The sequence below is a fragment of the Sphingomonas sp. genome, from assembly GCF_036402235.1.
Lineage (GTDB): Bacteria > Pseudomonadota > Alphaproteobacteria > Sphingomonadales > Sphingomonadaceae > Sphingomonas.
The window spans coordinates 7,501-92,849 of sequence record NZ_DASWTG010000020.1 but is presented as its reverse complement, the minus strand read 5'-3'; the positions used below and the strand labels follow the sequence as shown (position 1 = coordinate 92,849).

The 85,349-nt window shown below is 66.9% G+C and carries 86 protein-coding genes (1 of these 86 running past the window's edge); 30 read left to right on the top strand and 56 right to left on the bottom strand.

Translation table 11 applies throughout. The annotated features are described in order from the left end of the window. From trbL to VGD28_RS04555, 8 genes are all read right to left on the bottom strand, one after another. On the bottom strand, positions 1–823 hold an 823-nt coding region (gene trbL / locus VGD28_RS04590; RefSeq protein ID WP_331027149.1), incomplete at its 3' end, for a P-type conjugative transfer protein TrbL. A gap of 2 nt (positions 824–825) precedes the next feature. Continuing rightward, a complete protein-coding gene (gene trbK-alt, locus VGD28_RS04585; protein ID WP_331027148.1) occupies positions 826–1,185 on the bottom strand; it encodes a putative entry exclusion protein TrbK-alt in 360 nt (119 codons plus the stop codon). Positions 1,186–1,197: 12 nt separating this feature from the next. Continuing rightward, complete coding sequence (trbJ, locus tag VGD28_RS04580; protein WP_331027147.1) at positions 1,198–1,947, bottom strand: P-type conjugative transfer protein TrbJ; 750 nt, start codon at positions 1,945–1,947, stop codon at positions 1,198–1,200. 5 nt (positions 1,948–1,952) lie between these two features. Continuing rightward, positions 1,953–4,379 (bottom strand): conjugal transfer protein TrbE, encoded by a 2,427-nt coding sequence (gene trbE / locus VGD28_RS04575; protein ID WP_331027146.1) that lies wholly within the window; start codon positions 4,377–4,379, stop codon positions 1,953–1,955. A gap of 7 nt (positions 4,380–4,386) precedes the next feature. Beyond that, positions 4,387–4,665 (bottom strand): VirB3 family type IV secretion system protein, encoded by a 279-nt coding sequence (locus VGD28_RS04570; protein WP_331027145.1) that lies wholly within the window; start codon positions 4,663–4,665, stop codon positions 4,387–4,389. Next, on the bottom strand, positions 4,665–4,994 hold the full coding sequence (locus tag VGD28_RS04565; RefSeq protein WP_331027144.1) for a TrbC/VirB2 family protein: 330 nt from the start codon (positions 4,992–4,994) through the stop codon (positions 4,665–4,667). Before VGD28_RS04565 ends, VGD28_RS04570 begins: the two co-directional genes overlap by 1 nt. Then, positions 4,991–5,917, bottom strand: a complete 927-nt coding sequence (gene trbB / locus VGD28_RS04560) for a P-type conjugative transfer ATPase TrbB (protein WP_414714466.1) — start codon at positions 5,915–5,917, stop codon at positions 4,991–4,993. Before trbB ends, VGD28_RS04565 begins: the two co-directional genes overlap by 4 nt. Before the next feature lie 368 nt (positions 5,918–6,285). After that, positions 6,286–6,693, bottom strand: a complete 408-nt coding sequence (locus tag VGD28_RS04555; RefSeq protein ID WP_331027142.1) for a helix-turn-helix domain-containing protein — start codon at positions 6,691–6,693, stop codon at positions 6,286–6,288. 67 nt (positions 6,694–6,760) lie between these two features. Here VGD28_RS04555 and VGD28_RS04550 point away from each other — a divergent pair, with 67 nt between their 5' ends. Further along, complete coding sequence (locus VGD28_RS04550) at positions 6,761–7,177, top strand: hypothetical protein (protein WP_331027141.1); 417 nt, start codon at positions 6,761–6,763, stop codon at positions 7,175–7,177. Further along, positions 7,177–7,401 carry a GDCCVxC domain-containing (seleno)protein gene (locus tag VGD28_RS04545; protein WP_331027140.1) on the top strand — a complete coding sequence of 75 codons (225 nt, stop codon included), beginning with the start codon at positions 7,177–7,179 and terminating at the stop codon, positions 7,399–7,401. The genes VGD28_RS04550 and VGD28_RS04545 overlap by 1 nt, the downstream gene beginning before the upstream one ends. A gap of 59 nt (positions 7,402–7,460) precedes the next feature. Here the strand turns inward: VGD28_RS04545 and VGD28_RS04540 are convergent, their stop codons facing one another. Continuing rightward, positions 7,461–8,552, bottom strand: coding sequence for a DUF3800 domain-containing protein (locus VGD28_RS04540; RefSeq protein WP_331027139.1), 1,092 nt, complete (start codon positions 8,550–8,552; stop codon positions 7,461–7,463). Between the two features lie 95 nt (positions 8,553–8,647). On the opposite strand from VGD28_RS04540, the gene VGD28_RS04535 reads away from it, so the two are divergent. Continuing rightward, positions 8,648–10,018: a hypothetical protein gene (locus tag VGD28_RS04535; RefSeq protein WP_331027138.1), complete on the top strand. Its 1,371-nt coding sequence runs from the start codon at positions 8,648–8,650 to the stop codon at positions 10,016–10,018. Between the two features lie 6 nt (positions 10,019–10,024). On the opposite strand, the gene VGD28_RS04530 is transcribed toward VGD28_RS04535, so the two are convergent. From VGD28_RS04530 to VGD28_RS04480, 11 genes are all read right to left on the bottom strand, one after another. Beyond that, on the bottom strand, positions 10,025–10,459 hold the full coding sequence (locus VGD28_RS04530) for a CopG family transcriptional regulator (RefSeq protein ID WP_331027137.1): 435 nt from the start codon (positions 10,457–10,459) through the stop codon (positions 10,025–10,027). Next, a complete protein-coding gene (locus VGD28_RS04525; protein ID WP_331027136.1) occupies positions 10,456–12,429 on the bottom strand; it encodes a conjugal transfer protein TraG in 1,974 nt (657 codons plus the stop codon). Before VGD28_RS04525 ends, VGD28_RS04530 begins: the two co-directional genes overlap by 4 nt. A 10-nt stretch (positions 12,430–12,439) precedes the next feature. Next, entirely contained in the window at positions 12,440–14,179 is a 1,740-nt protein-coding gene (locus VGD28_RS04520; RefSeq protein WP_331027135.1) for a relaxase/mobilization nuclease domain-containing protein, read from the bottom strand. 235 nt (positions 14,180–14,414) lie between these two features. Next, complete coding sequence (locus tag VGD28_RS04515; protein WP_331027134.1) at positions 14,415–15,122, bottom strand: lytic transglycosylase domain-containing protein; 708 nt, start codon at positions 15,120–15,122, stop codon at positions 14,415–14,417. Further along, positions 15,122–15,466, bottom strand: coding sequence for a DUF736 domain-containing protein (locus tag VGD28_RS04510; protein WP_331027133.1), 345 nt, complete (start codon positions 15,464–15,466; stop codon positions 15,122–15,124). Before VGD28_RS04510 ends, VGD28_RS04515 begins: the two co-directional genes overlap by 1 nt. Continuing rightward, entirely contained in the window at positions 15,463–16,047 is a 585-nt protein-coding gene (locus VGD28_RS04505) for a S26 family signal peptidase (protein WP_331027132.1), read from the bottom strand. Before VGD28_RS04505 ends, VGD28_RS04510 begins: the two co-directional genes overlap by 4 nt. Continuing rightward, entirely contained in the window at positions 16,044–16,574 is a 531-nt protein-coding gene (locus tag VGD28_RS04500) for a DUF2840 domain-containing protein (RefSeq protein WP_331027131.1), read from the bottom strand. The genes VGD28_RS04505 and VGD28_RS04500 overlap by 4 nt, the downstream gene beginning before the upstream one ends. Beyond that, complete coding sequence (locus VGD28_RS04495) at positions 16,571–16,846, bottom strand: helix-turn-helix transcriptional regulator (protein WP_136943387.1); 276 nt, start codon at positions 16,844–16,846, stop codon at positions 16,571–16,573. Before VGD28_RS04495 ends, VGD28_RS04500 begins: the two co-directional genes overlap by 4 nt. A gap of 121 nt (positions 16,847–16,967) precedes the next feature. Further along, the gene (locus VGD28_RS04490) at positions 16,968–17,738 is read right to left on the bottom strand and encodes a DUF2285 domain-containing protein (protein WP_331027130.1); all 771 of its coding nucleotides are present in this window, start codon (positions 17,736–17,738) and stop codon (positions 16,968–16,970) included. A 143-nt stretch (positions 17,739–17,881) separates the two neighbouring features. After that, complete coding sequence (locus tag VGD28_RS04485; protein ID WP_331027129.1) at positions 17,882–18,205, bottom strand: DUF736 domain-containing protein; 324 nt, start codon at positions 18,203–18,205, stop codon at positions 17,882–17,884. 990 nt (positions 18,206–19,195) lie between these two features. Further along, positions 19,196–19,363 (bottom strand): hypothetical protein, encoded by a 168-nt coding sequence (locus tag VGD28_RS04480; RefSeq protein ID WP_331027128.1) that lies wholly within the window; start codon positions 19,361–19,363, stop codon positions 19,196–19,198. 541 nt (positions 19,364–19,904) lie between these two features. Between VGD28_RS04480 and VGD28_RS04475 the strand changes: the two genes are divergently transcribed. Genes VGD28_RS04475 through VGD28_RS04455 form a run of 5 tightly spaced genes read left to right on the top strand, consistent with a single transcriptional unit; the run spans position 19,905 to position 26,920 of the window. Next, positions 19,905–20,975 carry a phosphoribosyltransferase-like protein gene (locus tag VGD28_RS04475; RefSeq protein WP_331027127.1) on the top strand — a complete coding sequence of 357 codons (1,071 nt, stop codon included), beginning with the start codon at positions 19,905–19,907 and terminating at the stop codon, positions 20,973–20,975. Positions 20,976–20,977: 2 nt separating this feature from the next. After that, entirely contained in the window at positions 20,978–22,882 is a 1,905-nt protein-coding gene (locus VGD28_RS04470) for a hypothetical protein (protein WP_331027126.1), read from the top strand. Then, positions 22,883–24,022: a hypothetical protein gene (locus VGD28_RS04465; protein WP_331027125.1), complete on the top strand. Its 1,140-nt coding sequence runs from the start codon at positions 22,883–22,885 to the stop codon at positions 24,020–24,022. It abuts the gene before it with no gap. Continuing rightward, complete coding sequence (locus VGD28_RS04460) at positions 24,019–25,998, top strand: HAD hydrolase family protein (RefSeq protein WP_331027124.1); 1,980 nt, start codon at positions 24,019–24,021, stop codon at positions 25,996–25,998. Before VGD28_RS04465 ends, VGD28_RS04460 begins: the two co-directional genes overlap by 4 nt. Continuing rightward, positions 25,979–26,920, top strand: a complete 942-nt coding sequence (locus tag VGD28_RS04455) for a PfkB family carbohydrate kinase (RefSeq protein WP_331027123.1) — start codon at positions 25,979–25,981, stop codon at positions 26,918–26,920. Before VGD28_RS04460 ends, VGD28_RS04455 begins: the two co-directional genes overlap by 20 nt. Here the strand turns inward: VGD28_RS04455 and VGD28_RS04450 are convergent. After that, a complete protein-coding gene (locus VGD28_RS04450; protein WP_331027122.1) occupies positions 26,917–27,396 on the bottom strand; it encodes an NADAR family protein in 480 nt (159 codons plus the stop codon). The genes VGD28_RS04455 and VGD28_RS04450 overlap by 4 nt on opposite strands. A gap of 47 nt (positions 27,397–27,443) precedes the next feature. On the opposite strand from VGD28_RS04450, the gene VGD28_RS04445 reads away from it, so the two are divergent. Next, positions 27,444–27,788 carry a hypothetical protein gene (locus tag VGD28_RS04445; protein ID WP_331027121.1) on the top strand — a complete coding sequence of 115 codons (345 nt, stop codon included), beginning with the start codon at positions 27,444–27,446 and terminating at the stop codon, positions 27,786–27,788. Positions 27,789–28,001: 213 nt separating this feature from the next. Here the strand turns inward: VGD28_RS04445 and VGD28_RS04440 are convergent, their stop codons facing one another. From VGD28_RS04440 to VGD28_RS04415, 6 genes are all read right to left on the bottom strand, one after another. Further along, positions 28,002–28,922, bottom strand: coding sequence for a HEPN domain-containing protein (locus VGD28_RS04440; RefSeq protein WP_331027120.1), 921 nt, complete (start codon positions 28,920–28,922; stop codon positions 28,002–28,004). A 31-nt stretch (positions 28,923–28,953) separates the two neighbouring features. After that, positions 28,954–29,151 (bottom strand): sigma factor-like helix-turn-helix DNA-binding protein, encoded by a 198-nt coding sequence (locus VGD28_RS04435; protein WP_331027119.1) that lies wholly within the window; start codon positions 29,149–29,151, stop codon positions 28,954–28,956. Positions 29,152–29,335: 184 nt separating this feature from the next. Then, entirely contained in the window at positions 29,336–30,259 is a 924-nt protein-coding gene (locus VGD28_RS04430; protein ID WP_331027118.1) for a DUF2493 domain-containing protein, read from the bottom strand. 316 nt (positions 30,260–30,575) lie between these two features. After that, positions 30,576–31,604 carry a DUF7146 domain-containing protein gene (locus VGD28_RS04425; protein ID WP_414714465.1) on the bottom strand — a complete coding sequence of 343 codons (1,029 nt, stop codon included), beginning with the start codon at positions 31,602–31,604 and terminating at the stop codon, positions 30,576–30,578. 62 nt (positions 31,605–31,666) lie between these two features. Further along, positions 31,667–33,790 carry a ParB/RepB/Spo0J family partition protein gene (locus tag VGD28_RS04420; protein WP_331027116.1) on the bottom strand — a complete coding sequence of 708 codons (2,124 nt, stop codon included), beginning with the start codon at positions 33,788–33,790 and terminating at the stop codon, positions 31,667–31,669. Between the two features lie 127 nt (positions 33,791–33,917). Beyond that, positions 33,918–35,123, bottom strand: a complete 1,206-nt coding sequence (locus tag VGD28_RS04415) for a DUF932 domain-containing protein (protein ID WP_331027115.1) — start codon at positions 35,121–35,123, stop codon at positions 33,918–33,920. A 227-nt stretch (positions 35,124–35,350) separates the two neighbouring features. Between VGD28_RS04415 and VGD28_RS04410 the strand changes: the two genes are divergently transcribed. Beyond that, a complete protein-coding gene (locus VGD28_RS04410) occupies positions 35,351–35,539 on the top strand; it encodes a DUF3606 domain-containing protein (RefSeq protein WP_331027114.1) in 189 nt (62 codons plus the stop codon). 414 nt (positions 35,540–35,953) lie between these two features. Then, positions 35,954–37,198: a hypothetical protein gene (locus tag VGD28_RS04405; protein ID WP_331027113.1), complete on the top strand. Its 1,245-nt coding sequence runs from the start codon at positions 35,954–35,956 to the stop codon at positions 37,196–37,198. Positions 37,199–37,221: 23 nt separating this feature from the next. On the opposite strand, the gene VGD28_RS04400 is transcribed toward VGD28_RS04405, so the two are convergent. From VGD28_RS04400 to VGD28_RS04385, 4 genes are all read right to left on the bottom strand, one after another. Further along, the gene (locus tag VGD28_RS04400; protein ID WP_331027112.1) at positions 37,222–37,971 is read right to left on the bottom strand and encodes a hypothetical protein; all 750 of its coding nucleotides are present in this window, start codon (positions 37,969–37,971) and stop codon (positions 37,222–37,224) included. Positions 37,972–38,092: 121 nt separating this feature from the next. Further along, positions 38,093–41,356 (bottom strand): error-prone DNA polymerase, encoded by a 3,264-nt coding sequence (locus tag VGD28_RS04395; RefSeq protein ID WP_331027111.1) that lies wholly within the window; start codon positions 41,354–41,356, stop codon positions 38,093–38,095. Next, on the bottom strand, positions 41,356–43,164 hold the full coding sequence (locus tag VGD28_RS04390; protein WP_331027110.1) for a DUF6504 family protein: 1,809 nt from the start codon (positions 43,162–43,164) through the stop codon (positions 41,356–41,358). The genes VGD28_RS04395 and VGD28_RS04390 overlap by 1 nt, the downstream gene beginning before the upstream one ends. Further along, on the bottom strand, positions 43,082–43,858 hold the full coding sequence (locus tag VGD28_RS04385) for a protein ImuA (protein ID WP_331027109.1): 777 nt from the start codon (positions 43,856–43,858) through the stop codon (positions 43,082–43,084). The genes VGD28_RS04390 and VGD28_RS04385 overlap by 83 nt, the downstream gene beginning before the upstream one ends. 216 nt (positions 43,859–44,074) lie before the next feature. Here VGD28_RS04385 and VGD28_RS04380 point away from each other — a divergent pair, with 216 nt between their 5' ends. Then, positions 44,075–44,218 carry a hypothetical protein gene (locus tag VGD28_RS04380; protein WP_331027108.1) on the top strand — a complete coding sequence of 48 codons (144 nt, stop codon included), beginning with the start codon at positions 44,075–44,077 and terminating at the stop codon, positions 44,216–44,218. 39 nt (positions 44,219–44,257) lie between these two features. Here VGD28_RS04380 and VGD28_RS04375 read toward each other — a convergent pair whose 3' ends face one another. After that, positions 44,258–44,680: a DUF1810 domain-containing protein gene (locus tag VGD28_RS04375; protein ID WP_331027107.1), complete on the bottom strand. Its 423-nt coding sequence runs from the start codon at positions 44,678–44,680 to the stop codon at positions 44,258–44,260. A gap of 2 nt (positions 44,681–44,682) precedes the next feature. Then, positions 44,683–45,291, bottom strand: coding sequence for an SOS response-associated peptidase (locus VGD28_RS04370; RefSeq protein ID WP_331027106.1), 609 nt, complete (start codon positions 45,289–45,291; stop codon positions 44,683–44,685). A 49-nt stretch (positions 45,292–45,340) separates the two neighbouring features. On the opposite strand from VGD28_RS04370, the gene VGD28_RS04365 reads away from it, so the two are divergent. From VGD28_RS04365 to VGD28_RS04355, 3 genes are all read left to right on the top strand, one after another. Further along, positions 45,341–45,865, top strand: coding sequence for an SOS response-associated peptidase family protein (locus VGD28_RS04365; protein ID WP_331027105.1), 525 nt, complete (start codon positions 45,341–45,343; stop codon positions 45,863–45,865). Between the two features lie 10 nt (positions 45,866–45,875). Continuing rightward, positions 45,876–46,280: a hypothetical protein gene (locus VGD28_RS04360; RefSeq protein WP_331027104.1), complete on the top strand. Its 405-nt coding sequence runs from the start codon at positions 45,876–45,878 to the stop codon at positions 46,278–46,280. 478 nt (positions 46,281–46,758) lie between these two features. Further along, positions 46,759–46,974, top strand: coding sequence for a hypothetical protein (locus VGD28_RS04355; protein ID WP_317227304.1), 216 nt, complete (start codon positions 46,759–46,761; stop codon positions 46,972–46,974). A 38-nt stretch (positions 46,975–47,012) separates the two neighbouring features. On the opposite strand, the gene VGD28_RS04350 is transcribed toward VGD28_RS04355, so the two are convergent. The 7 genes from VGD28_RS04350 to VGD28_RS04320 form a co-directional block, all read right to left on the bottom strand. After that, positions 47,013–47,453, bottom strand: a complete 441-nt coding sequence (locus tag VGD28_RS04350) for a DUF411 domain-containing protein (RefSeq protein ID WP_331027103.1) — start codon at positions 47,451–47,453, stop codon at positions 47,013–47,015. A gap of 58 nt (positions 47,454–47,511) precedes the next feature. Continuing rightward, positions 47,512–47,871, bottom strand: a complete 360-nt coding sequence (locus VGD28_RS04345) for a DUF305 domain-containing protein (protein ID WP_331027102.1) — start codon at positions 47,869–47,871, stop codon at positions 47,512–47,514. Positions 47,872–47,945: 74 nt separating this feature from the next. After that, a complete protein-coding gene (locus tag VGD28_RS18660) occupies positions 47,946–48,599 on the bottom strand; it encodes a copper resistance protein B (protein WP_414714464.1) in 654 nt (217 codons plus the stop codon). A gap of 563 nt (positions 48,600–49,162) precedes the next feature. Beyond that, on the bottom strand, positions 49,163–51,028 hold the full coding sequence (locus tag VGD28_RS04335; RefSeq protein WP_331027100.1) for a copper resistance system multicopper oxidase: 1,866 nt from the start codon (positions 51,026–51,028) through the stop codon (positions 49,163–49,165). A gap of 155 nt (positions 51,029–51,183) precedes the next feature. After that, positions 51,184–51,747, bottom strand: a complete 564-nt coding sequence (locus VGD28_RS04330) for an RNA polymerase sigma factor (RefSeq protein WP_331027099.1) — start codon at positions 51,745–51,747, stop codon at positions 51,184–51,186. Then, positions 51,744–52,184 carry a Spy/CpxP family protein refolding chaperone gene (locus VGD28_RS04325; RefSeq protein WP_317227299.1) on the bottom strand — a complete coding sequence of 147 codons (441 nt, stop codon included), beginning with the start codon at positions 52,182–52,184 and terminating at the stop codon, positions 51,744–51,746. The genes VGD28_RS04330 and VGD28_RS04325 overlap by 4 nt, the downstream gene beginning before the upstream one ends. Next, positions 52,181–52,459, bottom strand: coding sequence for a hypothetical protein (locus tag VGD28_RS04320; protein WP_331027098.1), 279 nt, complete (start codon positions 52,457–52,459; stop codon positions 52,181–52,183). The genes VGD28_RS04325 and VGD28_RS04320 overlap by 4 nt, the downstream gene beginning before the upstream one ends. A gap of 165 nt (positions 52,460–52,624) precedes the next feature. Here VGD28_RS04320 and copC point away from each other — a divergent pair, with 165 nt between their 5' ends. From copC to cueR, 4 genes are all read left to right on the top strand, one after another. Next, a complete protein-coding gene (gene copC / locus VGD28_RS04315; RefSeq protein ID WP_331027097.1) occupies positions 52,625–53,002 on the top strand; it encodes a copper homeostasis periplasmic binding protein CopC in 378 nt (125 codons plus the stop codon). Position 53,003: 1 nt separating this feature from the next. After that, a complete protein-coding gene (gene copD / locus VGD28_RS04310) occupies positions 53,004–53,912 on the top strand; it encodes a copper homeostasis membrane protein CopD (protein WP_331027096.1) in 909 nt (302 codons plus the stop codon). Between the two features lie 72 nt (positions 53,913–53,984). Continuing rightward, a complete protein-coding gene (locus VGD28_RS04305; protein ID WP_331027095.1) occupies positions 53,985–56,597 on the top strand; it encodes a heavy metal translocating P-type ATPase in 2,613 nt (870 codons plus the stop codon). After that, a complete protein-coding gene (gene cueR, locus VGD28_RS04300) occupies positions 56,594–56,980 on the top strand; it encodes a Cu(I)-responsive transcriptional regulator (protein WP_136943358.1) in 387 nt (128 codons plus the stop codon). The genes VGD28_RS04305 and cueR overlap by 4 nt, the downstream gene beginning before the upstream one ends. A gap of 40 nt (positions 56,981–57,020) precedes the next feature. On the opposite strand, the gene VGD28_RS04295 is transcribed toward cueR, so the two are convergent. The 4 genes from VGD28_RS04295 to VGD28_RS04280 form a co-directional block, all read right to left on the bottom strand. Continuing rightward, entirely contained in the window at positions 57,021–58,232 is a 1,212-nt protein-coding gene (locus VGD28_RS04295) for a site-specific integrase (protein WP_331027094.1), read from the bottom strand. A 129-nt stretch (positions 58,233–58,361) separates the two neighbouring features. Continuing rightward, a complete protein-coding gene (gene trmB, locus VGD28_RS04290; RefSeq protein WP_331027093.1) occupies positions 58,362–59,042 on the bottom strand; it encodes a tRNA (guanine(46)-N(7))-methyltransferase TrmB in 681 nt (226 codons plus the stop codon). 46 nt (positions 59,043–59,088) lie between these two features. After that, positions 59,089–60,117 carry a hypothetical protein gene (locus VGD28_RS04285; protein ID WP_331027092.1) on the bottom strand — a complete coding sequence of 343 codons (1,029 nt, stop codon included), beginning with the start codon at positions 60,115–60,117 and terminating at the stop codon, positions 59,089–59,091. A gap of 67 nt (positions 60,118–60,184) precedes the next feature. Continuing rightward, a complete protein-coding gene (locus VGD28_RS04280; RefSeq protein ID WP_331027091.1) occupies positions 60,185–61,570 on the bottom strand; it encodes an RNB domain-containing ribonuclease in 1,386 nt (461 codons plus the stop codon). Positions 61,571–61,654: 84 nt separating this feature from the next. Between VGD28_RS04280 and VGD28_RS04275 the strand changes: the two genes are divergently transcribed. Further along, complete coding sequence (locus VGD28_RS04275) at positions 61,655–63,256, top strand: amidase (RefSeq protein ID WP_414714463.1); 1,602 nt, start codon at positions 61,655–61,657, stop codon at positions 63,254–63,256. A 34-nt stretch (positions 63,257–63,290) separates the two neighbouring features. Here the strand turns inward: VGD28_RS04275 and VGD28_RS04270 are convergent, their stop codons facing one another. The 3 genes from VGD28_RS04270 to lnt form a co-directional block, all read right to left on the bottom strand. Next, positions 63,291–64,787, bottom strand: coding sequence for a tetratricopeptide repeat protein (locus VGD28_RS04270; RefSeq protein ID WP_331027090.1), 1,497 nt, complete (start codon positions 64,785–64,787; stop codon positions 63,291–63,293). Positions 64,788–65,084: 297 nt separating this feature from the next. Next, positions 65,085–66,296, bottom strand: a complete 1,212-nt coding sequence (gene metK, locus VGD28_RS04265; RefSeq protein ID WP_331027089.1) for a methionine adenosyltransferase — start codon at positions 66,294–66,296, stop codon at positions 65,085–65,087. An 81-nt stretch (positions 66,297–66,377) separates the two neighbouring features. Beyond that, positions 66,378–67,937 (bottom strand): apolipoprotein N-acyltransferase, encoded by a 1,560-nt coding sequence (gene lnt, locus VGD28_RS04260; protein ID WP_331027088.1) that lies wholly within the window; start codon positions 67,935–67,937, stop codon positions 66,378–66,380. A gap of 79 nt (positions 67,938–68,016) precedes the next feature. Here lnt and VGD28_RS04255 point away from each other — a divergent pair, with 79 nt between their 5' ends. Both VGD28_RS04255 and VGD28_RS04250 read left to right on the top strand, forming a co-directional pair. Then, positions 68,017–68,319, top strand: a complete 303-nt coding sequence (locus VGD28_RS04255; RefSeq protein WP_331027087.1) for a polyhydroxyalkanoic acid system family protein — start codon at positions 68,017–68,019, stop codon at positions 68,317–68,319. Positions 68,320–68,339: 20 nt separating this feature from the next. After that, positions 68,340–68,768, top strand: coding sequence for a hypothetical protein (locus tag VGD28_RS04250; RefSeq protein ID WP_331027086.1), 429 nt, complete (start codon positions 68,340–68,342; stop codon positions 68,766–68,768). Here VGD28_RS04250 and VGD28_RS04245 read toward each other — a convergent pair. From VGD28_RS04245 to VGD28_RS04220, 6 genes are all read right to left on the bottom strand, one after another. Beyond that, positions 68,740–70,131: a sorbosone dehydrogenase family protein gene (locus tag VGD28_RS04245; protein WP_331027085.1), complete on the bottom strand. Its 1,392-nt coding sequence runs from the start codon at positions 70,129–70,131 to the stop codon at positions 68,740–68,742. The genes VGD28_RS04250 and VGD28_RS04245 overlap by 29 nt on opposite strands. Further along, on the bottom strand, positions 70,128–71,045 hold the full coding sequence (locus tag VGD28_RS04240) for a hemolysin family protein (protein WP_331027084.1): 918 nt from the start codon (positions 71,043–71,045) through the stop codon (positions 70,128–70,130). Before VGD28_RS04240 ends, VGD28_RS04245 begins: the two co-directional genes overlap by 4 nt. A gap of 8 nt (positions 71,046–71,053) precedes the next feature. Further along, the gene (ybeY, locus tag VGD28_RS04235) at positions 71,054–71,563 is read right to left on the bottom strand and encodes an rRNA maturation RNase YbeY (protein ID WP_331027083.1); all 510 of its coding nucleotides are present in this window, start codon (positions 71,561–71,563) and stop codon (positions 71,054–71,056) included. 122 nt (positions 71,564–71,685) lie between these two features. Next, positions 71,686–72,699, bottom strand: coding sequence for a PhoH family protein (locus VGD28_RS04230; RefSeq protein WP_331027082.1), 1,014 nt, complete (start codon positions 72,697–72,699; stop codon positions 71,686–71,688). 244 nt (positions 72,700–72,943) lie between these two features. Beyond that, complete coding sequence (locus tag VGD28_RS04225; RefSeq protein WP_331027081.1) at positions 72,944–73,768, bottom strand: hypothetical protein; 825 nt, start codon at positions 73,766–73,768, stop codon at positions 72,944–72,946. After that, positions 73,765–74,208: an ABA4-like family protein gene (locus VGD28_RS04220; RefSeq protein WP_331027080.1), complete on the bottom strand. Its 444-nt coding sequence runs from the start codon at positions 74,206–74,208 to the stop codon at positions 73,765–73,767. The genes VGD28_RS04225 and VGD28_RS04220 overlap by 4 nt, the downstream gene beginning before the upstream one ends. 36 nt (positions 74,209–74,244) lie before the next feature. Between VGD28_RS04220 and VGD28_RS04215 the strand changes: the two genes are divergently transcribed. Further along, on the top strand, positions 74,245–74,877 hold the full coding sequence (locus VGD28_RS04215) for a TetR/AcrR family transcriptional regulator (protein WP_331027079.1): 633 nt from the start codon (positions 74,245–74,247) through the stop codon (positions 74,875–74,877). Here the strand turns inward: VGD28_RS04215 and VGD28_RS04210 are convergent. Continuing rightward, positions 74,874–75,704, bottom strand: coding sequence for an oxidoreductase (locus VGD28_RS04210; protein WP_331027078.1), 831 nt, complete (start codon positions 75,702–75,704; stop codon positions 74,874–74,876). The genes VGD28_RS04215 and VGD28_RS04210 overlap by 4 nt on opposite strands. Positions 75,705–75,775: 71 nt before the next feature. On the opposite strand from VGD28_RS04210, the gene VGD28_RS04205 reads away from it, so the two are divergent. Beyond that, positions 75,776–76,207, top strand: coding sequence for a MerR family transcriptional regulator (locus tag VGD28_RS04205; RefSeq protein WP_331027077.1), 432 nt, complete (start codon positions 75,776–75,778; stop codon positions 76,205–76,207). Between the two features lie 204 nt (positions 76,208–76,411). Here VGD28_RS04205 and miaB read toward each other — a convergent pair whose 3' ends face one another. Then, entirely contained in the window at positions 76,412–77,722 is a 1,311-nt protein-coding gene (gene miaB, locus VGD28_RS04200; RefSeq protein ID WP_331027076.1) for a tRNA (N6-isopentenyl adenosine(37)-C2)-methylthiotransferase MiaB, read from the bottom strand. A 348-nt stretch (positions 77,723–78,070) separates the two neighbouring features. Here miaB and hisS point away from each other — a divergent pair, with 348 nt between their 5' ends. From hisS to VGD28_RS04170, 6 genes are all read left to right on the top strand, one after another. Further along, positions 78,071–79,381 carry a histidine--tRNA ligase gene (gene hisS, locus VGD28_RS04195; protein ID WP_331027075.1) on the top strand — a complete coding sequence of 437 codons (1,311 nt, stop codon included), beginning with the start codon at positions 78,071–78,073 and terminating at the stop codon, positions 79,379–79,381. Beyond that, positions 79,378–80,451: a peptide chain release factor 1 gene (gene prfA / locus VGD28_RS04190; RefSeq protein WP_331027074.1), complete on the top strand. Its 1,074-nt coding sequence runs from the start codon at positions 79,378–79,380 to the stop codon at positions 80,449–80,451. The genes hisS and prfA overlap by 4 nt, the downstream gene beginning before the upstream one ends. After that, positions 80,448–81,260 carry a peptide chain release factor N(5)-glutamine methyltransferase gene (prmC, locus tag VGD28_RS04185; RefSeq protein WP_331027073.1) on the top strand — a complete coding sequence of 271 codons (813 nt, stop codon included), beginning with the start codon at positions 80,448–80,450 and terminating at the stop codon, positions 81,258–81,260. The genes prfA and prmC overlap by 4 nt, the downstream gene beginning before the upstream one ends. Positions 81,261–81,526: 266 nt before the next feature. Beyond that, on the top strand, positions 81,527–82,267 hold the full coding sequence (locus VGD28_RS04180) for a DUF4167 domain-containing protein (protein WP_331027072.1): 741 nt from the start codon (positions 81,527–81,529) through the stop codon (positions 82,265–82,267). 135 nt (positions 82,268–82,402) lie between these two features. Next, positions 82,403–83,752 carry a DUF4139 domain-containing protein gene (locus VGD28_RS04175; RefSeq protein WP_331027071.1) on the top strand — a complete coding sequence of 450 codons (1,350 nt, stop codon included), beginning with the start codon at positions 82,403–82,405 and terminating at the stop codon, positions 83,750–83,752. Between the two features lie 10 nt (positions 83,753–83,762). After that, positions 83,763–85,277 carry a hypothetical protein gene (locus tag VGD28_RS04170; RefSeq protein ID WP_331027070.1) on the top strand — a complete coding sequence of 505 codons (1,515 nt, stop codon included), beginning with the start codon at positions 83,763–83,765 and terminating at the stop codon, positions 85,275–85,277. Here the strand turns inward: VGD28_RS04170 and VGD28_RS04165 are convergent. Further along, positions 85,274–85,349: the 3' portion of a hypothetical protein gene (locus VGD28_RS04165; protein ID WP_331027069.1), read on the bottom strand. 212 nt of this gene lie beyond the right edge of the window; the window shows 76 of its 288 coding nt (coding positions 213–288); its start codon lies beyond the right edge, outside the window; it ends in the stop codon at positions 85,274–85,276. The two genes, VGD28_RS04170 and VGD28_RS04165, sit on opposite strands and share 4 nt — an antisense overlap.

Here is an 85,349-nt window from a genome sequence, read left to right as displayed (position 1 = left end):
CTGCCGCTCCGGCGCCGAGCTGTGGGCCGCCTGAGACGATGCCGCTGGCGATGCCGGGCCCGAAGATGCCGAGGCCGAGCAGGCACAAGGCGCCGAGTACGATCGCCATGGCATCCTCGATCGTCGGCTGCGCGCTGCCGATCGCGTCAGTGAATTCGGAGAAGAGCGTCGAACCGATGCCGACGATGACGGCGAGTACCAGCACCTTGACGCCGGAAGAGACGACATTGCCGAGCACCCGCTCGGCCATGAAGGCGGTCTTGCCGAACAGCCCGAACGGAATGAGCACGAAGCCGCACAGGACGGTGAGCTTGAACTCGATCAGCGTGACGAACAGCTGCACGGCCAGCACGAAGAAGGCGAGCAGCACGATCACCCAGGCGAACAGCAGCACGACGATCTGGATGAAGTTCTCGAAGAAGCTGATGTAGCCCATCAGCCCCGAGATCGACTCGAGGATGGGCCTGCCTGCATCGAGGCCGACCTGCGCGACGCGTCCCGGCTGGAGCAGCTCGGCGGCGGTGAAGCCGGTGCCCGAGGCCTTGAGCCCCAGGCCAGCGAAGCTCTCGAAGACGATGCGCGCCAGCGCGTTCCAGTTGCCGATGATATAGGCGAAGATGCCGACGAAGAGCGTCTTCTTGATCAGCCGGGCGATGATGTCGTCGCCTTCGCCGAGCGTCCAGAACAAGGCGGCCAGCGTGACGTCGATGACGATCAGCGTGGTCGCGATGAACGCGACCTCGCCATGGAGCAGCCCGAACCCGGAATCGATGTAGCGGGTGAAGACCTCGAGGAAACGGTCGATGACGCCGGTGCCGCCCATGCTCAATGCTCCTGTGGCTGCGCAGCTGCCGGGCCCGTGTCGGGAGCCGGGGCTGATGGGGCGACCTGGTCCATTACCGGCGATGAGGCGGGCTCGGCCGGTCGCGCACGGTCGAGCCCGAGGAAGCGCCGGCGGTTCTCCGCCCAGGCGGCGAGGCAGTCGCGGTCGCTGCCCGCGGCCTCGCCTGCCTGCTGGCAGCGCCGCAGGCGGGCCTCGAGCGGATCGGCCGGCGCCACGGTCTCTGGCCGGGACCGTGCGGCCTCGGTCGGCTGCGACGTGCCGCGCAGCGCGCGCGCTGCCATGGCGACCGCGACGCCGAGACATGCGAATGCGCCGATGCGCGCCGGGAGCCGGATGTTCATCGCCCGCGCGCCTCAGTCGTGGAACATCTTGGCCGGGGTCGACCGGTAACCGGACCCCGGCGCGAGGAAGCGGCGAAGCTGCTCGCGCGCCTGGTCCTGCGCGGCCGCCCGCTGCGCCGCCTCCAGTGACTGGGCGCGGCCCTGCGCGGCCACGAGCGCGGTCAGGTCGGCAAGCTGGCGCGCCTGGAGCGCGAGCAACTGGTTGCCGGCCTGCGCGGCCTGCAGCGCGCCCGAGGCCGACTGGCTCGACCCGACCAGCCGATCCATGACATCGCGCGAGCCTTCGATATTGCCGACCACACCGGCCTGGACCTTGAGCGCGTCCTCGAAAGCGGCGACGGTGTCTTCCCAGCGGGCGCGGGCATTCGCGACCAGCGCCTTGTCGCTCGCCGACAGATTGTCGGGCCGGTAGCGGCCAGCGAACGCCTGGTCGATCGATTGGACCGAATAGGCGATGCGCTGCGCGTTGCTCAGCAATTGCTGGGTCTGCCGAACCTGGGACTGGAGTTCGGCGAGCGAGGAGAAGGGCAGCGACGCGAGGTTCTTCGCGTCGTTGATCAGCCCCTCCGCCTCGTTTTGCAGCGACCGGATCTGGTTGTTGATCTGCTGGAGCGTTCGCGCCGCGGTCAGCACGTTCTGCGAATAGTTGCTGGGATCGTAGACGATGCCGCCGAGCTGGGCGTGGGCCGGGGTGGCGGCAAAGGCGATGAGCAGGGCCGAAGCGCCGGAAAGCGTAAGGCGGCGGAGGGAAGATGTACGCATGACAATCACTCCTGGTTCGTGAGGGGGAGAAGATCCGCGGCCCAGTCGAGGCCGCGGGCGCGCAGCCACGCAGGCGCGAAGCCGGCGCGGCCATGGGCCTCGACAAGTTCTGCGATGCGGCGCTGGTCGGTGCGCGACGAGGCGGCCGTGAAGGCGAGCGTGACTTCGCCCAGCCCGAGGTCGAACAGGCGGTTGCCGCGGCGCGACTGGCAATAATAGTCGCGCTTGGGGGTCGCCCGGGCGAGGATCTCGATCTGGCGCTCGTTCAGTCCGAAGCGCCGGTAGATCGCCGCGATCTGCGGCTCGAAGGCGCGCTCATTGGGGAGGAAGATCCGCGTCGGGCAGCTCTCGACGATCGCCGGGGCGATGGCGGAGCTCTCGATATCGGCAAGGCTCTGGGTGGCGAACACCACGCTCGCATTCTTCTTGCGCAGCGTCTTGAGCCATTCGCGCAACTGGGCGGCGAATGCCGGGCTGTCGAGGACGAGCCAGCCCTCGTCGATGACGATCAGGGTCGGCGCGCCGTCGAGATGCGCCTCGATGCGGTGGAACAGATAGGAGAGCACGGCGGGCGCGGCGGCGCTGCCGACAAGGCCCTCGGTCTCGAATGCCTGGACCCGGGCTTGCCCGAGCTGCTCGGTTTCGGCGTCGAGCAGCTGGCCGTGCGGCCCACCGACGCAATAGGGACCGAGCGCCTGTTTGAGCGGCTGCGACTGGAGCAGCACCGACAGGCCGGTCAGGGTGCGTTCTGCGACCGGCGCGGAGGCCAGCGAGCCGAGCGCCGCCCAGAGATGCTCCTTGGCCTGGGGATCGACGACGACCCCTTCGGCGGCGAGGATTGCGGCCAGCCATTCGGCGGCCCAGCTGCGCTCGGCGATGTCATGGATCCGTGCGAGCGGCTGCAGCCGCACGCCCTCGGCGGCATCGTCCTCCGGCGAAGCGCCAAGGTCCTGCCAGTCGCCCCCCATGGCGAGCGCGGCGGCACGGATCGAGCCTCCGAAATCGAACGCAAAGATCTGGGCATTGTCGTAGCGGCGGAACTGCATCGCCATCAGCGCGAGCAGCACCGACTTGCCGGCGCCGGTGGGCCCGACGATCAGCGTATGACCGACATCGCCGACGTGGAGCGCGAAGTGGAAGGGCGTCGAGCCTTCGGTGCGCGCGAAGAAGAGCGGCGGCGCACCGAAATGCTCGTCGCGCGCCGGCCCCGCCCAGACGGCGGACAGCGGCACCATGTGCGCGAGGTTAAGCGTCGAGATCGGCGGCTGGCGGACATTGGCGTAGACATGCCCCGGCAAGCTGCCGAGCCATGCCTCGACCGCGTTCATGCCCTCGGTGATGACCGTGAAGTCGCGGCCCTGGATGACCTTCTCGACCAGCCGGAGCTTTTCGGCCGCGATCCCGGAGTCGGCATCCCAGACGCTGACGGTGGCGGTCACATAGGCCTGCCCGACAAGATCGCTGCCGAGCTCCTGCAGCGCCAGATCGGCATCGGCAGCCTTGTTGGCGGCATCGCTGTCGACCAGTACCGACGCCTCGTTGGTCATCACCTCCTTCAGGATCGCCGCAATGGACTTGCGCTTGGCGAACCATTGGCGGCGGATGCGCCCGAGCAGCCGGGTCGCATCGGTCTTGTCGAGCATGATCGCGCGGGTGACCCAGCGATAGGGAAAGGCCAGCCTATTGAGGTCGTCGAGCAGCCCGGGAAAGGTCGCGCTCGGAAAGCCGATCACGGTCAGCGTGCGCATATGCTGACTTCCCAGGCGCGGCTCGAGCCCGCCGACCAGCGGCTGGTCCGCCAGCAGGACGTCGAGATGCATCGGTGTCTCGGGCACGCGCACGCGCTGGCGCCGGGTCGAGACGGTCGAATGGAGATAGGTGAGCGTCTCGCCGTCATCGAGCCAGCGCGCCTCGGGCACGAACCCTTCGAGCAGCTGGAGCAGGCGCGCGCTGCGGTCGGCGAAACCGGCGAGCAGCTCGCGAGCGTCGACACCCGACCGCGAGCGCCCTTCAAAGAGCCAGCCTTCGGCGCGCGCCGCGTCTTCGGCCGGCGGCATCCATTGCAGCGTGAGGAAGTAGGCGCTTTCGTAATGCGCTCCTTCCTCGGCGAACTGCGCGCTGCGCTCCCGGTCGACCAGCGCGGAGGCCGGGTCGGGGAACGTGCTCGCCGGATAATCGTGCGCCGGCACGCGCTGCGCTTCGACGAAGATCGCCCAGCCCGAGCCGAGGCGGCGCAGCGCGCTGTTGAGCCGCCCGGCGGTCGCCACGAGCTCGGCGGGGGTCGCCGAATCCAGGTCGGGGCCCCGGATCGCGGCGGTCCGCTGGAACGAGCCGTCCTTGTTGAGGACGATGCCGGGCGCGACCAGTGCCGCCCAGGGCAGGAAGTCGGCGAGCGCGGCGCCGCGCTGGCGATATTCGCGGAGCGACATCATCGCGGCCTCACGCGCGAAGCCAGGCAGGATAGCGCACGTGGCGCCGCCCGACCTCGAGGAACTGCGCGTCGCGGCGTGCCGCCCAGACCGCGGCGGCATGGCCGACCGCCCAGAGGAGCAGCCCGACCAGCCAGAGCCGCAAGCCGAGGCCGACAGCACCGGCGAGCGTGCCGTTGACGATCGCGACGGAGCGGGGGGCGCCGCCGAGCAGGATCTGCTCCGTCAGCGCGCGGTGGACGGGCGCGAGATAGCCGGGAATGGCGGCGCCAGGATCGAGCGTCTCCATCAGACCAGCGCCCCGCCGCCGAAGCTGAAGAAGCTGAGGAAGAAGGAGCTGGCGGCAAAGGCGATGCTCAGCCCGAACACGATCTGGATGAGCCGGCGGAAGCCTCCCGAGGTTTCGCCAAAGGCAAGGGTCAGCCCGGTGACGATGATGATGATCACCGCGATGATCTTGGCGACCGGACCTTCAATGCTCTCCAGGATCGACTGGAGCGGGCTCTCCCAGGGCATGGACGAGCCCGAGGCGTGCGCCGGACCGGCGGCGAGCGCGAGGATCGCGCAGGTTGCGAAGGCTGCCGCGCGGACGCGGACGGGGACAAGCGAGCCGTTCATTGGATTTCTCCGTTGCTGAGGGAGTGGAGTCGGTATTCGCCGGAGGCATCGAGTCCCTCGACGCGAGCGAGCTCGGACAGCCGGCGGCCGGTGCCATCGCGGACCAGGACGGCGATCATGCCGATGGTCTCGGCGATCAGCGGCCGGGGCACCGTGGTGACGGCTTCCTGAATCAGCTGCTCGAGGCGGCGCAGCGCGCCAAGCGCCGTGCCGGCGTGGATCGTGCCGAAGCCGCCGGGATGGCCGGTGCCCCAAGCCTTGAGCAGATCGAGCGCCTCGGCGCCGCGGACCTCGCCGATCGGAATGCGGTCGGGACGGAGCCGCAGCGAGGAGCGGACCAGGTCGGAGAGCGTGGCGACGCCATCCTTGGTCCGCATCGCGACGAGATTGGGCGCGGTGCATTGAAGCTCGCGGGTGTCCTCGATGAGCACGATGCGGTCGCTGGTCCCGGCGATCTCGGCGAGCAGCGCATTGGTGAGGGTGGTCTTGCCGGTGCCGGTTCCGCCCGCGACGAGGATATTCTCGCGGCCGGCTATCGCCTTGCGCAACGCCGCCCGCTGCAGACGCGTGATGATGCCCGACGCGACATAATCGTCGAGCGTGAACACCGCGACGGCAGGCTTGCGGATGGCAAAGGCGGGCGCCGCGACGACGGGTGGCAACAGGCCCTCGAAGCGCTCGCCGGTCTCCGGCAGTTCGGCCGAGACGCGCGGTGCGCGGGCATGGACTTCGCTGCCGACATGATGCGCGACCAGGCGGATGATGCGTTCGCCGTCCGCTGCCGCAACCCCAATGCCCGTGTCGGCCAGGCCGCTGCCGAGGCGATCGATCCACAGCCGCCCGTCCGGATTGAGCATGATCTCGACAATCTCGGGATCGTCGAGCCAGGCCGCGATCGCGGACCCGAGTGCGGTCCGCAGCATCTTCGCGCCGCGGCGCGAGGCTTCAGTACGAGACGGCGCTGCGCTCACTTGGAAGACCCTGTTTCGCGGCCGATGCAAGATTGCGCCGGCGACAGGGGTGACTAAGGAGGCGCGAAAATCGGCAAGCGCAACAGCTACTTGCTCGCGGCGTAGCGTGGCGATGAAGAAGAAGGAGACGGCGAGGTGCCGCTCCCGCTCCGAAGCGCACCAACCCAAAGATTCCGGCTCGCGGCGACGATTCGAGGCGAATCACTTAGGCCCGATTGTCCCGCTTCGGAATCGCACAGCGCGAGCCAGCAACGCCGCAGGGCAGGATGGTCACCAGCGTGGCTGTGCCGCGCCGTGAACGGGATCAGTGACGGAGCGAACTATTGCGTGGGCGCGCGTTCGATCATGTCGATCACGGCGCAGCGGGGCACGTGATCGCCGGTGCAGCGATCGATAGTCGAGGCGAGCAGTCCTTCGAGCCGGGCAAGGTCGGCCATCTTGCTCCGCACGGTCTCGAGATGTCGCGAGGCGATGTCCCGAACCTCGTCGCAACAGGCGTTCGTGGGGCCGCCAAGGGTGAGGATTCCGCGCACTTCCTCGGGCGTGAAGCCGAGTTCGCGCGCGCGGCGGATAAAGCTGAGCGCGCGCAGATGGTCGTCGTCGTAGATGCGGTGACCGCCTTCGGTGCGAGGCGGCGAGGCAATGAGCCGTACCTTCTCGAAATAGCGGATCGTCTCGATATTCACCCCGGTCCTGCGGGAGAGCTGCCCGATCGTGAAGCGGCCCATCAATTTTCCCTTGATCCTGTAGTTGCTACAGGTTGCATACCGGCCGGAATCGAACCGGAGAAGCGATTTGTCCAGCGAACACGATATCCGCCCGAGCATTGCTCAGGGTTCGGGGCCCCCGGCGCGTGCGGATCGGGGCGCGGCGGCGCTCGGCACCGTCGCGAGCATCGGCGCGCTGTTCTCGGCGGCTGCCTGCTGCGTCGTGCCGCTTGCGCTCGCCGCTATCGGGGTGAGTTCGGCCGGGCTTGCGTCGGTGGTGCCGTTCCACTGGCCGCTGACGATCGCAGCTTTGGTCGTCGTCGCGGTCGGCTGGTTCTTCTATCTTCGCAGGCGCCGGGCGTGCGCGCGCGACGCCAGCTGCACGGTGCCACCGCCGGCAAGGAGCACCTTCATCCTGCTGAGCCTGGCCACGCTCTTCGTGACCATTTCGGCGTGCTGGCCCCTGATCGAGGGGCCGCTTATGCGCGCGCTTGGAGGTCAGTGATGGAATTGCGCTCGACGCTCACCTGCCCAAAGTGCGGAGGCGTCTCCACGGAGACTATGCCGACGAACGCCTGCCAGTTCTTCTACGACTGCACGCATTGCGGCGAAGTGCTTCGTCCCTTGTCCGGCGATTGCTGCGTGTTTTGCTCCTACGCGGACGTGCCATGTCCGCCGATCCAGGAGGCCCGGGCCAACGGTACGCCTGGCTGTTGTCCGACGAACTGACAAACCGCCGTGCGATGGCCGGCAAAAGCCATGCTTTGATGCTCAAACGGATAAGGGACCTATATCACGAAGGGCGCGGAAGGGATGTTCGGGACCTTCAGGCGTCCAAGGACCGCGTCGGTGACAACAAGGTTGATGCCGGTCGCGGTGAAAGGGTTGCCAGCTTCATAAATCGCGAAGAAGGCTCCGCGCAGCGCCGGGTCGCTGCGGCTTTGCCGCGGCAACCCTGAGCGAATGAAGCGCATCGCGCAGCCGGCCAGAATGTCTGCCGCCTGCAAACAGCTTTCGTCGGCAGCAGCGGCGAACGTCATCTTGACGTTACCACGCAGCTGATAGTCGGCGAATGGCATGACAGGCATCGCATTCTCGGCGGCAAGCTTCTCGAGCATCGTCTTTCCGTCGCCCAACACCTTGCCATACTGAAGCTGGATGTCGTGAACGAGGGTCAGCCCGTCCAACCCCTGCCTGCGGGACTGATTTATGCGGGCGTAGATGTTGGTCAGGCACGTTAGGTTCGGCAGCATCCAGACCTTCTTGCCCGTGACGCTCATGTCCGGGATGGGCAGGAACGTATCGACCTCGGCATCCTTGAGCCGGGCGTGATCGCGCGCATACATTGTGAGCACCTGCAGCGTGCGCGCGTGGTCCTCATCCGACCGATCGAGCGCACCCCAGAGCAGGTTCAGGACTTCCATCACATCGGCAAGGGACTCCGAGCGGCAGGCGCCGAGATAGGCAAGCAGGACCGGGTCGAACTCGGGCGCGCTCAGAAATTCGGCGAACAGGCTCCTGCTCTCCTGGTCCACATCGCCAAGACCGTATCGGCCGCAGAGCAGGTTATTGACGGCGTGGATCGCGATGAAGAGGCGCTTCTCCACAATCTCAACGAAGATGGCCGCGTCATCGGCCACCAGCCATTCCATGAGATCGGAGACGAAGGCCGGGAGTTTTGCACCGAGCGAACTGGATTTGAGTTCACCGGTCCCACACCGGTGCTTGGCACGAAGGCGCTCGAGTTCGGCAGCCAGTCCGGTTTCATCACTTGTGCCGATACAGCTGAGCGCGAAAACCGGCTGCCCGGCAAAGTCGAGCACATTCGAGGAAGCAAGATCACCGCCATGACCGCTCTCGTCGAGGAAATAGCGCTGCATGGATCCTCGCGAGGGTGTGCAAACAGTCTGCCAGAACCGTTCGCGAAGGGCCATAGATGGCGCGATGCGCATCGGATGACGCGAGGCTGATCTCAGTGACTGGCGAGAATGCAGACCTCAAGCGGATCAACGCGCGGCAGTTTGATCTCTTCGCGCTCTCGCTCGAGTACGGTCCGAACTTCGGCGACCGCGAAATCTACGATGCCTACAAGACGGCGAAATCCGAGGCCGTTGGCGCGATTCTGATCGACCCTGCGACCTGGAGCTTTTCGACCCTGACCCTGAGGCGGCGTGTGGACCACCGATGGGTGCAGATCGAGGAGCACGGCGGCTTCGCAAGCCCGGACCTAGCCTTGGCGCATCTGCGGAAGAGCTTTCGGATCGGAGACCCGCCCGAGCCGCTTCCGGCGGGCGCCCGGAGGCGGCGCCCGCTTTGTGAGATAGGCCCTTCCGGCGCCTCGCCCGAGTTCGAGCTTCTGTCCTCCACGCTGGATCATCTCCCCGCGTTGATGGCGGTGGGCGAATGCTACCTGGCGTTGCCAAACCCGGACCCGAATTTCGTCAGCGACTTCCAGACGAACAACTTCGCCTCACGACTGTTCGAGCTCTACCTGCTGGCGTGCTTCCGGGAGCAGGGTATTCGGGTGCGGCAGGACCATGTGTCCCCGGACTTCGAGATCGAGCTGGACGGCGCCAACTGCTGGATCGAGGCCGTGACCGCCAATTCCGCCGAGCCGCGATCGGGTGGCATCGGCCCATGGGTGCACGCGCCGGAAGATCGGGAGGAGCGGTTGACGGGCGATACCGCCGAGCGCTTCGCCAAGACGCTTCGGGGAAAGCTCCAGCGCAACTATGAGCAGATGGCGCACGTACGTGGCCAGCCATTCGCGATCGCCATCGCGGACTTCCACGAGTCCGGCTCAATGGTCTGGAGCCGCGAAGCGCTGCCAACCTACCTGTATGGCTTCAAGGCCTATGTGGAAGGCGAAGGTGCCGATCGCCGTGCCGCAGGCGCGTCGATTTCGCATCTGACGGGAAAGAACCGAATACCGGCAGGGCTCTTTCGCGATCCGGCCAATGCCCATCTGTCGGGCGTGTTGTTCAGTAATGCCGCCACCCTGTCCAAGTTCAACCGGATGGGGTTCCTCGCCGGCTGGCAACCGCCCGGCCTCGACATGGTTCGGCAGGGGATTCTGTTCGATCGGACGCCCGGTGCGGTCGACGCGATCCCGTTCGCCTTGTCAATCTCCAGCCCAGACTATGAAGCGCTATGGCCGTTTGGCGAAGCGTGGTGTCAGGAGCTCGAGTTCTTTCACAATCCGCTCGCCAGCAATCCCATTCCGTTCGACCTCATCCCCGGCGCGACCCATTGGTTCGAGCAGGACGGCGAGATCCAATGCAACACGATCTGGGAGAACACCGTTCTTGCGTCGGTGACGGACCTCGGGGCCAGCAAGCGCCGGTAGGGTTCTTCAGTCGTGGCTCGCGCCCGGTCGGGGTCCGACATCTTCTACGATCTCGTTCTTCAGCCTCGGCCCGAATTCCATCCGGCGGTTCAGCGTCTCGATAAAGCGCTCCCATCGCTCCTTGCCCATCGCCTGCGCCGCCGGAAGCGCCGTGTCGGGCAGAGGTGGATTGTTGACGAGCCAGAAGCGCACGAACAGCGCCAGCGTCTCGTTGGTCAGCTCGACATGCCAGGCGAGCTTTTCCGCCTGCCGCGACAGCCGGTCCAGCCGCCGGCTCAGCACGGCCTCAAGATGCTCGGCGCTGTCGCCGGAGAGGAAGGAGGCAAGCGCGGTCTCGACCACGAGCGCCTGGGTGACGCGCTTGCGGGCGGCATAATCGGCCAACTCGGAAGACAGCGCCGGCGGCAATCGGAAGGTGTGCTTGATGCGCAGGCCGGTCACAGGACGATCCCGTCGCCGGGGTCGAGTGATGCCTGGCGGGCGTTGCCCCGCATCCGGTCCTGCAGACGTCTGGCGGCGGCCGCATCGTCGCCAGCACTGTCATCGAACTCGAATTCTCCGGCTGGTGGCACGGAGCGAGGCACAATCTCCTGCTCTTCGGGCAATTCGGGTTCGCGGCGGACACCGCCATTTGCCGGATCGCCGTTTTCGTCGACGTCCTCGACGGGCGCGTGGGAGCCCGCTAGTATCGGCAAGTCCGTCCAGTCATTGGCCCGGTGTTTCGACGGCGGCGTCGCCGCCGGCGGCTCCCCGATGCGCGAGGCTAGTCGGCGATCGCGATAGTATCGGACCTTTCGTGCGCGGATCGGATGCACGCCGGCAACCATCACGATCTCGTCGTCGGGCGGCAGCTGCATGATCTCGCCAGGCGTGAGCAGCGCGCGGGCGGTTTCGGTGCGCGATACCATCAGATGGCCGAGCCATGGCGAAAGCCGATGTCCGGCATAGTTCTTCATCGCCCGCATCTCGGTCGCGGTGCCGAGCGCGTCGGAGATCCGCTTGGCGGTGCGCTCGTCATTGGTCGCGAAGCTCACGCGGACATGGCAGTTGTCTAGGATCGCATTGTTGGCGCCATAGGCCTTCTCGATCTGGTTCAAGGACTGGGCGATGAGGAACGCCTTGAGGCCATAGCCGGCCATGAACGCGAGCGCGGACTCGAAGAAGTCGAGACGGCCGAGCGCGGGAAACTCGTCGAGCATCAGCAGCACCCGGTGCCGCCTGGCTGCGGGCCGCAATTCCTCGGTAAGGCGCCTGCCGATCTGATTGAGCAGCAGCCGGATCAGCGGCTTGGTCCGGCTGATGTCGGACGGCGGCACCACCAGGTACAACGTTACCGGATGCTCGGCATCGACCAAGTCGGCGATCCGCCAGCTGGAATTGCTCGTCACCTTCGCCACCACGGGATCGCGATAAAGCCCCAGGAAAGACATGGCGGTCGAGAGCACGCCCGACCGCTCATTTTCGGACTTGTTGAGCAGCTCGCGCGCGGCCGAGGCGACGACCGGATGGACGCCGGCTTCGCCCAGATGCCGGGTCGACATCATGGCTGCCAGGGTCGCCTCGATCGGCCGCCGCGGATCGGAGAGGAAGGCGGCGACTCCGGCGAGCGTCTTGTCGGGCTCGGCATAGAGGACGTGGAGGATCGCGCCGACCAGCAGCGCATGGCTTGTTTTCTCCCAGTGGTTGCGCCGCTCGAGCGACCCTTCCGGGTCGACCAGCACATCGGCGACATTTTGCACGTCGCGCACCTCCCATTCGCCGCGGCGCACCTCGAGCAGCGGATTATAGGCAGCCGAGGCCGCATTGGTCGGGTCGAACAGCAATACCTTGCCGACCCGCGCGCGGAAGCCGGCAGTCAGCGTCCAGTTCTCGCCCTTGATGTCGTGGACGATCGCCGAGCCTGCCCAGGTCAGCAGCGACGGGATGACGAGGCCGACGCCCTTGCCCGAGCGGGTCGGCGCGAAGCAGAGGATGTGCTCGGGACCATCGTGGCGAAGATAGTCGCCACGCAATTGGCCCAGCACGACGCCGTCCTGCCCGAGCAGCCCCGCGGCAGCGACTTCGCTTGGGGAAGCCCAGCGCGCCGATCCGTAGGTTTCGGCCACCTTCAGCTCGCGGGCGCGCCAGACCGACATCGCGATCGCGACCACGACCGCGGCGATCCCGCCCGAGGCGGCGATGAACGCGCCGCGGGTGAAGATCTCGGGCGCATAGGCGTCGTAGCTGAACCACCACCAGAAGAAGGCCGGCGGCGGGTAGAGGGGATAGTCGCGCACGAAGAACCAGGGCGGCCCGAGCGCGGCCTGATAGCCGAGCGCATGCGCTGTCCACTGGGTCGCGCCCCAGACCGTGCCGAGCACGATCAGCAGCACGATCGTCACCTGGCCCCACAGGATCCGGGTGGATTGCATGGTCCGTCTCCTAAATGCCCAGGCCGCGGCCGCGGCCGATGGTCCAGTCGACGCCGCCGGGGGTCAGCGTGCCGGCGACCGTGCTCCCAAGCTGGCGATCGAGTGCCGGCCGCCAGGGCACGAGCTGGAAGCCGAGCCCGTCGTCGATCATCGCAAAGCGGCCGGAGGCGAGTGTCACCCGCTCGCGATAGGTGCCGGCGATCCGCGATCCCGGCTGCGCCTCATGGGCGACGAGCCCGGTCCGCTCGGCGATGCGCGCCGCCGCTTCTCGCAGGTCCGCCGAGCGGAGGGTCTCGATGAGGTTGGGCGCAAGGACGATGCGCCCGGCGCGACGCGTGGCGAGCCCCTCACCGACCAGATGCTCCTTGCGGGCCGCGATCGCGTCGCGAACCTCGCCGCCGAATCCCTGATCGGCGAGGCCGGACTGCCCGCCGAGCATTTGTCGGTCGAGCCAGGTGGCGCCGCGTGCCCGAACCTGTCGATCCAGCGGCAGATCGCTCCGCACCGCGAGCACCGATCGGTCGGCGCCGCGCGCGTCCCGCCATTGCCGCAGCTCGACGATCGCGCCGGGGCTCGCGTCGCCGGTCAGCTCGAGATCGGCGAAGCGGAGATGATGGTGGCGGCCATCGACCCCGTCGACGATGGCATAAGCAGTACCGGCGAGTTCGTCGTGCAGCCCGCGCGCGACAAGGCGGCCGACGACCGGCTCGGATGCGTGCGAACCATGGATCGCCAGCCCGCTTTCCTGAATGGCATGGCCGGCGTCGCGCATCGCGCGGTGCATCGTCCTGATGATGTCGCCACGATCGCCGAGCTCGCGGAGGGTCTGCTCCAGCGCGGGCTTCAGAATCCAGCAAGCCGGCCCTGCAGGCGTCGCCAGCCCGAGCCGCTCGAGCGTCTGCGCGCGGCCGGTCAGCAGCAGGTCGCGCCGGCCGGGCGCGGCACCCGCTTGGTGCCGCAGGTCGACCGCGCCATCACTGTCGGCGCGTGCGACGAGACCGCGGTCGAGGCTGGTCCATCGCTCGGGCTCGACTTCGCGCGCCAGCGACTGGTCGATCTCGCGGGCGGAGCGCGGACCCAGTTCGAGGGTGGCACGAGCCTCGGCGCGATCGCGAAGCCCGTGCGCGATATAGCCGCGATCGATCACCAGATCGGTCCCGTCGGCCGCGACCCCGCGGACCAGGACATGGACGTGCGGATTGTCGGTATTCCAATGATCGACCGCGACCCAATCGAGACGCGTGCCGAGGTCACGCGCGGCGTCGTCCATCAGCTCGCGCGTGAACGCCCTGAGATCGGCGAGCTCGGCGCCGTCCTCGGGCGAGACGATGAAGCGGAAGTGGTGGCGATCATCGCCGCAGCGTGTCGCAAACGCATTGCCGTCAGCCTGATCCGAGCGCGCATCGAACAGCGAGGCGTCGCGCCCGTCGCGAGTGACGCCGTCGCGCTCGAGATAGGCGATATGGCGGGCGAGCGGCGCGGCGCGGAAGCGGGCGCCGTGATGGCGCACGATCCGGGCCTTGATCACGACGCGTCGCGAAGCAGCCGAGCGCCGCCCGGTCAGCGCGGCGGCGCGACCGCGGCCAAGCCGCCCGGTGCCGCCGCTGCCTCCTGGTCCGCGCCGTGCGAACCCCGCGCGCGCCGCGGCGCGCCGAACCTGGGCCGCAAGGCCCTGCGCCCGGAGCTTGCCCGAGCCGCGGCTTCGGCCCTTGCCGGGCCGGACGCGGAACGAGTCATCGCCCCGGGTCACCGACCCGCTCCGCATGCGGGAGCCAGCGCCGGGTGCGTTGAAATCGTTGGGGAAATTCGGGAGGGCGACGGCAGGGCACCTGCGGCGACGGCGCAAATTCGCCAGTCGCCACAACCATTTGCCCGCCGACGGACGGCGGCGCTTTTATCTCGCCATCGCCCCTTTCCTCCCCAAACCAGCCAATCTGCCCCAATCGGGAGACCCCGGCGCCGGGGCAATGACGCGCGAAGCCAAGTCATTGCCGAGCGCCGGTCCGGGCAACGAAGATCGCGTCCCCCGGCGATCGCGACGGTCGCGCGTCGCGCTTGTCGATCGGCGCGGCAGGCGGTGCTGGCGGCGCGTCGCCGACCGTTCTGAGCGCCGCATCCGCACGTCCCACGAACAATTCGCCGCGCATCCACGCATCGGGATCGGGTGTAACGGGCGGCGAAACGGGCACGTTGCCGAGCGGCGCCGACGATAGTCTGGCGACATAAGCGAGCGTCTCCGCAGGCAGTCGCCGTGCGCCCCGGCGATACGCTTCGTAGCGGCCGGGACCTGCATTATAGGCGGCAAGGAAGCCCGGATCGCCGTAGCGATCGAGCAGTTCGCGCAGATAGGCGGTGCCGGCGGTGATGTTATCGCAAGGGTCGAACGGATCGGCGCCCAGCGCATAGCGAAGGCGCAGCTCCGCCCAGGTGTCGGGCATCAACTGCATCAGTCCCATCGCGCCTTTTGGCGACACCGCGCGCACCATGAAATTGCTTTCGGCCGCGATCACCGAGTGGATCAGGCCCTCGGGAATCGCGAAGCGAGCGGAGGTGCGCGCGATCGCTTCGGCGAGCGGCACGGCCGGCCCGCAACGCGCAGCGAGGGGCCGGGACTGCGCAGCCGCGTCGTTCGCGAACCCGCCCGCGACGACGGCGCAGGCGACCGCCAGGCTGCAGGCCAGCGCGCGCCGCATCACGCTTCGCTGCTGTCGCGGCGGCGCTGGGGGCGCTGCCAGAAGAGCAAATGCGGCTGCCCTTCGATGCCTGGACGAAAGAGATTGGCACGGATCGGGCGCGGGAATTGCGGATCGTCGATGACGACCGCGACGTAGGCGCCGGCGCGTTCGCCGGTGCGCTTCCATGCCGCGCCGACCTCGGGTCCGTCGGCATCCTCATCGGCATGGACCCGGTAGTCGGGCGCGTTCCTGCTCTCACTCGGCGTCGCGGGAACAAGGGTCAATGCCACATCGATTCCGAGCGTCACCAGCCGCCCGGAAAAGCCGTCGCCGCGCACATGAAATTCACCGATCTTGATCATCTCGAAGGTCCTTTCGTCTCCGGATTGGGAGCGGGCTGCCCGCTGATCCGCGCAGCTTCGGGACCCTCGCCGGCGGTGCCGGGGAGCCACAAAGGCGTCAGGATCGCGGTGATCGAGCGGGCGGCGACTGGCCCGAAATAGCGCCCGTCGAAGCTGCTGGCGGACGCGGGATTGAGGAGCAGGACTTCGCCATCCTGCAGCGTCCAGCAGCCGGACCAGACCGGCAAGGGGCGGCCGTTGCGGTCATGCGAGCGCGCCTCGGCGACCGGCGTCCCGTCGATCGAGACGCGCGCACCGAAGCGGCAGACCGTCTGTCCCGCGGTTGCCGCGACATGCTTCAGCATGGGCACGCCGGGCGGCAAATAGCCCCGTTCGGCCATCAGCCGGGCAACCGCCGCAGGCGCATGCACGGCGACAAGATCGCCGCGGCGCACGCCGGCCGGCGAGCGCGCCGCGTAGAGCCCAATGGGCACGCTGGCGCTCGCGTTCCAGACGAGGCGGGGCGCGGGGCGGACGAGCGCCGGCGCGACGACGGCGCCAATGGCGCAATAGCCGGCGACGAGGATCGTGAAGCGCTTCATGCGCCGAGCTCCCGGCGCAGCAGCCAGGCGCAATGACGGTCGCGCGAATAGGCGCGGGGGCGATGACCGGCGATCAGGCGGTTGTGCGCGTGGCGCCAATAATCGTGCGACACCGCGGCCGGATCGATGCCGAGATCCTCGACGGCATCGATCGTCGCGAGGCCGGCGCGCACGCGCGGCCAGCCGCCGAGATGCAGCAGCAACTCGCCGCCCGGCGTGACGCACGGCAGCGTCGAATAGCCCTCGCCCGGGGCGACCGCGCGCACGATGTCGAGCCGCGACTGGACCGTACCGTAATCGTTCGAGGCCCAGCGCACGAAGGCGAAGACGCTGTTCGCCGCGAACGTCAGCAGGCGGCGCCGACGATCCAGAACCTGGTCGAGGATAGGCGTCCCGAAGCGGATCCAGCGCTCGGTTGCCTGCTCGATCCAGGTCAGTTCGACCGTGGTTGTCCCCGTCGCGGGACAGCGTTGTACCGATGCGGGGACAACGCCGCGCGCGGCAGCAAGGCCGGAGCCGCCGCTCATCGCCGCACCGCGCCCTTGCGCTCGAGCAAGGCGGGATCGATCGGCTTGGCCGGATGCACGGTGCCCACGCCACGATCCGAAGTCGAGCGGCGAACGCCCTGCTCGGCCCAGCTGACCAGATCCTCGACGGCATAGACGACCCGGGCGCCAAGCTTGCGGTAGACCGGGCCGGTGCCATAGCAGCGATGCTTCTCGAGCGTGCGCGCGGAGAGGCCGAGCAGCAATGCGGCATCGGGCGTGCGCAGCAGACGCTGGGCTGGTTCTGCGGTCATCGAGGCTCTCCGGGCGATGGCCCGGCAAGCGCGGCGGGCCCGTTCCAATCACGGGCTTGGAATGGCGGGCGAAGGCGGGGCGAAGGGAGCGGTCGAACCGGCTCCCTCGATTATGTCGCCCTCAGGGTTTGAGCAGGTCGCGATAGCCGCCGGCGGCGAGATGCCGCGCCTCGGCGAGCAGGCGCTGGACGCGCCGCCGCTCGCCCGTCGCCTTCCATGCGGTCGCGTCGGTTCCGGCGAGCCAGGGATAGACGATCCCGGTGCCGATCTCGCGGTTGCCTGCACCCGCAAGCGACGCATCGAGGACGCGCAGGAGCAGCGCCAATCGCTGGTGCTGAAGCACGCTGGGGCGAAGCGCCGCGGCGGGCTCGGCAACCGCCAGCCCTGCGATCATGCGCCGCGCCGCATCGCACGCGGCGGCGCGAAGCGCATCGCCGAGCGGCGGCAGGAGGATCGCCAAGCGAGCATCAGGCTCGGGCGCAAACAGGCGCAAACGGTGCCGCACGCCGTCGCGATCGACGACGATATTGCGCGCTTGAGCGTCGCCGAATTCCGCGCAGGGCCGCAGGTCGGGAAGCGGCGCGGCGCCTGAAAGGTGCGGCGCCGGCACGAGCGAGACGATCTGCGAGGCCGCCTCCGCGCGCCAGATCGCGGGCGTCGCGCGCACCAGACGCGCGGGATCGAAGAATGCGCAGAGGCCCCATCGATGCGCTTCGTCCAGCGATTCCGCGCTCGTTCCCGTTGCACCCAGCCGTGCCCGGGCAGCGCGATAGGCCGCATTCCGCCGCAGGAACTCCTGCGCGAAATCGGCGCGATCGTGCTTCGCGACGCCGGCGGATTGCGCCGGTAAAGGCGGGCGGATGGCGACGGCAAGCGCTCCGGGCCGGGACAATTCCCGGCCTGAGGCTCGCCAGCCGCGAGGCAGTCTCGAAGACCCGAACTCGCCGCACCCTTGTCCGCTCGAGGGGACAGCCAGCCAATCAAAGCAAGCATGCGAAAGGCGCCCCGCCGGTCGGCGGGGCGCCTTGGTTCGGATCAGTCGTTGCTGCCGCGGCGCGGGCGCGACCAGATCAGGCTGTGGGTGTCGCCGCCTTCGTCGGCGAAGAGGTTGGCGTAGATGGGAGCGGTGAAGCTGGGATCGTCGAGCTTGACCGCGAGATAGTCCCGCTGCTCGGCGGAGGTCTTCGCCCAGGCGGCACCGATCTCCGCGCGGCCGACATAGACCCGGTGGGTGGGCGCGTTCTCGTTCGGGCGATTGTCTTCCGGAACGATCCGGACGCCCTTGGCCTGGACGCTGAGAGTCACGATCGAGCCCTGGAATTCCTCGCCGACCTTCTTGAAGCTGCCGATGTTCGCCATGTTCCTATCCTTCGATTTCTCGAGCCGCCCGATGCGGTCCCGATGGCGTCGAAAGGCCGGTTGCGATGCCGCCGCAGCGTCAGCCCGCAGCGAAGCGGAGGACTGCGAAGCGAAGTTTCTTGCCTCGCGAGGAATGGGCGCCAGCCCAGGGGAAGAAACTTCAAGCGCAGCAGTTGCGGCAAGGCATTCGAGGCGCAGCCGTCATCCGGCCAGACCGCCATGTACCGAGACCCCGGGGCGGCTCGGATCAAAGGACGGACCGGCGACCGATCAGCGTGAAGGCAACGAGGTGATCAGGCGATCCGACCGATCAGTGCCATGCCGGGCACGCCGCACCCGGATATCGCCACCGGGAAATGCGCTGCCTCGTCGATCCCGGCGCGGGACCCGGGACGCGAGCTACAACCACCGAAAGCAGCGTCAACTTCGCGTCTGCCGATCTCTCAGCATCCGCTTCCTGGCACCGCCGCCCGAACGGGAAGCGGAAGCCCGCCCCAGCGTGAACGCGCATGCATCCGGCCGAATCCCTACCCGAACCCGGTGCGCCGCCGATCGCGGAGCGCCGCCAGGCGCGTCCGATCGGCGCCGCCAACCGTCGCAGGCGGGCAGCCGCCGCGCAGCGGCCAACAAACAGGCACTCTCGCCAAAGGCCGGTCGGCAGGGCGGCGTGCGCGCGGGCCTGTGGGCCAGCCGCCGCCCTGACCCCCGGCCGTGCGAGTGTGCGACGCGGCAAACCAGGGCGCGCGACCTCTGGCGGCGCCGCAGGCGGCGCCAGTGTGCGCACCGCTGATCCCCGCGTTCCGCTTCATCATCAGCGTTTCCCCGATGTCGCCTGTGAGATTGCCAATCCCGGTGCGCTAGACGATGCCAGATCTGATCTGAGAACTCGTGGCACCCAGGCGTGTTGACCACACCCGCGCCGCCCGGTCACTTCGTCAAGAAGGCGGACCCTCGCGGAGGCGCACAGCGGCGAAGCTGCTCCGCGCGCGATCAGCGCGCGAAGGGATCATATTCGCGGACGATGGACGCAGGATCGCCATCATATTCCTCGGCCTCGGCGACGCCGAAATCGCGACCTTCGGTTTGGAACACCACGACGATCTTCATGAGCGTATGGGCGAGGCTCCAAGCGTTCTTCTGAGCGAGGATGAGCGGCATTTCGAAGCTCCTGTCCGGGAGCGGGGACCGCCCCCGCTCGACAGGCGCCCGAAGTGTTCGGCGCACGGCCGCAATCACCGCGCAGGTGCAGCCAAGCGGCCGCACGCGAAGCGTAAGCGGACCCTTTACGGGTTGATGGCGTCAGGCCGTGCGCTGGACCAAGGAAGTGCCTCCAAGAGCGGGGTGGGTCGCGATCAGGACGGTCCGAAGTTTCAGCTAAGCCCGATGTCCGGTTGTCGACGGACTGATGCTCTGAAGCCGATCGCGCAATTCTCACGTGTAACGTAAGTTGGTCCCCAAGAGCCGGATCGTGCTGAGTACGGGGGACGATCCGCGAGTTCGCGAGGCCAGATGCCAAAACGGATCATTTCGACCTCACGCGTGACGCAAAAGCTTTGTCCAGGTTGAACAACTCGCTAGGAATTCACCGAGGGGAGGATGCCATGCACGCGACTGAGCTCGAGCATGCCGCTATGTGGGGCCGATGAATTCGCTAGGTCTGCGCCTGATTGCGCAAATTATGAATTGGACTGACGACGGCGTGGCAACGGCCGAGTACAACTGGCTAAGGCTGATGGCCTCGACGAAATATGACGGCTACAGCGATTTTCGAGCCGGATCCCGTTTCATCGAAAATCTAGCTATCTGGCTGAAGCAGTTTGATGTGAACGATCGCCAGACGGCTTATGATTTTATCAAGCATCGGCTCGTCTATATTTCCAATGCCGAGCTCTACCGTGCGATTGAGGCCTTCTATCCAGAAACAGTGACTCCGCACCTGCGGCGTCTCGCGGCCCAGCAGGCGAGCATTCAGCCCCACGAAGTCTGGGGGAGCAGCGACGGAGTGGCCGCCTTCAAGCGGATTCGACGACGCTCGCTCTTTATCGGCATGAGCGACGGCAGTCGCATCGACATCATGCGGCGCGCGAACAGCGGCCGCATCACCCAAGAGCAGGTTGTGCCCATGATGAACATCGGCACCGAGAAATGGCTCGATCTTGCCAAGAAGATCAAGGAAACCAACGCGGGCGACGAGCTGTTCGAGCATGTCTATCTGATCGACGATTTCACCGCATCAGGCACAACTTTCATTCGCTACAAGGGCGGCGAGTGGAAGGGCAAGTTACAGAAATTCAACGACATGCTGATTGGGGCGCGCAAGGCAGTCGAGGAACTGGGCAAGACCTTCCCAATCGTCGAAAATTACGCTCTGCACATTCACCATTATGTTTCGACCACCCAAGCGCACGAAGCCCTTAAGGAACGCACAGAACAAGCAAATCGCGAGTGGGCGGGGCGCACGTTCGGTTCGATCGAAGTGACCCAAGGGACGTTGCTGCCCGCCTCACTCAAGCTCGCTCCGGGGCGCGACGACGCTATCATCGCGCTGTGCGAGAAATATTATAATCACGATCTCTATCTGCGGCTTGTGGAGCACGCTGGAGAGGCGGAGCAGACCGACCTGAAGATGGGCTATGCAAACTGCGCCTTACCGCTCATCCTTGAGCACAACACGCCCAATAACAGTATTCCGCTGCTTTGGGCGGAAACGACCAATGAAAACGGGCATGCCATGCAGCCGTTATTCCGCCGGCGTGATAGGCACGGCTAACCATGGCAAACCCGTTCCTCCGCCGCGCCACAGAATATATCCGTGATGACACCGCATTTTTGGAAATCGTGAGCCCGGCGCCGCTCACCACCTTCCTTGCCGATCATCCGCGCAAGGCCGACATCTTCGACCTGCCCATCCGTATCGTCGGCGCGCCAGGCAGCGGTAAGACAATGCTGGCTATGCTTGCCGAATTTCGGCTGGTCGAGACGATCCTGCGCGATCCCAGCAACGAGACGAATAAGCAGCTCAGCGTCGCACTGGCCGGGGCGGGATTTTTGGACGATGGAAAGCCTGGGGTCGCGGCGGTCCGCATCCCGATGGAGTCGGAATATCGCGACTTCTGGGAACTGCCTTACGAAGATAGCGTCAAGACCAAGCTCGCCCTCTGGCTGGTCCAGGCGCGCACCATGTTAGCTTTGCTGCGCGGCCTCACCAATGACGGCCATCGGCGGCTCGAGGACATTCGCTTCATCGCTCGCGACGCTTCGGAGGCCCAGCTCGAGCAGATCGGCGGATTGACCGCGGCTGGCATCCGTGACCGTGCGCTCGAAGTGCAGCGGGCCATCTATTCGATCGGGGCAAGTCTTCTGCCGCCCGACATCGACAAATTGCCGAAGGCCGCGACCGATCCTTATCAGCCCTTCGAGTGTATTCAGGAGATCGACATTCCGTGGATGGGGCAGCGCCTGACTGTCAAGCCGCTCGCCATTCTCGACGACGTTCACGCACTCCATCCTGATCAGTTCGAACAGATCTTCACCGCGCTCGCCAGGCGGGAGATCAGGTTCGGACGTTGGCTGATGATGCGGCTCGACGCGCTAAGCCCCAACGCCGTGTTCCGGTCAGCACACAGCGTGGCCACACATAATCTCAAGCCGGATCGCGACTATGTCGACATCTTCATGCAGGGCGGTGAGAGCCGCGACAAGGAACGCCGCCGCTTCCGCGACATGGCTGCCGATATGGCAGATCGCTACCTCCCGCGTGTCACCGCTTTTCGGAATCGCAACTTGCCGCCGTTCCGCAGGCTCGTTCCCGACGAACCGCCGCGTCTGTCGGAGGCGAAGTTGCGCGAACTCGAGGCTCTCTTGGAGCGCGACCAGCGGCGCTTCGACGTCACGCCTGCGCGCCGCACCTCGATTGAGGGCTTGGTCACCTCTTATCTCGCCGGTACGCAATCGGGCGACCGCGAGCGCGAAGTTGGGCTAGCCATGGTCCGCGTCCTGATGGCGCGCTACGCCAATCGAGTGTCGGACCAGCAGGTGTCGCTATTCGAGGACTTCGATCCTGAACCGCGGACTCCGCTCAAGGCGAACGCGGCCGTCGCCGAGGCTGCCCGGCTGCACCTTCAGGCATTGAGCGGGCGTGCCTTCCACTATGGGTTCGAGACGCTGTGCGACGCCAGCAACGAAAACGCCGAACTGTTCCTCCAGCTTTCCGGTGCATTGGTTGCTCGGATGGAAACCCAGGCGATCCGGGGAAGGACGCTGACGTTGCCGGCAGCAGCGCAACAGGATGTGTTGCGCGACAAAGCGGTCGAGATCATGGATGGATGGGCCTTTCCGTTCGCACGCCATGTCCGAGCGATGGTCGACGGCATCGCGGCAGATTGTCGCGAAGTTTCCTTGCTGCCGCACGCACGTCTCGGCGCCGGCGCGAACGCGGTCGGCGTCTTAGAGGAAGAGATGGGCAAACTCCTTCTTTCGAACGACGAACTTGCTCTCATCCTGAAATATGCCGTCGCTCACGGCGCAATCGAGGTCACCCGCGACTATGGCCAGGGTAGCAAGAACTGGTGTCTCATCGAGCTCAGCGGCGTCGTTGCCCTTTCGCATGGGCTGACGTTGCGCCGAGGCGGCTTTCTCGAGCGCGACATCACTTATCTGCGCGAGAAGGGAGCGTAGATGGCGCACGACCACTGGGAAAATTGCGTCGCCCATTTCGATGCACAGGTGGATGTTTTCGCCGCGGAATATTTCGGGCGGCCGGACGTTCATTGCGTGCTGGTCGCAGCCGCTGGCTTCGATCCTCGCTCGCTCGGCATCGCGACGCTGCTCGCGGGGCATCTCGGTGACCGGCTCTCCGGCCTGTTCGTCCGCGAGGAGCGCGGCACGCCCGAGGCAAGCCTGGTTACGGCGGCCGACCAGAATGCGGAGCAGCTGAGAGCGCTGGTGCCAGGCTGCGAGATTGCTTCGGTAGACATCTTCGGCGACGACAATGCCCCGATCGCCGGCGCGCGCGTCGCTTCGGTAATACGCAGTCACAGCATCCCCGCTGAAACCACCGACATCGTGCTCGACATGACTGCGCTGTCGATCGGGGTCGCCTTTCCCGCTGCGCGCCTCCTGCTCGACTATTGCGAGAGCCGCGGCATCGCGTTCCACATCATGATCGCGTCTAATCCCGAGCTTGACGATGCCATCGCGAGCGAGCCTGGTGATCGCCCAATAGCGGTTCGCGGTTTCGCCGGAGTAGATCAGAGCGACGCGACACTCGATATCGCGCGCATCTGGGTGCCACAGCTTGCCAAGGGCCGCGCGGCTGCGCTCACCGATATTGGCCGCTCGATCCGCGGCACGTACAAAATTTGTCCGGTGGTGCCGTTCCCGGCGCGCGACCCGCGGCGAGCCGACGCGCTGATTGCCGAATATGAGAGCCAGCTCGTCGATGAGTGGCAGGTCGACCCGCGCGATCTCGTCTATGTCTCTGAATCCAACCCTTTGGACTGCTATCGAACCTTGAGCACCCTTGCCAGACGCTATTCGGATGCCGTCGACCAGATATTCGTGCCGTCCATCATCCTCTCACCCATCGGCAGTCGCGTGATGGCAGCCGGAGCGCTCATGGCAGCGATCGAGCATGACCTGCCGGTCCAATATATTGAGACGGTGCGCTATGATTTCGATCCGGCGAAGCCTACCGTGGTGGCGACCGCCGAGATGCGCGTTCACCTGCTGCTATCCGGGCCTGCCTATAGTGAGCTTGGCGCCGCAGCGGGCGCCGCGCCGGAAATCACTGCGCCTGTGAGCGATCCGCCGGCATGAGCCGGTTCGCCGAAAAGCTCGACACGCTGCTGCTCACCGCGCAGTTGGTCGCGGATACGGATGTAGCTGCTTTGGCCGAGGCGCTGCGCGCAGGCAGGCGCCGGCCGACAGTGGCGATCGGGTCGGGCGGCTCAGCGATCGCCGCGCATTTTTTCGCGCGGTGCCGCGAAACGCTGTTCGAAGCCGCGACCGAGGTCGCGACCCCAGCCGAGTTCGTGCTCGCCAATAACGATCTCGGTCAAAGCGACGTCTGGCTGTTCAGCGCCGGCGCCGACAACGCCGACAGCATCGCCAGCGTGATCGCCGCCCGGGCCCGTGGTGCTGCGCATATTCGTTTGCTGACGCGTAATCCCGCGGGCGTCGCGGCTGGTGCGTTGGCTGGCAATCCAGGCAACATGGTGGTCAACATTCCCGTCGCCGAAGCGAAGGACGGTTTTCTGGCTACCCATTCGCTGGTCGGCTCGGTCCTCGCGTTGTTGTTCGCGAGTGACTTGGTAACGGTCGATCCTTGGGGAGATGAGCTCCGTGCTGCCGTGATGGAACGCCTGCGGGAGCGGGTGCATCCATCGACTCGGGAGGCCGTGCGGGCGCGATTCTCGGACGTCCGAAGCGACGATCTGCTGCTGCTGATTGCCGATCCTCAGTTGCGCGCTGTCGCCGAGCTGATCGAAACTTCTGTCTGGGAGGCCGCGCTATGCCCGGTCCAGCGCACCGACATTCGTAACTTTGCCCACGGTCGCCACACTTGGCTACATCATCGCGAGGAGCGTACCGTCGTCCTGGCACTAATTAGCGAAGATGGGCGCGATATTTGGGCGCGTATGGAGCCTTTGCTGCCGGCGGCACTGCGTCCTCAACTCTTCGATTTCGGCAATGCGGGGCGTCTACGCACCGCAATCGGGATTGTCGAAGGCCTAGTGATAGTCGAAGCGATCGGGACAGCAACCGGCATCGACCCGGGAAAACCAGGCATCGGCGATTTTGGACGGGGCCTGTATGAGGAGGACGGTTTGCTCGCGCTAGCGCAGCAGTTCGGGCCAGCGGTCCGGCACAAGCGCGCGGCCGCGCTTGAGCGCGATACCTTGAGCGATGATCATAGTTGTGTCCGGACTGTCGGCGCGGCGCGGCGTAATGCGCTTACACAGGCCTGCGTCGGAGCACTTATTTTCGACTATGACGGTACGATCATTTCTGACGACGAGCGCTTCGGACAGCCGCGCAGCGCGATCGTTGATGAATTAATGCGCTTGGATGAGCTCGGCGTGCGCATCGCGATAGCCACCGGGCGCGGTGGATCGGGCGGCAAGGCGCTGCGGGCCGTGCTTCCGCCGAAAATGCATGAGCGCATCCTCGTCGGCTACTATAACGGCGCCTATATCCAGCCGCTCAGCGTCGACATCGAGGTGGAGCGACCGGCCTCCGATCCAGACCTTGCGGAAACCTTCGCTTGGCTCGAATCGCATCCCGAACTATTCACCGGAGCATTCGGGGGGCGGTTCAGCGACGTGCAGATTTCGATCAAGCTCGACAATATCGCTGATCCTGCAGCCTTCCCTGCCGCTTTGGGGGAAAGCCCGTGCATCGCTTCAGGCGCCGTCCGGTTCAAGCGCTCCGGCCACAGCCTCGATTTCTTCGCGGCAGGCACCAGCAAACTGACGGTCGTCGAGCGCGTGCGGCAGTCGCTGCCGGAGGAGGCCGCGACCGTGTGCGTGGGCGACAGCGGCGGGCGCGATGGTAATGACAATGAGTTGCTCTCGCACGCTCATGGGATCAGCGTCGGCACTGTCTGCGACCGCCACGATGGCTGCTGGACGCTGTTCGGCAAGACGCTCACCGGCCCCGAGGCCTTGCTCCGCCTGCTCCAAGCCTTGAAACGTGATAGTGACGGATGCGTTCGTATGGATGTGCCTTCACTGGGACTCGACAGCTTTGCCGAAATGAGTACAAATAGAGAACATGATGATCCCGCGGCCTGACACGATAGACGTCGTCGGCACCGGCTTCACGGTGCTTGATCGGCTGTACGCCGATGGGGATTTCACCGCCGAGGCGCTTGGCGGCTCGTGTGGCAATGTGCTTGTGTCGCTCGCCATGCTGCACCGGCAGGTTGCGCCGGTGCTGGCGCTAGGGCTCGATGAGATTGGAGAGCAGCTTTTCACTGAGTTTGAAATCGCAGGTGCCGATACCCGCTACATCCATCGACATCCCGGTCGCCGCTCTCCGGTTCTGCGCCAAGAACTCGACACCCATTCTGGCCAGCATAGCTTCAGCTTTACCTGCCGTGATACGTTCGAGGAATTTCCGCGCTATCAACCGATCGGGCACGAGGAACTTCAATCAGCGATGGCAGCGTTGGAGAATTGCGCACTATTTTACACCGATCGTCTCTCGCCGGCGATCCTCGATGCTATGGCACAGGCTTATCAGGGCGGTGCGATTATCTATTTCGAACCGTCCGACATTGATCATACGCTGTTTGAGGAAGCGCTCGCGATTACCAGCGTGCTCAAATATTCCTCGGATCGCCTCGGCCCTGAGCTCGACGAACTAGTCGCCGCCAGCGCCGCAATCGCGATCGTTACCTATGGCGCAGATGGTCTAGAGTTGCGGCATGGCTATGAGCGGATTTGGAGCGCGGCCTATCCCGCCGAGCGGGTGACTGACACCTGCGGGTCAGGTGATATGGTGAGCGTCGGTCTGATCGATTGGCTCCTGGCCCGCACTGGGCCGCGACTATCGGGCCTCGGCATCCATGATCTGATGGGCGGCGTAGTTGCTGGCCAGCGGCTTGCCGCGGAAAATTGCGCCTTCGCTGGTGCGCGAGGCGTGTTTCAGCAGCGCGACGCCGCCTATGTCCGTTCCATTCTGGCGCACGCGCGCCACACCTTTCCGGCTTAAGCCGCCGCCGCCACCGGCGTCTCCGCGCGTAGCTCGGCGCGCAGCTCCATCAGCAGCACGCCGAGCATATTCTTGCCGACCCCGTTGACCTCACCCCACAAGCGATTGACCTCATTGTCGACTGTCGCGCTCTCGACTAGACGTGCGTCACCGGTCGAAAGCAAGAGATTGCGCAGGTCGGGATGCTGCTGGAACTTGGCACGAAGGACCCCGCGCATCCGGTCGAACTTGCCCGTAGACCAACCCGGCGCGACATCCCAGTAATAGAGGCCGTGTGCAGCCATCGCGAGCAGGGCCGGAGACGGTGCGCTCATCAGCCAATCGCGCACCGCCTTCTTGCGCGGTTTCCCTGCCTGGTAGGCGTGCTCACTCGTGGCGAAGCGCTCGCCCTCAAATTCGATTTCGCGACGATAGAGGTTGCTGAACGCGCCATAGGGCTTCTCGCTGGCTCGATAGAAGCGGATCTCATCTGCCATCACGCACCCTCTTGCAAATCTGCATAATTAGCTACATGCAAATCCGCATGAAGGCAACGGAAAACGAAATTTCGGTGCTACGCGAAAAAATCGTCGCCGCGCGCGCCGAGTGTGTGCTCACGGACACGCAGATCGGCGCTTTAGTCGGGGTTCATGCAAGTCAGGTCGGTCGCATTACGCGGGGTGAGTTCCGCCGAATCAGCGAAAGCGTTGTGCAAATCTGCAAGGTTCTGGGGCTGGAGATGGACGCTGCCGCATTTGAGGCGAGCGCCGAGACAGCGGCTTGGGCAAAGCTGCAGGCAAGTTTGCGAGGGCTGTGGGATAGGACTCCCGAAGGCGCCGACAAAATCGTGCGAGTCCTCGACACGATCGGCGCACTTCGCGAGCGATAGCAGGTCGCTGTCGCTCGTTCGATTTCGGCTAAAGATGGGGTCAATGAACACCATCTCGACGGAGGCTGCTCGCCACGCGCACGGCCATTGTGGATCATGATGCATGATGGGCGAATGTGCTCGTGCTACCGCTCACGAACGTTGTCTTCGGGATAGCTGAGCCGCCGACATTAGGGCGCTTAACCGCCGCCACTCAGGCTAACATGAGCGACGTCAATCAGGATGTGCGTTGGATTTCAGCTCCGCGAGCCGCTCGATACAAAGTTGCTCGACCACGCTTCGAAGGTCCGTAACCGCCGAGGCCAGCGCATCTAAATCGTCGATACTAACCTCATAGCTGGGCGAGTAGCGCGCCTCGACGTAAGCCCGCTTGAGGAGTTCAAATCGCCGGCGGTCGGCGCGGGTCGCTCGCGGCCAAGGCTCGATTAGCCTGGGCTCTTTGTCCTCTGCGAGAGACCGAAGGAATTTGATGTTGTGAGATCGCGGGAAGTACAAAGTGTGGACGAGAAGGAAGCACGCATACGCTGTCTCGGTGGCCTGATGCAGGTTGAACACCGACTTGTTGCGCCAATCCCGGCCATCTCCTTGCTGCAAGGAAAGGCGGGCGAGCTTTTCCCAGTTGGCCGCTGAATCCCGCTCAGCCTCGTAGTACTCCGATGCCATCCGGTAGGCATCGGTTGGCCTCAGCGGCTTGGGCGATGCTAACGGGTGACAAGGCAGCTCGTAGAGCACCACCCCGTCACGCACGATGTCGACCCAGAAATACTCTCCGCGCTGGAGCGCCTTGTTCACCTCATCGAGGGTGTGGACGATGATGTTTACCGGCCGCTGCACGGCGGGATCACGCTGAATCTTGTCCTCGGCGATGTACCAGTAGCCGGCGACGTCAGTCAGGTCCTCGTGGCTGACGATCACCAGCAGGTCGAAGTCGGACTGATAGCCATTCTCCGGCTCGTCGACCCAGTCGTTTCGCGCATAGCTGCCGAACAGGATGATCTTGAGGATCCTGCCGTTCTTCTTCCACGGCTTGGTGGCCGTCGAGATGGCTTCGGCGAACTCGTCCATCAGCGTCTGGCGCACGCGCGCCAGTTCGGCCTGCTGGGCTTCGGGGAGATGGTCGAGATCGACACGCATGGTCAAAGCCTAGCGGGCGGCGCGGCCATGCTCAACGCGCCTGATCATAATCGGCCAAATGCCGGATCGCTTGTGCCATGTGGTCCTCAACCTGATGCACGGTCAGGCAGAGCCTTTCGGCGATCTGGCAGTAATCAAGCGCTTCGAACCGGGCGAGTTCGAACACGCGGCGGTCCGCCTCGGGCATGCAGTCGAGGGCGCGGCGCAGGCGCATCAGTTCAGGTGTCATGATCGATCTCCGTGTCGTGCCGGCCGGGAGCGGGCGGCAGGACCAAGCCGGACCCGCGCGACGAGCCGAACCGCACGGCAGGCCGGAACGCAGTGGAGGACGCGGCAGCATGCCGCGTTGCGGTTCGGCGGCGCGGGTCCACAGGCGGTCCCGCCCGCTCACGCGCCGGGATCGGCGGCAGCGATCAGCGCCGTCGCCGGTCGATGACAGCGATTCCAGCTGCTCGGGCCTTGTCGAACAAATTGTCCTGGATGCCGCCGCCCGGGAAGATGATGATGCCGCGCGGCATGATCGACAGCACCTTGTCGTTGCGCTTGAACGGGGCGGCAGCCCGGCTGTGCTTGGTGAAGTCAGGAGCGAAGGGAACCTGGGGGATGCCGCGCTGCGCGGCCCAGAGTGCCGCGATGCGCTCGGCGCCGGTGCGCGACGCGCCGTGCAGCAGCACCATCTGCGGATTGCGGGCGTGGACCTCGTCGAGGATGCGCCAGATCTCGCGGTGGTCTTCGTAGTCGGCACCACCGCTGACATAGATGCGCTCGCCGGGCGGCAGGAGCAACTTAGCATCGGTCCAGCGGCGGCCGTTCACGAATTCGCGGCTCTCGATCACCGCGGCGGTCATCGCACGGCGGTTGAGCATCGAGCCCGAGCGGGGCAGCCAGGCCTTGCGGAAATAGTGGCGGAACTGCTCGGCAAAGGCTTCGCGGAACGCTTCCATGGCGTCGCGGCGCTCGACCATGGTGCGTCCTTCGGCGATCAGCGTCTCGAGCTCGACCGACTTGACCTCGCTGCCGTCCTGCTCGCGCTGGAGGCGGCGCTGCGCCTGCTCGTTGGCGTCCAGCTCGCGCTCGACCCGCTCGCCCGCGCGATGGAAGACGTTGGTGAAGCCCCAGAGCAAATCCTCCATGTCGGGCTCGAGCCTGGTGTCGGCGAGGCAGGCGACCATTGCATCGAAGCTGTCGGCAGCGGCGGCCTCGACCAGGCGTCCTTCGGGCAAAGGCCGCGGATCGAGCTCGTCGTCAAAGGGCCTGCGTCCATAGAGCTCGAGTTCCTGGAGCATGTCGGCCAGCGGCGATTGCTCGGGCACGTCGTCGGTTCGATCGAGGGTCATGGGTCGTCTCCGCTTGTCGACCGCGCACTCGCGGCCTTCACGGCGACACGAGGCGGCGGGCGGCGCGGGCGCGCACCTCCAGTGAAGCGTCCGGCGCCGCAGCGCCGGGGAGGCCGGAGCAAAAGCGGAGGACGGCGAAGCCCGGCTATTTTGGCTCGCGATGCAAAGCGGGCGCTCAAGCCCGCGGCGGAAAATAGCCGGGAGCAGCCGTTGCGCGCCCGCGCCGCTTGCCGACCCGTCGCCCTCTCGGAAGGCCAATGCGCGGACTCCGGCTGCGAAGGCTGGCCCTGGCGACGAGGTCGAGACGACTGCGCCATCAAAGGAACGCGGCACAATCCTCGGTCCGTAACTGGGGACGCAGCCGTTCTGCGAGCTTCCCGGTTCCGGATGCGCACAGGTCGGCATTGAAGTCGTCGAGCACCGAAGCCAGCGGCAGGAGCTCGATGCCTGCCGCAGTGGCCCGCGTCTCGAGCGCGCCAAAGGCGGCGCGGCCGGCGCCATCCTCTTCGCGTGCGACATAGAGACGGCGCAAAGGCGGGGGAAAGCGGATCGCGGCGAGGTGCGCGGCCGACAGGGCGGCGATCATCGGCACGCGCGGCATCGCCATGCGCAGCGACAGGACAGTCTCGATGCCTTCGCCGGCGACCATGACCGGGCCCGCGGCACCAAAGCGGACACCATGCCCAAGCAACTCGCCCATGGCGCGGCGCGGGACCGCCACCGGCGCCTTGCCGCGGCCGCTGCCGTCGAGCCAGGTGCGGTGGACGCCCATGATCGCGCCGTCGACGTCCGTGACGGCAGCGATGAGCGCGGGCATGGCTGCAGGCGTGGGTGCGACATCGTCGCGGTCGGGGCGGTACCAGCACGCGGCATGAAAGCGCAGCCACCGCTCGGTTCGGACGCCGGTGATACCTCGGGAGAACAGGTAGCGCTCGGCGAGCGTCGCCCCGATCGGGCGCGACGCGGCAAACAGCCGCCGCGCCGCGCGCGGCGAACCGATCGGCGCGGGCGCGCCATCAACGATTTGCGGAACCTCAGTCGCGGGCAATGCAAGAAAGCGGCGTGCCTCGTCGAGCGCGTCGGCGAGACGGCTATGTCCGCAGTTGAGCGCCAGCAGGTCGAGCAGGTCGCCATGCCCACCGGTCGCGGCATCGGTCCATTTGCCGGCGGCGCCGCGGCCATGGTCGGGACCCTTCAGGCGCACATAAAGGCTGCGCCCGGCCGAGCCCAGCGCGTCGCCCACGATCCAGTAGCGGCCCTCGCGACGACCGGCAGGGAGGTAGTGGCGGCACGCGGCTTCGGCATTGCGCGCGAGCCGGCGTGAGAGATCCGACGCTGCCGACATCACTGGCCTCCCGGAAAAGAAAATGGGGCCCGCGCTGTGGCGGACCCCGAGGTGGCAGTGCTTCATTCGGCGGCGATGGCGAACGGCGCATCCGCGTCTGCATCCGGCTCCGCCGGGTCGGGTGCGAGCGAAGCCGCACCGTCGTTCGCCATGGGCGGCGCATCCGGCGCGTCGGGTTCGAGCGGTGCCGGCGTGCGCAGGGGCTCGGCGAGCCAGCCGCTGCCGTCCAGCACGGTCTCGGCCTCGCGCGCCATGTCGGGCTTTTTGAGGCCGGCGAGCCGCGCCGAGACCTCGGCGCCCTTCGCCTCCTCGACCGCCGAGAGGATGCGCGCCTTGGTCACCCGGCCGAGATAATTGTCGACCGTCGCCGTCCAGCCTGCCGCCACCGGGTCGAGCCCGGATGCCCGCGCCAGGACATGCGAATGGGCGATGCGGCCCGCGACCGTGCGCGCCGACACCCGATTCTCATTGTAGCGGCTGGCCGGCTCCCACACCGCATTGATGCCGAACGAGGCGCAATGGGCGAACAGAGCGGCCTGCTCATCGGCGCTGAACGCCGCGAGAGTCTCCCAGAGCTGTTCGGGGTCGTCGGGAAGCCGATCGGACCAGACCTGATGGCGCTGTTCGATCGCCTGCGCCGACAGGCTGTCGCCGAGCCCGGGCGCCTGGATGCCAAGGCTCCCGCCGCGCACCGAGATCTCGACGCAGCTTTCGGTGCCGGCATAGCGGTAGAAGCCATCGAGCACGAGCGCGTGGAGCACGGCGGCGAACGCCACCCCGGGGCTGAGCGCGACGGCGTTGCGCAGCGCCAGCGTGCGCCAGGTCGTGAGTTCGGTCACCAGCCGGTCGGGAAGCGGCTTGCCCGGGTCCTCCTGTTCTTCCTCGCCCTCGCCCGCGTCCGGAGCCGTCAGCTCACCGCCACCGCCCATCGCCGCCTCATCGGCGTCGGCGCGCTCGGCCAAGGCATCCGGGTCCGGCACTTCGTCGTCGACGATCTCCAGGCCGGGCTCGTCCTCGGGGCGGACATAGCCGCGGTCGATGTCGAGGCCGCCCATCCGGTCGATGCTGACGAACACGCCCGCGCGCGCCACTTCCTCGGGATCATAGGCCAGCGGGCGTTCGACGATCGCGGCGATCTCCTCGTCGATCGCGGTCACACGCGCGTCGATCTCGTCAGGGATCTCGGGCTTGCCCGACCAGTCGTTCTCGAGCTGCTCGGCTTCGCGGCGCAGCGCCTCGAGCCGGGCTTCCTGTTCGTCGGTGAGCGGCGGCTGCTCGCCTTCGAGCATGCGCATGCCCGCATCGGCGTCACACGGAAACTCGACCGCGACGGCGATCCACTTCCAGCCCTCACCGGCGATGCGATCCGCCTCGGCCTTGAGCTTCTCGTCGACAAGGGCGTCGAGCAGGGCGACGTCCTGGACCCAGCCGCCGTCATCGGCCTCGAACAGGTCGCGCAGCACGTAGCCGCCGGCGGCCTGGTAGGCGTCGAGGCCGATGAAGCGGACGCGCTTGTCCGATGCGCGCACCGTTTCCTCGGTGAGCTTGTGGCGGATCATCCAGGGTTGCTTGTTGTGGCTCGACTGGAGCAACTCCCAGACCTGCTCCTGGCGCGCATGGTCCTCGGACACCGAGAAGGCCATGAGCTGCTCGAGCGTCATGCCGTCCTCGGCATAGATGTCGTGGAGCCGCGGCGAGACCGAGGCGAGGCGGAGACGCTGCCTGACCACCGCGGGCGTGGTCATGAAGGTCGCGGCGATCGTCTCGACATCGGTGCCCTGGCCGGCGAGCTGCTGCATCGCGCGAAACTGGTCGAGCGGGTGGAGCGCTTCGCGGTGGGTGTTCTCGGCGAGCGAATCCTCCTCGGCCGAGATCTCGTCATCCTCGCGCACGATGCACGGCACCGGCACCGTGCGCGACAGTCGCTTCGCCTTGACGAGCTGCTGCAGCGCCCGAAAGCGGCGGCCGCCCGCCGGCACTTCGAACTTGCCGGTCTCGGCGCCAGATTCGTCGCGCTGGGCGCGGACGGTCAGGCTCTGGAGCAGCCCACGCCGGGCGATGTCGGCGGCGAGCGCGTCGATCGAGACGCCCGCCTTTACGCGCCGGACATTGGACTGGCTGAGCACCAGCTGGTTGAAGGGAATGTCGCGCGAGGCACTGAGCGCGATCTTGGTCGGCTTGGTCATGGGTCTTCTCCATGACGGGCGGCCGGGAGCCTCTCTCTCGACCCTCAACCCCGTCATGGTGACGGCGCAGCCCTCTCCCTTTGATGGGGGAGGACCGCGCCGGACCTAGGGACAGGGGTTGCGGACGTCAGGCGGCATCCGCGAGCAGCTTCGCCGCCTTGCCCTCGAGCTCGAGCCGCGCGTCCTGATGGGGTTTGTCCCGCGCGACCGCGGTGATGCCCTGGACGAAGTCGAAGATGGACGCGGGCGGATGCCCCTCCTCGTCGAGCACCGTGGCGATGATCCTGCCGGTCTCCGCTTTGGAGAAGCCGCGCTTGCGCAGGAAGTCCTGCCGGTCCTCGTCGCTGCGTGCGACCACCCGCTGCCGCGCGGCCATGATGCCCGACATGAAGGGCGCAGGCGAAGAGTTGGCGAAAGTCTCGAGCGCCGGCGCCGCTTCATGCGCGAAGCGGTTGGCGGCGAACTTCGAGTGGCGGATGCTGATCTCCTCGAAGCCTTCGGCGCCCCAGATGTTGCGGTTCATGCAGACGGCGCGGAGATAGAAGCTCGCCATGCCGAGGGTCTTCGAGCCGACCTCGCTGTTCCAGCAGTAGAAGCCGCGGAAGTAGAGGTCGGGATCGCCGTTGGGCAGCTTGCCGGCCTCGATCGGGTGCGTGTCATCGACCAGGAACAGGAAGACGTCGCGGTCGCTCGCATAGAGCGTGGTCGTGTCCTTCGTCACTTCGACGAACGGGTTGTGGGTCATGGTCGACCAATCGAGCATGCCCGGTACCTTCCAGCGCGTGTCGCCGGTGCCATTGCCCGCGATCCGCATCACGGCCGCGACCAGCTCGTGATCCCAGATCCTGCCATAATCGGGACCTGTCACGGCGCGCAGCTCGGTGCGCCCTTCCTCGGTCTCGAGCGTCTTGATGAGCTCGCCGCGATGGGTCAGCAGGCCGTGCTGCAAGTTGATGCCCGAGAGCGGTGCGGGCAGCTGGCGCAGATAGCCGGACGGCGCGCCGACCAGGCCGCAGAGCTGGCCGAACGACCAATGGGTCGGCGCGACCGGAGCGTCACGGCCGGGCAGCAGAAGCGCCAGCCGCTCGGGATCGTCGCGGCTCGCCTCTACCCGAACCTCGCGGGTCTCGACCGTCCGGGTCGAGGCGCGCCGGGCTCGCGCCTCGACCGCCGCGTGAAGCTCGGTGAGCGACAGGAAGCGCTCGTCGTCGGGCCGCGAGAACCATTCGGACGAGACGCGGCCGATGCGCTGCCCGCGCGAGATATCGACCTTGTAGGCACCCGAAGCGGCACGGGCGGCGGGAGCGGGGTCGTGATCGATGATGGTTGCCATGGGGATTCTCCGCGACGGGCGCCGGAAGACTCTCTCTCGGCCCTGACCCGTCACAGCCGGCACGGCCCCTCTCTCCCTCTTCAGGCGGGGCGTTGCGGGGCGCGGCCCTGCAGAAGGGGTACGGCAAGACCCTGGCTTGCCGTCAGGGGAAAGCCTTCCCCTCCTGACCGGCGCAGGGTGGGAACCGACGCGAATCTCGTTGATTCTTTGCCAAGAGGAGAGAAGAAATGAGCGACGACACCAGCCTGCGCGCGCCCCAGGACGCTTCCCGCATCGCCATGGGTGAGGATTATGAGGTGCGCTACTGGACGAACAAGTTCGGGGTGAGCCGCGAACGGTTGCAGGAAGCGGTCAATGCAGCCGGCAACGGCGCGGCTGCCGTAGAGGCGTTTCTCAAGCGGCAGCAGGTTAGCTGATTGGGTTGATCGAAAGCTCGCTCGCGGCGCGGTCGGGATCCCGTCCTCGACCCTCACGCCAACCGACCCAGCAATAATACCAGCGTGGGGGAGCCTGCGGTTGCGCCTTGTTGTCGGCTTTCAACGCCGCGGGGTTGTAGGCCTGCTCCGACCCTTCGCCTCGGCATCTTTGCGCCGGGTATCTCGGACAATGGCGCAATCGGGATCGTGGGCGGGGGCGTACTCGCCACAAACGTCGCACCTGAAATCGTCTTTTCCCATAATTGCTCCTCCTCTGGCGAAATGTCGGAGCCCCGGTTCGGTCCTATAGCAGTCTAGTCGGCGTCTCGTCAGATCGATACTATGCCTTCTCGGCATGTCGAGCTATGATCATCAAATGCCACAGCCGGCGGACTTTTACCGAAATCTCTCCTGGTGAGTGATCCCGTGGTGCTCGTGTCCAACGCGAGCATGCCGGGCCATGCGGCATCCATCCGCGACTTGTTCGACGGCGCCGAGGACATCAAAATCGCCGTGGCGTTCCTGAAGCGGCGAGGTGCCGACTTCATTGTTCCGATTCTTGGAAAGCAGCTGAGAGCTGGCGCGAACGTCGAGGTTTTCGTCGGGACCGACTTCTTTCACACCGATCCTTGCGCGCTTGAGGAGCTGCTAACTCTCAAACAACGGCACACGGCATGTATGATACGCGTCGCCGACCGGGCACCCGCCACCTTTCATCCCAAGATCTTTGCGGCACGGGCAGGAGCGACTTGTCGTAGCCTCATTGGCTCAGCAAACATGACGGGCGGCGCGCTGGACAAAAATGAAGAGCTATCGCTCTGCGTGACGCATGCCCTCGATGATACCATTGGCAAGAGCATTGAGGCCACCTTCGAGCGATACCGCAAATGGTCCCGGCTGCAGGAGCTGGATCCGCTCCTGCTTCAGCAATATTCGTCCGATCACGCGATCGATAAGCGCGAGCGGGACAAGTACGAGAAAGCGCGGGACGCCGCACTGCCGGCTGGTATTGATTTGCGGGTGATTTCCGATTGGCACCGTCTCTATCTCGCAAATCCCAAGGCGATGTCTGATCTAGCCGCTCGAAGGCGATCGCGAGCGAAGGCTCTCAGGCTACAAAGGGCGATCGCCGCTCTGAGCGATGGTCCGACAACGCAAAGAGCCAAGGCGCAGCTTCGTGACGGCCTTGGGGACCTGATGGGTAGTTCCGGTGGCGCGCATCTCTGGGGGTCCGCCAATATTCCGCGACAGGGCAGCAAGGCCTTGGAGCATGAAAAGGAGATGATTCGCTTCTTCGAGCTGGCGCGGTCGATGAGTCATCGGCCGGCGCAGGAGGGCTATGATGCGATCAGAAGGGCGGGCGATCTGATCCCCGGCGTAGGCCTCAACATGGCGACCGAGATGCTCTGCACCTTCGCCCCGACGCGGTACGCCATCTACAACGGCAATACCGTCGGAGCCCTGAGGGCGCTTGGCATAGAGACGGCCCGGTACGCCCAATTTCATGCCATCGGGCCTGCGCGATACGCGCAAATCTGTGAGACGATACGGGCGCTCGGCACCCGCATCGGGACGACCGACCTGTCTGAGGCAGACGCGTTTCTGAACTGGATCTACTTCGAGGTGAAGGCAGGAAGGCTCCAAGCGAAGCGCGCTTAGCTCAGTTCAGATATGGTCGGCTGTCACTTCCTTTTCGACGCGCGCGGCCAATTGCCGATGCCTGTCAGCGCCTGGTTGGCGTTCATGGTGGTCATGAGTTCCATCTCGCCTCCCAGTGCCAGTGGCTCGCCTGGAATACGGCGCAGCAACTCGATCATGTCGCCTCCAGGCATTGTTGGGGTGCGAGAGAGGATGAGGGTGAAGAAATAGCCGTTGATCATCACCATCCGGGTGCTGACGTGCTGGTAGCCGTTAACATTGGGGACGATGAGGGGACCGGAGCGGGCCGCCTGAGGATAAATTTTCCTGGCGGGTCGTCCGTCGGCAAACGCGAGCATCCCTGGGCCCACCAGAGAGACGAAGACGTTCACATAAAGCGGGCTGCTGTCGCCCTCCGCTAGAAGGATGGGGCGGTATCGTGTGAAAAGCTCGGCGTCTTCGTGCCCTTGCGCCCGCGCCGAGTTGAAGGCGATCTTGATCAGCCACCGCGTCAGCTTGCCGTATTCGAACTGAAAACGGACAGGCGTAAGATGTTCTGGGAAGTGTCTGAAGTTGCTGTCCCAGAGTTCGCAGGCGTAATTATCTAGCGTTCCGAGAGGACCATTGTTGCACGGGCCACAGACGTCCCTGACGATCAGGTCGCCCTCAAAGGTGCGGCCGGCTTTCGCAGAATATTTCAGGCCGAAGTTGCCGCGCCGAAGAAACGCATTGGGCCAGATGTGTTCACGCGTCAGGGGACGCGGTAATCCGCAATAGGCGCATTCCTTAGACATGGTTTTGCAGGGGTATCGCTTCCCGCGAATCGAAAGCAAATTATGGATACCGCTCGCGAGGCGCATCGAGGTGTTGCAACCTGAACGCGTCGCCGGAACCGTGGAGAAACTCGGCATCCGCTCAATGGAAGTCGTGGCTGCGTACTTTGATCAAATCCTCGGGATCGGCGCCGTTCGGAAAAGGTGGCGAATAGAGGTCGCGCGGCTTCCAGCCCGGATCGCCGCGGTCGGGGCTGCCGGCATGGGTCGCGCCATCGCCGCGGCCGAAGGGCACGGGCATATCCATCCGTCCGATCGAGCGCAGCATCTCGTCGCGGGGCACGACGCGATCGACGATGACATGGATGACCTGGCCCTCCTTCTGGAGCCGCCCGCGCAAGCTTACCATCGAGGCCGACATCACCGCGCGGCGCTGCTTCTCGAACCGGTCGGGCCAAAGGATGCCGTTGGCGACGCCGGTCTCGTCCTCGATGGTGATAAACAGCACGCCCCGCGCCGAGCCCGGGCGCTGGCGGACGAGGATCACGCCGGCGACCTCGACATGGCGCCCGTCGCGGATCGAGGCGAGATCGCCGCAGCGCACGACCTTTTCGGCGGCGAGCTGCTCGCGCAGGAAGGACAACGGATGCGCGCGCAGCGACAGCTGCAGCGAGCGATAATCCTCGACCACTTCGCGGCCGTCGGTGAGCGGCTGGAGCGTGACGCGCGGCTCGAGCCCCTCGGGCGAGAAGCCGCCTTCTCGGGCATCGGCCGCGGCGAACAGCGGCAGCGGTGCTTCGCCGAGGCCCTTGACCTTCCACAGGCCTTGGCGGCGATCCTCCGCGATGCAATGGAACGCGTCGGCCTCGGCGAGCCGTTCGATCGCGGCGCGGGGCACGCCGGCGCGGCGCCACACCTCCTCGACGCTTTCATAAGCCGCATCGCCCCGCGCCACCGCGATCGCCGCGCCATGGACGTTGGCGAGCCCGCGCACCTGACGAAAGCCGAGCCGCACCGCGAGATGGCGGCCGCCCGGCGTCGGCGCCTCGAGCGTGCAATCCCAATGGCTATGGTTGATCGAGACCGGCCGCACCTCGATGCCGTGCGCTTGCGCATCGCGAACGATCTGGGCGGGCGCATAGAAGCCCATCGGCTGGGCGTTGAGCAAAGCCGCGCAGAAGATGTCGGGATGATGATGCTTCATCCAGCACGAGGCATAAGCGATCTTGGCGAAGGAAGCGGCGTGGCTCTCCGGAAAGCCGTAGGAGCCGAATCCCTCGATCTGCTTGAAGGTGCGCTCGGCAAATTCCTGCGGATAGCCGCGCGCGACCATGCCCCCGACGAGCTTGTCGTAGAAATGGCTGACGCCGCCGGTCAGCTTGAAGGTCGCCATGGCGCGCCGGAGCTGATCGGCCTCGGCGGGCGTGAAGCCCGCGCCGACGATCGCGACCTTCATCGCCTGCTCCTGAAAGAGCGGCACGCCCAGCGTCTTCTCGAGCACGGCGCGCAGCTCGGGCCGGGGATATTCGGGCTTCTCCTTGCCCTCGCGGCGGCGGAGATAGGGATGGACCATGTCGCCCTGGATCGGCCCGGGCCGGACGATCGCGACCTCGATGACGAGGTCGTAGAAGCGGGTGGGCTTCATGCGCGGGAGCATCGACATCTGCGCGCGCGATTCGATCTGGAAGACCCCGAGCGTGTCGGCCTTCTGGATCATCTTGTAGACTTCAGGATCGTCGTCCTGGAGGTCGGCCATCCCGACCTTCACGCCCTTGTGCACCTCGAGGAGGTTGAAGGCGCGGTTCATGCAGCCGAGCATGCCCAAGCCCAGCACATCGACCTTCATGAAGCGGAGCGCGTCGATATCGTCCTTGTCCCATTCGATGATCTGCCGATCCTCCATCCGCGCGGGCTCGATCGGCACGAGATCGTCCAAGCGGTCCTGGGTCAGCACGAAGCCACCGGGATGCTGCGAGAGGTGGCGCGGGGTGCCGATCAATTGGCGCGCGAGGCGCAAGGTCAACTTGAGGCGATGGTCGTTTGAATTGAGATTGAGGCTCGCGATCTGCTCGTCCGAGATGCCGTCCATCGACCACCCCCAGACGAGGCCGGTCAGCATCTTGGTCAGGTCGCGCGGCAGCCCGAGCGCCTTGCCGACCTCGGCGACCGCGCCGCGGGTGCGGTAGCGCGTCACCACTGCGGTCAGCGCGGAGCGGTGGCGGCCATAGGTTTCGTAGATCCACTGGATGATCTCCTCGCGGCGCTCATGCTCGAAATCGACATCGATGTCGGGCGGCTCCTTGCGCTCGCCGGAGACGAAGCGCTCGAACAGCAATTCGTGCTGGATCGGATCGATCGAAGTGATGCCGAGCAGGAAGCAGACGCAACTGTTCGCCGCCGAGCCGCGCCCCTGGCAAAGGATGCCGCGACGGCGGCTCTCGTCGACGATCGAGCGGACGGTGAGGAAATAGGGCGCGTAACCGAGCTCGCCGATCAGTTTGAGCTCATGGGCGATCTGGTCGGCATAGGCTGAAGGCACGCCCTCCGGGAACTTCGCCGCGGCGGCCTCATGGGTCAGGAGGGTCAGCGCCTCCTGCGCGCTCTTGCCCGCCATCACCTGCTCATAGGGATATTGATAGCGGATCTCGCCGAGGTCGAAGGCGCACATGAAGGCGATGTCGGCGCTCGCCGCAATCGCATCGGGGAAGGCGGCGAAACGGCGCTGCATCTCGGCCGGGGCTTTGAGATGCCGGTCCATGAAGCGCTCGCGCCGGAAGCCGAGCGCATCGACCGTGGTCCGCTCGCGAATCGCGGTCACCACGTCCTGGAGCGGGCGCGCCTCGGGGGTGTGATAGAGGATGTCGCCGGTCGCGACCGCGCGCACGCCCATCTCGCGGGCGAGCGCATCGAGCGCATGGAGCCGCTCGAACTCGTCGGGGCGGCGGCGCAGCGACAGCGCGCAATGAGCGCGCGTGCCGAACAACGCGGCCAGTTCCAGCAAATGGCCGCGCGTGACCGTGTCGGCGAGGTCCGGCAGCAGGATCGCGACCAGCCCCTCGGCATGATCGGCAACGTCGCTCCAGTCGAGGATGCAGAAGCCCTTGCCGCCGCGCGCCTTGCCGCGCGACAGCAGCCGAGTGAGCCGCGACCAGGCCTGCCGGTCCGTCGGATAGAGCAAGAGGGCGCGCCCGTCAGTCAGGTCGACGCGCGCGCCGGGGATCATTCGCACGCCGGTCGCTTTCTGCCCGTCCCAGCCGCGCACCACGCCGGCGACGCTGCCCCAGTCGCATAGCCCGAGTGCGCGATGGCCCTGCAGCTGCGCGGCGGCGAACAGTTCCTCGGGCGAGGAGGCGCCCCGCAGGAAGGAGAAATGGCTGGTCACCTGCAGTTCGACATAGGTAGTCATCAGCCGAAGAACCCGTGCAGATACCAGCTGAGATCGCCGGTCTCGGGCACGACCCCGTCGCCGCGGCGGAACACCCAGAAACGCTGCCCGCCCTCGACTTCGACCCGAAAATAGTCGCGCACCGCCCAGAGCTCGCGATCGGTCCGCCACCATTCGCCATGGATGCGCTCGGGCCCGTCGCCGGCGGTGACCGCATAATGCTTGCCGCGCCAGGTGAAGCGGCGCGGCGGATGGTCGGGAAGCAGAGCCACGACATGGCTGAGTTGTTCGGGGCGCCGGAGCAGCCGGACCGGGCGCTTCCAGGCTGGCCAGCCCGACGCGGCGGCAAGGGGGCCGGCGCGCCGCACGGCGCGCTCGGGCACATCGCTTTGCTCGAGGGTGAGGCGGAACACCGCCTGCTCCCCGGCGCGCCCGGCAAGCTGGTCGATCGCGGGGGCGAGATCCGGCGCATCGCCGCTTTCCGGCAGCAGCGTGTCGCCAAGACGCGCACCGAGCGGTTCGCTGTGTGGGACGGTCAGGTGCATCGCCTCGATGCCGAGCCCCGGATCGATGCGATCGAGCTTCAGGCCGAACATGCGCACGAGATGCTTCGCGTCGCGCGTGGCGCGCGATGCGCCGATCGCAATGCGCTGGTCGGCGCCGTCGACGCGGACGGCGGTCAGCACGACGCTGCGAACCCCGAGTCCCCGCTGCTGGAGGACCAGCACCAGGTCGTCGACCAGATCGGCGATCACCCGCGCGATCGCTTCGGCGGTTCCGATCGGCTCGAGCAGCCGGCGCGTGACTTCGGGCGCCTCGAACGGGATCAGCGCGACGATCGGCTCGGCCGCGCGCCCGAGCGCCTGGTCGAGCCGCTCAACGGCGGCGAGGCCGAGGCGGCGTGCCAGAGGCCCCCGCGGCATCGGATAGAGGTCGCCGATACGTTCGAGCCCGAACCGCGCCGCGGCAGCGAGCGCGTCGGGCTGGAGACGAAGCCCCGCGACCGGCAGCTGGGCCAGGGCCGAAGCCTCGGTGGAGGGCGGCAGGACCGTGATCGGCGCGCCGCCATAGCGGGCGAGTGCATGGGCGGTGCCGGGCGTTCCGGCGATGGCGATCGCGCCCGAAAAGCCCAGCCGCGCGAGAAAGCGCAGCACATGATGGCAAAACCGCGCTTCCCCGCCGAAGAGGTGACTGGCCCCGGTCATGTCGAGCCAGATGCCGTCACTGCCGGACAGGCTGGCGGTCGGGGTCCAGTGGGCGACGGCATGGAGCGCGAGACGATCGAGCCATTCGCGGTCGGCCAAAGGATCGGCGTCCTGAATATCGAGATCGCCGACCAATGCACGAGCGTGGGCGGCGGCCATGCCGGGGGCGAGGCCAAGCCCCAGCGCGACCGGGCAGGCGGCGGTCACCATCTCGCGCTGTCCGACTCGTTCGATCAGCACCGTCGGATGGCCCCATAAGGGCATCGCGACCGGTGCGCGTGCAGCACCGGCCGGTCCTCCTTCGTCCGGCCGCATCGCGCGAAACGGCGGATCGGCGGCCTCTGATCGCCGGCCGAGCACGCGCATGGGCGGTCGCTGATGCGCGGGAAGGCGTGCGATTTGCTCCTCGATATCGGCGCCTTTGGCGGCGCCGTCGTGCGCCCAGCGTGCGCCGGGACGCCAGCCGCCGCCGCGCGGCACCGAACAGGCACCCGGGTCATCGTCGATAGGCGGCAGGATCGGCGCCGGGGACCAGGCGCGCTCAGGCGGCGCGGCTGGTCGCTGCAACCGGCGCAGTCGCTCGATCGCGAGCTGCGGCAGGTAGAGCGAGGCGACCCGTGTCATCGCATGCCTCGAGAGTGAGAGAGAAGGGATTGCTGCCACGCTGGCGGACGAGTTCGACCGACCAGCGGCCTCGGCCGACGCCGGGATAAGCGAGCCGGGCCGAGGGCGCGCAGCCGATGCGCCAGCGCGTGCAGGCGGCCGAGGGCTTTTCCAGCGGGTCGCGCGCAGCCCTGGCCCAGCGGCGCAGCAGTAGCATCGGGGTGTGGCCGTCGGCGGCAGCAAGCTGGAGCCGGCGCGTTGCGGTCTGGTCGGCGGCTTTCACTTCGGCGACGACCGCGGCGAAGCTGCCAAGGCGCAGACAGTCTTCAGCGAGCGCAAGCGCCATCGTCTCGTCCCGCGCCTCCAGATAGAGGAGCTTTGAAGGCGGGATGCCTGCCTGCTCGAGGCCCGGCGCGTACAGGTCGAACCGGGTCAGCGCCCAGGCGATCGATGCCGCCGGCGAATCGGCGAAGCGCGCTGCGATTCCCGCGACGAACAAGGTTGCGGCCGCGTCGTCCCCCAGGGTCGGTGATGCCGCGGCTATCTCGTGGAGCCCGCCGCTATCGATCCCGCCATGGGCAAGCCTTGAGTCGAGCGGCGCGATCCCGAACGGCAACGAGCGCGCGTCGCTTGTCTCAGGGGCGGCGATACGCGCCTTCAGCTCGGCAAGCAGGCGCGCGCGATCGGTCTCGGTAAAGGCAGCTTCGGTTGGCATAAGGGAATAACGACTCGTTCGTTCCTATTATGTTCCGCTTCGGCGGGCGTTTCGTCAAGGTGTCGGATGGCCCTCACCGCGGGTCGTCAGACCAGATCGAGACCGCCCCGCGTTGCAAAGGCGGACGCGGACCCCCATCTTTCCGACATTGACCGTCGATCCTTGGGCCCGGTCAGCTGAGAGACCAACCGCGCTCCCGCCTGCCGGGAGCGCACAATGTCCGAAGCCAAATTCCGTGAGCTGCTCGAACGTACCGAGGTCATGAAGGCCCGCGCCGAAGCCGCATTGGAACGCACGGCAAAACTGCTGGGGCAATCATGGCGCCGCATCAAGCAAGACGGAAATGATCCACAGCGCTGAGCTTCTCTGGATGACTGATTCGGGTACCCGCGCCGGCGTTCAGCGCTCTAGTCGGCTGAGCGTGGCGGTGTCGCGCTCGCCACCGAACCAACGGTCGAGCGCTGCGGCGAGCAGCGGCGTTGGCCGCGCGGTCTCGAACAATGTCAGCGACGAGCGGAACTTCATCGCGTCGACCGCTCCGAAGACCGCGACGGGATCGCTGATGTCGAGATCCTGAAGCGCCCCGACACATTCGAGATAGCGGGGCCCGAGCACGGGGTGACCCAGATAGGCCTGCGCCTCGTTCAACGAGCGGATACCGAAGAAACGTGCCGTCTCGCTGCGCCCGAGACCGGCGAGCTGGGGGAAGATGAACCACATCCAGTGCGAACGCTTGGCGCCGCGCCGCATCTCGGCGAGCGCGGTCGCATAGATCGGCTCCTGGGCCTCCACGAAGCGCTCGAGGGAGAGATCATCGGCCATGGTCACAGCAGCGCTGCCTGCGCAGGCGCGGGCGGAAAGACGCGCAGTACCTCCAGACTTCCCTTTGGCAGGGCAACCAGCACGTCGTCGGCGGGAACCCGTGGGTCGAGCCACGCCGCCCAGCGATCGCGTGGAAGCGGCACGATCTGTCGGGAATGGTAGGGCGCCACATCCTCCCCGGGCTCGATCGTGAGCATGGTGAAGGCCTCGCCGACCGAACTTTCCCTCCAGATGCCGGCGATGCAGAACCAGCGATGGCCGGCGAGCGTGAACAGCCATTTGTCCTGGCGCTTTTGCTTGGGGTCCTCGGGCTTGGTAAACTCGTAGAAGCCGTCGGCCAGGATCAGGCAGCGATTTGAGCCGAACTGCCGACCCTCCGCGCGGAAATTGTAGACCGGCTTGCCGCCCGGCCCCGGCCAACTCCAGCGCCGGTTGACGAGCTCAGCGCCGCTCGCGGAACTGCGGACGATCGGCGCCACATCTGTGATCTTTATGTCTTCGCGGGCCGAGACATTCGGTGTGCCCTCGGGCAGGTCGATCTTGATCTTGAGGTCGTCGAAGTCCTCCATGATCGAGGCGATGTCGACCTCGAGCCGGTAGTCATTGCACATCGACATACTCCGATTTGCGCTGCGTGTTCGTTCGCATTATGTTCTCACCATGAAAGCGAGTCCCTTCGAGTCGGAAGCGCCTCTCGGCAGCCGTCGCGCCATCATCCGGCGAAACCCGGACAACGTGCAAGAGATCGAGATGATCGAGGCGGCGTGGGGCGTGCATCTCGGTGAGGACGGCGCAAAGCCGTTCAAGTTCCTCCGCTCGGAGGGGAAGCAATTCCGGACCCACCGTTGCCTCGTCCCAGCGAGCGAGTTCCAGGTCAAGAATGGCGACCGGCGGTTCCGCGTGACGCTCGAGGACGGCAACTTCTTTTATCTCGCCGGCATGTGGCAGCCGCCGGTCGGGGACCAGCCGACGAGCTTCGCGATCGTCACGATCGAGGCCAATCCGGACGTGTTCTTCTACCAGGAGCGGCAGGGCGCGGTGCTGCTGCGCCGCCAGAACATGGCGTGGCTCGACCTTAGCGTACCGCAGGACGAACTGCTCGTGGCGCTGCCCCCGCGCAGCTTCGCGATCGAGGAGATCCCCCCGCGTCAGCCTGAGCTCCGGCAGGCAGAGCTGGCATTCTGAAGGATCCGGCATGATTCCGTTTCAACCGCAGATCGCTACGGTCACGCTGATCGCTAGCCCGATGGAGCGCCTCAACGCCGTGACGATCAGTGCTGCGCAGCTTCAAGGCGCGCTGGAGCGCTTGGCGTTGCTCCGCGGTGATCTCCGTGACAAGCCGGTAGCCCAGGCGCTGGCGCTTCAGGCGTTCGCCGCAGAGGAGGCTTCCGCCGAGCATGACGCCGCGGCTGCGCTGCATGCCCGTATCGTGGCGCTCGCCAGGTGGACGGCCGCCCACGATCCCCACCGCCAGTCCGATGCAGAAGCCGTGATCGAGGCGGCCTCGCGCTTTCCCCTCAGCGAGAGCGATGACGGGGTGATATTCGAGCCCGGCGGCTTCCAGGAGATGATCCTGTTTATCGAGGAACTGCCTTGGTGAGCGACGCGCCCTCGCCGCGAGCGTAGCCCGGGCTCGATAGGCTCCATTGTTTATACGCCATCTGTGGCGTATCGCAGCGGCAATGCCGCTCCTCCGTTCCAAGCCAGCATGGATGCCGCTTCTGGTCGGCTTGTTCGCCTTGGCTCAGATCATGTCGGCATGCGGTGTTGCCGCCGCCCCCGCCCCGATGCCGATGCAAGGCGTGCAAGCTGCAGCTTCGATGGACTGCCATGACGCGCCGCCAGCAAGGCCGGCAGACGACAGGGCACCGCATCAGAATCATCAGGTCGTCTGCGCCACCGGCTGCGTCGTAGTGCCGTCAGCGGCCACGCCAGGCGCATCCGGCGCGCCTGATCGCGAAAGCACGCACGAGGCCGGAGCCAAGCGGCTCGTCGGCTGGGAGGGGCGCCCGGCACCGCCTCCGCCTCGAGAGATGGTCGCCTGAAACGACCAAGCTCAATCAAGAGGATTACATCACATGAAGACGTTCAAGTTCGTTGCCGCGGCGTTCGCGCTCACCCTCTCCACATCCGCGTTCGCTGCGGCCGACTGCTGCAAGGCCGGCGCGGAATGCTGCAAGGAAGGGAAGGACTGCTGCAAGGAGAAGGACGGGAAGAAGTCCTGCTGCTGCGACGATATGAAGAAGGGCGGCGATCATGCCGGCCACGACATGTCGGGCGCGCCGAAGAAGTAAGCAGGGGAAGGGGAGCGCGAGGCGCTCCAGTTCTTGTTTCAATGACGCGCGAAGACGCGTCGGCCACCCGGCCCGAACGCCACCACTTCGAAATGGTCGGCCTTCATCCCGGGCATCTCCATCCCCGGCGAACCCATCGGCATCCCTGCGACCGCGAGGCCGCTCACGCCTTTCGGCCGGGTTGCCAGGGCGCGCTTCATGTCTGCGATCGGCACATGTCCCTCGAAGGTCATGCCGTCGATGATCGCGGTATGGCAGGACGCGAGATCCGCAGGCACGCGTCGCTGCTTCATGAATGCCTGGCGCTTCGCGTCATCGACGATGCGCACCGCTCGGCCGAACTGCGCCTTCACCTGCTGCGCCCATTTCTCGCAGCACGGGCAGCCTGGATCGCGGTGCATCAGCACCGGGTCGGCAGCGATCGCCGCAGCGGGCACGGGGAAAGCGAAGGCGGCGATGATCAGGCGAAGACGGTTCATGGGCATGTCCTGACGGTTCGCCCCTCCGCCCGCAAGCCGGACGGAGAGGCATTGAGGGTCACTGGGCGCGCTTGCCGTGGCTGCGCAGCCACGCCTGAAGCTCGCCGATCTCGCGGTTCTGGTCCGTGATTGTCGTCGACGCCATCTGGCGCACCTTGGGATCGCGAGATTCGCGAAGGACGATCTGGGACGTCTCGACGCCGCCGCGGTGGTGCTCAATCATCTTGCGCACCCAGGTCTCGGTCGCATCCGCACCCGCCGCGCCCATCATGCGCTCGTGCATCTTCATCTCGGCGGGCCCGTATGGATTGGAAGCCGTGGGCTTCATCATCTTCGCGTGGGCCGAATGGTCCTGCTGCTGGGCCGTCGCGGCGGTCGCCATGACGCCGACGGCGACGGCGGTGAGAACCTTGTTCATGGTCAAGCTCCTTGGTGATCGCCTCCGCCACGGTCTTGATACGCAGTCATTGCCGCCATCCCTCGCCGCAGTCGTCAAAACCACGTCCTGACGCCCGCCACGAAGCTGAACCCGCCGGTGCCCTCGCCACGTGCCCGGCTGAACCGCGCCGTGTCGCCGAACTGGCGTTCCCATGATACGCCGACATAGGGCGCGAACTCGCGCTTGATCTCGTAGCGCAGGCGCAGCCCGGCCTCGGCGTCGGTCAGTCCCGAGCCCAACCCGCTGAGCGGCACGTCCTGCGCCGAGAGGTTGAACTCGACGCGCGGCTGCAGCACCAGCCGCTGGGTGATGCGCTGATCGTAATAGCCTTCGAGCCGGCCGAATACGTCGCCCTTGTCGGACAGGAACAGCGCACCCTCGACATCGAACCAGTATGGCGCGAGGCCTTCGAACCCGATCGCGGCATAGGTGCGGTCCGGGCCGGGCGCGAAGTCCTGGCGCACACCGGCCTGTAGGTTGAAATAGGGTCCGACGGCGCGGCTATAGAGCGCCTGGACCTCGCCTTCCGCATCCTCGCGGAAGGTGCCCTCGCCCTCGCTCTTGATGGTCAGGCGGTTTATGTCGCCGCCATACCAGAACTCGCCGTCCCACCTGTAGCCGTCACGCCCGTTTCGGAACTGCACCTCCGCAAGGTTCAGCATGAGCTGGGAGAAGGACATGCCGCCATGCTCCCGATGCATGGCCATGCGCGCGGGGGTCATGGCCTCGCGGCCCCAGACCCGGTCGGCATAGTTCGCCGCAGGCGCCGCGGGCGCAGGTGCGTTCCCGGAGGGCAGCGCTGTACCCCCCGTGGCCATCGACGCCGGGGTGCCGGCCGGCGTGGATGCCTTCGGCGTGCAGTGACCCATGGCGGCATGCTCGGGTGGACAGTCCGGATCGTTCACGGCTGCCGCTGCGGATGTAGCCGCCGGCGGGGGCACGACGGATTGCGCGGCAGGAGCCGAGGTTTTGGGCGCGCAGTGCCCCATAGCCGCATGTTCGGGCGGGCACGACGGGTCGACGGGTGCGGCTACCGGTGCCGCAGCCGCGCTTGGCACCGGGACCGAACGCGTCGGGGTCTTCGCCGCAGGCTTCGGCTTCGGCTTCGGCTTGGCCGCAGGCTTAAGCTTTGCCGCCTTCGGCTTCGGCGCTGCCTTGGGCGTCGCCGCCTTCGGCTTGGCGGCCGCGGGCATCGTGCAGTGGCCCATCGCCGCGTGCTCCGGTGTGCACTGGCTGGCGGAAGCGAGGAGGATGGCGCCGAGGAAGAGGCTCATTTCGTGTCTCCCTCGCGCGGCCGGACCGACACGACCTGCATCATTCCGGCGTGCATGTGGTAGAGCATGTGGCAGTGAAACGCCCAGTCACCGACCGCGTCGGTGGTGACGTCGAACGTCGCGGTCCCCCCGGGTTGCACCTGGATCGTGTGCTTGCGCGGCGCGAACTCGCCATGGCCCGTGACGAGCTCGAAAAAATGTCCGTGCAGGTGGATCGGGTGACCCATCATGGTGTCGTTGACCAGGGTGATGCGCACCCGCTCGTCCTTGAGGAACGGGATGGGCTTGTTCACTTCGCTCAGCTTCTCGCCATCGAACGCCCACATGTAGCGTTCCATGTTGCCGGTGAGATGGATGCGCATCGCGCGATCCGGTGCACGCACGTCGGGATTGCGGTCGACCGCCATGAGATCGGTGTAGACCAGCACCTTGTGGCTGACGTCATCAAGGCCTTGGCCGGGTTCGCCCATCCGGTCGACGGGCATCGGCGAGATCGTCTGCACGGTGGGCGTCTTCTTGACTTCGGGTGCCACCGAGAAGTCCCGCATCGAATGGTTCATGCCGCCCGACCCGTGGTCCATGCCCGCCTGCTGCACGCCGGCTGCGCCATCGCTGGCAGCCGGCGTGCAGTGACCCATGGCGGCGTGTTCTGGTGGACAGGCGGCCGGTGCCGACGCGGCCGGCTTGGCATGGCCCATGGCGGCGTGGTCCGTGCCCGCCATCGACCCGCCGGAACCGTGATCCATGCCGCCCATGCCCATGTCCTTCATGTCGGCGAGCGGACGACGGCGAAGCGGCGGGACGGCGGCCGCCATCCCCTCGCGCGGCGCGAGGGTCGCGCGCGCCATACCCGACCTGTCGACGCTCTCGCCTACGATCGTGTAGGCGCGCTCGTCTGACGGCTGGACGATCACGTCGTATGTCTCGGCGACCGCGATCTGCATCTCGTCGACGGCGACCGGCCGAACCGGCAGGCCATCCGCCTGGACGACGGTCATCTTGAGGCCGGGGATGCGGAAATTGAACGTCGTCATGGCCGAGGCATTGATGATCCGCAGGCGCAGGCGCTCGCCCGGGCGGAACAGGCCGGTCCAGTTGTCACGCGGGCCATGGCCGTTGACGAGGTAGGTGTAGGTGCTGCCGGTCACATCGGAGACGTCGGTGGGGTCCATCCGCATGGCGCCCCATTCCAGCCGTTGCTTGGCGGACTGGTCCTTACCGGCGAGCAGGCCGGCCAGCGTCTGCTTCTGGTAGTTGAAGTAGCCGCCCTGCTGCTTGAGCTTCTTGAAGATGATGTGGGGGTGCATCTGACTGTGGTCGGACAGCACGATCACATGCTCGCGGTCGGATTGGATCGGATCGACGCCCTTCGGGTCGATGACGATCGGGCCATAGTGTCCGAGCTGCTCCTGCAACCCCGAATGGCTGTGATACCAATAGGTGCCGGACTGCACGATCGGGAACTCATAGGTGAACGTGGTGCGCGGCTTGATGCCGGGGAAGCTGATGCCGGGCACGCCGTCCATGTGGAACGGCAAGATCAGACCGTGCCAGTGGATCGAACTGTCCTCGTCGAGGGCGTTCTCGACATGTAGGCGAACATTCTGGCCCTCACGCAGGCGGATTAGCGGTGCGGGGACGGTACCGTTGATGCCGATGGCGTGGCTCTCCCGCCCATCGATGGTCATCATCTGATGCGCGATCCGCAGGGTGATGTCCTCACCCGACACGCTCGGCAGCGGCTTCACGATGCCGGCCGATGTCTGCTGCGCCCAGGCGGGCATCCACGCGGTGATCGCGAGGCCGCCGCCGGTGAGCGCTGCGCCGCGCAGAAGCCTGCGACGGTCGATGGGAGCGGTCATGTGTATTCGTCTTCCGGATTGGAGGAGCTTGTCCCCGGTTATACGCCGCGACGCGGGGTACCCCTCGCCGCACGAGAACAGATGGGGTTTGACACGGTGTCAGGGTCAAGCCCTGGGCGGATGTATTTCGAACGAGCCGCAGCCGCGCCGTTCGTTCAGCCAAGAAGTTCGGCAAGTCGGATGCGGGCACGGCGGATGCGCGTCTCAACCGCCTTCTCGCTGATCGAGAGAATGCCTGCCGCTTCGGCCTGACTGAGGCCGTCGATCGAGCAGAGAACCAGCGGCTCGCGCTGCGATGCGGGTAGTGCGGCAATTGCCCGGCTGAGGCGGGTCAGTTCGGCCCGGTCGGCCACCTCGGTATCCTGCAGTGGGCGATCGTCGGCATGAATGTCGGCGATGTCCTCGACGGGCGTGTGCAGCCCGAACAGCCGCCTCACGGCGCGTCGGCGTCCCCAGTCGCGGCACTTGTTGATCGCGATGCGGGCCAGCCAAGCGGCCATGGGCCGGTCGCGGTCGAAGCGCTCGAGCGCCGCGTGCGCCGAGATGAAGGTCTCCTGCACGAGGTCGAGCGCCTCATCTGCATCGGCCACGCTGGCGCGGATCAGCCGGTAGAGCCGCTGGCGATGTCGGCGCATGATTTCGGCGAACGCGTCGTCGTCCCCCGCGACCGATCGGCCGGCAAGGTCGCCGTCGCTAAGCAGACTTAGGTCCGGCTTCACCGCGCGTCGGCGGTAAGCGACTTCGTCACCGCGCGGTCGAAGGCGGCCCGCTGCTCGGGCCGAAGGATCTGCCGCATCGCGAAGACGTGGGCGAGCGTCTCCTTCTGCAACTCGCCCATCGCGCGGTGCGAGGCGTCCACCGCCGCGGCGACTCGCGGTCCATTCCCGTGCTCCGCCTCGATCGCCTCGGCGAGGCGGGCATTGTCCGCGCGAAGTTCCGCTTCGAGCGCTCGCCGCCGCCCGGCGAACTGCTGCTCGAGCTGTTCCAGACGCGCTTCCTGTCCGTTGTCCAGGTTCAGCTCGTGATGGAGCAGGGCGTGCAGTTCGGATTGCTGCGGCGCATGCGACGGGATGAGGACGCGCCCGACGAACACCCCGGCGATGGCTGCCAGGAAGGCGATGAAGGCGACCAGCGCGGTCCAGCGCGCGCGCGTCACCGGTCGGCCAGCAGGAGCGTGGAAGGCGCTAACGGATTGGCGATGCCGAACGGGTCCAGCGGAGCGGCGGCCGCCGGGGTCGACAGCGGCCCGGCGGATGCCGTCCCCAGCGCAATCGCGCCCACCGCCGCCAGCGCGGTCGCGCCGAGGCCCGTGCCGACGCTGGTGCGATTGGCACGGATGCCGTTAAACACGGAGGCGTCGATGGTCGCGAGGCCGGGATGTTCGTCAATGTCCGCCAAGCGCGCGAGCGCCTGATCCAGGTCGGTGTTCATGCTGGTACTCCATCTGCCCTTGTTCATTACGCACGATGTTCCTCCGCCCCTCGCACCGGCGCAAGACGTGGGGAACGGATGCGGGTTCGATGGGTTGGCGAGGGTTGCCCGGCAGCGATGCGTATCTCCGGAACAGCCGCATGGTGCGGCCGATGGAGAATCCGAATGCACATGGGGAAGTTCCTGATCGCCGCGGCAGCCACCGCGCTCGTCGCGTCGCCGGCGTTGGCTCACCCGAAGCTCGTCTCAGCCACGCCCGGCCCGAACGCCACCGTGTCTTCGCCTGCCAAGGTGCAGCTGAACTTCTCCGAAAGGCTGCTGCCGAAGTTTTCCGGGGCCGAGGTGACGATGACCGGCATGCCAGGCATGGCGTCGCATCCGCCGATGAAGGTGACCGCCACGGTCAAGATTGCCGCTGACGGCAAGACGTTGGTCGTCGCCTTCGCCAAGCCCTTGGCCAAAGGCACCTATCGGCTCGACTGGCATGTGGTCTCGTCGGACACGCACCGCGTGAAGGGCGGCTACGCCTTCAAGGTGGCCTGACATGGACTGGGCCGGCATCGGCATCCGGTTCGCGCTCTATCTGGACCTGATGCTGGCGACTGGCCTTGCTGTCTTCGCGATCGCCAATTCACGCGCAGCTGCGGGGCTGACGGTCCGCACATTGGTGGTCGTGTTGGGCCTGCTCGGATTGCTGTTGTCGGTGTGCGGCCTTCTCCTCCTCGCCGCCGGCATGCTCGGACTGTCTGTGGCCGAAGTCGATGTCGAGACGCTGCAGATGGTGCTCTCCGGCACCTCTGTCGGGGCGGCATGGACCATGCGGATGGCTGCACTGGTCGTCGCGACAGGGGCTGCGTTCCTGATCGGACGCGCGTCCGGTGCACTGCCGGTATGCGCATCAGCCCTGGTGATTGCGGTGGCGACGCTCGCCTGGAGCGGGCACGGCGCGATGAACGAGGGGACCGCCGGCTGGCTGCACCTCGTTGCGGACATCGCGCACTTGCTGGCGGCGGCAATGTGGACCGGCGCGCTATTCGCGCTCGTGCTGCTCGTCGCCCGTCCTGTCCAGCGTGTGGACGCCGCCCATCTCGAGCTCACCCAGGGTGCCCTGCATGGGTTCGCGACCATGGGGACGATCATCGTCGCGGTGATCGTGGTGACCGGGCTGGCGAACATCTTGCTTGTGGTAGGGCCCGCCGCTTTTCCGCCGCTTCCGTTCACGCTTTATGGTCAGTTGCTCCTGGCCAAGCTGGCGCTGTTCGTCGTCATGCTCGCGCTCGCTGCCGCCAACCGCTTCCGGCTGACGCCTACGCTGTCGGTCGCGATGGCCGACGGCGACCACCGGCGCGCCATGGCTGCGCTGCGCCGCAGCCTTGCGGTCGAGACCGGGTGCGCGGTCGCGATCCTCGCGCTGGTCGCCTGGCTCGGCACGCTTGAGCCGACCGGCGGCTGACTCGCGCCGCAAATCGCCTCTTGACCCTGACATGGTGTCAGACCCCAGATGATGGTCCGTTGGAGGAATGCGATGACGAATCAGCACGAACACGGCGGGAATCACGGCTGCTGCGAAGGCGGCGCTACCCGAGAAGCCACGGGCGCCCTTGTAACCGATCCGGTCTGCGGCATGCGTGTCGATCCGACGAGCACGCCGCACCACGCGCATCACTTCGGTGAGGAGCATCATTTCTGCAGCGCTGGCTGTCGGACCAAGTTCCTGAACGATCCCGATCGCTACCTCGCTCCTGCCGCGGACACGTCCGGGTCGGGCGGATGCTGCGGCAGCCGTTCGAAGGATTCAGGCACTTCAGCCGGCGCCCATGAACATAATCACCATCACCATGCCGGCGGCGCGGGCACGGTGATCGACCCGGTCTGCGGCATGACGGTCGATCCAGTGACGACGGCGCACCACGCGGAGCATGGCGGTCAGGAATACCACTTCTGCTCGGCCAGCTGCCGCACGAAGTTCGTCGCCGATCCCGGCATCTACACCGGGGAGAAGGCTCGACCCGAGCCCAAGGCCTCGCCCGGCGCGATCTGGACCTGTCCGATGCATCCAGAGATTCGGCAGGAAGGCCCGGGTACCTGCCCGATCTGCGGCATGGCGCTCGAGCCGGAGGAGCCGAGCCTCGACGATGGGCCCAATCCCGAACTGTTGGACTTCACTCGTCGCACCTGGGTCGCGGGCGCGCTGACTGTCCCGTTGCTCGCGATATCGATGGTCGCCGAGATGATCGGCGTGCACTTCGTGCCGCCCGCCTGGAACCCATGGGTGCAACTGGCCCTGACCGCGCCCATCGTTCTCTGGGCAGGGTGGCCCTTCTTTGAACGCGGTTGGATGTCGCTGCGGACGCGCCACCTCAACATGTTCACGCTGGTGTCGATCGGTGTCGGCGCAGCCTTTCTCTACAGCCTGGTCGCGACGGTCGCGCCTGGCCTGTTTCCGCCGACGTTCCGCATGCACGGCACGGTCCCGGTCTACTATGAGGCGGCGGGCGTCGTCGTCACGCTCGTGCTGCTCGGCCAGGTTCTGGAGCTCCGCGCCCGCGCCGCGACCGGGCAGGCGATCCGCGCGCTGATGAATCTCGCGCCCAAGACTGCGCGACGCATCCTCGCCGATGGACGCGAAGAGGAGGTTGATCTCGCCGATGTCCGCGCAGGCGACAACCTGCGGGTTCGTCCCGGCGAGGCGATCCCAGTCGACGGGGACGTCGCGGAGGGCCGTTCGTCGGTGGACGAGTCGATGCTCACCGGCGAACCCGCTCCCATTCTGAAGGAGACAGGGGCCGCGCTCACCGGCGGCACCGTGAATGGCACGGGCAGCCTGGTGATGACCGCGCGTGCGGTCGGATCGGACACGGTGCTCGCACGCATCGTCAAGATGGTGGCAGAGGCACAGCGGAGCCGGGCGCCGATCCAGGCGGTGGCGGACAGGATCTCGGGCTGGTTCGTGCCCCTGGTTGTCGCCGTCGCGTTGGCGACGTTCGTGGTCTGGAACCTGGTCGGCCCGGAGCCACGTTTCGGCCACGCGCTTCTCAACGCTATAGCCGTCCTGATCATCGCATGTCCCTGTGCGCTGGGGCTCGCGACGCCAATGTCGATCATGGTCGGCACCGGGCGCGGTGCGCATGCGGGCATTCTCATCAAGAACGCCGAGGCGCTTCAGGGGCTGGAGAAGGTCGATACGCTCGTGATCGATAAGACAGGCACTCTGACAGAAGGTAAGCCGAAGCTAGTCGGCATCGAAACGGCCGGGAGCTTTGCCGAAAATGAGCTGCTAGCGCTTGTTGCCGCAGTGGAATCCCGTTCGGAGCACCCGCTTGCGCATGCGATCGTAGCAGCGGCGGAAGAGCGCGGCCTTGCGCTCGTCTCTCCTGAAGGTTTCGACTCCATTACGGGCGCTGGCGTGTCCGCGATGGTAGCCGGGAGGAGGGTGGCAGTCGGCAATGCGTCGATGATGCAGAACGCCGGTGCTGATTCCGGTCCATTGGAGACACTGGCGAAGCGGCATCGCACGGTGGGCGCAGGTGTCATGCTCGTGGCGATCGACGGCCATCCGGCCGGCATGCTGGTGGTGGCCGATCCTGTGAAGCCTTCAGCCGCCGAGGCCATTGCGGAGCTGAAGCGTGATGGTTTGCGGATCGTGATGCTCACGGGCGACGGGCAGGGCACTGCCGAGGCGGTGGCGCGCCAGATCGGCGGCATCGATGAGGTGCGGGCTGACCTGAAGCCGGAGGACAAGGCGCGCATCGTCGCTGAGCTCAAGGCGAAGGGTGCGCGCGTGGCGATGGCGGGCGACGGCATCAACGATGCACCTGCCCTCGCCGCCGCGGACGTGGGCATCGCCATGGGCACCGGGACAGATGTGGCGATCGAGAGTGCGGGCATGACGCTCACCAAGGGGGACCTCGCCGCGATGGTTCGTGCGCGCCGGCTCGCCAGAGCGACCATGCGGAACATCCGCCAGAACCTGCTCTTCTCCTTCCTGTTCAACGGTATTGGCGTGCCGATCGCAGCGGGTGTGCTCTATCCCGTCGCCGGCATCCTGCTGTCGCCGATGCTGGCCGGAGCAGCTATGGCTCTCTCCTCGTTCGCCGTGGTGACGAACGCGCTGAGGTTGAACGCGGTGCGCCTATGAATATCGGCCAGGCTTCGGACGCGAGCGGGGTCTCCCAGCGGATGATCCGGCACTATGAGAAGATCGGCGTGATCCCGGCGCCGCCGCGTCGGGACAGCGGCTATCGCGACTATTCAGACGCGGATGTTTCCCGCCTGCGCTTTGTGGCTCATGCCCGCGACCTGGGGTTTCCGATCGAAGAGATTCGTGCGCTGCTCGGGCTATGGGCGGACAAAGGTCGCTCGAGTGCGGACGTAAAGGCATTGGCGACCGCACGGGCCGAGGAGCTTGGCCGCAAGGCTCAGGCGCTGGAGGAGATGCGGGCAACGCTGCTGGACCTAGCGAAGCGATGCCACGGAGACGAGCGGCCCGAATGTCCGATCATCGAGCGGCTGGCCACCTGATCCTTGATGTCGAGGAACACCCGGTGAGCGCGGCTCTTTGTCACCGGGTCTCCAGGCCGCCCAATATATTTACAATGTGGTCGTTCCAGGCATCCAGGGCCGCTCGCTTCTCCGGCTTCCAGTCGTGCCTCTGGTAGATCGCGGCCACCCCGGAACGTGAGGCGCCAACATGATTGAGGACGGCCTCCGTGACCTCGAAGCGGACGCCCAGCCGTTGAAAGCCGGTTGCCAGCGTCCTGCGCAGGTCGTGCAGGCGCCACGGCGCCACTGGATCGCCGCCGTCCGCGGCGATCAGTTTGTCGAGCCTGGTCTTGCCCTTGTGGTAAGCGGTGAATGCGGCTCCCGCCGATGTGGGGAAGACCCGGCCGCGCCTTGGCCAGGTCTCGCCTCGCGCGACTTGATCAAGCTCATTGACCGCCAGATCGTTGAGCGGGACCGTGGTTGGCTCGCCATTCTTGGTGCGACTGCCGGAGAGACGCATCTCGCGCTGGTCGCGGTTCAGCTCTTCCCAATGCAATCCGGCAATTTCCTCCCGCCGCTGCCCGGTGGCGATCAGAAGCCGGACGATAGGACCGAAGCAGCGATGCGTCTTAGGCGCCTGCGTCCACACACGGCCGAGTTCCTGATCGCTCAGCCACCGCTCGCGCGGCTTGACAGGCGGCGGGGTCTCCATCCCCTCCATGGGGCCAGACGCGATGTCGCCGCGGCTCATCGCCCATTTGAACAGCCGCCGCATGACCGCAAACACGTTCCGCCGGTTCCCGACCTGCTCTTCAGGCATACGATCGAGCACGGCCACGATGTCCACCCGCGTGATCGTCGGAAGGGGCTTGTCGCGCAGCACGGGTTTGACGTGGAGCGCCAGCGAGCGTTTCACGAGCAGCTTCCAGCCCTTTCCCTTGCAAGAGCTGGCGAAGCGATCCGCATAATTGGAGAAGGCGAGATCGACGGCTTCCCGGCGGCGCTGCTTGTCGGACTCCACAGGGTCGACGCCCTGCGCCACTAATATCAGCATCCGCACAGCTTCGTCGCGGGCCATCGCTGGTGTCCACGGTGAGCCGTGGCCCCCGATCGTGTAGCGCCGGCTTTTCGCCTCCCGGCCGCCCAACCGGTACTGGACGACGTAAGACGCGGACCCATGGGCCGTCGTCTTGACCCCGAACCCCTTCAGATCCTCGTCCCAAAGGAAGCCCGCGACGCTGTTCGCCAAGAGCGCATCGATGGTCCGCTTGGTGATCCTGCCGGTTGCCATTGCGATACCTTATGTACCACGAAAATAAGCACCGGGTAAGCACCAGAACGGAAACCGCCGGATACTATCGGCGGCGATCGGCGGATTAAGCTACTGATTTTACCAGAACAAAAATTCTAAGTGTATTAGTTAAATACGACGGAAAATGAAGTACCACACCTCGTGCCCCTGCCGCCGCGCCTTGCGCTCGTAGCGGGTCTCGGGCCAGTCGCCGGGCCGGGTGAGGAAGTCCTTCGCTTCCCTGGCCTGCCACTCGAAGTCGCGGCGCTGGTTCATCACCATCATCGCCCAGCGGCAATAGGTCGGGTCGTCGGTCCCCAGCCGGAACTCGCATCCCGGCTTGAGCTTGGCCGCGATCAGGTCGAGCGGGCCGTGATTGACCATGCGCCGCTTGGCGTGGCGGGCCTTCCGCCACGGATCGGGATGCAGCAGATAGACGCGGTCGAGGCTCGCGTCGGGCAGCCGCTCGACCACGTCGAGCGCGTCGCCCATGTACAGCCGCACATTGCCGAGATCGCCGTCGCGGATATGCCCCAGCGCGCCGACCACGCCGTTGAGGAACGGCTCGCAGCCGATGAATCCATGGTCCGGGCGCATCGCCGCCTGCCCGGCCAGATGCTCGCCCGCGCCAAAGCCGATCTCGAGCTCGAGCGGGCGGTCGTCGCCGAACAGCAATGTCGAATCGAGCGCCCCCGTCTCCGGTACGGCGACCTGGGGCAGCATCTCCTCGACCAGCGACGCCTGGCCAACGCGCAGCTTGTGGCCCTTCGCCCGGCCATAGAGGCGGCGGATCTTCGCGGGATCGTTCATGGCGTGCGGCCCTAGCCGCGGACGTGGCGAATGGGAACCGTCGCGGCTATTTCATCTGAGACGGGTCGATCTTGATCTCGCGCTTGCCCCAGGTGGCGATGCGCGAAACCGCTTTGGTCTTGAGGATCTCGCTGAGCTGGGCGGGCGGCGGCAGCCGGTCGCGCGCGGCATAGTTGACCGTCTCGCCCGCCAGCACGATGCTCACCGCCCAGCTCGGCTTGCGGTTGCCGGCGACCAGCCCGCTCATGCCCGGACGCACCCAGACGGCGTGGCCCGAATCGGAAAGTGCGGCGAGATAGCTGTTGTCCGTGCCGGCCGGCCGATAGATCGGAACCGGGCTCTTCACGGTTCTGTCCCGGCACCACGCGACAGGCTTGCGGTCCGCCGTCCCGGTCAGAGACGCAAGCAACGCATCCCCCAGCATCGATGCGCCTTCCTGCGGCGCGGGCTTCGATGCGCCGTCGATCCTGAGCGGCGTGGCGCAATCCTCGATCCGCGCTGCGGCCGGCACATCCGCTGCGGTTGCCGGCCAGCCAAGGCCGGCGATCATCGCATCGAGCCGCCGGACCAGCGACGCGGCCTCGTGCGTGGTCGAGGAATAGCGGAACTTCACCAGCCAGTCGCCGACCGGAACGAGCGCGAGCGCGGTGCTGCGCACCGCGCTGTCCGATACGGTCCACGCCGCGCGCATCCCGCTCGCCACGCTCCGGCCCGGCAGTGCGAAGGCGACCGGCAGGTCGATATCGGTCATCCGCTGGAATGCGGGGCGGTCGCTGATCGGCCGCACCGCCTGCTCGAACCACACCGCCGGGACACCGCTGGTCACGCGATAGATATAGACCGACAGCTCCTCGCGCTCCGCATCCTTATAGGTGAACAGCACGTCGAGCTGCGGAGCGACATATTCGCGCGCACCGGTGCGCTGCAGATCGGCCAGCCGTTCGGGCAGGGTGATCCCGCTGTTCGCATGGGTGAAGGGCCTGGTCGTATCGGTCGCCAGTGGCGCGGGCCCGGTCTGCGCGAGCGCGGGTGCGGCACTCGCAAGCAGCATTGCGGCGATCAGTCGAGCGGCCATTTCAGTCTCTCCCGGGTCCGGCCGAGGGTGATCGTGCGCGCGGGCGAGCGCAAGCGGCTTTTGCGCCTCAGCTCAGCCGCTCGAAGGCGATCTGCCGCGCGCGTGGATCGGCGCGGGTCAGCCGCACGTCGAGCGCGTCGCCGGGCGTCAGCCCCGACGCATCGACTCGTGCGGTCACCGGGAGGTCGCGCAGCTGGATCGACGCGCCGCGCTCGCCGATGTCGGTGACGATCGCGCCCAGCGTCGCGCCCTCGCTGCCCGCCAGCATCACCGCTTCCGCCATGTCGATCACCGCGCGATCGATCTGCCCGGCCCGTGCATCGGCGCGCGCCATCACCTTGGGCAGCTTGGCGAAGGCGTCGGTGACATGCTCGGGCACCGGCTTGCCGTGCGCCACCGCCAGCGCCGCCTGCACCACATAGCGGTCTGCCAGCCGCCGCAGCGGCGCGGTGGCATGGGCATAGGGCGCGGCGACCGCGGCGTGCCAGGGTGTCTCGCCCGAGCGGAACGGCTGATAGCCCGCGCCGTTGCCCGCGCGCCGGATCGCCAGCATCAGCGCGGCGTCACGCGGATTGGCCGGATCCAGCGTCCGCTCGAACTGGGTCAGCGTCGCGCGTTCGGGCCATTCGATGCCGAACGCGCGCGCGGTGTGCCGCAGCCGCCGCACCGCATGCTCGCTCGGCTCGGCCATCACCCGGAACAGCCCGGTGCCGTGCGCGATCAGCGCGTCCGCCACCGCCATGTTGCAGGCGAGCGAGAGCGCGGCGTTGCGGTCCTCGGACGGATGGCGGGTGCGGAAGGCGAGGGTCAGCCTGCCGTCCGGTCCTTCGCTCACCTCCTGCTCGGGCGGGTCGACGCGCGCGGCGCCGCGCGCGGCCTCGGCCGCGATGATCCGCGCCGACAGTTCGGCAAGGCCGGCCGGCAGGTCCTCGTCACGCACGCTGGCATAGGCGAGCTTGGCGCGGCTGCGGATCACCGCGCGCGTCGCCGCGTCGAGCCGGACCGCACCGTCCGGGGCCACGCGCACGCTGAACACCACCGCCGGTCGCGGCCCGTCGGGCAGCAGGCTCGCCGCGCCTTCGGCCAGAACCGGAGGATAGAGCGCGGCCTTGCCGTCGGGCAGGTACAATGTCTCGCCGCGCGCCCATGCCTCGGCATTGATCGGCCCGCCTTCGTCCACGAACCAGGCGACGTCGGCGATGGCATAATGGAGGATCAGGTCGCTTCCCGCCGCCTCGATGCAGAATGCCTGGTCGAGGTCGGTGGCGCTGGCCGGATCGAGCGTCACGAAGGCCTCGCCGGTCCAGTCCTGATGCGCGGTCGGCGCCCGTCCGGCGACGGTCCGGGCCGCCGCCAGCACCGCGGGCGGGAATTCGCGGGGCACCTGAAACTCGGTCCGGATCGCGGCAAGCTCGCGGGCAAGCGCATGAGCGGGATCGCGGATCGTCTTCATGCGGGGAAGCTAGCGACACCTTGCCCCGTTGCACAGTGCGAACGCGGCGATATCGTGCCGCCGGACAAAGATCGAGGGAACGGCATGCGATACGGACTGGCAGCGATTGCGATGACGCTTGCGGTGCCCGCGATGGCGCAGCAGGGCGACATTGCCCTTGCCGAACTTCCGCCATTGTCGATCAAGGTCGGCGAGAAGAGCATCGACGAACTTCAGGCGATGCTCGCGCGGGGCGAGCTCAGCAGCGAGCGCCTGACCGAGGCCTATCTCGAACGGATCCGCAGGCTCGACCGCGCCGGCCCGAAGCTGCGCAGCGTGATCGCGCTCAACCCGCAGGCGATCGAGCAGGCGCGCAGGGCCGATCGCGACCGGCGGCTGCGCATCGCGCGCGGACCGCTGTTCGGCATCCCGGTGCTGGTGAAGGACAATATCGACACCGCCGAGAATGCGACGACCGCGGGCAGCCTCGCGCTTCGGGACAATTTCACGAAGCGTGACGCGCCGCTCGTCGCCCGGCTGCGCGCGGCGGGCGCGATCATCCTCGGCAAGACCAACCTGTCCGAATGGGCGAACATCCGCGACACCAATTCGATGAGCGGCTGGAGCGCGGTTGGCGGGCTCGTCCGCAATCCCTATGCGCTCGACCGCAGCGCGTGCGGATCGTCGAGCGGGACCGGCGCGGCGATCGCCGCCAGCCTCGCCGCGGCGGGCGTGGGGACCGAGACCGACGGATCGATCACCTGCCCGTCGTCGATGAACGGGCTGGTCGGCCTCAAGCCCACGCTCGGCGCGATCAGCCGCACCCAGGTCGTGCCGATCAGCGCCAGCCAGGACACCGCCGGGCCGATGGCGCGCAGCGTCAGGGACGCGGCGGCGCTGTTCGCCGGCATGATCGGCAGCGACCCCGCGGACACTGCGACGGCGGAGGCGGACACGCGCCGTGCCGCGCTGACACCCGACTGGGCGAAGGCGAGCCTCAAGGGCGTGCGCCTCGGCGTGGTCCGTCCGCAGATGCGCGCGCGCCTGGCAGCGCAATTTGACGCGCAGCTCGCCGTGCTGCGCGCGGCCGGCGCGGAGCTGGTCGAGGTCAAGCTGACCGCGCCCGAGGGGCTGAGCAAGGCCGAGTTCCGGCTGTTCCAGCTCGAGCTCAAGAGCGGTCTCGCCGCCTATCTCGCTACCACGCCCGCCACGGTGAAGGTGCGCACGATCGGCGACGTGATCGCCTTCAACAAGGCGTCGCCGGCGGAGCTCGCCTATTTCGGGCAGGACATCTTTGAAACGACCGACAAGACCGCCGGAACCGGCGATCCGGCCTATGCCCAGCTGCGCGACGACAACCGGCGGCGCGCGGCCGAGGCGATCGATACGGTGCTCGCGAGCGCGCGGGTCGCGGCGATCGTGTCGCCCAGCACCGGCCCGGCCTGGCTGTCCGATCCGGTGCATGGCGATCAGTCCAGCGGCCCCAGCGCCAGCCAGCTGCCCGCGGTGTCGGGCTATCCACATCTGACGGTCCCGATGGGGCTGGTAGGCGGCCTTCCGGTCGGCCTGTCCTTCATCGGCCCGAAATGGAGCGACGGGCGGCTGCTCGAGCTGGGCTACGCCTATGAGCGGGCGTCGCGGGCACGGGTGAAGCCCGAATTTCGCGCGACGGTCGATGCGGGTGCGGGAATCGAGGGGGTGCGTTGAGGCGGGGCGCTTGTCCGCGGGATGCTAACCCTCCCTACTCCGAGCTACACCCCATTTCCAGAAGCAGCGCCACGAACCGAGAATCTTCGCGGACAGGGTCGAAATCTTTGTCGCCTGCCACCTTCCCGCAATCGAATCCGCTGCGATGAGAGCTCCATCGGCGTAAATTTGCAATTGCAGGGTCGATATCGGCCTGCCGCGCATATGCCGATGCCAGCATGTACAAAGCCTTCTCGACCTGTTTCTGGATTACGGTTTGCGTGCTTTCCCCGAAACGATTTATCGCATCCTCAAATGCCGCAATACTGGCACTGGTGCTCCCCATCGCACGGAGCCGTAGGCCTTTGTTGACCATCGCCAGAGCGGACTGTTCGAGTAGATCCGGCTCAGTATTGTGCTCGAAGCGATTGATTATCTGATCATTCGCCGCCACTGCCTCCGCGTTCTTTCCCAGCAGGCCGAGCCGCACACTCCGGTTGACCATTGCCTTGGCGACCGGCACCAACAGGGCGAGGTCCTCCTCGCCTTCAAAGCGACGAACAAGTTCGTCATACACCGAGATTGCTTCGGCGGATTTGCCAAGTACGCCTAACCGATAGCCCTTGCTCAGCATCGCATTGGCGACTTGACGGCGTAGTGCCGGATCATCGCGATTATCGAACCGTTCGATCATCGCGTCATACAGCGCAATTGCTTCCTCGGACTTCCCCAGATGACCGAGGGCAATGCCCTTGTTGTACATGGCGCTGGCAAGTCTCCGTTCGTCGTCTTGGGGTTCCACGGCTTCCGAATATGTTGCGATCAGCTTGTCGAGCTCGGCTATGGCGTCGTCATAGTTGCCGAATTCGTCCAGCGCATAGGCAAGGTTGAAGCGAGCCTTGCGCACTGCGGCGAGATCGTGCCCGTAGAGATAGAGCAGAGCCTGCGCATGCTCGCGCATGGCGGGCCAATCTCCCGCAAGCCGGCTTGTATCGATCAGCGCCTTGAGGTCTTCGATCGACCGCTCGCTAGCTGGTTTCTGCGATGCCTCGATCGTTCGTCGCTCATCGGGTGGTTGCGGTGGTTCTCCCGACTTCATTCCGTCAAGGATACTGCGCGCTTCGGATCCTGTTTCCTTTATGACCTCAAGATGCTTGGTCGCTTCTGTTCCATGCGTCTTGATGGCTTCCAGATGCTGTGTCGCTTCGCTTACAATTCGCTCGATATTCGATTTTTCCTCGGCGATTTCCTTCCGCGCAGCTTCCCGTGCGCCTGCTGCGGTATTCAGCGCGAAGAAGACGATCACGACGGTAATCAGAATGCCGAACGCTGCGATCAGGATTTCCAGTCGGCTATGGCTCGCATCTTCGAGTTGGGAGCGCGCTTCGCGAATGGCTTCCTTGTTCGCCAATTCGGCCTCGCGGCGGTCAGCAAGGGCCTCGCGTTGATCGACGGCAGTTCTGCGTGCTTCCAGTTCGGCAGCGACATTGACTGCGCTACCCGTGGCGTTGCTGTTTGCAGACGCGGACGATGCTGCGGTCACTGCCAGCATTAGCAGGCTTAGGAACAGGCAAGCACGGCGCATCGATATCTCCCCCAGGCACAATCTGTCGCGTCTTGCGGGCGGGATCAACGGCGGACTCGATCCGCTTGAAATGTAGGATTTCGCCTGCTTGGCTCGCCGCTGCTCTTTGACAGAGGAAGTCTGAAATCGGCCATGGCCTCGCGCACGCGCGGCAGTGTGACTTTTGGGGCTTTTCGCGTGCCGTTCGCGGATGCCCGGCAACGAAAAAGGCGGCGATCCTGTCGGGACCGCCGCCTTCCTTGTCCGTTTACCGGAGGATAGGGATTAGGCCAGCGCGGCCTTGAGATCCTCGACCAGGTCAGTCTTTTCCCACGGGAAGAAGTCGCCCTCGGCCTTGCGGCCGAAATGGCCGTACGCCGCGGTCTTCTGGTAGATCGGCTTGTTGAGGCCGAGATGCGTGCGGATGCCGCGCGGGGTCAGGCCGCCGAGCTTCTCGATCTTGCCGATCGCCTGCTCGATCTTGTCGTCGCCGACGGTGCCGGTGCCGTGCGTGTCGACATAAAGCGACAGCGGCTTGCTGACGCCGATCGCATAGGCGAGCTGGATCGTGCAGCGCTGGGCGAGGCCGGCTGCGACGATGTTCTTGGCGAGGTAGCGGGTGATGTACGCCGCCGAGCGGTCGACCTTGGTCGGATCCTTGCCGCTGAACGCGCCGCCGCCATGCGGGCTGGCGCCGCCATAGGTGTCGACGATGATCTTGCGGCCGGTGAGGCCGGCGTCGCCGTCCGGCCCGCCGATCTCGAAGCTGCCGGTCGGGTTGATGTGATATTCGGTCGCGTCGCTCAGCAGCTCGGCCGGAATCACGCTCGCCACCACCGACTTCACATAGGCGTGCAGCTCGGCTTCCTTCTCGCCCTGGTCATAGCCCGGGGCGTGCTGGGTCGAGACGACGATCGCGGTCGCCGCGACCGGCTTGCTGCCCTCGTAGCGCAGCGTGACCTGGCTCTTGGCGTCGGGCTCCAGGAACGGCGCCTTGCCCGAATGGCGGTCGGCGGCCATCTGCGCGAGGATCTTGTGGCTGTAGTCGAGCGTCGCCGGCATCAGATCGGGCGTGTCGTCGGCGGCATAGCCGAACATGATGCCCTGGTCGCCCGCGCCCTCGTCCTTGTTGCCGCTGGCGTCCACGCCCTGCGCGATGTGCGCCGACTGCGGGTGCAGGTTGTTCTCGAAGCGCAGCGTCTCCCAGTGGAAGCCCGACTGCTCATAGCCGATCCGCTTCACCGTCTCGCGCACGGTCCGCTCGACCTCCTCGGGAACGCCCGGAGCCCAATTGCCGGCCTCGTCCATGATGCCCTTGCCACGGATCTCGCCGGCCAGCACGACAAGCTGGGTGGTGGTCAGCGTCTCGCAGGCGATGCGCGCCTCGGGGTCCTTGGACAGGAACAGGTCGACGATCGCGTCGGAGATCTGGTCGGCGACCTTGTCGGGGTGACCCTCGGAAACCGATTCGGACGTGAAGAGATAGCTGGAACGCATGATTTTCCTCGTGATGCTCAGGCCGTTGCCATGCCCGATTTGAAAAGCAGATGATATAAAGCTTTTGTTATATGTGGCCCACTAGCGGGCGAAGCGCGGGATGGCAATCGCACAGAGCAGCAGCAGCCCTGCGACGAGCCACGCGGTCCAGTTGCCGAGCCGGGCGAACAGGGTAGGAGGCAGCGCGGCGGGCATCGGCGCCTCGATCGCCTTGGCCTCACCCATTCCGGCGGATGCGACGATCCGGCCATGCGCGTCGATGATCGCGGAGATGCCGGTGGGGGTCGACCGCAGGATCGGCAGCCCCTCCTCGATCGCGCGCATCCGCGCCTGCGCCAGATGCTGCGGCGGGCCCCAGGCTCCGAACCACGCGTCGTTGGAGGGGTTGAACAGGATCGCCGGACGGTTGTTCGGGTCGACCGTCTGCCCCGAGAAGATGATCTCGTAGCAGATCTGCATGCCGACCTTGCCGAAGCCCGGAACGTCCAGCGTCTGCGGCCCCGGCCCCGGCGCATAATCGACATCGCCCATCACCAGCCGCGACAGGCCGAGCGGCTGGAGGATCGAGCGCATCGGCAGATACTCGCCATAGGGCACCAGATGCGCCTTGTCGTAGCGGCCGCGGATGGTGCCGGCCGCGTCGATCGCGAACACCGAGTTGCTCGCCGCATCGAGTTGCTTGTCGCTGCCGAACAGCAGCCCGGTGCCGCCGATCAGCGCGACATCCTTCGGCCCCAGCGTCATCGCGATCCGCTCGCGCACCGCGCGCGGATCGTTGCGGCTGTACCATTCGGGCGGATAGCCGTCCTCGATCCAGTAATCGACAGTGCCTTCGGGCCATGCGATCAGGCGCGGGACCGGACCGCCGGGCAGGATCGTCGCGGTATCGTTGGAGAGGCGCGTCAGCTCGCGCATCGCCTTTTCGGCATAGGTGCCGGCGACTACCGTTTCCTGCCCGATATTGGGCTGAAGGACCCGGACGAGCGGCGCTCCGGCCGGCGGCGGGGTGATGGCGGGGTGGAGCAATATGGCGGCGGCGCTTGCGATCACCACTGCGGCGACCAGTGGCCGGTAGCTGCGCAACGTCGCAAGATAGAGCGTTCCGGCGGCCACGACGGTGAGGCCCGACAGGGCGTAGGTGCCGGTCCAGTTGGCGATCTGCGCCACGCCGGGCAGGGGCAGCCAGATCACCCCCAGCGGATTCCACGGATAGCCGGTGAAAAGCACTCCGCGCAGATATTCGGTGACGATCCAAGCCGCGCCGGCGACCAGCACGAAGGGAAGGCCGGGCTTGCGCAGCGTCCCAAGGCGTCCGAACCGCCACGCCAGCCCCAGTGCGATCGCCGGATAGACCGCGAGGTAGAGCGCGAGCAGCACCACCGCGAAATAGCCCAGCACCGGCGGCATCTTGTCCTGATAGGTGAAGGCGTGCTGGATCCAGTTGTTGCCGACGGTGAAATGGCCAAGGCCGAACAGCCAGCCGCGCAGCAGCGCCTGCCCTAGCGTCGGCGCCTCGAGCGTCAGCCGCAACAGCGCGGCGATACAGAGAAGGCCAACCACCCACCAATCGAGCGGGGCGAAAGCTGTGGCGGAGGCGGCGCCCGCAACGAGCGCGATCAGGCGGGGACGAGGCAAAGGCATCGCGCCACGCTATCGGGCCAGACCGTGACAGATACAAGCATGCGGCGTATTAGTGCGCCATTACAGTTGAGGAACCCGCATGGCCGAACCCGTCATCGTCGACATCCCGCACAAGCTTGGCCGTGAGGGCGCGCGCGCGCGGCTGGCTGGAGGGGTGGGCAAGATCGCCAACATGTTCCCGGGCGGCGGCACCGTGCAGGAAAGCTGGCAGGGCGATACGCTCCACTTCACCGTGACCGCGATGGGACAGAGCGTCGCGAGCCGGCTTGAGGTGTTCGACGACCGCGTCCATGCCGAGGTCGACTTGCCGCCGATGCTGGCGCTGTTCGCGGGCAAGATCCGCGAGAAGCTGCAGAAGGAAGCGCCCAAGCTGCTCGAGTGACGGCGACGAGGAGACGCCCGATGACCCGATTGCTGACCGCATTGCCGCTCGTGCTCATCGCCGCCTGCTCGGACGATCCGCCCAAGGCGCCCGCCGGGACCGAGGTGACGTCCAATGGTGCGATCTCCGCGCCGGCCCCGACGGTGACGGCCAGCAACCTGCCCTCGGCCAGCGGCCCGGGAACCGCCTTCGGGCTGACCACGAAGCAGATCGAGGACGCCGATCTGGTCGATACCGGCGGCCACGATCTGGGCGACATCCACCGCGTCGAGACCGATGCCTCAGGCAATATCGAGGCGGTGATCGTCGAGATCGGCGATACCGATCCCGACCGCTTCGTCCGCCTGCCGCTCACCCGCCTGACCGCCATTGCCGATGGCGACGACTGGAACCTGCGCGCCGCGACCAGCCGCGCCGAGCTTATCGCCCTGCCGCAGGTGGAGCGCTAGGCGCGGTTACGGGCCTGGGCGCAGCGCCCGGCGCGCTCACCCGCCAGATCACGTTGCCGACATCGTCTGCGACCAGCAGCGCGCCGGTCTTGTCCGCGGTCACGCCCACCGGCCGGCCCATCGCCTTGCCGTCGGCATCAAGGAAGCCGGTGAGGACATCGACCGGCCTGGCGCCCGGCGCGGGCAGCCCGCGCGCGGCGAAGGGGACGAACACCACCTTGTACCCGCTTGCCGGCACCCGGTTCCACGAGCCGTGCAGGCTGACGAACGCGCCGCTGACGTATTGCGGGCCGAGCTGAAGGTCCTGCGCGAAGGTGAGGCCTAGCGGCGCGGTGTGGGCGCCCAGCGCGTAATCGGGCCGCGCGGTATATTCGCGCAGGTCCGGGCGGCCGGGGCTCACGCGCTTGTCCTCATAGCCACCCCAATAATGCCAGGGCCAGCCATAGAAGCTGCCGAAATCGACCTGGGTCAGATAGTCGGGCGGCATGTCCGAGCCCATCATGTCGCGCTCGTTGACGACGGCCCAGAGCCGCTTGGTATCGGGGTGGAACGCCATCCCGACCGGGTTGCGCAGGCCCGAGGCGAAGATGGTCGCGCGCTTCGTCCGCGGATCGACCGCGAGGATGGCCGCGCGGTTCTTCTCGACCTCGATTCCCTCGTCGGCGATGTTCGTCTTCGATCCGACGCCGACATAGATGGTGTTGCCGTCCTCGCTGGCGAGGACGCTGCGCGTCCAGTGGCCGCCGCCGGGCAGGTCGACCACCTTCTCGCCCTTCGACGTGATCTTGGTCTCGCCGACCTTGAAGGGGAAGCGGATCAGCGCGTTGTGGTTGCCGACGTAGAGCGTCTCCCCCACCAGCGCCATGCCGAAGGGCGATTCGAGGCCATTGCCCGCGTCGAGCAGGGTCGAACGCGCCTCCGCCACGCCGTCGCCATCGGCGTCGCGCAACAGGGTGATGCGGTTGGCCGAGGGGACGCCGGCGCCGGCCCGGCCCATCAGCCATTTCATCACCTTGTTGGTGATGCCGTCATCCGGGCGCGGCGGCGAATTGCTCTCGGCCACCAGCACGTCGCCATTGGGCAGCCGGTAGAGCCAGCGCGGGTGATCGAGGCCGGTGGCGAAAGCGCTGACCGCAAGCCCGGCGGCGGCGCTGGGCCTGGCGCCCTGCGGCCAGCCGACCGCATCGGCGATCTTGACCGTCGGGATGGTCTGGTTGCGCGGATTGCTGAGCTGGGGACGTTGCCCGGTCACGGCATTGGCGTCGAACCGCGCCACATCGGGGCGGCTGAACCACCAATAAAGTGCGCCGCAGCCGACCACCACGATGCCGAGGAAGAGCAGGATCTTGCGCAAGCGGGTCATTCTTCGGGCTCCTCGCGTTGCTGGGGCGGGTGGAGGCGGACGCGGCGGACACGGGTCGCATCGGCCTCCAGCACCTCCAGCGTCCAGCCGCTGGGGTGGGGCAGGCATTCGCCGGCCTCGGGCACATGCCCGGCCAGCACGAAGGCGAGGCCGCCCAGCGTCTCGATATCCTCCTCGACCTCGCCCAGCCGCGGATCGATCGCCGCGGCGACGTCCTCGAGCTCGGCGCGGGCGTCGGCGTCCCAGCCGCCATCGTCCAACGGCACGAACAGCGCCTCGGGCGCGTCGTCATGCTCGTCGTCGATCTCGCCGACAATCTCCTCGACCAGATCCTCGATCGTGATCAAGCCCTCGGTGCCCGAATATTCGTCGAGCACGATGGCGAGGTGCGTTCTGCTGGCCTGCATCTGCGCGAGCAGGTCGAGCGTGCCCATCGATTGCGGCACATAGAGCGGCTGGCGCATCAGGCCGGTGATCTTGGCCGGCGGGCCGGCGCCGGCGGCGAGGTTCGCGAACACGTCCTTGATGTGGATCATGCCGATCACGCGATCGAGCTTCTCGCGATAGACCGGCAGGCGGCTGTGGCCCGCCTCGGCGAAGAGCTGGACCAGCTCGGCGAAGCTGGTCTTCTCCTCGACCGCGATGATATCCGCGCGAGGGACGCCAACGTCTCCAGCGTCGCGCTCGCCGAAATGGAGGAGGTTGCGCAGCATCTTGCGCTCGAGCGGGGAGAGGTCGCCCTTCTTGGCGGGCTTGCCCTCGCCGTCTTCCTCGACCTCGTCGATCGCATCCTCGATGCGCTCGCGCAGCGTCTCTTCATTCTCTTCGCCGAACAGCAGGGTGCGCAGGCCGCGCCATATTCCGCCCTCGCTGCTACTGTCTCCGTTCCCGTTGCTACTGGAACCGTCCGCCATTTCCCGGGTCAATCCTCGCGTACCAGATAGGGGTCGGGGATCCCCAGCGTTTCGAGCGCGGCGCGCTCCATCGACTCCATCGCCTCGGCTTCGGAATCCCCCTGATGGTCATAGCCTAGCAAATGCAGCACCCCATGGACAATGAGGTGCGTGGCATGCTGCTCGACCGTGAAGCCCTTTTCCTCCGCTTCCGCCGCGCAGACGCCATGCGCGAGCACGATATCGCCCAGGATCACCTCGCCGTCGTCGCTGTTCTGGGTGAGTGCCTCGATCAGGTCGGGCTCGATCATCGGGAAGGAGAGGACGTTGGTCGGCTTGTCCTTCCCGCGATACTGGGCGTTGAGCTGATGCACCTCCGAGTCGTCGGTGAGGCGCACGGCGATCTCGATCACCGCATCGGCTTCGACAAGGTCACCGAACGGCGTCTGGCCGACCGCTGCGGCGGCGGCCTGTGCGCCGATCGCGTCCCAGTCGAGGTCAGGCCAGCCGCTTTCGCGCTGGACGGCGACATCAAGCATCGCCGCCCTCCTGACCCGTTCGCCCTGAGCTTGTCGAAGGGCTGACTTTCCCCTTCCCCGTCGTCGAGGGAAAGAACGGCGCTTCGACAAGCTCAGCGCGAGCGGAGGTCTTGTGGCGTCCGCTAGGCATCCTCGCAGCCTTCGCCTTCGTACGCATCGACGATGCGGCCGACGATCGGGTGGCGCACGACGTCGCCGATGCCGAAGCGGATCATCGCCAGCCCCTCGATCCCCTCGAGCTTGCTCACCGCGTCGTTGAGGCCGGAGGCCGAGGGGCCGCCGGGCAGGTCGGTCTGCTTGGGATCGCCGCACACCACCATGCGGCTGTTCTGGCCGAAGCGGGTGAGGAACATCTTCATCTGCATCGGCGTGGTGTTCTGCGCCTCGTCGAGGATGACGAAGGCGTCGGCGAGCGTGCGGCCGCGCATGAAGGCGATCGGCGCGATCTCGATCTCGCCGCTCGCGATGCGCCGCTCGACCTGCTCGGCGGGCAGGCAGTCGTAGAGCGCGTCGTAGAGCGGGCGCAGATAGGGATCGACCTTGTCCTTCATGTCGCCGGGCAGGAAGCCTAGGCGCTCGCCCGCCTCCACCGCGGGGCGTGACAGGATCAGGCGCTTGACCGATCCGGTGATGAGCTGCGCGACCGCCTGCGCGACCGCCAAATAGGTCTTGCCGGTGCCCGCCGGCCCGAGCGCGAAGATGATGTCGTTCGACACCAGCGCGCGCATGTACGCGGTCTGCGTCATCGAGCGCGGGACGATCGTCTTGTTGCGCGTGCGGATCATGATGGGCGGGGCGGCGCCCTCGTCATTCTCGGCGCGGATGATGCCGGTGAAGGTCGGCTCGCTCGACATCGCGATCACCGCGTCGATCAGGCCGGTGTCGATATCCTCGCCGCGGATCACGCGGCTGTGCAGCTCGACCAGCACCTCGCGCGCGTGTGCGACGGCTTCGGCGCTGCCCTCGATCACCACGCGCTGGCCGCGGGCATGGATGTACACGCCCAGCCGCTCCTCGAGCGCGAGGATATTGCTGTCATACTCCCCGAAGAGCTGCGGGAGCAGCTGCGGCCGGTCGAACGTCACCTCGACGCGCGAGCGCTGGCCCTGCTGGGCGGGGACGGGTTTGCGGCTCATGCGGTCCTTTCGAGTGGTGAAACGTCACAAAGGTCATGCCCGCTTCGCGCGGGAGCATGACGGCCAGTTGACGAAGTTGACAGATTCGCGCGTGTCAGGCGGCCATCGGGAGCCAAACCGGGATATAGCGCGGAGGTTCCGTTACGCATGTCGTGCGTCGGACGATGGCAGAGCTGTACGGTGTAGGACAGGGGAAAGTGACCCGCGGGCGCTTTGGCCCGCGGGTGACGCAAGCGCGCAACAGTCAGAGCGGCAGGAGCGCGCGGCCGCTCACAGCCTGGAAGAACACGCCGAGCGTGAGTGCTGCATAGAGCGCGCTGGCGCCGAGCACCGTGGCCCAGCGAATGCGCGCCGAGGCCCCTGCGACCGCGGCAGCGAGCAGCGGGATCGCCTGCTCGGCATGGATGCCGAAGAAATGCGCGACGCGCAGGTCGCCGCCCAGGCGGTTCCAGCCGAACAGTGGCACGCTGCCGCCGACCTGCCCGACCGCGTGGCCGGTCTGCGAGCTCATATAGCCGCCCATCCACCCGCCCAGCACAAAGGTGAGGACAAGGCCAATCGCCACCGCGGCGACGAAGCTGCGCTGAAGGCCGGGTGCGGGCCGCCGGGCGATCTCCCAGGCGAGCGGGAGCGTGGTCGCGGTGAGGATCACAGCGCCGAGGCCCATCAGCGCGTACATCGTCGCGTGGAACGGCGTGCCCGTGTTGAAGTGCGATTCGAGCCCCTGTGCCGCCTGGAAGACGATATAAACGAGCTCGAAGCTGCCGCTGGCGATCAGCGCTGCGGCGGTGCCGCGCATCAGCAGGCTGTTCCGCCGCTCGGGCCGGACATAGCCCATGAACCAGGCGGCGGTGAGCGCGAACACGCCGACCGAGACGAAGAACTTCGCCGGTTTGACCCAGATGCCGACGCCGCTCGCCAGCGTGCGCGGATCGACCAGCTGGAGCACGGTCGCGACGGCGCCGAGCGCCAGCGTGACGAGCCCGTAGCGCGTGAGCAGGCGGTGGCGGCGGCCGAATTCCGCCAGCAGCCGCGCCGGGCGCGGGGGAGTGAGGGCGAGCGCGGTCATTGTGCGGCCTCCTGGTTGGCGAGCGTGGCACGCGCGGCGAGATAGAGAAGCAGCCCGGCCGGGCCGAGCAGGAAGGTGAGCGGCAGGCACGGCAGCACGATCAGCGGCGAGATGCCGCGGCCAGCCGCGTCGCGGCTGATCCACGCGCCGATGAACAGGTCGAACGCGAGGTAATGGAGCCAGCCCGCGGTGAGCGCGGCGTCGTCGGCGAACAGCGCGCGGACCTGCGCGATCGAGCCGAAGCCGCCCGCCTCGAACCCGGCGCGGCCTTGCCAGATCAGCAGGACGTAGCCGATGGCGAGGATCGCCGGGATGACGAATTGCGCGGCGGGGAAGACGTAGGCGCGCGCCGGTTTGACGAACAGGGCGGCCAGCAGAGCCAGCCAGCCGAGCATGGCGAGATTGCCGCCGAGACCGAAGATGGTGGATGGATCGAGCATGTTGCGCCTCCTATCTGAACACCGTATAGATTGCGTATGAACGACGGTCTGAACAGTGTCAAGATAACTGCTGGGGAAGGCGCGCGCGCCTATCATCACGGCGCCTTGCGCGAGGCGCTGATCGACGCCGCCGAATCGATCCTGGAGGAGCGCGGGGTCGAGGGGTTCTCGCTGCGCGAGGCGGCGCGGCGCGCGGGGGTCTCGCCCGCAGCGCCGGGGCATCATTTCGGCGATGCGCGCGGGCTGCTGACGGCGGTGGCGACGCGCGCGTTCCGCGATTTCGGCGATGCGCTCGAGGCCGGCGATGTCGGCACGCACCGGAGTGAGCGGCTGCGCGGGCTGGGCATGGCCTATGTCCGCTTCGCGCTCGCCAACCGCGCACGCTTCCAGCTGATGTGGCGCAAGGCGCTGCTCGACCGCGACGACGCCGGTTTCTGCGCGGCGGGCGACCGGGCGTTCGACATCCTTGATCGCGTCGCGCGCGGCGGGGATGCGGACGAAGGGCCGGATTTGACGGCTCTATCCCCCTCGATCGCCGCTTGGTCGATCGTCCATGGCTTTGTCGAACTGGCGCTGAGCGGCGCGTTCGGGACCGGGCCGGAAGAGCTGGAGGCGGCGACCGAGCAGCTGCTGCCGCGCGTGCTCGATCACCTGGTGGTGGCTGACTAGACTCGCCCCGACTGGCTCATCCGCCACATCAGTGCGTCGAGCCAGCGATCGGGCAGCCAGCGGGCCAGGAAGAGGAAGATGGGCGCCCCGCCGCCGGTGGCGTAGCGAATGCGCGGGCGGAGCGCGGCGGCCGCCCTGGCGATCGTATTCGCCACGACCTCCGGCGGCGAGGCGAGGCTGGAGCCTTCGACGCTGCCCAGCAGCGCGGCGTGCTTGAGCGCCCAGGGGGCATAGTCGCTCTTGCCCGAGCGCTGGACCAAGCTCTGTGCGGCTATGCCCTGCCATTCGGTGCGGATCGCGCCCGGCTCGATGATGACCACGCGGATGCCGAACGGACGAAGCTCCATGCGCAGGCAGTCGCTGAGGCCCTCCACCGCGAACTTGGTGGCGTGGTACCAGGCGCCGAACGGCTCGCCCGCCTTGCCGCCGATTGAGGTGACGTTGACGATCGTGCCCGATCGCTGCGCGCGCATCAGCGGCGCGGCCAGCTGGCACAGCCGCGCGAGGCCGACCAGATTGACTTCAATCTGCCGCCGCGCCTCCTCCATCGGCACGTCCTCGAGCGCGCCATAGCTGCCATAGCCGGCATTGTTGACGAGCAGGTCGAGCCGGCCCGCGGCTGTGCGGACCGTCTCGGCCGCGGCGACGATCGAGGCGTCGTCGGTCAGGTCGAGATAGACGGGCGTGGCACCGAGCGCGCGGAGCGGTTCCATCCGGTCGAGGCGGCGAGCGGCGGCATAGACCGTCCAGCCATCCGCGATCAGGCGCTTGGCGGTGGCTTCGCCGATCCCGGCCGAGGCTCCGGTTACGAGGGCAATTTTGGGCATGCGGCACTCCAATTGATCTGTGGAGCCTGACCATATAAGTGTGGACCATAGTCCATGGTCAAGAGTGTGCGATGCTGATTTCCGAATTCGCCCGGCGCGCCGGGCTGAGCGTCGACACCGTGCGCTTCTACATCCGCAAGGGGCTGCTCGCGCCCGGGACCGGCCTCAAGGGCGGGTCCAACCCTTATCAGCTCTTTGCCGAAGAGCATCTGGAGGTGGCGCGCGCGATCCGCATGGCGCAGGGGCTGGGCTTCACGCTGCGCGAGATTGCGACGCTGGCGGCGGAGTATCAGGCCGGCATGACCACCGAGCGCAGCCTCGAGCTGATGCGGATGCAGCTTGGGCGGCTCGAGGAGAAGGCGGCGCAGCTTGGCGCGATGATCGACTATACCCGCGCCAAGGTGGCGTGGCTGGAAAGCGACCAGAAGGGCGCTGAGCCCCTGCTCGGCGACTATGAGGGGTGCCGGATGGAAGCGGGCATGGGCTCTGGGCAGGTCGATTGAACCCTGCCGGAATCAAATCCGTGACCTAGTGCGGATTCAGGTGAAGCATGCTGTAGGTTTGCATCAAGCCCCAACCCGTCACCCCGGCCTGTGCCGGGGTCCACCGAGTTATACCGGATGAGCAGGAGGCTTGTGGTCAGCGCGTGCGGCGGAGTGGGACCCCGGCACAAGGCCGGGGGGACGGTTAATAGGGGAAATGGGGTGTTAGGCGGCGGCCTTCACCTTTGTGACGCCCGCCAGCGAGTTCGGCCCGGCCTGGACGATCTCGACCTCGACCAGATCGCCGATCTGCGCGTCGGTCAACAGATGGACCGATTGCAGCCAGGGCGACTTGCCGAGCATCTGGCCCGGCAGCTTGCCCTTGCGTTCGATCAGCACCGTGCAGCTTCTACCGACTGTCGCGGCGTTGAACGCGGCCTGATCGCGGTTCAAGGCCGCCTGGAGGCGCTGGAGGCGGTCGTCCATAACCTCGGCGGGCACCGCGCCATCCATCTCGGCGGCGGGGGTGCCGGGGCGGGGCGAGTATTTGAAGCTGAAGCACTGCGCATAGCCGACCGCATCGACCAGGCTCAGCGTGTCGGCGAACTCGGCCTCGGTCTCGCCGGGGAAGCCGACGATGAAGTCGCCCGACAGCGCGATATCGGGCCGCGCCGCGCGGACGCGATCGAGGATGCGCAGGTAGGAATCGCGCGTATGCGAGCGGTTCATGGCTTTGAGGATGCGGTCGTTGCCCGCCTGCACGGGCAAGTGGAGGAACGGCATCAGCTTCTCCACCTCGGCATGGGCGCGGATCAGGCCGTCGCGCATGTCGTTGGGGTGGCTGGTGGTGTAGCGGATGCGGTGCAGGCCCTCGATCCTGTCGAGCGCGCGGATCAGGCCGTGCAGGCCGGTGCCCGCATCATCGTCCCATGCGTTGACGTTCTGACCCAGCAGGGTGATCTCGCGTGCGCCGGCATCGACCAGCGACTTGGCCTCGTCGACGATCGCCGCGAACGGACGGCTGACCTCGGCGCCGCGGGTGTAGGGAACGACGCAATAGGTGCAGAACTTGTCGCATCCTTCCTGCACCGTGAGGAAGGCGGAGGGGCCGGTCTTCCGGCGCGCGGGAAGGACGCCGAACTTGCTGGCGACCGGCATATCGGTATCGACCGCACGCGCGCCGGAGGCAGCCTGTGCGACCAGCGCGGGGAGGTTGTGATAGGCCTGCGGGCCGACCACCACATCGACCTTGGCGCGGCGGATGATCTCCTCGCCCTCGGCCTGCGCGACGCAGCCGGCGACGGCGATCATCGGATCCTGCCCGTGCTTGCGCAGCCGGCCAATGTCCGAGAACACCTTCTCGGTCGCCTTCTCGCGAATGTGGCAGGTGTTGAGCACGACCAGGTCGGCGCTCTCGGCGTCCGCGGCGGCGGTCATGCCCTGCGCAGCCATCAACTCGGCCATGCGCTCGCCGTCATAGACGTTCATCTGGCAGCCGAAGGATTTGACGTGATAGGTTTTGGGGGTGAGCTTCATGGGCGGGGCTATAGTCGAAGCAGGACGATTGGGGGAGGGGTGGGATTTTTTGGTTCACGCGAAGGCGCTAAGACGCGAAGAAGGTTAGGAATAAGGTTTTTCGCGCAGAGACGCAGAAAGCGCAGAGGCGGCATACTCTATGCGCGTTCTATGCGCGCGTAGCGCCCTACAACTCAACCGTTGCGGCAAGCGTCGCCGTTGGAGCGGTGCAAGCCGCTAACGCGGCAAATCCACCTCTCTGCGCTCTCTGCGCCTCTGCGCGAAAAGACCTTCTTCTCTTCGCGTCTTCGCGCCTTAGCGTGAACAATCTTTCCTTCTTCCCCCCACCCCAATAGATAGCCCGCCCAAATGGCACGGATCGAGACCCCCAAGCGCGTGCGCGGCACGCAGGATATCTTCGGCGAGGAGCAGCGCCGCTTCGCGCGCGTCGTCGAGGCGTTCGAGCATGTGCGGCGGCTCTATTGCTTCCAGCAGGTGCAGGTGCCGGTGTTCGAGGCGACGGGCGTGTTCGCGCGCAGCATGGGCGAGACGTCGGACGTGGTGTCGAAGGAGATGTACACCTTCCCCGATCGCGGCGACGACCTGCTGACGCTGCGGCCCGAGTTCACCGCGGGGATCTGCCGCGCCTACATCACCGAAGGGTGGCAGCAATATGCGCCGCTCAAGCTGACCACGCACGGGCCGGTCTTCCGCTACGAGCGGCCGCAAAAGGGCAGGTATCGCCAGTTCCACCAGATCGACGCCGAGATCATCGGTGCGGCCGAGCCGGCGGCGGACGTCGAGCTGCTGACGCTGGCCGACCAGCTGCTGCGCGAGCTGGGGATCAGCGAGGGCGTGACGCTCCAGCTCAACACGCTGGGCGATGCCGAGACGCGCGACGCCTGGCGCGCGGCGTTGATCGAGCATTTCCAGAGCCACCGCGCCGACCTGTCCGAGGACAGCCTGACGCGGCTGGAGAAGAACCCGCTGCGCATCCTCGATTCCAAGGACCCGCGCGATCGTCCGGCGGCGGATTCGGCACCGGACATCGACGCGTTCCTGACGGCGGAAGCCAGGGACTTCTTCGACGCGGTGACGGGCGGGCTGGACGCGGCGGGGGTCGCCTGGACCCGCAATGCGCGGCTGGTGCGCGGACTCGACTATTACCGCCACACCGCGTTCGAGTTCGTCACCGACCGGCTCGGCGCACAGGGCACGGTGCTGGCGGGCGGGCGCTATGATGGGCTGATCGGGAACCTCGGTGGACCCGAGACCCCGGGCGTGGGCTGGGCCGCGGGGATCGAACGGTTGGGGATGCTGGCCGATGCGCCGGAGGATGAGTTCCCGCTAGTTGCTATTATACCCAGCAATGATGATGCGGAGGCTTTGGCCAATGCGTCGGCAGCGGAGCTCCGACGCGCCGGAATTGCGACGCAGACCGCGTTTCGCGGTAACTTGAAGAAGCGGATGCAGCGGGCAGACGCCGCAAAGGCCTGGTTCGCGCTCATCGTCAATGCTGACGGGCTGGCGCTCAAGAACCTCGGGACTGGCGAGCAAGAGCCAATAACTTTCGAGGACCTGGCCGAGCGAACTGGCGTCCGGATTATCGAGGAAAGCGGCAGGCAGCAGGGGTATTTGTCGGAAGACGATGATCTGCCAGAGGGCTTCGACGGCGAATGACCACCATCTCGCCCGACAAGATCGCCGCGATCGAGGCGCGGCGCGATGAGCTGCAGGCGATGATGGCGACCGGCGATCTGCCGTCGGACCGCTTCGTCGCGGTCTCCAAGGAATATGCCGAGCTTGAGCCGGTCGCGGCGGCGGCGGGCGCGGTGCGGCGGTTGCGCGAAGAAGCCGCGAGCCTCGTCGAGATGAGCCGCGACGGCGATCCCGAGCTGCGCGCGATGGCAGCTGAGGAACTGCACGCCAATGAGGAAGCGCTGGCCAAGGCTGAGCACCGTCTCGCGCTGGCGTTGCTGCCGCGCGACGTGGCGGACGAGCGTGCGGCGATGCTCGAAATTCGCGCGGGTACCGGCGGGGACGAGGCGGCGCTGTTCGCGGGCGACCTGCTTCGCATGTACACCCGTTATGCCGAGCGGCAGGGGTGGAAGGTGGAGATGATCTCCGCCAGCACGTCGGAAGCCGGGGGCTTCAAGGAAGTCGTTGCCAGCGTCGCGGGCAGGGGCGTGTTCGCCAAATTGAAGTTCGAGAGCGGCGTGCATCGCGTGCAGCGCGTGCCGGTGACCGAAAGCGGCGGGCGCATCCATACGTCCGCGGCGACGGTGGCGGTGCTGCCCGAGGCGGAAGAGGTCGATATCGAAATCCGGAGCGAGGATCTGCGCGTCGATATCTACCGCTCGTCGGGCGCGGGCGGGCAGCACGTCAACACCACCGATTCGGCGATCCGGCTAACGCACATCCCGACCGGGCTGGTGGTGATCCAGCAGGACCAGCGCAGCCAGCACAAGAATCGCGACAAGGCGATGCAGGTGCTGCGCACGCGGCTTTACGAGCTGGAGCGCGAGCGGCTGGCGAGCGAGCGATCGGGCGCGCGCAAGTCGATGGTCGGGTCCGGCGACCGCTCGGAGCGGATCCGCACCTATAATTTCCCGCAGGGGCGGGTGACCGATCACCGCATCAACCTGACCCTCCACCGCCTGCCCGAAATCCTCGAGGGCGAGATGGACGAGCTCATCGGGGCGCTGGTCGCCGAGGATGAGGCGGAGCGGCTGGCGGCGCTCGATTCGTGACCGTCCGTGCGGCGATCGCCGATGCCGCCACACGGGTCACTTCGGAGACGCCGCGGCTCGATGCCGAGCTGCTGATGGCGCATGCGCTGGGCGTGTCGCGCCAGGCGATGCTGCTCAAGCATCTGGGCGACCCGGCTCCGGAGGGCTTCGCGGCGCTGGTGGAGCGGCGGATCGCGCATGAGCCGGTGGCCTACATCACCGGCAGCCGGGGCTTCTGGACGATCGAGTTGGCGGTCGGCCCCGGCGTGCTGGTGCCGCGCGCGGACAGCGAGACGCTGATCGAGGCGGCGGTGGCATATTTCGCGGGGACCGAAGGGCCGAAGCGCGCGCTCGATCTCGGCACCGGGCCGGGCACGCTGCTGCTGGCGGCGCTGGCCGAATGGCCCGAGGCGAGCGGGGTGGGGGTCGATGCCTCCGAAACCGCGCTCGGCTATGCGCGGGACAATGCGGCGCGGCTGGGCATGGCGGATCGCGTGGAGCTGCGCGCGGGCGACTGGGCCAGCGGCATCGACGGCCGGTTCGACCTGATCCTGTGCAACCCGCCCTATATCGGCACCGGCGAGGAGCTGGGGCCGGAGGTGCGCGCGCATGAGCCGACCGCGGCGCTGTTTGCGGGCGTGGATGGTCTCGACGACTATCGCCGCATCGTACCCGATCTGCCGCGCCTGCTCGCGCCGGGCGGGATCGCGGTGCTGGAGATCGGCTGGACGCAAGGCGCGGCGGTGTCGGCGCTGGTGCGTGAGGCAGGGCTGACCCCGGCGGTGCGCAAGGATCTGGGCGGGCGCGACCGCGTGGTCACCGCAAGTTGAACTATCGCGACCAGATACCAATATAGTGCTTGGAGATTGGTGCCCCACCGGCTAAGGATGGCCGCGGGGATGGCACCTTCAACCTAAATCGTTGAAATGGCACGCTGACCCAATCCAAGGCATGTGCGCTGCTGAATGTCCGGCAGCCGTGCGGGGCGCCGCTCCGGCCCGTGGTGTACCACGGACAGGCGCGGCGGCGGGGCCAACACGCATCCGGGATCGCTGTGATCGATGGCGGATTGAGTTAAGGACAGGACACACAGACGTTGATGAACAATCGTCAGGCGAACAGCGGCCGCCGGCGCGGCCGTGGTGGCCAGCGCCAGCAGGGCGGCAATCCCAACCAGGGCAACGGCAACCGCATCGACAACCGCGCCCGGGGCAACGCCGCGCAGCTTCTTGAGAAGTACAAGAACCTCGCGCGCGACGCCCAGATGGCGGGCGACCGGGTCAACACCGAATATTACCTCCAGTTCGCCGATCACTATTTCCGCGTTCTCGCCGAGAGCCGCTCGCGCTTTGAGGAGCAGGATCGCCAGCGCCGCAATCGCGACGATTTCGACGGCGACGAGGATGACTATGAGGACGGCGTCGAAGGCGTCCGCGCCAATGAGGGCGACGCCGGCGACGAGGGCCAGGAGCGTGAAGGCCGCGATCGCGGCGACCGCTTCGAGCGCCGCGACCGTGAAGGGCGCCGCGACCGTGACCAGCGCGAGGGGCGCCGCGAGCGCAACGACCGCAATGAGCGTCGTGATCGGCAGCCCGAGAGCGAAGCCGTCGAGGCCGCTGCGCCCGTCGCCGCCAACGAGGACGACGAGGCGCCGCGAGCGGAGCAGCCGCGCCGCCGCGGGCGTCCCCGGCGCGAGGAGAGCGAGGATGCGGGCGACGCCGCCGGCATCGCCGCGATCCTCCCCCCGGCACTGGGCGTCGAGGGCGAAGTGGTGACGGAGGCCAAGCCGCGCCGCCGCCGCGTGAAGAAGGACGAGGAACCCGCCGCGGCGGAGTGATCCTGCGACCTGCGCAAGAAATACAGGCCGGTCCGTAGCTTACGGGCCGGCCTTTTTCTTGGGCGCCCGCTTTGCCGGTTGACTTCGATCGCGCCGTGGCGATGCTGGCGCGGCATATCGGGTGGGGAGAGTGCGATGCGGCGTCTGACCTTGGCTCTGGCTGCGGCAGGAGCCGCGCTTCCCGGCATCGCGATCGCGCAGACCGCCCCGGCGCCCAACGCTCAGGGCGATGTCTCGGTCACCATCTACAACAACAATCTCGCGCTGGTGCAGGACAAGCGCGAGCTGCGCCTGCCCGCGGGCAAATCAAAGCAGGACTTCCCCGACGTCTCGGCGCAAATCCGGCCCGAGACGGTTACCCTCGCCGCGCCCGGCGCGACGATCGTCGAGCAGAATTTCGACTTCGACCTGCTCACCCCCGAAGCGCTGATGGAGAAGGCGGTCGGCCAGAACGTCACCGTCGTGCGCGGCGGCCAGAGCCTGCCGGCCAAAGTGCTCGCCTATAATGAAGGCGCGGTGGTCGAGATCGGCGGGCGGATCGAGGTGCTGGGGAAGGACGACCGGGTGGTCTTCCCGGCGCTTCCGCCGTCCCTGCGCGCGCGCCCGACCCTGTCGGTGACGCTGGACGCCGATGCCGCGGGGCCGCGGCCGGCGACCCTCTCCTACCTGACCTTCGGCATGGGCTGGAAATCGGACTATGTCGCGCTGTTCGACGAGAAGGCGGGCAAGATCGACGTCCAGGGCTGGCTGACGCTGACCAACAACAGCGGCACCACCTACAACAATGCCAACACGCTGCTCGTGGCAGGCGGCGGCGGGCAGCGCGGCGCGGGATCGACGATGGTGCCGGGCACCGAGACCGCGGGGCGCGAGCGGATCGGCGACTTCTATGTCTATCCGATCCCCGGCCGCGTCACGATCGCGCAGCGCCAGCAGAAGCAGGTGAGCTTCCTCGACGTCGCGAGTGCGCCGGCGGCCAAGGCCTATGCCTATCGCAACCCCTGGCTCGGGCGGCAGGATCAGCCGCGCAGCGTCGATACGGTGCTTCGCTTCTCCTCGTCCAAGGAAGGCGGCCTCGGCGATGCGCTGCCCGCGGGCACGGTGCGCATCTATATGCGCGATGCGCGGGGTGCCCCGCAGTTCATCGGTGAGAACAATATCGGCCACACCCCGATGGGCTCGCGCATCGCGATCAAGACCGGCGAGGCGTTCGACGTGAAGGTCAAGGCGGTGGTGCAGACGCGCACGCGGGTGAGCGACAGCAAGTGGCGGACCACGATGGTCTATACTCTCACCAACGCGCGGCCCGAGGCGGCGGTGGTCGAGCTGTCGCAAGGCGGGCTCGACAGCTGGTGGAAGGATACCCGCATCCTTGAGGAGACCCAGCCGAGCGAGCGCGTCAACGCCGACGAGGCGCTGTGGAAGGTGAGCGTGCCCGCCAATGGCGAGGCGAGCCTCACCGTCACCTTTGAAACCCGGTACTGAGAGCGGACCGGTGCGGGATAGCCGCACATTCATCCTGTACGTGCTCGTCGCGATCGCCGGCGCGGGGGGCGCGCGGGCGCAGGTGCAGACCTCCGCTGCGCCCGATGCGGTCGCGGTCACCGTCTATCGCGCGCCCGACCGCGGCGCCGAGCAGAAGATCGATCTCGGCTGGCTCGGCGGCTATGCGCTGGTCACCGAAACGCGGACGATCACCATTCCAGCCGGACGCGCGGTGATCCGGTTCGAGGGGGTCGCCTCCGGCATCCTGCCCGAGAGCGCGATCGTCACGGGGCTGCCCGCCGGGGTGCGCGAGAAGAATCTCGACGGCGAGCTGCTGTCGGCGGCCAGCCTCTACAGCCGCGGCTATGCCCGTCCGGTGACGCTGCGCCGTACGCGCGAGGGCAAGACCGTCGAGGAGCGCGCGGTCATCCGCTCGGGGCCGGAGGGATCGGCGATCGTCGAGACCGCGCGTGGGATCGAGGTGCTCAACTGCGGCCCGACCGAGGATGCGATTAGCTATGACGGCGTGCCCGCCGGACTGTCGGCGCGGCCGACCCTGTCGGTCGAGACCGAATCGCCGCAGGGCGGGACCGCGACGGTCACGCTCTCCTATCTCGCCTGGGGGTTCGACTGGCAGGCCAATTATGTCGCGACGCTGCAGGAGGGCGGGGCAGCGGCGGACCTGTTCGCCTGGGTCACGCTGGCGAGCACCGACATGACCAGCTTCGCCGATGCGCAGACGATGGTGGTGGCAGGCAAGGTCAACCGCACCACGAGGCGGACGTCCAATCCCTATGAATCGCCCGATCACTTCGAGTTCCGCTGCTACATCAAGGATCGGATCGTGGCGGCGGATGCCGCCGGTTTCGCGCCGGCACCGCCCGCACCGCCGCCGCCGCCGGCTCCGATGATGGCGGCAGAGGCGATCGTGGTCACCGGATCGCGCATGCGCCGTGTGGAGCAGGAGGATCTTGGCGACCTCAAGGCCTATCGCGTGCCCGAGCCGACCACGGTCGCGGCCAGATCGCAGAAGCAGGTTGCGCTGATGGGCAAGGACGCGGTTCCGGTGAGCATCGTCTATGAGAGCAAGGTCTATACTCCTGCGGTCGAGCCGCCGCTGATCCTGGTTCGGGCCCTGAACAAGGCCGACAAGGGCTTGGGGCTGCCGCTTCCGGCGGGGCCGGTCGCGCTGTTCGAGCGCCAAGGGCAGCGCGCGCTGTTAATTGGCGAATCCTCGACTGACGACAAGGCGGTCGGTGAGGAGGTCGAGGTGAAGTTCCCCGTCGCCGCCAATGTGACGGTCGAGGCGCGGGACGTGAGGAAGAAGGGGCGGGTGCGCACCGCCGAGCTGATCGTCCGCAACGCCAATCCGTTCGCGATCCGCTATGAGGCGGACTTCAACCTCAATGGGGAGGTCAAGGCTTCGGCCCGGCTGGTGGCGAAGAACGGGCGCAAGCTGTGGGCGGTGACGGTGCCGGCAAATGGCAGCGCGACGCTGAACTACCGTGAGATCGCGCCGCGCTAGACCTGATGATCCCGGTCGGTCGCGTCGCGCGAGCGCTCGTCGTGGCCGGTGCCCGAACTCATGAAAATGAGG

Bases quoted from the DNA above. Each gene is read 5' to 3' on its own strand.
- VGD28_RS04205 (WP_331027077.1), top strand. From the start codon at position 75,776: ATGCTGATTTCCGAATTCGCCCGGCGCGCCGGGCTGAGCGTCGACACC.
- VGD28_RS04570 (WP_331027145.1), bottom strand. From the start codon at position 4,665: ATGGAGACGCTCGATCCTGGCGCCGCCATTCCCGGCTATCTCGCGCCC.
- VGD28_RS04345 (WP_331027102.1), bottom strand. From the start codon at position 47,871: ATGAACAAGGTTCTCACCGCCGTCGCCGTCGGCGTCATGGCGACCGCC.
- cueR (WP_136943358.1), top strand. From the start codon at position 56,594: ATGAATATCGGCCAGGCTTCGGACGCGAGCGGGGTCTCCCAGCGGATG.
- VGD28_RS04415 (WP_331027115.1), bottom strand. From the start codon at position 35,123: ATGGCAACCATCATCGATCACGACCCCGCTCCCGCCGCCCGTGCCGCT.
- VGD28_RS04515 (WP_331027134.1), bottom strand. From the start codon at position 15,122: ATGCGGCGCGCGCTGGCCTGCAGCCTGGCGGTCGCCTGCGCCGTCGTC.
- VGD28_RS04240 (WP_331027084.1), bottom strand. From the start codon at position 71,045: ATGGCGGACGGTTCCAGTAGCAACGGGAACGGAGACAGTAGCAGCGAG.
- VGD28_RS04365 (WP_331027105.1), top strand. From the start codon at position 45,341: ATGAAAGCGAGTCCCTTCGAGTCGGAAGCGCCTCTCGGCAGCCGTCGC.
- trbE (WP_331027146.1), bottom strand. From the start codon at position 4,379: ATGATGTCGCTCCGCGAATATCGCCAGCGCGGCGCCGCGCTCGCCGAC.
- VGD28_RS04230 (WP_331027082.1), bottom strand. From the start codon at position 72,699: ATGAGCCGCAAACCCGTCCCCGCCCAGCAGGGCCAGCGCTCGCGCGTC.
- VGD28_RS04410 (WP_331027114.1), top strand. From the start codon at position 35,351: ATGAGCGACGACACCAGCCTGCGCGCGCCCCAGGACGCTTCCCGCATC.
- copC (WP_331027097.1), top strand. From the start codon at position 52,625: ATGCACATGGGGAAGTTCCTGATCGCCGCGGCAGCCACCGCGCTCGTC.
- VGD28_RS04295 (WP_331027094.1), bottom strand. From the start codon at position 58,232: ATGGCAACCGGCAGGATCACCAAGCGGACCATCGATGCGCTCTTGGCG.
- miaB (WP_331027076.1), bottom strand. From the start codon at position 77,722: ATGAAGCTCACCCCCAAAACCTATCACGTCAAATCCTTCGGCTGCCAG.
- VGD28_RS04360 (WP_331027104.1), top strand. From the start codon at position 45,876: ATGATTCCGTTTCAACCGCAGATCGCTACGGTCACGCTGATCGCTAGC.
- trmB (WP_331027093.1), bottom strand. From the start codon at position 59,042: ATGAACGATCCCGCGAAGATCCGCCGCCTCTATGGCCGGGCGAAGGGC.
- VGD28_RS04375 (WP_331027107.1), bottom strand. From the start codon at position 44,680: ATGGCCGATGATCTCTCCCTCGAGCGCTTCGTGGAGGCCCAGGAGCCG.
- ybeY (WP_331027083.1), bottom strand. From the start codon at position 71,563: ATGCTTGATGTCGCCGTCCAGCGCGAAAGCGGCTGGCCTGACCTCGAC.
- VGD28_RS04220 (WP_331027080.1), bottom strand. From the start codon at position 74,208: ATGCTCGATCCATCCACCATCTTCGGTCTCGGCGGCAATCTCGCCATG.
- VGD28_RS04465 (WP_331027125.1), top strand. From the start codon at position 22,883: ATGGCGCACGACCACTGGGAAAATTGCGTCGCCCATTTCGATGCACAG.
- trbK-alt (WP_331027148.1), bottom strand. From the start codon at position 1,185: ATGAACATCCGGCTCCCGGCGCGCATCGGCGCATTCGCATGTCTCGGC.
- VGD28_RS04385 (WP_331027109.1), bottom strand. From the start codon at position 43,858: ATGCCAACCGAAGCTGCCTTTACCGAGACCGATCGCGCGCGCCTGCTT.
- VGD28_RS04370 (WP_331027106.1), bottom strand. From the start codon at position 45,291: ATGTGCAATGACTACCGGCTCGAGGTCGACATCGCCTCGATCATGGAG.
- metK (WP_331027089.1), bottom strand. From the start codon at position 66,296: ATGCGTTCCAGCTATCTCTTCACGTCCGAATCGGTTTCCGAGGGTCAC.
- VGD28_RS04540 (WP_331027139.1), bottom strand. From the start codon at position 8,552: ATGCAGCGCTATTTCCTCGACGAGAGCGGTCATGGCGGTGATCTTGCT.
- VGD28_RS04450 (WP_331027122.1), bottom strand. From the start codon at position 27,396: ATGGCAGATGAGATCCGCTTCTATCGAGCCAGCGAGAAGCCCTATGGC.
- VGD28_RS04245 (WP_331027085.1), bottom strand. From the start codon at position 70,131: ATGACCCGCTTGCGCAAGATCCTGCTCTTCCTCGGCATCGTGGTGGTC.
- VGD28_RS04470 (WP_331027126.1), top strand. From the start codon at position 20,978: ATGGCAAACCCGTTCCTCCGCCGCGCCACAGAATATATCCGTGATGAC.
- VGD28_RS04440 (WP_331027120.1), bottom strand. From the start codon at position 28,922: ATGCGTGTCGATCTCGACCATCTCCCCGAAGCCCAGCAGGCCGAACTG.
- lnt (WP_331027088.1), bottom strand. From the start codon at position 67,937: ATGCCTTTGCCTCGTCCCCGCCTGATCGCGCTCGTTGCGGGCGCCGCC.
- VGD28_RS04225 (WP_331027081.1), bottom strand. From the start codon at position 73,768: ATGACCGCGCTCGCCCTCACTCCCCCGCGCCCGGCGCGGCTGCTGGCG.
- VGD28_RS04280 (WP_331027091.1), bottom strand. From the start codon at position 61,570: ATGAAGACGATCCGCGATCCCGCTCATGCGCTTGCCCGCGAGCTTGCC.
- trbJ (WP_331027147.1), bottom strand. From the start codon at position 1,947: ATGCGTACATCTTCCCTCCGCCGCCTTACGCTTTCCGGCGCTTCGGCC.
- VGD28_RS04390 (WP_331027110.1), bottom strand. From the start codon at position 43,164: ATGACACGGGTCGCCTCGCTCTACCTGCCGCAGCTCGCGATCGAGCGA.
- VGD28_RS04285 (WP_331027092.1), bottom strand. From the start codon at position 60,117: ATGGCCGCTCGACTGATCGCCGCAATGCTGCTTGCGAGTGCCGCACCC.
- VGD28_RS04545 (WP_331027140.1), top strand. From the start codon at position 7,177: ATGGAATTGCGCTCGACGCTCACCTGCCCAAAGTGCGGAGGCGTCTCC.
- VGD28_RS04555 (WP_331027142.1), bottom strand. From the start codon at position 6,693: ATGGGCCGCTTCACGATCGGGCAGCTCTCCCGCAGGACCGGGGTGAAT.
- VGD28_RS04270 (WP_331027090.1), bottom strand. From the start codon at position 64,787: ATGCTGGCAGTGACCGCAGCATCGTCCGCGTCTGCAAACAGCAACGCC.
- VGD28_RS04400 (WP_331027112.1), bottom strand. From the start codon at position 37,971: ATGTCTAAGGAATGCGCCTATTGCGGATTACCGCGTCCCCTGACGCGT.
- VGD28_RS04445 (WP_331027121.1), top strand. From the start codon at position 27,444: ATGAAGGCAACGGAAAACGAAATTTCGGTGCTACGCGAAAAAATCGTC.
- VGD28_RS04210 (WP_331027078.1), bottom strand. From the start codon at position 75,704: ATGCCCAAAATTGCCCTCGTAACCGGAGCCTCGGCCGGGATCGGCGAA.
- VGD28_RS04525 (WP_331027136.1), bottom strand. From the start codon at position 12,429: ATGCAATCCACCCGGATCCTGTGGGGCCAGGTGACGATCGTGCTGCTG.
- VGD28_RS18660 (WP_414714464.1), bottom strand. From the start codon at position 48,599: ATGGCCATGCATCGGGAGCATGGCGGCATGTCCTTCTCCCAGCTCATG.
- VGD28_RS04505 (WP_331027132.1), bottom strand. From the start codon at position 16,047: ATGAAGCGCTTCACGATCCTCGTCGCCGGCTATTGCGCCATTGGCGCC.
- prfA (WP_331027074.1), top strand. From the start codon at position 79,378: ATGACCACCATCTCGCCCGACAAGATCGCCGCGATCGAGGCGCGGCGC.
- VGD28_RS04435 (WP_331027119.1), bottom strand. From the start codon at position 29,151: ATGACACCTGAACTGATGCGCCTGCGCCGCGCCCTCGACTGCATGCCC.
- VGD28_RS04275 (WP_414714463.1), top strand. From the start codon at position 61,655: ATGCGATACGGACTGGCAGCGATTGCGATGACGCTTGCGGTGCCCGCG.
- VGD28_RS04175 (WP_331027071.1), top strand. From the start codon at position 82,403: ATGCGGCGTCTGACCTTGGCTCTGGCTGCGGCAGGAGCCGCGCTTCCC.
- VGD28_RS04455 (WP_331027123.1), top strand. From the start codon at position 25,979: ATGATGATCCCGCGGCCTGACACGATAGACGTCGTCGGCACCGGCTTC.
- VGD28_RS04320 (WP_331027098.1), bottom strand. From the start codon at position 52,459: ATGAACACCGACCTGGATCAGGCGCTCGCGCGCTTGGCGGACATTGAC.
- VGD28_RS04460 (WP_331027124.1), top strand. From the start codon at position 24,019: ATGAGCCGGTTCGCCGAAAAGCTCGACACGCTGCTGCTCACCGCGCAG.
- VGD28_RS04380 (WP_331027108.1), top strand. From the start codon at position 44,075: ATGTCCGAAGCCAAATTCCGTGAGCTGCTCGAACGTACCGAGGTCATG.
- VGD28_RS04350 (WP_331027103.1), bottom strand. From the start codon at position 47,453: ATGAACCGTCTTCGCCTGATCATCGCCGCCTTCGCTTTCCCCGTGCCC.
- trbB (WP_414714466.1), bottom strand. From the start codon at position 5,917: ATGCTGCGGACCGCACTCGGGTCCGCGATCGCGGCCTGGCTCGACGAT.
- VGD28_RS04510 (WP_331027133.1), bottom strand. From the start codon at position 15,466: ATGATCAAGATCGGTGAATTTCATGTGCGCGGCGACGGCTTTTCCGGG.
- VGD28_RS04495 (WP_136943387.1), bottom strand. From the start codon at position 16,846: ATGACCGCAGAACCAGCCCAGCGTCTGCTGCGCACGCCCGATGCCGCA.
- hisS (WP_331027075.1), top strand. From the start codon at position 78,071: ATGGCACGGATCGAGACCCCCAAGCGCGTGCGCGGCACGCAGGATATC.
- VGD28_RS04565 (WP_331027144.1), bottom strand. From the start codon at position 4,994: ATGAACGGCTCGCTTGTCCCCGTCCGCGTCCGCGCGGCAGCCTTCGCA.
- VGD28_RS04355 (WP_317227304.1), top strand. From the start codon at position 46,759: ATGAAGACGTTCAAGTTCGTTGCCGCGGCGTTCGCGCTCACCCTCTCC.
- copD (WP_331027096.1), top strand. From the start codon at position 53,004: ATGGACTGGGCCGGCATCGGCATCCGGTTCGCGCTCTATCTGGACCTG.
- VGD28_RS04500 (WP_331027131.1), bottom strand. From the start codon at position 16,574: ATGAGCGGCGGCTCCGGCCTTGCTGCCGCGCGCGGCGTTGTCCCCGCA.
- VGD28_RS04255 (WP_331027087.1), top strand. From the start codon at position 68,017: ATGGCCGAACCCGTCATCGTCGACATCCCGCACAAGCTTGGCCGTGAG.
- VGD28_RS04485 (WP_331027129.1), bottom strand. From the start codon at position 18,205: ATGGCGAACATCGGCAGCTTCAAGAAGGTCGGCGAGGAATTCCAGGGC.
- VGD28_RS04480 (WP_331027128.1), bottom strand. From the start codon at position 19,363: ATGCCGCTCATCCTCGCTCAGAAGAACGCTTGGAGCCTCGCCCATACG.
- VGD28_RS04430 (WP_331027118.1), bottom strand. From the start codon at position 30,259: ATGACCCTCGATCGAACCGACGACGTGCCCGAGCAATCGCCGCTGGCC.
- VGD28_RS04215 (WP_331027079.1), top strand. From the start codon at position 74,245: ATGAACGACGGTCTGAACAGTGTCAAGATAACTGCTGGGGAAGGCGCG.
- VGD28_RS04425 (WP_414714465.1), bottom strand. From the start codon at position 31,604: ATGTCGGCAGCGTCGGATCTCTCACGCCGGCTCGCGCGCAATGCCGAA.
- VGD28_RS04395 (WP_331027111.1), bottom strand. From the start codon at position 41,356: ATGACTACCTATGTCGAACTGCAGGTGACCAGCCATTTCTCCTTCCTG.
- VGD28_RS04335 (WP_331027100.1), bottom strand. From the start codon at position 51,028: ATGACCGCTCCCATCGACCGTCGCAGGCTTCTGCGCGGCGCAGCGCTC.
- VGD28_RS04420 (WP_331027116.1), bottom strand. From the start codon at position 33,790: ATGACCAAGCCGACCAAGATCGCGCTCAGTGCCTCGCGCGACATTCCC.
- VGD28_RS04305 (WP_331027095.1), top strand. From the start codon at position 53,985: ATGACGAATCAGCACGAACACGGCGGGAATCACGGCTGCTGCGAAGGC.
- VGD28_RS04250 (WP_331027086.1), top strand. From the start codon at position 68,340: ATGACCCGATTGCTGACCGCATTGCCGCTCGTGCTCATCGCCGCCTGC.